Genomic DNA, 115343 nt, shown 5'->3' with positions numbered 1-115343 from the left:
TGGCCTCCGCCATGCGCCCCGCCCGGTCCGCCTCGATCTGCGCCTTCATCCAGCCGAGGTCGCCGCCGGCACAAAAGCTCACGCCATCGGCCGCAAGGACGACGGCGCGAACGGCTGTATCCGCCCCCAGCAATCGGGCAACCGTGGTCAATTCGCCGATCATCGTGCCGGACAGGGCATTGTGCTTGTCCGGCCGCGCCAAGGTCAGCGCCGCCACGCCCCTGCCGTCAACTGAAACGCGAATGGTCTCGTAGGTCATGCCGAACTCCTCAAGCCGCGCGCAAACGTCGAGGCCACCTCAAGCGCCTGCGCATTAAGGCCGGTCACAAAGCCGCGCCCCCTCACATAGGCGTCCACCTGCAGCGTATCCACGTTGCCCTTGGCACCCGGTGCAAACGGACAGCCGCCAAGACCGCCGGCCGAGGCATCGAACACCCGGATGCCGCGCTCCAGCGCCACGCCGATATTGTCGAGTGCCCGGCCGGATGTGTCGTGGAAATGCCCCGCAAGCCTTTCGGCGGGGATAGTGTCCAGCACCGCCGCCAGCATGCGGTCCACCGTCTCCGGCGTGCCCCGGCCAATCGTGTCGCCAAGGCTGATTTCGTGGCAGCCAAGCGCCAGCAACTGCCCTGCGACATCCGCAGCATTTGCGGGCGCAACAGCGCCGTCATAGGGGCATTCCACCACGCAACTGACATAGCCGCGCACCGCAATTCCGTGCGCGCGCGCAGCCTGTGCCACCGGGCGAAACCGCTCGATGCTTTCAGCGATCGAACAATTGATATTGTGCTGCGAAAATCCTTCCGAGGCCGAGGCAAAGATCGCCACCTCGTCGGCGCCGGCCGCAAGTGCGGCCTCAAACCCCTTCATGTTCGGCGTCAAGACCGCGTAGCGCACCCCCGGCCGCCTGATGATCCTGGCCATCACTTCGGCAGCATCGGCCAGTTGCGGCACCCATTTCGGGCTGACGAAACTGGTCACCTCGATCCGCTCGAAGCCGCAATCCGACAATCTGTCGACCAGCGCGATCTTGTCGCGCGTATCGATCAACGCCTTTTCGTTCTGCAGCCCGTCCCGCGGCGCCATCTCGACGATGGAGACCCGGTTGGTCCTGTTGCCGGTGGCAGACATCAGGCCTCCTCGGGTTTCAGCATCAAGAGCACCGCACCCTCGGCCGTCTGATCACCCTCGGCGACCAACAGGGTTTCGACAATCCCGTCGCGGCTTGCCGCAAGCGTCAGCTCCATCTTCATCGCTTCCATCACGATCAGCGCGTCGCCCTTCGCCACGGCATCACCCTGCCTGACGCGCACCAGCTTGATCAGCCCCGGCATCGGCGCCGTCAGGCGGTCGCTTCCGGCAGCAGTTTCGGCCTCGCTATCCAGCGGATCGGGAATCTGAAAGTCATAGGCGCGGCCGTCCACCAAAAGCGTAAAGCCCCTGGCGATCTCAAGCCGCTGCAACCGGCTCTGGCGGCCATCGGCCTCGACATGGCAACCGCCCTCGAACCGGCCGGAAATCCTCACCGGAATGACCCGGCTGCTGCTATTGACGGCAAAGAGGTCGAGACCGCGCGCCGCCACCCGCAGCACATGCCGCTCGCCGTGATGATCCAGCGTCACCGTGCGCGTCGCCTGTCCCCAGATCTGCCAATGCCCGAGCGTGCGGAAGGGATCGCCGGCCGGCGGAACCTGCAGCGTGCCGAGCGACAGAACGGCCGCCAGCGCCAGCACCGTTTCATCCGGCGCATCGGCCGCCGTCAGCGCCTCCACCTCCCGGTCGATAAGCCCGGTATCGGGATGCCCGGCCGCGAAATCGGCCTGGCGGCTGAGGCGCGCGAGAAAATCGAGATTGTTGGCGACGCCGCCGATATGGCTGTTTTCCAAGGCCGCCGTCAAACGCGCCAGCGCCGCCGCCCGCGTCGTGCCGTGCACGATCAGCTTGGCGATCATCGGGTCGTAGAAAGGGCTGATCCGGTCTCCGAGCCGCACCCCGGCATCGATCCGCACACCCTCCTGCGGAAAACGGATATCCGACAGCGTGCCGGTCGATGGCAGAAAACCCCGCGCCGGATCCTCGGCATAGACGCGCGCCTCGAACGCCCAACCGTCGATCGACAGTTCCGATTGCTTCAACGGCAGCGGCTCGCCATTGGCCACCCGCAACTGCCATTCCACGAGGTCGATACCGGTGATCGCTTCCGTCACCGGATGCTCGACCTGCAGCCGCGTGTTCATTTCCATGAAGAAGAACCGGTCGGGCCAGAGCCCGTCGGAAACATCGGCGATGAATTCCACCGTGCCTGCGCCGCAATAATCGATGGCGCGGGCCGCCCGCACCGCCGCCTCGCCCATCGCCCGGCGCATTTCCGCCGTCATGCCCGGCGCCGGCGCCTCCTCGATCACTTTTTGATGGCGCCGTTGCAGCGAGCAGTCCCGCTCGAACAGGTGCACGGCATTGCCATGCCGGTCGCCGAACACCTGGATTTCGATATGGCGCGGCTTCATCAGGTATTTTTCGATCAGCACCGCACCGTCGCCGAACGCCGCCTGCGCCTCCCGCCGCGCCGCATCCAGCGATGCAGAGAAATCCTCGGCACGATCGACCCGGCGCATCCCCTTGCCGCCGCCGCCCGCCCGCGCCTTGATCAACACCGGAAAACCGATGATCCCGGCCTCTCCGGCCAGAAAATCGCCGTCCTGGTTTTCGCCGTGATAGCCGGGAACCACCGGCACGCCGGATTGCTCCATCAGCGCCTTGGCCGCGTCCTTCAGGCCCATTGCCCGGATGGCAGCGGCCGAAGGCCCGATAAAGGCCATGCCGGCCGCCTCGACGGCCTCTGCGAAATCCGCATTCTCCGAGAGAAACCCGTAGCCGGGATGGATCGCCTGCGCGCCCGCGCGCTGCGCCGCCGCGATGATGCGCGCGGCGTTCAGATAGCTTTCGCTGGCCGCCGCAGCCCCGATGCGAAAGGCCTCGTCCGCCAGTTCCACATGCAGCGCGCCAGCATCCGCATCGGAAAACACCGCGACGGTGCGAATGCCGAGCCGCCGCGCCGTGCGAATAATCCGGCAGGCGATTTCACCGCGATTGGCAACCAGTATCTTCGAAAACATCACTCTATCCCGGTTATTGCGCGGCGATGACTTCAACCTCGAGCAGCCAGCTTTCATCAAATATCCCGGCAATGACCACCGTCATTGCCGGTGCCAAGGCGCCCAGATATTCGGCCCGGATTTCCCGGTTGGCCATCGTATGGTGCCGGTCGGACAGATACATCGTGACCTTGACGATATCCGCCTTGCTCATCCCGGCCGCCTTCAGCTGCGCATCGACGTTCAACCAGACCTGCCGCGCCTGCGCCTCAAAACCTGTTGGCAGCACATCGTCGCTATCGGCCGGGATCTGGCCGCTGACGAACAGCACCCGGCTAAAGTCCTCGATCCGCACGGCCTGCGCATAACCGCCGCGCGGCTGAGGGGCGTTTTTCGCGTTGAAAGCATCACGTTTCATGGTCTTTCTCCTCACATCCTGAACAGGCCGAACCTGGTGTCGCCGATCGGCGCATTGAGCGCGGCAGACAAGGACAGTGCCAGCACGTCGCGGCTCTTGCGCGGATCGATGATGCCGTCGTCCCATAGCCGCGCCGAGGCATAGAGCGGGTGGCTCTGCGTTTCGAACAGGTTCAGCACCGGCTGCTTGAACTGGGTCTCGTCCTCCTCGCTCCAGGGGGTCCCTGCCCGCTTCAGCGAATCGCCGCGCACCGTTGCCAGCACCCCTGCCGCCTGCTCGCCGCCCATCACAGAGATCCGGCTGTTGGGCCAGGTCCACAGGAAGCGCGGCGAAAACGCCCGGCCGCCCATGCCGTAATTGCCCGCCCCGAACGAGCCCCCGACCAGCATGGTGATCTTCGGCACCTTGGTCGTCGCCACCGCCGTCACCAGCTTGGCGCCGTGCTTGGCAATGCCTTCGGTCTCGTATTTTCGCCCGACCATGAAGCCGGTGATATTCTGCAGGAAAACCAGCGGGATCCTGCGCTGCGAGCAGAGCTCGACGAAGTGCGTGCCCTTCAGCGCCGATTCCGAAAACAGCACGCCATTATTGGCGATGATCCCAACGGGAATTCCGTGGACATGCGCAAAGCCGCAGACCAGCGTCGTGCCATAGCGCGCCTTGAATTCGTCCAGCCGCGAACCATCGACGATCCGGGCGATCACCTCGCGAATATCATAAGGTATGCGCAGATCCAGCGGCACGACACCGGCGATGTCATCGGGATCGTAAGCCGGCTCTTCCGGAGCCTGCCGCTCGATGGTGGGTATGGAAATCCGGTTGAGGTTGGCAACCGCGCGGCGCGCCAGCGCCAGCGCATGCGCATCGTCGCGCGCCAGGTGATCGGCAACGCCGGAAAGCCGCGTGTGCACATCGCCGCCGCCGAGATCCTCAGAGGACACGACTTCACCGGTCGCCGCCCGCACCAGCGGCGGCCCGGCCAGGAAGATCGTGCCCTGCCCCTCGACGATGATCGCCTCGTCCGACATGGCCGGGACATAGGCGCCGCCCGCCGTACACGAGCCCATGACCACGGCGATCTGCGGAATGCCGGCCGCCGACATATTGGCCTGATTGTAGAAGATGCGGCCGAAATGATCGCGGTCGGGAAAGACCTCGTCCTGGTTCGGCAGGTTGGCGCCGCCGGAATCGACCAGATAGATGCAGGGCAGGTTGTTCTCGGCCGCGATCTCCTGCGCCCGCAAATGCTTCTTCACCGTCATCGGGTAATAGGTGCCGCCTTTGACCGTCGCATCGTTGCAGACGATCATGCAATCGCGCCCGGACACCCGGCCGATACCCGTCACCAGCCCCGCCCCCGGCGCCTCGCCCTGGTAAAGCCCATGCGCCGCCGTCATGCCGACTTCGAGAAACGGCGTCGCCGGATCGATCAGCTGCGCCACCCGCTCGCGCGGCAGCATTTTGCCGCGGCTGACATGCCGCTCGCGCGCGACCTCGCCACCACCCCCCACGGCCACCGCCGCCGCGTCCTCGACAACACGCATCGCCTGCGCCATCGCCGCGCTATTGGCCCTGAAGGCTTCCGAAGAGGTCGAGATTTGCGAACGGATCACAGCCATGAATGTCCCTACCGGATAAGTTTCACGTCGCAGGCCAGATCGAGTTCCGACCAGACCCTATCGGTGGTAATGGCGGCGCTGCCATCGGCAGCAGCCAGCCCTATGCAGGCGCGGTCGGCAAAGGAAAGCCGCCTGGCGCGCGTATCCTTGCGCAGAACTGCGGCTTTTTCGGCTGAGGCGGTATCGAATGGCACGACCTCAAGCCGCAGCGCGCCCAGCCAAATGAAAGCTTCCTCTGGCCCGAGACCCTTGTCGATCAGCTTTGCGCCGGCTTCCGAATAGTTGACCGCCGAAATGCGCGCACCGGCCAGATGGATCATCGCCTGCTCGGCGCCCGGCTCATTGAAAGCCATGGCGAGGACCGCAGACGCGTCAAACACAGCGCCGCTCATTGCGCCTCCGCTTCCTGGCGCCGTTCGGCGATCAGTTCGTCGGACACAAGCGCACCGGCAGGCACCAGCCCCAGCGTTCGGCGCTGCAGCTGGCGCACCGCAACCATCGGCGATATCACCCGCAACTCGCCGTCCACGACACTCAACGTCACCCGTCCATCCTCGTCGAGCAGCATGGCCCGGCGCACGTCGTGCGGCAGCGCGATCGTTCCGTCCGGTGCCACCGACAGAAAGCGGAAGTCGATATTTCCGGGCGAAACCGATGCTGCCTCACGCGGCATCGCCTGTTCCTGCCGTGCAAGATACTCCTTTTTCCAATGGGAATATTGCGTAAACCCGGTGCCCTGGTTGCCGCCTTCGGCGATGTAGATATCCGCAACCTCTCGGCCGCTCGGCGGCGTGCCGTTCTTGGCAAGAAGCTCATCGCAAATCTGCCAGATGCGCGCTTTTTCCGAACCCGGCCGAACCGACAAATGTAACATATTCATCGAAATCTCCATTTAACAATATACAAATCGTACATTATGTTAAACGTAATGTAAAACGATAAATACAACCCTATGCTGTTTCATTGAAAAGCTCCCGTCCTATAAGCATGCGCCGGATTTCCGATGTGCCTGCGCCGATCTCGTAAAGCTTGGCGTCCCTCAGCAGCCGGCCGGCCGGATAGTCGTTGGTGTACCCGTTGCCGCCCAGCACCTGGATGGTTTCGAGCGCCAAGGCCGTTGCCCGTTCTGCCGCATAGAGAATGCAACCGGCCGCATCCTTGCGCGTGGTTTCGCCGCGATCGCAGGCTGCGGCTACCGCATAGACATAGGCGCGCGCCGCATTCAGCGTCACATACATGTCGGCGATCTTGCCCTGCATCAGCTGGAATTCGCCGATCGGCTGGCCGAACTGTTTTCGCTCATGCAGATAGGGAACCGCGACATCCAGGCAGGCTGCCATGATCCCGAGCGGCCCGGCCGACAGGACAACACGCTCGTAGTCGAGACCCGACATCAGGATGCGCACGCCGCCGCCAACGCTTCCCAGCACGTTCTCCCCCGGCACTTCGCAGTCGCTGAAGACGAGTTCACAAGTATTGGAGCCGCGCATGCCGAGCTTGTCGAGTTTCGGGCCGGTCGAAAATCCGGCAAACCCCTTTTCGACCAGAAACGCGGTAATGCCGCGCGGCCCGGCCTCGGGATCGGTCTTGGCGTAGACGACGAGGACATCGGCGTCCGGACCGTTGGTGATCCACATCTTGCTGCCGTTGAGCACATAGCGATCACCGCGCCGCTCAGCCCGCAGCTTCATCGACACGACATCCGACCCCGCTCCGGGCTCTGACATGGCGAGCGCACCGACATGAGCGCCGGAGATCAGTTTGGGAAGATACTTGGCCTTCTGGGCCTCCGAGCCATTGCGGTTGATCTGGTTGACGCAGAGATTGGAATGGGCGCCGTAGCTCAGCGCCACCGAGGCTGAGGCCCGGCTGATCTCCTCCATCACAACGCAATGGGCGAGATAACCAAGGCCGATGCCACCATAGTCCTCGCCGGCCGTAATCCCGAGCAGGCCGAGTTCGCCCAGCTCCCGCCAGAGTGGCATCGGAAAGCTGTTGCTGCGGTCGATATCAGCTGCCTGCGGCGCAATCCGTTCGCTCGCAAAGCGCCGCACGGTCTCGCGCAAAGCGTCGAGGTCGTCGCCCAAGGCAAAATTCAAGCCGCCGGAATACATCGGGCCTCCTCCCTGTCGGATCGCTGCCGCAACGAAAGAGGAAAACGAAATTCCACTCAGCCTCGAAACCCGGCCAGGGATATCTGCGCTCCTCCCGCTGCAGCCGCCGCTGCAAGACGGCGGGGCAGCGGACTCCTCTCCGCCGCACCCACCGGTTTTTCGAGACTAACACAGCCTCAAAACAATTTCCGAACCAAGACAGGCGCTTGCGCGCATGATTTGTAAAAAATCGCCCGGTCAAACCACTCGATCAAGGCGGACACGCCGAGGTCAGTAAGCGATAAACAGTGCCCCTCACCGCCCATGATCGCAATTGCCCTTGCGCAAAATGCCTGCAATCGCCAAGACGAACGGGAATAATCGGCAACGGACCAATCATGAAGGCAAAACAGATCGCAATCATCGGCGGCGGACCGGCGGGCCTGATGGCGGCGGAGATGCTGTCTGCGTCCGGCCATGCGGTGACCGTCTATGACGGCATGCCGACCTTCGGGCGCAAGTTCCTGCTCGCCGGCAAGTCCGGCCTCAACATCACCCATTCCGAAGATTACCCGCAATTCGCCGCCCGTTTTGGCGCCGCCTCCGATCGCCTGCGCGCGGCGCTGGATGCCTTCACCCCCGCAGACGTGCGCGCCTGGGCGGCCGGCCTTGGCACGGAAACCTTCACCGGCACATCCGGACGCGTGTTTCCAACCGCCATGAAAGCCTCGCCGCTTTTGCGCGCCTGGCTGAAGCGGCTGGAAGCGCAAGGCGTCACACTGATGCCACGCCACCGCTGGACGGGATTTTCCGGAACCGATCTCACCTTCGAAACCCAGAATGGCCCTAAAACCATCCAGAGCGACGCGACGCTTATCGCCCTCGGCGGCGCCAGCTGGCCGCGCCTGGGCGCCGACGGCAGCTGGATTCCATTGCTGCGAGACAAGGGCGTTGATATCACGGGCTTCCAGCCCGCCAATTGCGGCTTCGACGTCGATTGGAGCGATATCTTCCAGGAACGCTTTGCCGGCGCCCCGCTCAAATCCGTCACGACCACCTCGGATGCCGGCACGTTTCCGGGCGAATTCGTCATCTCCCGGCACGGCATCGAAGGCAGCCTCGTCTACGCCCATTCGGCAGCCCTGCGCGACAGCCTTGCCCGGCAGGGCCACGCCGCCCTCACCGTGGACCTCGCTCCCGGCCGCAGCCTCGAGCGCCTCGAAAAGGACCTGGCGCGGCAAAGCGAAAAAGCCAGCCTTGCCAACCGCCTGCGCAAAGGTGCGGGCCTGGAGGGCGTCAAGGCTGCATTGTTGCGGGAACTCGCCTCTCCATCTACGCTCAACGATCCCGCCCTTCTGGCCAGCCGGATCAAAGCAATCCCGATTCCCGTCATCCGGCCCCGCCCCATTGCCGAAGCAATATCCTCGGCCGGCGGAATAAGCTTCGATGCTCTCGATCAAAATTATATGCTGAAATCTCTTGCGGGTGTCTTTGCCGCCGGCGAAATGCTGGACTGGGAAGCCCCGACAGGCGGCTATCTTCTGACCGCGTGTTTCGCGACCGGACGCGCGGCGGCAGGAGGTATTAACGACTGGCTGCTGGGGCGGGCTTGATGAACCAACGTCGTCGCGCGACGATATAAGCAACCCCACATCATAAAAACATGTCGATGAAATCCGGTTTCATCGACATGTTATTTCCATATGTCGATGCCATCGACACAATATCAAATCAGTTCCGCTTCTCCTGCTTGCGCATCGGCATCTGATCGATCAGGTCAAACAACACCGCAGCTTGCACCACCTCGTCCGTACGGAATTTTACCGAGCCATCCTTGCCAACCAGCGCCAACGCGAAAAAACCGTTGGTGACATCGAGGTCGGAGCGGATGGCGTAGCAGTTGAGATCGTATTCCGGCCCAAACAAGGCCTTGACCTCGTTGCGTTCCACTTCCAGCACGATCATGTCGCGCTCGCGCAGACCGTCCGCCTCGGCCAGCAGCAGGCTGGCCTGCCGCGCCGCGTCGGTATGGCTGTCATCCGGAAAAATGATCACGACCCGGTAACGCCATTCGAAATCTGCGAGACTCATTCCACCTTGTTGCGGATCGATTTCGATACCCGACACAGCCGCCGACAATGACTTCAGCATCGCCGTTATCCTCTTCGTTGAACCATGAGGATATTAACCGGCAATACAGGGTTTGGTTCCGCAAAGCCTGTGATCGCACCCTCACTGCACCAGAATAGCCCGGAAATCGTTGACATTGGTACCCGTCGGCCCCGGCTTGAAAATGTCGCCGATCGTATCGAATGCCGACCAGGCATCGTTCCGGTCAAGGAGCGCCGCGCCATCGATCCCGGCGGCCACCAGGCGCGCGACACTCGTCGCATCGGCAAAGGCCCCGGCATTGTCCTCCGACCCGTCGATCCCGTCGGTATCGGCAGCCAGCGCCGAAATTCCCTCGGTGCCATCAATACCAAGCGCCAGGGACAGCAGGAATTCGCTGTTGCGGCCGCCCTTGCCCTTGCCCCTTATCGTCACCGTCGTTTCACCGCCGGACAGAATGACCCCCGGCTTTTGGAAAGGCCGGTTTTTAACTGCGACCTCGCGGGCAATTGCCGCATGCACGAGCCCGACCTCCCGGGCCTCGCCCTCGATCGCATCGGACAAAATGACCGCCTCGACACCCGCAGCCCGCGCCGTCTTAGCCGCAGCTTCCAGCGAAACCGCAGCAGACGCCACAAGGCGGACTTCGTTGCGGTGAAACGCCTGGTCTGTGGGTTTGGGTGCTGCAGACGCCTCGCTGCGGATGAACGCCATCACTTTTTCCGGCAATTCCAGCCGGTAGCGCTCGATCTGGCGCAGGGCATCCTCGCGGGTGCTGTCATCGGGGATGGTCGGCCCGGAGGCCACCAGCGCCGGATCGTCGCCGGGAATATCCGAGACCACCAGCGACACGACCCTTGCCGGCCAAGCCGCTTGCGCAAGACGCCCGCCCTTGATGCCGGAGACGTGTTTGCGGATTGCATTCATCGCGCTGATCGGCGCACCGGAAGCCAGCAGCGCGCGGTTGACGGCGATCTCGTCGTCGAGCGTCAGGCCGCCCGCAGGCATGGGCAAAAGTGCGGAGCCGCCACCGCAGATCAGCGCCACCACCAGATCGTCTTCGGTGAGCCCGCGCACCTCCTGCAGCAACCGCCGCGACGCCGTCATCCCGTTCTCGTCCGGCAGCGGATGCGATGCCTCCAGCACCTCGATCCGCTCGCAGCGTGCGCCATAGCCGTAGCGCGTCACGACCGCGCCGGTGAGCGGTCCGTCCCATAGCCGCTCGAAGACCTGAGCCATCTGCGCCGCCCCCTTGCCCGCGCCGATCACCACGGTGCGGCCCTTCGGCTTTTCCGGCAGGTTGGCGGCGAGCACCCTGGCCGGGTCGGCGGCTGAGACCGCCGCATGAAACAGGCTTTCCAGAAAGGCTTTCGGGTCGGCGATCACGGCCATGTCTTCATCCTCATTCCATAAAAAAACCGGGCGGCCCTCCTCCTGGCCGCCCGGTCCTTGCCGTCAGGCGACCGCGTGGTTGGCCATGCGTTCGAGAGCCGTGACGAGGCCCGAATGATCAAGCCCGGCATCGCCATGGGCAGCGCAGCTGTTGAACAGCTCCTGCGTCGCTGCCGTGTTTGGCAGGGAAACGCCGATGGCCTTTGCGCCCTGCAGGGCGAGATTGAGGTCCTTCTGGTGCAGCGAGATCCGGAAGCCCGGATCGAAGGTGCGCTTGACCATGCGGTCGCCATGCACTTCCAGAATACGCGAGGAGGCAAAGCCGCCCATCAGGGCTTCGCGCACCCTGGCCGGATCCGCACCGGCCTTCGATGCAAACACCAATGCCTCCGCGACAGCCTCGATGGTCAGCGCGACGATGATCTGGTTGGCGACCTTGGTCACCTGCCCGTCACCGCAATCGCCGACCAGCGTGATGTTCTTGCCCATCAGCTTGAACAGCGGCAAAGCCCGCTCGAAACTGCCCTCGGTGCCACCGGCCATGATCGACAGCGACGCGTTCTTCGCACCGACTTCCCCGCCCGAGACCGGCGCGTCCATGTATTCGGCGCCGGTTTCGCGCACCTTCTTGGCAAATTCCTTGGTGTCGATCGGCGAGATCGAGCTCATGTCGATCAGCAGCTTGCCCGCCGACAGGCCGGAGGCAACGCCGTTTTCTCCGAACAGGACATCCTTTACATCCGGCGTGTCCGGCAGCATCAGGATGGTGATATCGACCTTTTCGGCCAGCGCCTTCGGCGTTTCGGCAAATTGCAGGCCGTTATCGATGAGTTCCTGCTTCGGCGGAATGTGGAATTTCGAGGTGACAACGGTATGGCCGGCATCCTGCAGGTGGCGCGCCATCGGCGTGCCCATGATACCCAGTCCGATAAAGCCGATTGTGGCCATGATGCTTAGCTCCTGATCTTGATAATGTCTGCGCTGCGGGCTGTGGTCGCGGATTTAAGCCAGCCGAGCCCTTCGGATGTCGTGGTGCGCGGCTTGTATTCGCAGCCGATGAAGCCGTCGTAACCGGCCGTATCCAGCGCCGAAAAGACGAAGGGGTAGTTGATTTCGCCGGTGCCCGGCTCGTTGCGGCCGGGATTGTCGGCCAGCTGCACATGCGCGATCTGCGCCTGATATTTTTTGAACGTGCCGATCAGTTCGCCCTCGGTACGCTGCTGGTGGTAGAGATCGTACTGGATGAACAGGTTGTCGCTGCCAACCTCCTTGATGATCGAGGCCGCCTGCTCCACCGTGTTGAGGTAGAAGCCGGGAATATCGAACCGGTTGATCGGCTCGATCAACAGCCGGATGCCGTGTTTGCCGAGTTCGCTTGCGGCCAATCGCAGATTGGCAACGAAGGTCGCCCGCAGCACGTCGTCGGAGACGCCGACCGGCGCAATGCCGGAGAGGCAGTTGATCTGCGTGCAGCCGAGTGCGGTCGCATAGTCGATGGCCTGTGCCACGCCGCGGCGGAATTCGTCGATCCGGTCGGGCAGGACGGCAATGCCGCGCTCGCCGGCGGCCCAGTCGCCGCCCGGCAGGTTGTGCAGCACCTGCGTCAGGCCGTTGACCTCAAGTGCTGCCTTCAGAGCCTTCGCCTCGAAATCGTAGGGGAAGAGATATTCCACCGCCGTGAACCCGGCCTTGGCGGCCAGTGCGAAGCGGTCGAGTAACGGCACCTCGTTGAAAAGCATGGTCAGATTTGCCGCAAACTTAGGCATGAAAAGTCCTCCGTCTTTTTGATCAGTCGAGCAGTGCCAGGATAGCGGTCGGCGCATCCTCGCCGCGTTCGGCCAGTTCCTCGAACTCGACCACCGCATTGATGTCGGCGCCCATCGAAATATTGGTGACACGCTCGAGGATGAATTCGATGACGACGGGCACCTGGTGCTCGTTCATCAGGTCCTTCGCCCGCGAAAATGCCTCCTGGAATTCGTTGGGGCTCCGGACCCGGATCGCCTTGCACCCCAGCCCTTCCGCCACCGCGACGTGATCGACGCCGTAGCCCTTTTCCGCATCGCCGGAATGGTTGATATTGTCGAAGGCGAGGCTCACTTCGAAATCCATGTTCAGCCCGCGCTGCGCCTGGCGGATGAGGCCAAGATAGGAATTGTTCACGACCACATGCAGGTAGGGCAGCTTGTGCTGGGCGCCGACGGCCAGTTCCTCGATCATGAACTGGAAATCATAGTCGCCCGACAGCGCCACGATCGTCCGCTCCGGATCAGCCGCCCGTACGCCGAGCGCGGCCGGCAGCGTCCAGCCGAGCGGTCCCGCCTGGCCGCAATTGATCCAGTTGCGCGGCTTGTAAACGTGCAGGAACTGCGCGCCGGCGATCTGGCTGAGCCCGATGGTCGAGACGTAGCAGGTGTCGCGGCCGAAGGCCTTGTTCATCTCCTCGTAGACACGCTGCGGCTTCAGCGGCGTCTGGTCGAAATGCGTCTTGCGCAGCATCGTGCGCTTGCGCTCGCGGCATTCCTGCGCCCAGCCCGACCAGTCCTTCAGCTTGCCCGCCGTCTTCCATTCGGTGGCGACATCGAGGAACAGTTTCAGTGCAGCACCGGCATCCGAGACGATGCCGAAATCCGGCGCAAACACCCGGCCGATCTGGGTCGGCTCGATATCGACATGCACGAAGGTGCGGCCCTCGGTATAGGTCGGCACATTGCCGGTATGGCGGTTTGCCCAGCGGTTGCCGACACCCAGCACGAAATCCGAGGCTAAAAGATTGGCATTGCCGTAGCGGTGCGAAGTCTGCAGCCCGCACATGCCGGCCATCAGCGGATGATCGTCGGGGATCGTGCCCCAGCCCATCAGCGTCGGAATGACCGGGATGCCGGTGATTTCGGCAAATTCGGTGAGCAGATCGGACGCATCGGCATTGATGATACCACCACCGGCGACGATCAGCGGACGGTCCGCCGCGTTCAGCATGGCAATCGCCTTTTCGGCCTGCGCCCGCGTCGCGGCTGGCTTATAGGCCTCCAGCGGTGCGTAGGTATCGATATCGAATTCGATTTCGGCCAGCTGCACATCGACCGGCAGGTCGATCAGCACCGGACCGGGACGGCCCGACCGCATCAGGTGAAACGCCTTCTGGAACACGAACGGCACCAGCGCCGGCTCCATGACGGTGACGGCCCATTTGGTCAGCGGCCCGGCAATCCGGGCGATATCGACCGCCTGAAAATCCTCCTTGTCGAGCCGCGCACGCGGCGCCTGGCCGGTGATGCACAGGATCGGGATCGAATCCGCCTGGGCCGAATAAAGCCCGGTGATCATGTCGGTCCCGGCCGGACCCGAAGTGCCGATGCAGACGCCGATATTGCCATGTTTGGCGCGGGTATAGCCCTCCGCCATATGGGAAGCGCCCTCGACATGCCGCGCCAGGATATGGCGCACCGAACCGCGCGCCTTCAGCGCCGAGTAAAAAGGATTGATTGCAGCCCCCGGAACCCCGAAGGCGCAATCGACGCCCTCCTTCTCCAGAACCAGAACCGCCGCATCGACTGCGCGCATTTTCGCCATGACTATTCCTCCATCGTGTGAGGATCAGGGTAGTCCAAAATTCCGGCCGGGCAATCACTAAATGGAAATCATTCCCACCCTATGGAAATAAACATCTTCAACGAATCCGCTATGAATGGCGGCGCTCTGGACCATGATAAATGGCTATGCATTCATCCGCAGCCGCACACTCCCTTTCTCACACGCGGGCAGAGCCGCGCACTCCCTTTCTCACACGCGGGCAGAGCCGCGCACTCCCTCTTCTCCCCAGCGGGGAGAAGGTGGCGCAAAGCGCCGGATGAGGGGGCCAAACGCTCAGAACGTGCCGAACCGCCCCCTCATCACCACCAACTGCCCATCAAAACCGTTCCGCTTTCATCAACGATGCAATATGTCATGCACGATCACACAAACCGGAGCCGACATGCCCGAAAAGCCACCATCCCCGGATCATCTGCGCGCCAAGCCCGGCCGCAAGGCCAGCGAAAATGCCGTTCCCTCCTCCGTGCAGGTGCTCGACCGCAGCCTGAAGCTGCTCGATCTCGTCGCCAGCGGCGATGGTGCGGCGCTCACCGACCTGTCAGATCAGTCCGGCATGGCGCCCTCCACAGTGCACCGGCTGCTGACGGCGCTTGCGGGGCACGGCATGGTCACCCACGATACCGAGACCGGCGCCTGGACGATCGGGCTGAAAGCTTTCGAGATTGGCAATGCCTTCCTGCGCTTCCGCAAGCTCGGCACGATCAGCCGCCCCTTCCTGAAACAGCTGATGGAACACTCGGGCGAAACCGCCAATATCGGCATCGAGGATGGCGGCGATGTCGTCTTCGTTTCGCAGGTGGAAAGCCACGCCCCGATGCGCGCCTTCTTCCGCCCCGGCCGCCGCGGCCCCATCCACGCCTCGGGCATCGGCAAGGCGATCCTGTCCACCTGGGAGACCGCCGCCATCGAACGCCTGCTGTCGCGCCAGCCGCTGATGCGCTTCACGGAAAAAACCCGCGATACACTGCCCAGGCTCCTCAGCGATATCGAAACCATCCGCTCACGCGGCTGGTCGATCGACGACGAGGAGCATACGCTCGGCATGCGCTGCCTTGCCGCCCCGATCTTCAACGAATATGGCGAGGCAATCGCTGGGATTTCCATATCGGGGCCAGCTGTCAGGCTCCCCGACGGGACGCTCGCGGCGCTGGGTCCGGTGGTGAAAGCCGCAGCCGACGGCGTGACGCAGGCCATGGGCGGACGCCGGGAGGACGGCCAAAAGCACAGCGCTTGAAGGACCCTGTGCTTCAGAATATCGGATCAGGCTGTTTCGGCCCGGCTCCCCGTCAGCTACGCGCCGCCCAGTGATGCCAGTCCTCTTCGCTGCCATGGAAGACATTGAGATCGATCCGGCCTTCGACACCGTGCGAGAGCCCAGATCCCGAATATTGCCAGAACAGCCACTTGCGGCCCGGATAGACCTGCGACGGGTGCGCGGCCACCGAGCGCAGCCAGAAGGGATAGTTCTTGAACTCGCCCGTCAGGTTGTCGCGGTAGAAATCCGGTGCGGTGTAGATTACCGGACGCTTGCGGTAATGGCGCTCCAGCTTGTCCATGAACACCTGCATCTTCTCGATCGCCTGGGCCCGCGACAGGCGATATTTGCAGCTGGATTCGCCGTTATATTCGACGTCGATGACGGGCGGCAGCGCGTCGGGGTCGCGCGGCACGTTGCGGATGAACCAGTCTGCCTGTTCGCCGGCGGTGCGGCACCAATAGAAGAAGTGATAGGCGCCGCGCTTCAGCCCGGCATCCTTTGCCCGTTTCCAGTTCGTCCTGAACATCGGGTCGAGATGGTCGCCACCATCGGTCGCCTTGATATAGGCGAAGTTCGCCCCTTGGGTGCGCAGCTTCGCCCAGTCCATCTCGCCCTGCCAGCGCGACACGTCGACGCCGTGCACGGCGAGCTTGCGCGGCGAGGCCTTGCCGAAATTGATCGGATGGGCATCGCGGAACTGGCGGCTGTAGATTTGCGCGCGCCGGGTGCGCGCGGTGCCGAGCCCCGGATTGTCCGGCATGATCATCGCTACCGGACGCTCGGCCGGAACTGCCATGCCTTCGGTCGTGACGGATTCGAACGCCTGCGATTGCGGCACCTGCCCGGCCCAGGCCAGTTGCTCGGGATGACTTTCCGCCTGCGCGATCACCGCGCCGACATCGGCGGTGGGCACTGGCCCTGCGGAGACGGAACTGGTCGTCTCTTTCGACGGTAGCCCCGCCACCAGGCTTTCCGGCCCGGAACTCGATGTGCAACCCGCCACCAGAAGGCCGGCAAGAAGGATCGCTGGAACAGCCGAAAAACGCATGAGACCCCGTACGCAAAACTAAAAACAGGCGGCACCCGCCCCACTGCCTTCAATTCCTAACGGAAAATTACCAACAAAGATTGAATCCGATCTTTCTCACATACAAAGGCGCGGGGAATGGGCTGTTGGCGGGTGAGATTTCCCCTCCGGATCCGGCCGCCACCGGGGACCCAACACCGCAAATATATTTAAAGACATGAGGCGCCGGCTGCACTTAGCCCCCGCCCCCGAAAAAAATCATCCCCGCAAATCCCCGCTCCAAAGGCTCGTGCCATACTTCTTCCCGTCCCATCACGGATACACCGGTTTGCGTTGCCGGCGAGAAGGGGCCGGTGCCCGGATGATGTTGCGGAACGCGCGCAAAATCCCCGGGGCTGCGTGAAAGGTGGTTCTCCTCCGGTTCGCCAATGAACCGGGCGTGCCGGGTTCGTCACGCCGTCTTCGACGGTCCAGGGCGAAACCCCGCCTTATTGAAAAGCCTGGCGGATAAGCGGCCGGGCTGGGGCATTGGAGGCCCCTCCTTGAAAAAGAGAGGCGCAGAAGAACCTGAGAAGCGCGGCAAAAGACACTGAACGGGGCGCCGGAAGGCGTCATATAAACTTACTAACCTGCGGCACTTTCCAGCGCCCCGGCCAAGTCAGAATCAAGGATAACCACGGCGGATTTTTTTCCGGGCGTGGCTATTAGGCGTTGCGCCAAGAGCTCCCTCTTCTCCCCAGCGGGGAGAAGGTGGCCCGCAGGGCCGGATGAGGGGGGCGAAGCCACCTCCAAGTCTAAAACACGGGGAAACTGAAAATGGAAAATCTGAAAACACACCAGGATGAAAAGCCGCCCGCTCCACGCCGAACCGCCCCCTCTTCCGCCCTCCGGGCACCGTCTCCCCCTGGGGAGAAGAGGGAAGTCCACCTCCCCCTTGAGGGGGGAGGTCGCCGCAGCGCGGCGGGTGGGGGTGACCATCGCGAGCGCCATAGTCAATCGCATATGCCGCAGATCACCCCACCCCGGAGCTTCGCTCCGGCCCTCCCCCTCAAGGGGAGGGTTCAAACAGACTGTCCCTTGAAACACAGGGCGATTGGTCGCAGAGAAAGAGGAACGTTGCGGGTGCCGCAATGTCACCTCCCCCTTGAGGGGGGAGGTCGCCGCAGCGCGGCGGGTGGGGGTGACCACCGCGAGCGCCATTGTCAATCGAACACGCCGCAGCTCACCCCACCCCGGAGCTTTGCTCCGGCCCTCCCCCACAAGGGGAGGATAAGCTCCTCACGCTGTCTCCAGCGTCCGTGCCGGAATACCGGCCTTGCGCGTTTTCATCGCCTTGCCGGCCACATAGACCTCGGCCACACACCGGTCATCGCCCATGGTCTGCAGAATGAACAGCTCTTCCACCAGCGATTTTGCGGTGCGCATCCGCAGTTCCATCGCCGATTTGCCGCTGGAATCGAGGACGACGATATCGGCGTCGGCGCCCACATGCAGCGAGCCGATACGGTCCTGGAGCCCGAGCGACCGGGCGTTGCCGAGCGTCATCCGATAGAAGGAATTGAGCGGCGACAGCCGTTGGCCCTGCAGGTGCAGCACCTTGTAAGCCTCGTCCATCGTTTCCAGCATCGAGAAGCTGGTGCCCGCCCCGACATCGGTCGCCACCGACCAGCGGGCGCCGAGCCGGTCGAACCGGTCGCGGTCGAACAGGCCGGAGCCGAGGAAGAGGTTGGATGTCGGGCAGAACACGCCGACCGCGCCGGTCTCGGCCAGCACCGAGATTTCCCGGTCGCTGAGATAGATGCAATGCCCCAGCAGCGTCTTGTCCGTCAAAAGATCGTAGCGGGCATAGATGTCGGTATAGTCTTTCGCGTCCGGATAGAGCGAGGTGGCAAAGGCGATCTCGTCCTTGTTTTCCGACAGATGCGTCTGCACGTAGCAATCGCGATGTTCCGTCACCAGCGCCTTTGCCATCTCCATCTGCTCAGGCGTCGAGGTGATGGCAAAGCGCGGGCTGATCGCATAGTGCGCCCGGCCTCGTCCATGCCATTTTCCAATGAGCCGCTTGGTCTCGTCATAGCCCGTTTGCGGCGTGTCGCGCAGCGCGTCCGGCGCATTGCGGTCCATCATCACCTTGCCGCCGACCATCAGCATGCCGCGCTGTTCGGCGGCCGTGAAATAGGCGTCCACGCTTTGCGGATGCACCGAACAATAGGCAACAGCCGTCGTCGTGCCATTGGCCAAAAGCTCGTCCATGAACCGGCCGGCAATGAAGGCCGCATGGTCCGGCTCGGCGAATTTCTGTTCCTCCACGAAAATATAGGTGTTCAGCCATTCCATCAGCTGCGCGCCATAGGATGCAATCGCCTGGGTCTGCGGGAAATGCAGATGCGTATCGATCAATCCCGGCAGGATGAGATGGGGCCGGTGATCGGCCACCGCAACGCCGGGACCGGCAGACTTGCGGATATCGGCGTAATCGCCGACGGCGGCGATTTTGCCGTCGCGCACCAGAACCGCGCCATCGTCCACGGTCAGATAGGATGCGGTATCATCGATACTCTTGGGCTCATCGATAAAGGTCAGCACGCGTCCACGGATCAGGAGTTCGCTCATTGGGTTTTTCCTCCATTCACAACTGTCTCGTACCAGGCGACCAGAAGCTTGCGCTCGTCGTCGGTCACGGCCGTCACGTTTGCCGGCGGCATCGCGTGGCTGCGTCCGGCCTGCAGGTAGATCTCCCGCGCATGATTGGCGATCTCAGCATCGCTCTCCAGCACCACGCCCTTGGGCGGCTTGATCATGCCTTCCCATCCCGGCTCCTGCGCATGGCACATGGCACAGCGGCCAAGGATTGTGTCGCGAACCCTGGGAAAGGCCTCCGCCGTGACGAAAGGCTGCTGCGCCGCAGACACCTGTTCCGGCTCGCCGGTCAGGACCTTCGGCACGGTCGACAGCCACATGATGACGATGAACAGGAGCACGGTCGCAAGCCAGGTCCAGGTCGGATTGCCGGTATTGGCGTGGCGGGTGTTGAAATAGTGGCGGATGGTCACGCCCATCAGGAACACCAGCGAGGCGATAATCCAGTTGAACTGGGTGCCGAAGGCCAGCGGATAATGGTTCGACAGCATCAGGAACAGAACGGGCAGTGTCAGGTAATTGTTATGCGTCGAGCGCTGCTTGGCGATCCGGCCGTATTTCGCATCCGGCGTGCGCCCGGCGATCAGGTCGGCGACGACGATGCGCTGGTTCGGCATGATGATGAAGAAGACGTTGGCCGACATGATGGTCGCCGTGAAGGCGCCCAGATGCAGGAAGGCGGCGCGGCCGGTAAACAGCTGCGTATACCCCCACGCCACCGCGACCAGGATGAAATAGAGCGCCACCATCAGCCGCGTATTGTCGTTGCCGAAGGGCGACTTGCAGAGCAGGTCGTAGATGATCCAGCCGAAGGCGAGCGAGGCCAGCGAGATGCCGATGGCAACCGGCTTGGAAACATCCAGCACATTGGGGTCGATCAGGTAGAGATCGGCGCCGGCATAATAGACCAGACACAGCATGCCGAAGCCGGACAGCCAGGTGACGTAGCTTTCCCATTTGAACCAGATCAGGTGTTCCGGCATGTTGGCGGGCGCGACGAGATATTTCTGGATGTGATAGAAGCCGCCGCCATGCACCTGCCATTCCTCGCCATAGGCCCCGGCCGGAAGGTCAGGCCGCTTGCGCAGGCCAAGGTCGAGCGCGACGAAATAAAAGGACGAGCCGATCCAGGCGATGGCGGTGATGACGTGGAGCCAGCGGACGGCGAAGGTCAGCCAGTCCCAGGCAATGGCGTATTCATACATAAAGGCCTCCCTGTTTGGGAGACTTCTGCCACCGCGCGATATCAATCGAAATGCCGGTTAATCCCCAACACTTTCAAAAAAATCTATAAGATCAACCCGGCTGTGGTCGGTTCCTGCCTGTGGTAGAAGGGTGTCATGTCCTATCTTGATAATATCCGCGTCTTCGTCCGCGTCGTTGAACTCGGCACCCTCTCGTCGGCCGGCCGCGACCAGCGGGTGACGCCGGCTGTCGCCAGCAACCGCATCAAGGAGCTGGAGCGGCACCTTGGCGTGCGCCTGTTCAATCGCACGACGCGCAAGCTGTCGCCGACCGAACATGGCCGCGTGTTCTATCTCGGCGCCGTCAAGATCATCGAGGCGGTCAACGAGGCGGAAAGCGCGATTGCCGATCTCTCCCACAATCCGAAGGGATCGCTCAGGATAACCGCGCCGCTCGGCATCGGCCGCCGGCTGATCGCCTCGGGCATCCCCGAATTCCACGATAAATACCCGGATATTGAGGTGCGCCTGCGCCTCTCCGACCACAATGTCGATATCCTCAGCGAAGGCGTCGATGTCGCCTTCAAGCTCGGTGTGCTCGAGGATTCCAATCTGCGCATGCGCGGCATCCTCAACTGTCAGCGCGTCGTCTGCGCCGCCCCCGGCTATCTGGCAAAACGCGGCACGCCGGAGACGCCAGATGCGCTGATCGACGACAAGCACGACTGCCTGCTCCTGCGCTATCCCGGCTCCAAGGAATATTACTGGACGCTGCAGACCCCGGACGGCCCGCGCAAACTGGAAATCGGCGGCCCTTACGACAGCGACGATGGCGACGTCCTGACCCAATGGGCGCTCGAGGGCCGGGGCATCATCAACAAGCCGCTGTTCGAAGTGAAAAGCTATCTCAACGACGGCGCCCTGGTCGAAATCCTCAAGGACACGCCCCCCGCCAGCGTCCAGCTCGCCGCGATCTATCCGCACAAACGTTTCCAGGACCCGAAAGTCCGCCTGATGATCGATTTCATGGCCGAACGCTGTCAAAGAATGATCGGCAAGATGCTGGAGTGAGAAGTTTAAACTTAAATACGATGACAGCTTTATCTCTTGAAACCCGATCCCGAGGTCCGAGCATGAAATTCGCTTCAATGAGCAGTACCGCCGTCAGCAGAAACCCTAAGGCAGCGAAGAGAGCGGCTGACGAGCAGCCGCTTGTCATCACGGAACAGGGCGAACCCCGCTATGTCTTGCTCAACTACAAGGATTTCCAGCAGAATTTCAATAAGCAAATGAGCCTGCTCGAAGCGCTTGCAGATCCACTTTCCCGATTCGACAATGATTTCCAGCCGGAAAGAATTGATTTTTCCGGTCGCGACTTTTCTTTTTGAAGCGGCCAGGCTGACGTTGGAAGCCCGCAAAGCTCAGCGCAACGCGCTCGCTTTGGCCGGCGCGTTTCTGCTGCTCTGCAGCCGAAGATCGCTGCCATTGCCGCAATTCAACGCCGCCGTCATGATCTCCGCCGCTGCCAGAGCCGCAATCACCGCTGGCCGCTTGTCCTTCACGGCCGTGCCGCCGATCGGGCAGATCAGGCGGTCAAAAAGTTCGGGGCGGCCGACTTCGCGGGAAAGCCAGTTCTTGAAGGTCGCGCGCTTCGTCTTCGAGCCGATCATGCCGACATAAGCGGCGTCCTGGCGGCGAAGCGCCTCGGCGGTGATCAAAAAATCCAGCGCGTGATCATGGGTGAGGACAACGAAGGAACTGCCCGCCGGGGCGTCGCGGACCAAGGCTTCAGGCATCGCCGTCAGGCAGGTTTCAATACCTGGAATGTTCGATGCGGAAAGTTCCTCTTCGCGGGTATCGACGAGAATGATGCGCAAGGGAACCAGCGACAGCGCCATGGCCAGCGCATCGCCGACATGACCGGCGCCGAACACGTAGACATGCGGACGCGACGCCATTTCGCGGTCGCTGCGGGCGATGAGAAACATGGCGAGCTCCGTGGTCATCGCCGTAAAGGAAAGTCCGACCCGGCCGCCGCAGCATTGGCCGATTTCGGGTCCGAGTGGAACGCTCATGGCTTCGGCCGGACGACCATGGCGAAGGGCCCGCCGCGCGTGGTCGATCGCCATATATTCGAGCTGCCCGCCACCGATCGTGCCGAAGATGCAATCGGCCGCCACCAGCATCCAGGCATCGGTATCACGCGGTGTCGAGCCGGCAGCACCCGTTACCTCGACGAACACGCAGTCCGGTTCGCGGCGCAGGAATTCCCTGATGTCTTCGCGCTTGGCAGCCATGCCATTCACCCGTTCTTTGCCGCGCGGCGCAACCGCTCGATGGCAAGCAAGACCCGTTCCGGTGTCGCCGGCGCATCGATGCGCGGTGCGATACGATACTCCGCAACGCTCGCCGCCGCCATCGAGATTGCTTCCAGAACCGAAATCGGCAGCATGAAAGGCGGCTCGCCGACGGCCTTGGAGCGGCGGATGGTGTCCTCGCGGTTGACCGACCATTCGGCCAGCTTGACGTTGAAGATGCGGGGACGATCGGAAGCGAGCGGGATCTTGTAGGTCGACGGCGCATGGGTACGCAGCCGCCCTTTGGCATCCCACCACAATTCCTCCGTCGTCAGCCAGCCCATGCCCTGGACGAAAGCGCCCTCGACCTGGCCGATATCCAGCGCCGGATTGAGCGACTTGCCGACATCATGCAGGACATCGGTACGATCGACCTGATATTCGCCCGTCAGCGTATCAACGCTGACCTCGGAACATGACGCACCATACGCATAATAAAAGAATGGCCGGCCCCGGCCTTCCGAACGATTCCAGTGAATCTTCGGCGTCTTATAGAAACCGGCAGCCGACAGCTGGATGCGCGCTCCATAGGCGAGCTTGATGAAATCGGCAAAGGCGAAGCGCTCAGCGCCGATGCGGATCGTGTTGGGCTCGAAGGCGATATCCCGCTCGCCGACGCCCCAGCGCTCGGCCGCAAACGTCACCAGCCGTGCCTTGATCTGCTGGGCCGCATTGGCGGCGGCCATGCCGTTGAGGTCGGAGCCGGAAGAGGCCGCCGTGGCCGACGTGTTCGGCACCTTGCCGGTCGTCGTCGCCGTCACCTTGATCCGGTTGAGATCGACCTGGAATTCATCGGCCACCACCTGCGCGACCTTGGTGTAGAGCCCCTGCCCCATTTCCGTGCCGCCGTGGTTGAGATGGATCGAGCCATCCGCATAGACATGCACGAGCGCGCCGGCCTGGTTATATTCCGTCTTGGTGAAGGAGATGCCGAACTTCACCGGCGTCAGCGCGATACCACGCTTGATGATCTGGCTCTTGCGGTTGAAGGCGAGCACTTCTTCGCGCCGTGCCGCATAATCGCAGGACGTCTCCAGCTCCTCGATGATCCGGCCGATGATATTGTCTTCGACGGTCTGGTGATAGGGCGTGAGGTTGCGCCCCTCGCCGCCGTAGAAATTCAGCTTGCGGATGTCGAGCGGATCCTTGCCGAGTGCATAGGCCACGTCCTCGATCATCCGCTCGCCGCCGACCATGCCCTGCGGTCCGCCGAAGCCGCGGAAGGCGGTGTTCGAAACGGTATTGGTCTTCAGCGGCCGCGAGCGCAGCCGGACATGCGGATAGAAGTAGCAATTGTCGGCATGGAACAGTGCGCGATCGGTGACCGGGCCGGAAAGATCGGCCGAGAACCCGCAACGGGCGGAGAACGTCGCGTCAACGGCCTCGATCCGGCCGTCATCGTCGAAGCCAACCTTGTAGCCGACATGGAAATCGTGGCGCTTGCCGGTGGCCGTCATGTCGTCGTCGCGGTCCGGGCGGATTTTCACCGCGCAGCGATATTTCCTTGCGGCGAGTGCTGCGACGGCGGCAAACAGGTTCGCCTGCGTTTCCTTGCCGCCAAAGGCTCCGCCCATGCGGCGCACGTTGATGGTCACGGCATTGGAAGCGACGCCGAGCACCTGGCCGACCATGTGCTGGGTTTCGCTTGGATGCTGGGTCGAGGAATAGAGCGTGATTTCGTCGTCCTCACCAGGGATGGCAAAGGAAATGTGGCCCTCGAGATAGAAGTGATCCTGCCCGCCGATCCGCATCTCGCCTTCGAGCACATGCTTTGCCTTTGCAAAACCGGCGGCGATATCGCCGCGCTCCAGCTTCAGGGGATCGATGACCAGCGGATAATTGGCGGCGGCGGCCTCCAGCACATCGGTCACATGCGGCAGGTCCTGATATTCGATCGTGACCTTCGCGGCGGCGCGGCGGGCGGCATCGCGGGTTTCGGCGATGACGGCGAAAATAGGCTGACCGTGAAACTCGACCTTGTCGGTGGCAAAAACCGGATCGTCATGCTTGTGCGCCGGGCTGACGTCGTTTTCGCCGGTAATATCCTCGGCGGTGAGCACGCCGATAACGCCCGGCGCGGATGTCACCGCCGCAAAATCGATCGACAGGATCTGCGCATGGGCGCGCTGCGACAGGCCGAGATAGGCGTGCAGGGTGCCTGCGGGTTCGGGCATATCGTCGATATATTCGGCGGTTCCCGTCACATGCTTGTGGCCGGATTCGTGCCGTTCGTTTTCGTGGACGCCGCCGCGGATGCGGTCGATAGGCTGCATGACGTTCATGATCTTCTCCTCACACGGCCTGCTTGCGGTCAAGCCGCACCGGCGCGTCGCCCTGCGTTTCCAGATAGAAGCGGCGCAGAAGGTTTTTTGCGACCAGCAGGCGGTAATCGGCCGATGCGCGCCAGTCGGTCAGCGGCGTGTAGTCCTTGCCGAGCGCCTCCATCGCGGTCTCGACCGTGGCTTCGGTCAACTCTGCACCCGTCAACGCCGCTTCGGCATGTCCAGCCCGCTTGGGTGTCCCCGCCATGCCGCCAAAGGCGATCACGGCGCCGCTGACTTTACCGCCCCCGTCGAAGGCCAAGTGGAAGGCGCCGCAGACGGCGGAGATATCCTCGTCCAGCCGCTTGGTGATCTTGTAGACCGCATAGCGCGCATTCTGATTGAGGAACGGGATGCGCACGGCCTCGACGAACTCGCCGGGCTGGCGATCCTGCTTGCCATATTCGATGAAGAAGCGTTCGAGCGGCACGGTGCGGCGCACCCGGCCCTTGCGCAGAACGACGGACGCACCGAGCGCGATCAAGGCCGGAGGCGTATCGCCGATCGGCGAGCCGTTGGCGATGTTACCGCCGATCGTGCCCATGTTGCGCACCTGCTGGCCGCCGATGCGGTTCCAGAGTTCGGTAAGCTGCGGGAAGTGCTTTGCAATCAGCGGAAAGGATTCCGTGTAGCTGACGCCGGCGCCAAAGGTCACGCCGGTCGCATCGATCTCAATGCGGCGCAACTCGTCGAGATGGCTGAGATGCACCACGGGGGCGATATCGCGCATGAATTTCGTCACCCACAGACCAACATCGGTAGAACCGGCGACGATCCGGGCCTTCGGCTCGGCCTCGTAGATATCGGCGAGATCATCGACGGAGGCCGGCAGCAGAAAGCGCTCGGAGCCTTCGCCGATTTCGACGCGCTTGCCGTCCTTCAGCCCTTCCAGTTTCTGGATGATCGTGGCGCGTTCCGCGACCAGCGGATCGCGGTCGAGATCGCCGATCACCGACACGGCCTCGGCGGCGCGGATGATGGCGGCATATCCGGTGCAGCGACAGAGATTGCCCTGCAGCGCCTTTTCGATTTCGGTCACGGACGGTTTCGGATTTTCCATCCAAAGACCATAGAGCGACATCACGAAGCCGGGCGTGCAGAAGCCGCATTGCGAGGCATGCGTATCGACCATCGCCTGCTGTACCGGATGCAGCGGGCCACCGGGCGACGCAAGCGAATCCACCGTGACGACATGGCAGCCATCAAGCGAGCCGACGAAACGGATGCAGGCGTTGACGCTCTCATATTTCAGCCGGCCATCCAACAGGCGCCCGACCAGCACCGTGCAGGCGCCGCAATCGCCTTCGGCGCAGCCTTCCTTGGTGCCGCGCAGATTGCGGTCGATGCGCAGGAAATCGAGCAGGGTCTGAACTGCCGAGACGGCCGAGAGTTCGACCAGGCGGTGATTAAGCAGGAAACGGATGGAGCTGCGGATCTGAACGGTCATGGCTCAGCTCCCGCGATAGGTGGAATAGCTGTACGGCGACAGCAGCAGCGGCACATGATAATGCGCCGACACCTCTGCGATGCCGAAGCGGATGGGGATGATGTTCAAGAACGCGACCTGGCCATCTTTCCGGCCGAGATAATCACCGGCATAAAAACGCAGCTCGTAAATACCTGAGGTCATGGTCTCGCCGCTCAACAGCGGCGCATCGCAGCGGCCGTCATCGTTGGTACGGGTGGAGCCGATCGGCTCGGCGTGCTCGCCGTCGATGCGGAAAAGGTCGATGCGCAGGTTTTCGGCGGGCTTGCCGAGCGCTGTGTCGAGCACATGGGTCGTCAGCCGGCCGGCTGTTCCAGTTTGCATGCGTTTCACCTCCCGAAGACTGCATTCATTGCGCCACTATCCGCCACTCCACTTCCCTGCGGTAGCGGGCTGATCGTTCGAGACTTTCAAAATTTTGAAGGGGAATGGCGCGCGCGTTTTCTGTTTAGAAATCGGTGCATCACAGACTTTGGGAGGAGCGACTTCATGAGATATCCGCGCGATCTACAGGGCTATGGCGCGACCGCGCCAAACGCCGCCTGGCCGGACGGCGCCCGCATCGCCGTGCAATTCGTCGTCAATTACGAGGAGGGCGGCGAAAATTGCGTGCTGCATGGCGATATCGCCTCCGAAGCCTTCCTGTCGGAGATCGTTGGCGCCAGCGCCTGGGCGGGCCAGCGCCACTGGAACATGGAATCGATCTATGAATATGGTGCCCGCGCCGGTTTCTGGCGGCTGCACCGGCTTTTGACCGGGCGGGACGTTCCCGTCACCGTCTATGGGGTCGCAACCGCCTTGAAACGCTCTCCGCAGCAGGTGGCGGCGATGCTGAGTGCCGGCTGGGAGATCGCCTCGCACGGTCTGAAATGGGTCGAGCACAAGGACATGGATGCAGCCGAAGAGCGCAAGCAGATCGCAGAAGCGATCCGGCTGCACACGTTGGTGACCGGCGAGCGGCCGCGCGGATGGTATACCGGCCGGTGTTCGGAAAACACCGTCGACCTCGTGACAGACGAAGGCGGCTTTGCCTATGTGTCCGACAGCTATGCCGACGACCTGCCCTATTGGCACGAACATGACGGCAGGCACCAGTTGGTGATACCCTATACGCTCGATACCAACGACATGCGCTTTGCGACGCCGCAAGGGTTCAACAGTGGCGACCAGTTCTTCAGCTATCTGAAAGACACGTTCGACGTGCTGTATGCGGAAGGCACTGACGGCGCGCCGAAAATGATGAATATTGGCCTGCATTGCCGCCTGGCCGGACGGCCGGGACGCGCCGCCGCTCTCGCCCGGTTCATCGATTATGTGAAGAGCCACGACAAGGTCTGGCTCGCGCGCCGCATCGATATTGCCGAGCATTGGGCAAAGACATTTCCCTTCAAGCCGAACGAGGATCGCCCGTCGCGCCTTCCTGAAGAGGTTTTCGTTGCCAAATTCGGCGGCGTCTTTGAACATTCGGACTGGATCACCAGGCGCGCCTATGCCAGCGAGCTCGGCGCGGCCAACGATACTGCTCTCGGCCTGCATGCGGCCTTGGCAGCCGTTTTTCGCGGCGCGAGCGAAACGGAGCGGCTGGCGGTGCTCAACGCCCACCCGGATCTTGCCGGGAAGCTGGCGCAGGCCAAGCGCCTGACCGAAAGCTCGACCAGCGAACAGGCATCTGCCGGGCTCGATGCGCTGACAGATGCGGAACGCGAGCAGTTTAACATCCTGAACGGCCGCTACGTCAAAACCTTTGGCTTCCCCTTCATCATCGCCGTGCGCGGGCTTGGCAAGGCCGACATTCTGGCCGCCTTCCAGCGCCGCATCGGCAATGACTGGCAAACGGAATTCCAGACCGCCTGCCGCCAGGTCGAGCGGATCGCGCTGCTGCGCCTCACCGACATGCTGCCAAACTGAGGAGGGACACGATGAAGACGATCAATATTCAACCGCTGACCCGCGAGGCTTTCGCCCCCTTCGGCGAAGTGCTGGAAACCGAGGGTGCGCACCATTTCCCGATCAATGCCGGAAAATGCGTGCGCTATCATGATCTCGCCAGGATCGAGACGACGGGCGAAAAAGCCCGCCCGATGATCAGCCTCTTGCGCGGCGAGCCCTACCCGCTGCCACTGGAACTCACCATGGTCGAGCGCCACCCGTTCGGCAGCCAGGCGTTCATTCCGCTCAGCGAACACCCGTTCCTGGTCGTCGTCGCTGAGGAAACGCCGGACGGACCGGGCGAACCGATTGCCTTCAGGACGGCGCCCGGACAGGGCGTCAATATCGGCCGCAATATCTGGCACGGTATCCTGACGCCACTGGATGGCGTCTCCGACTTCGCCGTGGTCGATCGCGCCGGCGAAGGCGTCAATCTCGAAGAGCATTTCTACGACGCGCCGTTTCTGATCCGCTGAACCATCCACCGCGTTCAAGCCGTCCCATCGCCCGCCTTTCCGGCGGGCGAAAATTTTTCTGCTGACAATGTCGATTTCCGGAAAGCCCGTTCGTCGTTAGGATGTGAGGCCAGATGAGGCCTGCTCTAACCAGGAGATTGACGATGCGTGTGATGGTTCTCGTGAAAGCGACCGAAGACAGCGAAAAGGGTTTCGTGCCGACAGCCGAAACCCAGGCGATGATGGAGGCGATGGGCAAATTCAACGACGAGCTTCGTGAAGCCGGCATCCTGCGCGATGCGGACGGCCTGAAACCCTCTTCCGCAGCCAAGCGTGTCGCCTTCGACGGCACCCGCCGCACCGTCATCGACGGCCCCTTCGCCGAGGCCCGCGAACTGGTGGCCGGCTTCTGGCTCTGGGACGTCAAGGACATGGACGAGGCAGTGGCCTGGGTGAAACGCTGCCCCAATCCGATGCCGGGACCGAGCGAGATTGAGATACGGCCGTTGTATGAATTGGCGGACTGGCAATGAAGCTCTGACGCTCAAGGTACGCGGGAAGCTGAAGCTGCGCAGACAGTCGCTGGTTTCACCCTAAGCTCTTTTGACAAACGACTAAGTTTCCATGATCGGGCGCCGCGAAAAGAGATGATGGTTTCTTTGTCGCCAAACCCTTGTTTGCAATGTCTGTGAACGCAATCACCAGATAACGGGACGTTCCATAAAAAACGGGCCGCAACGCATGCGGCCCGTTCTGTGTTTATCTCCCCTGAAACGAGGCGCTGCCTCGCCTCACTCCGCGAAAAACGCGAAGCGGATGACGAAGAGGATGGCGACGATGAGGGTAGCCGGGTGGATGGCGCGCCATTTGCCGGTGAACAGTTTGAGGACGACATAGCTGATGAAGCCGAAGGCGAGGCCGTTGGCGATCGAGTAGGTGAAGGGCATGGCAAGAGCCGTCAGCGCTGCCGGTGCGGCTTCGGTGAGGTCTTCCCAATCGACTTCGGTGAGCTCGCGCATCATCAGGCCGGCGACGTAAAGCAGAGCCGGCGCCGTCGCATAGGTGGGCACGGAGGCCGCCAGCGGCGAGATGAACAGTGCGGCAAGAAAGAGCAGCGAGATGACGAGGGCTGTGAGCCCCGTGCGGCCGCCAGCCTGAACGCCGGACGCGCTTTCGACGTAAGCCGTGGTGCTGCTGGTGCCCATCAGCGAACCGGCGACGATGGCCGTGCTGTCGGCCAGAAGCGCGCGGCCAAGGCGGCTCGGCTGGCCTTCCTGGATCAGGTTGGCCCGCTTGGCGACGCCGATCAGCGTGCCCGTCGCGTCAAACACTTCGACGAGAACGAAGACGAGGATGACATGGATCAGGCCGCCATGCAGAGCGCCGACAATGTCGAGCTGCAGGAAGGTCGGCGCCATGCTCGGCGGCATCGAGACGACGCCCTGGAACTGGCTGACGCCGGTGACCCATGACAGCACCGTGACCGCCAGGATACCGATCAGGATCGCCCCCTTGACCCGCAATGCATCGAGCACCGCGATGACGAAGAAGCCGAAGATGGCGAGCAGCGGTCCGGTTTCCCTCAGGCTGCCGAGGCCGACAAGCGTTGCCGGATTGTCGACAACGATACCGGCATTCTTCAGGGCGATGATGCCGAGGAAGAGGCCGATACCGGTGGCGATCGCGCTGCGCAGCGAATGCGGTATGCCCTGGATCAGCCAGCTGCGAATACCGGTGACCGTCAGAAAGACGAAGATCAGGCCCGAGATGAAGACCGCACCGAGCGCCTGTTGCCAGGTGAAGCCGAGGGCGGCAACGACGGTAAAGGCGAAGAACGCGTTGAGGCCCATGCCGGGCGCCATGCCGATCGGCCAGTTGGCGACCAGCGCCATGACGATCGAGCCGAGTGCGGCGGCCAGACAGGTGGCGACGAAGATCGCGTCGCGATCCATGCCGGTGGTCGACAGGATGTCGGGATTGACGAAGATGATATACGACATCGTGAGAAATGTCGTGACGCCCGCCACCAGTTCGGTGCGGATCGTGGTATTGTGCTCACTCAGCTTGAAGAGCCGTTCAAACATATTTCCTCCCTTGGCCGGAAAAATCCATTCCCGGCGCATGCCAATGGCCAAGCCGCCTTCTCCTCTGGCGGCAAGGCCAAACTGTACCGATCTTCAAGCCATCATGGCTCGTCAGGGCCCCTGCCCGATCAGTCTCCGGCCGCCATGATGGCAGGCCGGATGTCTCATTCACGGTTTTATGATTGTGCGTTTTCGCGCGGCAGATCGCTAGCCGTCCATTTCGACGCCGCGAGCGAAAGACTTTCAAATTTTTCGGGGGACAGTTTGGGAAGACATCTCGCCCACTCGGCGGAAAACCCGTGCGAGTTTCGCGACATCGGCTGCAAAACCGGCGGAAATGCTGTAATTTTTCTGCTCATCATTGTGTGAGCCTTCGCAGCAAAGTCAAGCAAGGTCAGCTGCGTTCGATATCGCGGCGCAGAACGATCGATGTGGTGAGGTCATCGACATTGTCCATCGTCGCCACTTCGTTTCTCAACTCGTTCAGCGCATTGATGGAGCCGACCTCGACCTCGACGACGAGATCGAGCTGGCCGCTGACCGAGGACACTTTGCGCACGGAGGAGAAGCCGGCCAGCCGGTCGAGCACGCCAATGGAAGGTGTCTTTTTCAGCGTCAAAAGCAGGAAGGCATGCACCTGGCCCTCGTCCAGCTGGCCGATATCGGCCCTGTAGCCGCGGATGATCCCGGCCTTTTCCAGCCGGTTGACGCGCTCGGTCGTCGCACTCCTGGAAAGCCCGATGCGGCCCGCCAGAGACTTCATCGGGATGCGCGCCTCGCGCGACAGGATGCTCAAGATCGTGCGGTCGATCACGTCTGTGTCCTGCATGCTGTCGGGCCTTTCTGCGAACGGGCAAGATGACGGTTATTATAAACATAATGCCGGTGCAACCGGCATATTGCCGGATGCAAAGCTTTGCCTTCCCGTGCCACTCTGCACGCAGACGAGGACCAATCATGACCGATATGCTGAAGACCACACCGGATTTTTCACGCGATGACGCAAAGCGCCTGCTGGCCGAGCATTACGGCCTCGACGGCACGCTTTCGCCGCTCGACAGCGAACGCGACCAGAACTTCAAGGTGACGGCCAGCACCGGGGGTATCTATATCCTCAAGATCGTCAACGCCGCCGAACCGCCTGTCGAAAGCGACTTCCAGACGGCGCTTCTGAGCCATGTCGGCGAACACGCCCCGGACCTGCCGGTTCCGCATATCCGCCCAACAATCTCGGGGGCAAGCCTTGGCGAAACCACGAGCGCGCATGGGGTGCGTCATCTTTTGCGGCTGGTCGGCTGGGTGCCGGGCCTGCCGCTGGCGCAGTCGGCCCGCAGCCCGGAAGCACTGACATCGCTCGGCGGCCTGCTTGGCCGCTTCGACCGGGCCCTGCAGGGTTTCATGCATCCGGGCGCCCTGCGCGATCTCGACTGGAACATCCGCAATGCCCGCCGCTCAGCGGACAGGCTGCAACATGTTGCAAATGCTGACGACCGGGCGCTGCTTGAGCGGTTCCTTGACCGCTTCGACACCGTGGTCGAACCGAAGCTGGCGAAGCTGCGCTCGACGGTCATTCACAACGATGCCAATGACTGGAACGTCCTGGTGGCTGACGAGGATCATGACCGGATCGCCGGGCTGATCGATCTCGGCGACGCGCTCTATGCGCCCGTTATTGCCGAGGTTGCCATTGCTGCTGCTTATGCCGGGCTCGATCATGCCGATCCGATCGGTGCTGCCGCTGATATCCTGCGCGGTTTTCATGCCGAATATCCGCTACTCGAGGAGGAAGTCGATCTTCTCTTCGACCTGATCGCCATGCGGCTCGTGACTTCGGTGACGATCTCGGCATCGCGCCATGCCCATACCGGCGGCAATCCTTATCTCGCCATTAGCGAAAAGCCGGCCTGGACGCTGCTGCGCAAGATGGATGCGATGAACCGGCGTTTTGCAACCGCCATCCTGCGCCATGCCTGCGGCTTCGAGGCCACCCCCGGCACGCGCGCCGTCACCGCCTGGATCGCGGCAAACCGCACGTTACTTCATCCGGTGCTCGACCGCCCGGCCGCCACATATCCGGCAGCGCTGGTGCCCTATGCCGATCCGCAGCATCCGATGACGCTGACATCCGCCGGCGAACAGCCGGATGCGGCGCAGGCGATTTGGGAGCTTTACTGCGCCGAACAGGGCGTCGATCTCGGCATCGGCCCCTGGGGGGAGGCACGCACCGTCTATTCCGGCGAGATGTTCGTATCGCGGCTGATTGAGGACACGCGCCGCACCCGCCATCTCGGCCTTGACCTGTTCATGGCTGCGGGCACCCGGCTCTACACGCCGATCGCTGCCACGGTCGTCAGTGTCGAGATCGAGCCGGACCCGCTCGGCTACGGCTGCCTGATTGCGCTGCGCCATGAACCGGAGGGTTGCCCGGCCTTCGTCAGCCTCTGGGGCCATCTTGCCCACGAAGCGCTTAGCCGCTTGAAGGCGGGAGACCACCTGGAAGCGGGCGCGCTCGTCGGCGAAATGGGTGCGCCTGCCGAAAACGGCGGCTGGGCGCCGCATCTGCACCTGCAGCTCTCGGTCGATACGCGGCTTTCCGCCACCGAAATCCTCGGCGTCGGCGAGGAGCGCTATCTCGATGTTTGGGCCGAGCTTTTCCCCGATGCCAACGCCTTTGCCGGTATCGCACCGGAATTCTATGAGAAGAGCGGGCGGTCGCATGAGGAGATCGTCACGCTACGCCGCGAGCTGCTGGTTCCCAACCTGTCGATTTCCTATGACAAGCCCATCAAGTTCGTGCGCGGCGATGGCGTCTGGATGATCGATGACAGCGGCCGGGCCTATCTCGATTGCTTCAACAATGTCTGCCATATCGGCCATGCGCATCCGGCCGTGGTGGAGGCGATGGCGCGCCAGGCGTCGGTGCTCAACACCAACACGCGCTACCTGCACGACAATATCGTTGCCTATGCCGAGCGGCTGACCGCGACGCTGCCGAAGGAACTGACGGTGGCCGGTTTCGTCAACAGCGGCTCGGAAGCCAATGGCCTGGCGCTGCGGATGATGCGCGCCCATACCGGCCGCGAAAACGCCATCGTGCTCGACTGGGCCTATCACGGCACGACACAGGAGCTGATCGACATCAGCCCGTACAAGTTCCGACGCAAGGGCGGAAAAGAAAAGAAGCCGCATGTGCATGTTGCACCCGTTCCCGACAGCTATCGCGCACCGGCCGATTGGGCGGCCGGAGAGCATGGCAAGCGCTATGCCGAGAGCGTTGCCGAACTGATTGCGCAGATGCAGGTAAAGGGCGAAGGCCCCGGCTTCTTCATCGCCGAATCGATCCCGAGCGTTGCCGGTCAGGTGTTCCTGCCGGAAGGGTATTTGAAAGAAGTCTACCGGATGGTGCGCGACGCCGGCGGTGTCTGCATCGCCGATGAGGTCCAGGTCGGTTTCGGCCGGGTGGGCAGCCACTGGTGGGCGTTCGAAGACCAGGGCGTCGTTCCCGATATCGTCACCATGGGCAAACCGATCGGCAATGGCCATCCGTTGGCGGCCGTCGTCACCACCCGCGAGATTGCCGGCAGCTTCAACAACGGCATGGAATATTTCAACACGTTCGGCGGTAACCCGGTCTCCTGCGCCGTCGGCCTTGCCGTGCTCGATGTGATCGAAGGCCAGGACCTGCGTGGCAATGCGCTTGCGATCGGCACTTACCTGATGGACGGCTTCCGCAAGATGCAGGCGCGTTACGAGGTGATCGGCGACGTACGTGGCATGGGGCTTTTCCTCGGCATCGAACTCGTGACCGACCGCAAGACCAAGGCACCGGCGACGGATTTTGCCCGGGCGGTATCGAACGGCGCGCGCCACCGCGGCGTGCTGATGGGGACTGAGGGGCCGCATGACAACGTGCTGAAGATGCGCCCGCCGATGATCTTCTTGAAACGCGATGCGGACCATCTGTTGTCCGTGCTTGACGACACATTCGAGGCGGTCACGGCGCGGGGCTGACGGCCCGGCCAATAGCAAAGAACCAACAAGAAAGAGCTTGGCAGCGCTTGGCGCTGCCCGGACGGAGCAGGTGCGACTTAAAAACCGGAGGAGAACGACATCATGAAAACAGCAATTTTTGGACTATTGGCAGCGGCAACGCTGGCTGGAACTGCAGCACAGGCGGGCACGCTGGAGATCGCGCGGGAACGCGGCGCGCTACGCTGCGGCGTCAGCCAAGGCGTGCTCGGCTTTTCGAGCCCGAATGACAAGGGTGAATGGGCAGGCTTCGACGTGGATTTCTGCCGTGCGGTTGCGGCGGCCACGCTCGGCGATTCCAGCAAGGTGCAATATGTGCCACTCTCCACCAAGGAGCGGTTCGCCGCCCTGCAATCGGGCGAAGTCGATCTCCTGTCGCGCCAGACCACCTGGACGCTGTCGCGCGATACCGATCTCGGCATGAGCTTTGTCGGCGCCAACTATTATGACGGCCAGGCCTTCATGATCCGCAAGGATCTCGGCGTCAAGAGCGCCAAGGAATTATCGGGGGCTTCGGTCTGCACCGAAACCGGCACCACGACCGAACAGAACATGGCGGACTATTTCAGCGCCAACAACATTCAGTACAACGTGATCGCCTTCGAAAAGCCCGACCAGACCGTGCAGGCATTCGGAACCGGCCGCTGCGACGTCTATTCGACGGATGCATCGGCTCTCTACGCCCAGCGCCTGACGCTGACCGATCCCGACAACTACATGGTTCTGCCCGAGGTCATCTCCAAGGAGCCGCTCGGCCCAGCCGTTCGCCAGGGCGACGAGCAGTGGTTCAAGATTGTCCGCTGGACCCTGTTTGCGATGATCGAGGCGGAGGAACTCGGCATCACCAAGGACAGTGCGGCAAAGACGGCGGAAGACGGCACTGTGGCGCAGAAGCGCTTCCTCGGTGCTGACGGCGCGATTTCGAAGAATTTCGGCCTCGATCCGAAATGGGCTTTCCAGGCGATTTCGGCCGTCGGCAACTATGGTGAAGTCTTCGAGCGCCATCTGGGCAAGGATAGCCCGCTGAAGATCGAGCGCGGCCTGAACAACCTGTGGAACAATGGCGGCCTCGTCTACGCGCCGCCGCTTCGCTGATCGAAAAACAAAAACTGCCTGAGCCGTCGCGAGGTCGAATTTCGCGGCGGTTTTTCATGTCTGTCAGGGAAACAAAGAGAAAAAGGCTCAGAATCGAAAAAGCCTGCCGCGGGAGGAGGTGCGGCAGGCTTTCGAATAAAACCGAACGGCAACTGGGAGGAGGAGTGTTGCCATTCCGCAAGTGCCCTCTGGGAGGAGGAGTGAGGCCACTTACATATCGAAGCTTTGCGGGAGGAGGTGCATCACTTCGATGAGTTGAATATACATCGATTCAGCTTAAATCGTAGGCAGAATTTTGCAGAGCAGCCATGCGCTATGCGCGTAGCAGATGGCTGACCTTGGACTAAATCGGTTCAACGCCAGACCTTCCTTCGCTACTTGCATTGCTGCGCGACGGCAGCTTCCATAGAGTGCCGTCGCAGAGGCCGGTTCATTCTGCGGCGATCGCGGCCGGATAGGACACGGATGCCTTCGGCTCATCGCCGGCTTTCTCCGGCCCGGCAACCTTGTCCTTCGGTGCCTTGCCGAAGAACAACGCATATCCGGCCGGAAGGACGAGGATGGTCAGCACGGTGGCAACCAGAATGCCGCCCATCATCGCATAGGCGAGCGGCCCCCAGAAGACGCCGCGCGAAATCGGGATCAGCGCCAGGACCGCCGTCATCGCCGTCAGCACGATCGGCCGGAAACGCCGCACCGCCGAGCCGACGATTGCTTCCGTCCGCTCCATGCCTGCGGCAATATCCTGGTCGATCTGGTCGACGAGGATGATCGAGTTGCGCATGATGATGCCGAGCAGCGCGATGACGCCGAGGATGGCGACGAAACCGAAGGGGGCGCCACTGATCAACAGCGCGGCGGCAGCACCAATGATGCCGAGCGGACCGGTTGCCAGAACCAGCATCGCCTTGCCGAAATGCTGGAGCTGGATCATCAGGAGCACGACGATGACGGCAAGCATGACCGGCGCCTTGTCGGCGATCGACTGCTGGCTTTCGGCCGCATCTTCCGCTCCGCCCTGGATTTCGACCGAATACCCCGGCGCAAGGCTGTCGCGCAGCGGCTTCATGTCGGCATAGAGTTTCATCGCCACGTCGTTCGGCTGCACATTGTCGGGCAGCGTGCCGCGCACCGTGATTGTCGGCAGGCGGTTGCGGCGCCATTCGACGCCCTGCTCGAGAACGGGCACCACCTTGGCAACCTGCGACAAAGGCACATAGCTGCCAAAATCAGTCGGCACGTAGATCGAATGCACCGCCGACAGGAGGTGGCGGTTGGCATCCGGTTCGCGGGCAACGATGGAGACCGTTTCCTCGCCGTCCCGGAAATCGTCGAGCGGCGCACCGCTCATCGTCGCCTGCAGCATCTGGCGGATGCGTTGCGAGGAGACGCCGAGCGCGCGGGCGCGATCCTGGTCGATGATCAGCTTCATCGCCGGGACGGGCTCCAGCCAATCGTCGTGAATGGCGCCAAGCTCAGGGTTCTCCGCGAACTTCGCCTTTACCTGATCGGCGATACGGCGCACTTCCGCGCGGTCCTGCCCGGTCACGCGCATCTGGACCGGCCAGCCGGTCGGAGGACCGAGGAACAGGCGATCGACCTTGCCGCGAACGGACGGGAAGTCCTCGGCCAGAATGCTGCGAAGCTTGACGATCAGCCGTTCGCGGGCGGGTTCGTCATTGGCCATGACGAGAAGCTGGGCGAAATTGGGATTGCGCAGTTGCTGGTCGAGCGGCAGGAAGAAGCGCGGCGCGCCTTCACCGATATAGGTGGCGATGAACTTCTTGTCCTTGTCGTCAAGGATTTTCGCTTCCAGCGCCTTTGCCTGGCTTTCCACTTCCTTGATGCTTGTGCCTTCGGGGAGCCAGAGATCGACAAGGATTTCCGGGCGCGATGATTGCGGAAAGAAGTTCTTCGGAATGAACTGGAAGGCAAACAGACTGGCCGCGAAGGTGACGAGCGTCAGCGACAGCACGATCACGCGGTGGCGCACCGCCCAGCCGACGGTCAAGCGCAGGCGGCGATAGAAACGCGTATCGAAGACGTCGTGATGGCTGCCGGCATGGGCACGCTGCTTGAGGATCATGTAGCCGAGCCAGGGCGTGAAATAGACGGCCACGAACCAGGAGACGACCAGCGCGATGCCGACGACATAAAACAGCGAGCGCACATATTCACCGGCCGTCGAGGCTGCGAATCCGACCGGGATGAAGCCGGCCGTGGTGATCAGCGTGCCGGTCAGCATCGGGAATGCCGTCGATGTATAGGCAAAGCTGGCGGCGTCGAGCTTGTCGAGCCCCTCCTCCAGCTTGCGCTCCATCAGTTCGACGACGATCATGGCGTCATCGACGAGAAGCCCGAGCGCGATGATCAGCGCCCCCAGCGAGATGCGCTGCAGGTCGATGCCGAGTTCGTACATGATGGCAAAGGTGGCGGCCAGAACGAGCGGGATGGCAATGGCGATCACGAGGCCCGAGCGCCAGCCGATCGACAGGAAGGACACGACGAGCACGATGACAAGCGCTTCCCCGAGCGCCTTCATGAATTCACCGACGGCTTCGGTGACAACCTCCGGCTGGTCGGCGATCTGAGCAACGGTGACCCCATAGGGCAGCGCGGTTTCAAACCGCTTGTAGGTTTCCTCGACCGCAGCGCCGACATCGGTCACCTTGTAGCCCTTGGCCATGACCACGCCGATCTGCACACTATCCTGGCCGTTGAAACGATACTTGCGCTGATAGGGATCCTCCAGACCTGAGGAGACGGTGGCGATATCGCCGAGACGGGTGATCTCGTTGCCGGAGCGCAGCCGCAGCTCGCGGATATCGGCCGGTTTTGTCACCCCGCCCTCGACCGAAATCCGCACGGAACGCGTGCCGGTATCGACGGAACCGGCGGGATCGACATTGTTCTGTCCCTTGATGGCATTCTGTACGTCGGTGAGCGTCAGGCCGCGCGAGGCGAGCACGGCAGAGGAGATGTCGATATAGATCTTTTCCGGCTGGTCGCCGATGATGACGGCCTTCTCGACGCCCGGCGTCGTCAGCAGCATGTCGCGCGCCTGGATGGCGAATGTCTTCAGTTCGGGGTAGCTGTAGTCCTCGCCGCTCAACGAATGCAAAGTCACGAAGGTGTCGCCGAATTCATCGTTGAAATACGGACCGAGCAGGCCCTGCGGCAGCTCATTGGCGATATCGCCGACCTTCTTGCGCACCTGGTAGAAGGCATCGGCAACCTGGGTGGCATTGGTGTCGCCCTTGACCTGGAGGGTGATGATGGCGCTGCCGGGACGCGTGTAGGAGCGGACGAAATCGAGATGCGGGGTTTCCTGCAGCTTGCGCTCGATCTTGTTGACGACCTGATCTTCCATGTCCTGGATCGACGCGCCCGGCCAGATCGCCTGCACGACCATGACGCGGAAGGTGAAATCAGGATCCTCCTTCTGGCCCATGCGCATCAGGCCGAGCACGCCGGTGATCAGGATCAGCCCGAACAGGAACCGCGCGATGCTGGGATGTGCAATCGCCCAGCGCGATAGGTTGAAGGACTGTTTTTGGTCGGTGGAAGAGGTCATCGCATTGTTCCGCTTTCGATGGAGCTGGGGTCAGCGCACAAGCTGTGTATTGCCGGCGTCGGCGGATTGTTGCGTGGCATCGCTGCCGAGCTTCACCTTCAGGCCTTCGGTCATGAATTGCGTGCCGGCAGCGACCACCACATCGCCAGGCTCCAATCCTTGCGCGATCCGCACGCCGTCATTGGTGAAATCGGCGACCTCGACGGGACGGGAATGCACGGTGCCTGCGGTGCGATCGACAGTCCAGACGATCGATTGCTCGTCCTTTTTAGCGAGCGCGCTCAGGGGAATGGAGACCAGTTTCTGCGTATCGGCGGCAGCAGCGACGATGCCGGCCGTCATCCCGAGCAGAACATTCGGATCGCTTGGCAGGCTGATGCGAACAGCGAAGGTGCGCGACTGCGGTTCGGCGCTGCCGGCGACTTCCCGCACCTTGCCCTCAAGCATCAAAGCGGCATCCGACCAGAACCCGACGGTCACCACCTTGCCGGGCTTGAACTGGGCGATATCCGTTTCGGGTATGGCGACCAGCACTTCCTTCTCGCCATCGACGGCAACGCTGACAACGGGGGTTCCGGAGCCGACCACCTGGCCGATATCGGCGCTGATCGCCGTGACGATGCCGTTCTGATCGGACTTCAGATCGGTATAGCTGACCTGGTTCTTTGCCTGGTCGAGAGCCGAGCGGGCCGCATCACGGGTGGCGACGGCCTGATTGTAGCTGAGCGTCGCCTGCTCGAGTTGCGATTTCGGCGAGACGTTCTTGGCAAACAGCTGCTCGGCACGCAGGCGGGCAAGCTCCGTGGTTTCGACCTGCCGCTCGGTGGCGTCGAGGTTTGCCTGAGCGCTGGTCAGTGCAAGCGCGTAATCGGTCGGATCGATGCGGGCGAGCAGGTCGCCGGATTTCACCCGCTGGCCGATATCGACGCGGCGCTCGGTGATCTTGCCGTTGACCCGGAAGCCGAGGTTCATTTCGGTGCGGGCGCGAACCGTGCCGGAATAGCTGAGCGTGCGCGAGGTGTCGATAGCAGCGATCTCGACTACCTTGACCGGCCGTACGATCTCCCTGGTTTCGGCCTCTTCCTGTGAACATCCGGACAAAGCGAAAACGGCTGCGGAGATGGCGGCAATCACAGACAAACGGATATAGCTATGGCTTGGCGAAGGCATGTTCGCACTCCTGGTCAAAAATGAAGTCGGGGAAGCGGGCCCGCAGGCGCCGCGTTCATCTCAAGGCTTTAATCGCAAATTCGGTAATTTCGTCGGGCGTCGCCCGGTTCGGCTTGGACAGACATTGCGCCACCAGCTGCGGATGGCACATGATCACCGTCGCCGCTCCGAAAGAACGGGCGGCAACCGCAACGTCCTGTTCGGCAAATTCGCCGGCAGCGATGCCCTGGCGGATCATCTCTTCCAGCAACAGGTGCATGCGGTCGATATGCTTTTCGATGACGTGCCAGTCGCGCTCGATGGCGACGATGACCATCTCGTGGACCTTTTCATGGTCGAGCATCGCGGTCAGGATCAGCTGGTACTCCGCATGCAGATAGCGGCGCAGGCGATCTGCGGCGCTGATCGGCAGCTGCGAGATCTCGAAGGCCTGCTGATAGCTTCCGGCGAGCATGCGGCCGCAGATCGCCTGATGAATTTCGGTCTTGGAGGCAAAGAAGCGATAGATATTGGCGGGCGACATGCCAAGATCGCGAGCGATATCGGCGACATTCGTCTTGGCATAGCCATAATGCCGGAACAGCCGCTCCGCCGCCTCGAGAATCCGCGCAATATTGTCCTGCCGTGCGGTGTCGAGGATATCGCTGGTTTCGTCCATGAGCAGTTCCGATTTACGACTGACGAATTTAGAATTTCGTCAGTCGTAAATCGGAACTGTCGCCATGTCAACTGCGGCATTCTAACCTTTGGCCAGCGCAGTGGCCGATTGCAGGCTCTGGTTGGCGCGCAATTCGGCCACCAGAAAGTCCACGAAGGCCCTGGTCTTGGCGGAGATATGGCGGCCTTCCGCATGCATGACATGGATGGGAATCGGCGCTTCCTCATAGCCGGGAAGAACGATTTCGAGCCGTTCCTCCCGCACTGCCGATGCGACCTGATAGGAGAGTGCACTGGTCAGGCCCCAGCCGCTGAGCGCGGCGGAAATCGAGGCATCGACCGTGTTGCAGAACAGTCTTGGGCGTAAGGTGACGCTGCTTTTTTCCGCGCCGGAAAAGCGCCAGTCCTGCGGTGCGGACGAGCCGGTATTGGCGATGACCGTGTGCTCTGCCAGATCGGCGGGAATTTTGGGCATCGGATGGCGCACGAAATAGGAAGGCGCACCGCAGATCACCCGGCGAACGCTGCCGACCTTGATGGCATGATAGCCGGAATCCGGCAGTTCGCCGATACGCAGGGCAACGTCGATCCCCTCCTCCAGCAGATTGACGACGCGATCGAGCAGAAGGGCTCGGCCATTGACGGCCGGATGCTGCGTCAGGAAAGACGTCAGGACCGGCATGACATAGATCTGGCCGAAGAGGACGGGCGCGGTCACCGTCAGCAGCCCGGAGGGTGTTGCATGCGAGCCGCCGGCAGACGCCTCGGCCTCATCGATATCGGCAAGGATGCGGCGGCAATCCTCCACATAGCGGCTCCCGGGCGCCGTCAGTTTCACCGATCGCGTCGATCGCAGGAACAGCCGGGCACCCGTCAGATCCTCCAGATAGGCAATGGCGCGGGTCACGGCCGGCGGGCTCATATTGAGGGCGCGGGCTGCCTGCGCAAAGCTGCCGGTATCGGCGGCCTTGACCAGAACCCGCATGGATTGAAGCCTGTCCACGTCCCAATCCCCGTTCATTATTCCACAAGATGGAATGACATCTTGTCTTTTATCATACTTCTGTTTTCACGAAGAAAGAAACATCTTCTCCAGGGCAAACAAGCCTGAAGGAGACTGTCGATGAAACTTTACTATCACCCGCTGTCCGGCCACGCGCATCGCGCCCGGCTGTTCATCTCGCTGCTCGGGATCGATGCCGAGCTAGTCGAAGTCGATCTTGCCGCCCGCGCCCACAAGAGCCCGGACTTTCTCAAGCTCAATCCCTTCGGTCAGGTTCCGGTCCTCGACGATGCCGGTGACATCATTGCCGATTCCAACGCCATTCTCGTCTATCTCGCCAAGAAGCATGGCGCGAACAACTGGTTGCCGGAAGACGCAAAGGGCGCAGCGGCCGTGCAGCGCTGGCTATCTGTCGCCGCCGGCGAAATCGCCTATGGGCCGTGCGCTGCGAGACTGGTCACCGTTTTCGGTGCTGGCTTCGATGCCGGCGAGGTTATCGCGCGCGCCCATCTTATCCTCGGCCAAATCGAGGCTGCCCTTGACGGCCGCCAGTGGATCGCAGCGGGTCATCCGACCATCGCCGATGTCGCGCTCTACAGCTATATCGCCCGCGCGCCGGAGGGTAATGTCGATCGTAGCGCCTATGCCAATATCAGCGCCTGGCTGAAGCGCGTCGAAGAGCTTCCCGGTTTCGTCGCCTTCCAGAAGACCGCAATCGGCCTTCCGGAGGCTGCCTGAGCAGGTGGCGCTGCTGCCAGCCTGTTCATCAACCCACTTTCAAGGGAGCGTTTGATGCTTTTGACCACCGCAACCGAAGACGCTTCCCCCTGGCATGCCGGTGAGCAGGCGCTGCAGCGTCAGGCCGGTGTGGCCGGGCGTATGGAAGAGGTCGGCCGCCGGGTTCTGCGTAATCATCTGATCGAGCAGCACCGTGCCTTCTATCCGCAGCTGCCATTCATCGTGCTGGGAACGGTGGATGGCGACGGTGATGCCTGGGCAACCGTTCGGGCAGACACGCCGGGGTTCCTGCAGAGCCCGGATCCGTACACGCTGCACGTCACTCTTGGCCGCGAGAGCGCAGATCCGGCAGACGCCGGGATTGGGGACGGCAACGCTATCGGCATGCTCGGGATCGAGTTGCACACGCGGCGGCGCAACCGGCTGAACGGAACGATCAGGCGTACCCGGGCGGCAGGTTTCGAGGTCGATGTTGGTCAGGCCTATGGCAACTGTCCGAAATATATCCAGCTGCGCGATTTCAGCTCTGTCGATGACCCTTCAAACGAGCCGATCGCCGGGCCAATCGTCCTTCAGACGCTCGACGGAGACGCACGGCGGATGATCGATGGTGCCGATACGTTTTTTGTCGCAACCTATGCGGACCTTGCTCACGGAGAGCGCCAGGTGGATGTCTCGCACCGGGGCGGCAAGCCGGGCTTCGTGCGGGTGGATGGCGACGGCGTGCTGACCATTCCGGATTTCGCCGGCAATCTGTTCTTCAACACGCTCGGCAACATCCTTGCCAATGGTAAAGCCGGCCTGGTGTTTGCCGATTTCGAGACCGGCGGTCTCTTGCAGCTGACCGGAGACGCCGAAGTCATTCTGGAAGCGCCGGAACTTGCGGCGTTCGAGGGTGCCGAACGCCTTTGGCGTTTCACGCCGCGCCGCATCATCCGCAGACCCGGCGCCCTGCAACTGCGGTGGACCCCGCATGCGGAAGGACAGTCGCCGAGCCTGCGGATGACCGGAAGCTGGGACGAGGCCGCGCGCCGGTTGGCGGGTCCGATGGCCTGAGACCGGGCTTCAGGACGGCGAAGTTCCGATATTTACGTCGGCAAAAATCCCGGCAGGAACTTCCGCCCCTGCCGGGACTTTAACTCATGGCTCTGCCCGATGGAGGATTGCCATGTCCGAAAAACCCAGTCTCTTTTCCAGATTTTCCGGCGGGGTCGCGCAACTGACCGGCAAACCCGCGACATTCGTGATCGCGGTCGCCGGGATCCTGCTTTGGGCCGTCACCGGCCCCATTTTTGGTTTTTCCGAAACCTGGCAGCTTGTCGTCAACACAGGGACGACGATCATTACGTTTCTGATGGTTTTCGTGCTGCAAAACTCCCAGAACCGCGACGGCAAGGCAGTGCAGGCGAAGCTCGACGAGCTGATCCTGACCAGCGGAGCCGAGAACCGTTTTATGGGCATCGAACATCTCGACGAAAAGGAATTGCGGCGGCTGACCGAGCTTCTGCGCGCGGCAGCCGAAAGCGAGCCGGACCATGCACTTGCCGGAAAAGTCGATCACATCATCCGCGACCGGCGCACGAAACTGAAGAAGAAGGGTTGAACGGGAGGTCCATGCAGACCCGAACGGCACGTAAATTTGCTAGACATTGACTTGAAGGGAAAAAAGGATGAGCCGCGCATTCACCAAGGAAATCGACGACGCCCCGCCGCCGCCTGTTCCCGAGCGGCCCGTCAGTGCTGCGCGCAATCTTGTGACGCCGAACGGCGCCAGACAGATCGAGCAGATGGTGGCGGCGCTGATGCAGCAGACAGCGGCCACCAGCGACAACGAGGTGCTTGCCGCCCTCAAGCGCGACCTGCGCTATTGGGAGGCACGGCGCAGCACCATGGAAATCGTCGAGCCCAGCGCGGCGCCAGCTGCGGTAAAGTTTGGAACGCAGGTCTCGATCCGGCGCGGCGGCATGGTCCGGGATATCCGCATCGTCGGCGAGGACGAGGCCGATCCTGCGGCCGGGGCCATCGCCTGGACATCGCCACTTGCCCGCGCCCTTGAAGATGCGGCCCCCGGTGACACGATCGAGTTCGAGGTCGCTGGCCGCGAAGAGGATATCACCGTGCTCTCCGTGACCGCATTCGCGTAACGCAAGACGGGTACACCCTGAAAATCATCTTCCTCATTGATATCACCGGCAAATCACGGCAAGACCGTGATTGCGACGATGTGAGGACATGATGTGGAGACCACGCTTTACCTGCCGATCAAGGGCTTTCTCGAAGCCGCCGGCTATAGCGTCAAAGGCGAGATCGCCGGTTGCGATCTGGTGGGATTGAGCCCAGACGAACCGCCTATCGTGGTCCTCTGCGAACTCAAGCTCAGCTTCAACCTCGAACTCATCCTGCAGGCGGTCGACCGGGCGTGCGCCAGCGACGAAGTGTGGATCGCCGCGCGTGTCTCGGCCAAGGGGAAGGGCCGCGAAAGCGACCGCCGCTACCGCGACCTCTGCCGCCGGCTCGGCTTCGGCATGCTGAGTGTATCCGACAACGGCACGGTCGATGTGGTCGTGAGCCCGATGGCGCTGATGCCGCGCAAGAACCCGCGCAAGCGGTCCCGCCTGGTCACCGAACACAAAAAGCGCAAGGGCGACCCCGCCCTTGGCGGCAGCACGCGCGCGCCGATCATGACCGCTTACCGGCAGCAGGCGCTGGCCTGCGCTGCAGCGCTGCGGGACGGCCCGTTGCGGCCAAGGGATCTGAAGCCGGTCACGCCTTCGGCAGCAACCATTCTGCGCGGCAATGTCTATGGCTGGTTCGAGCGCATCGATCGCGGCATCTACGCGCTGACGGCCGCCGGCATGGAGGCGTTGATACGCTGGCCGCAGGAGCGGAAGGAACCGGAAAGCATCGAACCGGCAGAGATCACAGGCTGACGGGCCGGGTTCAGACTGCCCTGGAAACCTGGCGCAGCATGCCGACGATGGCCTGATCGCGTTCGGCGTCCACCGGCAGGGTCTGTGACGACAGCTTGACGATCACGGTCTGGCTGGCCGGATCGACCCAGATCCACTGTCCGTGAATGCCGATCGCGGCCAATTCGCCCGCACCCGTTTCGTACCAGTAGTTGCGGTAGCTGCCATCTGGAAACAGCGTCGCCTGGTCGCCGTTCTTCCAGGCCTCGCGGCTGCCACCCGTCCACAGGTCATCGATGAAGGATTGCGGGATCAGACCGGCTCCCTGTTTGCGGACAAGCTCGCCCACCAGCGCAAGATCGCGCGCCGTCGCCGACATGCCGCCGGCAGCGCGTGCCGTGCCGATCCGATCGACGGTGATCATGGCGTTCGAGCCGGCGCCCATCGGCTGCCAGAGATGGTCGCTCAGCAATTTTGCCAAGCGCCCACTTGCCGCGCGCTCCACGACGATGCCGGCGAGATCGGTGTTGGGCGAGCGGTAGGCATGCTTTTCGCCGTGGTTCCAGCCGCCTTTCCCGATGCTGCAGATGAAGCTCTTCAAGTCCGGCGCCGGAATGTCCGGCCGATCCGGGTTCCAGCCGGTTGCCCGGCGGTAGCGATCGAAGCCCCCTGATGTATCGAGATAGTCTTCGACGAAATCGACGCTGATCTCCATGTCGAACAATTGCTGTACCGTCGCATCCGCATAGGCCGACCCCGCAGCCTCCGGCACATAATCCACGACGCGCTTGCCGAAGGACAGCAGGCCCTTGCCCACGAGAATTCCGGCCAGGAGTGCGGTCAGGGATTTCGACACGGAAAAGATGATATGCGGCAAGGCGGGATCGGAATGTCCGGCAGACCACTCGGCGATGATGCGGCCTTGCCGCATGACCACCAGCTCGTCGGTCTCGCTCTCAGCCAGAAATGCCGTCAGGGGCTGGGAGGTGCCATCGATGCCGGTGACATTCAGGTCCCCGAGCCCACTGAGATCAAGCGGCGGTTCTGCGGCTTTGACCTTGGCCGCAATGACCGCCGATGGCACGATTTCGCTGACATTCTCAAAAGCCCATTTCGAGAAGGGCGCGGTGCGCCAGTTTGAAAGCGTAATGTCCGAGCGCTTGAATTCCGTCACGTCCTGTCTCCTCCGTCTGCCGTCGCCAGCGCGCCGTAAAGATCCGGGCGGCGATCGCGGAACATGCCCCAGGCGGCGCGGTTGCCGGCAAGGTCTTGCCGGTCGAATGTCGCGATGAGAACGGCCTCTCCGTCACGCGGTGCGTCGGCCGCAAGCTGGCCGTCCGGTCCGGCAATGAAGGACGAGCCGTAATAGGATTGCGTCTTTCCGCCGATGGTTTCCGCGCCGATGCGGTTGGCAGCGGCCACCGGCATCATGTTGGCGGCGGCATGGCCGCGCATCACCATGCGCCAATGGTCCATCGTATCCAGGTCCGGACGTGCCGGCTCCGAGCCGATGGCGGTCGGATAGAGGATCAGTTCGGCACCCATCAGCGCCATGGCGCGGGCAGCCTCCGGAAACCACTGGTCCCAGCAGATGCCGACACCGATCGTGCCGAAGCGGGTCGGCCAGACCTTGAAGCCGGTATCACCCGGCCGGAAATAGAATTTTTCGCTGTAACCCGGACCGTCGGGAATATGGGATTTGCGGTAGACGCCCAGGATAGCGCCCGTGTCATCGATCATCGCGATGCTGTTGTAAAATGCCTGGTTCTTCTTCTCGAAGAACGAAACCGGCAGGACAATGCCAAGTTCGCGCGCGAGCGCCTGCATCGGAGCAATGACAGGATGATCCGCCAGCGCATGTGCCCTTCCAAAATGGATGGGATCCTGGGTCTGGCAGAAATACAGCCCCTCGAACAGTTCCTGCACCAGCACGATATTCGCGCCCTTGCCCGCGGCCTGATGGATCAGGCGGGACGCGGTCTCAAGATTATCCGCGAGATCGTCCGTGCAGGCGAATTGGACGACGCCCAATGTCGTCGTAGAACCGGACGCCACGGTCAATTGCCCTCAAAGCCGGTCAGGACGCTGACGGCATTAACGCCGATTTCGGCGACGGCATAGCCGCCTTCCATGACGAACAGGGTGGGGAGATTGAGACGGGCGATGCGCTCGCCGATCTTTGGGAAATCCTCGGTCTTCAGCTTGAATTTGCTGATCGGGTCCTTCTCGAACGTATCGACCCCGAGCGAAATCACCACCACGTCCGGATTGTAGGCTACCAGCTTGCCGCAGGCATCCTCCAGCGACTGGCTCCAGCGGTCCCAGTCGGTGCCGAAGCGCATGGGGTAGTTGAGATTGTAGCCTTCGCCCTCGCCCGCTCCACGCTCATCGGCATGGCCAAGGAAGTAAGGATATTCCTGCATCGGATCGGCGTGCAGGTTGATCACCTGTACGTCAGAGCGGGAATAGAAGATTTCCTGCGTGCCGTTGCCGTGGTGATAATCGACATCGAGGATCGAGACGCGCTTGGCGCCATTGTCGCGAAACCATTGCGCGGCTACGGCAGCATTGTTGATATAGCAATAGCCGCCCATAAAGCCGGCGCCGGCGTGATGACCCGGCGGGCGGCAGAGCGCAAAGGCCGCGCGCTCGCCGTCCTGAATAAGGCTGGCTGCCGTCAGCGCCACGTCATGCGAGGATTTGATCGCATCCCAGGAGCCTTCGACAATGCCGCAGCCGGCGTCGAAGGAATAATATCCAAGCAGCCCATCGATGAATTCCGGCGGCACGTCGCCACGCAGGCCGCGTGTCGGCCAGGTGAAGGGCAGCGCCGTGCCGGTGCGTCGCTCTGCGGTCCAGCGATCCCAGATTGTCGGCAAAAAGTCGAGATAGTCCTTGCGATGGATGCGCGCGGCCGTGGTCAGGTCATGCTCCTGCGGCGCAAGGATGGGGCCTAGTCCCACGGTCTTGATGCGTCCGGAGACATATTCGGCGCGTGATGTCAGCTCATAACCGGGAACGATGGCACCGGCGACCAATTCGAGCTGGTTGGCATGACCGAGATGACGCGGGGAGAAGACGGTTTTCATGAGACGATCCTGCGGACGGAAACAAAACGCACCCCGCCGCGACCGGCGGGGTGCGAGGAAAAAGAATTACTTCTGAAGCTCGGTCCAGATCTTGGTGTAGAGCTCCTGAACCTCCGGCGGGCAGGTCTGCGAGGGCACGCCGACCGAAGCGAATTCGGCGGGGATATCGATTTCCGGTGCGCCCTTCATATCGGCGGGCATGAAGTCGCCGGACCCGGCGATGCCGTTGGCATAGCGATGGAACCCGGAATTCATCCCGGCATTCTGCGGATCCATCATGAAGTTCTGGAAGAGTTTTGCATTTTCGACGTTCTTTGCGTCTTTCAGAACGGCAAGATTGTCGCTCCAGTTGACGAAGCCTTCCTTCGGATAGCCGAATTTGATGGCAGGATTGGCCAGGCGCTGGCGGAAGGCCGAGCCGTTCCAGTCGCTGGACGCGGCAAAGTCGCCCGATCCCATTTTCTGGATAGTGCCGTATTCCATCGCCACCCAGTTGGGCTTGGCCTTTACCAGCGTATCGCGCACCTTCTTGAGGATCGCGAGGTCGCCGGTGCACTTCTTGCCGCCATTGTAGAGCACGGCTGCGTCGATGACATCCGTCATTTCCGGAACGACGTTGACCTTGCCTTTCAGCTCGTCCGGCGTGTCGAAGACGATGCCCCAGGTGTTGATGTCACCCTTGTAGACATCCGTATTGACGACGACGCCAACGATGCCCATGGCCCACGGAACGGTGTATTTGCGGCCTGGATCGAATTCAGGATTCTGCCATTCCTTGGCGACGTGGCTAAAATTTTCCATCTTGCCCGGATCGGTTTCCAGAAACAGACCTTCCGAAATCCAGATCGGGATATAGTTCTGCGACGGCACGACCATGTCGAAGCCGGAGCCGCCCTGGCGAACCTTGGCGAGTGCCGTGTCGTTGGAATCGTAGTCGGTGATCGTCACCTTGACCTTGTACTGGTCCTCGAATTTCTTGATCATTTCGGGGCTGGTATAATTGCCCCAGTTGTAGATGTTGAGTTCGCCTTCGGCCCGGGCAAGGCCGGTGGAGGCGAGAAGTGCGGCCGTGACCGCCATGATCATCCGTTTCATGATGTTGTTCCCTTTTCTTTCGTTAGACACGTTTTCTGTTGACGATGAAGAACACGGTGACGACACAGACCGACAGGAACAGGAACAGCGTCGAGATCGCGTTCATTTCCGGCGTGATGGAGCGGCGGATCTGGCCGAGCATGTAGGTCGGCAAAGTGTCCTGCCCGGCCGACTTGACGAATTCGGTGATGACGACGTCGTCGAGCGAAATCACGAAGGCCAGCATGAACCCGGCGAGAATGCCGGGCCAGAGCAAGGGCAGGGTAACATAGCGGAAGGCTTTCCAGGGCGTTGCATAGAGATCGGCAGCCGCCTTTTCAAGCGTCAGGTCCATATTCTCCAGCCGCGCCCGGATCGGCAGATAGGCGAACGGGATGCAGAAGGCCGTATGGGCGGCGATCAGATAGCCCAGGCCGGAATAACCGGTCCAGATCTTGATGCGCGCAAAGAAGATCAAGAGAGCCACCGCCGTGACGATCTCCGGGATCATCAGGGGCTGGTTGATGAAGGCATATTTCAGCGTCAGCCCGCGATAGGCCTCCGTACGCGTCGTTGCCAGCGCCGCCATGGTCGCGGCAATGGTGGCGACCACAGCGGCAAACGAGGCGATCTGCAGCGAGCGGATGGAGGCGTCGATGACCTGCTGGTTTTGAAAGGCCTTGGTGAACCAGCGCAGCGAAATTCCGTCAAAGGATGCCAGCGATTCGCCCGCATTGAATGAATAGAACACCAGGACGGCGATCGGCAGATAAAGCGCAAAGAAGCAGGCCATCGCAATGGTGGTGAAACCGCGCTGACGCCGGATGGAAAATGTCTTAGCCATGCCGGCTTCCTTGCGATCCCGCATTGCGGACATAGACGAGCAGCGCCGCCATGACGATCAGCATCAGCGTGATCGACAGCGCCGAGCCGAGCGGCCAGTTCCGGCCCTGGCCGAACTGCAGCTCGATTAGATTGCCAAGCATCATGTTCTTGCCGCCGCCCAGAATGCTCGGCGTCACATAGGCGCCGAGCGCCGGGATGAAAACGAGGATCGAACCGGCGATGACGCCGGGCTTGACCAGCGGAAAGATGATTTTCCGCAGCACCCGGAAGGGTGTCGCATAGAGATCATATGCCGCTTCCACCAACCGGAAATCCAGCTTTTCCATGCTGGCATACAGCGGCAGAACCATCAGCGGCAGATAGACATACACCATGCCCGTCAGGATCGCGCCATCGGTGAAGAGCATCTGGATGGGCCGCGCAATGAGGCTGGCCTTCAGCATCAGTCCGTTGACCAGCCCTTCATTGCGGATGATTTCGAGGATCGCGAATGTGCGGATCAGCAGGTTGGTCCAGAAGGGAATGGTGATCAGAAACAGCCAGAGCTCACGGGTCTTTTCCGGCCGGGTGGCAATGAAATAGGCGGTGGGGAAACCAACCAGCAGGGTCAAGACCGTCGTTGCCAGGGAGAGCATGACGGAGCGCATGAAGATCGAGACATGCGCATCGGCAAGCGTGACGGTGCCGTCGAAAATGTCCTTGTTGAGGACGACGCCGAGCCAGCCATCCAGCGAGGGCAGCCATTGCACGTCACCATAGGGGCCGGGCGTCAGGAAGGAATAGACAAGAACGATCAGCAACGGGCCTGTCGATGCGAGGAGGATGATCAGCAGGGCGGGAAGCGAGAGCAGCCACCGTTTCCGGATATCCCTGCTTTTTTCCGCTTCGATCGTCCCTGGCAGGTCAGTCATCTCAGTTCCTCAACACCCGGGCGGCATTGGCTTCGAGCGCAATGCCGACCATGTCGCCCTGGCTGAAGCGCGCGCTCTGCAACGGCTTGTTCTGCTCGCGCAGGGTAAACACCGTTTCGCCGTCGGAAAGACGGACGTGGTAATGCGTATCGGTTCCGAAATAGACGACGTTTTCGAGCGTCCCAGTCATCTGGCTGGCACCGGCGCGGTCCGGCGCACAAAGCGTCGCATGTTCTGGGCGCAGCACCACCGTCACCTCGCCTTCGGCGTGGAAATCCCGCGGAACCGTTGCCGATATGCGGCCGGCAACTGGCGTATCGACCTCGGCGATACCATCCGTCACCGCGCTGATCCGGCCTTTCAGGAAATTGGTCTCGCCGATGAAATCGGCGACGAAACGGTCTGCCGGAGCGTCATAGATCTCTCTGGGATTGCCGACCTGCAGGATTTTTCCCGACGACATCACCGCGATGCGGTCCGACATGGTCAGCGCCTCTTCCTGGTCATGGGTGACGAAGATGAAGGTGATCCCGGTTTCCGCCTGCAGACGTTTCAGTTCGATCTGCATGTCCTTGCGCAGCTTGTAGTCGAGCGCGGACAGCGGCTCGTCCAGCAAAAGAACCTTCGGCTGCGGCGCCAAGGCCCGGGCAAGCGCAACACGCTGCTGCTGTCCGCCGGAAATCTGGCTCGTGCGGCGGCCGGCCAGCGCTTCCATGCGCACCAGCTTGAGCATGGCATCGACCCGGTCCTTGATCTCCTGCTTCGGCTTGCCGAGCATGGTGAGACCAAAGCCGATATTTTCCGCCACCGTCATATGCGGAAACAGTGCGTAGCTCTGGAAAACCGTGTTGATGGGCCGCTTGAACGGCGGCATGGCGGCGATATTTTCGCCATTCAGCATGATCTCGCCGGATGTCGGATATTCAAATCCGGCAATCAGCCGCAACAGCGTGGTCTTGCCGCATCCGGACGGTCCCAGAAGCGTAAAAAACTCGTTTTGCCGGATTGATACCGATGTCTGATCGACGGCGGCGAACGCAAACTCGCCAAAGCCGAATATCTTAGAAACATGGCGTATTTCGACCGCGTTCAATTCCGCCATATGCGGCACACTACCCGTTGCATGAAGCTGCTGTTCCCGCCTTTTTGGCTTTGTGCTAGGTGACCACAGCGGCCTCGCGTTGACAACAGCATTCTTGATATTTTGATCTAAAAATCATCGGGATGAGAAACTGATACGCCCGCCGCAAATTGTGGTGGTGGGCCGGATCGTCTGCAACTCAGCTACGGCTACGGCCTCGATATCACCATTCAGCACGACAATATCGGCGAGATAGCCAGCGCGGACCATGCCCTTGCGATCCTCCTTGAACTCGGCATATGCGCCTTCGACGCAATAGGCGGAAAGCGCTTCCTCAAGCGAAAACGACTGGTCCGGGTCGCTTTCAGCCCAGCGCTTGCGGGTCACGGCAGCCTCTATGCCGATGATCGGGTCGATCGGCGATACCGGCCAATCGGAGGCAAAGCAGATATGTGCGCCGGCATCCTTGAGCGTGCGCCAGGCATAGCTGACAGGCCAGCGGTCCCGGCCGATGCGCGATACGGTCGGCTCCAGCGGCACGCCGGCGCAGCCCGGCGGATGCGGAGGCTGCATCGAGGCGATGACGCCGAGTTGCGCAAACCGGGCGATGTCATCGGGGTGCACGACTTCGATATGCTCGATGCGATGCCGGCTGTCGCGGGTGCCATTTTGGACACGCGCGGCCTCGTAGCCGTCAAGCACCGCCCGCACGGCGCCATCGCCGATCGCGTGAACCGCGATCTGCAGACCGCGCCGGTCGGCCTCCACAGCGACATCGCGAAACGTTTCGGGCGTGAAAAGGCCTTCGCCGCAATCTCCGGGCTTGTCGGCATAGGGCTCGACCATCACGGCGGTCCAGCTGTCGAGCACGCCATCGTAGAAGACCTTGACGATGCCGGATGACAGCCAGTCACTGTTAAAGCGGCGGGCGAGTTCGGAGGCTTTCTCAAGCATGTCGATCGACATGAAATTCTTGAAATGGAACGGAATGATCACCCGGCACGGCAGGCTGCCATCCTCTTTCTCGATCGCGGCAAGAAGCTCTAGTTGATAGAGATTTCCGTCCATGTTCTGGATGGTGGTAATGCCGTGGCGGGAGCAATAATCGAGACCACGCCGCATCACGGCGATATCCTGTGCCCATTCGGCGTCGTTGGGATAGGGGTCTGGCTCGCCGCCGGTGGACAGGCCAAGGCGGTAGCGATCGAAACCGCCGGCGGCCTGCAGCGGGCTGAAGGCCTCCATTTCCCGCAGCTCCCCTGTCGCCAGGCCATCGGACCCGACCACGACCTCATTGCCAGGGCCAAGCTCTGCGCCGTGCACCATGTCGACCAGTTCCAGCGCCTTGGTATTGGCCCAGGCCGTATGATGATCGGGTGCGAAGAGAACCAATGGCTGGTCAGCCAGGATCGCATCGAGATGATGGCGCGTCAGCCGCTCGTCACCGAGGATCGTATAATCCGCGCCCTGTGCAAAGAGGACCTTCTCGGCGGTCCGCGTCTGCGCGTAGGCTTGGACGGCGTGCGTCAGCGCGGCCAGTCCGCTGATACCGGCGAGTTGCAGATGGTCGAGTTCGGCGGCGCCTGAAAACAGGTGCATGTGATTTTCGGAGAAACCGGGAAGCACCGTCCCGCCGGCAGCATCGATCACCTCGGTGCCCGCGCCGCGAAATGCTTCCATCTGTGCAGCCGTGCCGACGGCCAGGATATGACCGGCAGCGATCGCCACCGCCTCGGCCCGGGGCCGCTCCTCATCCAGCGTCAGAACACGGGCATTGAGGATGATGATATCGGCGGTCTGCGTCATGATGCTACTCGCTGCTTGCTTTTTAAGACGTTGCGCGAGCTAAGCCGATCCGGCTGCGCAATTCAACCGGGGTAAAACTCTTTCCTCACCATCCGTCCGACAGCACGCGCTCGAGCATATCGGCAAAGAAATCAGCGCTCTGCTTCGACAGGCACAGCGGCGGCTTGATCTTCAACACGTTCAGATAATCGCCGGTCGGCTGCATGATGACGCCGAGTTGCAGCAGCCGGTCGCAGATTGCCGCCGTTTCGGCGGTGGCCGGCGCAAGCGTTTCGCGGTCCCGCACGAATTCCAGCCCGAGATAAAGGCCCATGCCATGCACGGCGCCGACAAGCGGAAAGCGTTGTCCCAGCGCCTCCAGACGGCGCTTCAGATGATCGCCGACGCTACGGGCATTCTCCTGCAGGCCTTCGTCGCGCATGATATCGAGCACCGTCATGCCGACGACCGAACTTACCGGACTGCCGCCGGCGGAGGAGAAGAAATAGCCTTCCTTCTCCAGCGCATCGGCGATCGCCCTGGTGGTGATGACGGCGCCAAGGGGATGGCCGTTGCCCATCCCCTTGGCGACCGTGATGATATCGGGGACCACGCCCTGCTCTTCAAAGCCCCAAAAATGGTGCCCGAGGCGGCCATAGCCGACCTGGACCTCATCGGCGATGCAGACGCCACCGCGCGCGCGGACCCTCGCGTAGATGTCCTTCAGATAGCCCGGTGGTAGCGGGATGCCGCCGGCATTGCCGTAGACACATTCGCAGATGAAACCGGCCAGCCCCTTGCCGTCGCGATCAAGCGTGTCCAGCACCGGCTGGACAGCTTCGACATAGGCTGCGGTCGAACCCTCCCCGCGAAAAGGGCCGCGATAGGTGTTGGGCGCCATGACCGGATGGACCCAGTCCGGCCGGGTGGTCAACGCCTGCGGATTGTCGGCAATCGAGGTGGAGACCGCATCGCTGGCAACCGACCAGCCGTGATAGCCCTCCAGCAGGCACAGCATGTTGCGTGCGCCTGAGGCTGCCCAGGCAAGCCGCAGCGCCAGATCATTGGCTTCCGAGCCGCTGTTGACCAGAAACACCGTATCGAGCCCATCCGGCGCAAGCTCTGCCAACCGCGCGGAAAAATCGGCGACGGAGGCATAGTGAAACCGGGAATTGGTGTTCAGCCGAAGCCATTGCCGGTGCACGGCACCGGCAAGACGGGGATGGCCATGGCCAAGGATCGTGACATTGTTGACCATGTCGAGATAGGCGCGGCCTTCGACATCGACCATGTGTTCGCGCAAGCCGCGCTCGATCTGCGGCGGCGTCTCGTAATAATTCTTCTGCGGCCTGGCAAAATGGCTCTGGCGGCGCGACAGAAGCGCTGCGCTCTCAGGCACCGGTGCGTCGCAATCAAAGCCCAGCAGCCTTGCCGGTGACGGGCAAAGCTCCAGCCATGCGGCAGCATGATCCGGCGGCACGAAAGGCGGCGGCACCAGTTCCTTGTCGCGGCAGAGCTGGACGCGCAGCACGCTGTTGTCTCCAGGCGGACCTGCAACCAGGCCCAGCGGCTGGCCGGGATGGATGAAGTCGTCCGGACCCGGCAGGGCATCGATCCCAGCCAGATGCAGGGCGGCATCCCGCCCAAGCAGGATCAGGCCGCCATCAGTCAGTTTCAAAATGCCGCTGAACGGCGCCAATACGTTTGTGCCCGCCGGGAGCAGCAGATCGACATGAAGGGCACATGTCGGCGCGGGTGCCGGCGAAATGAGCGCGGTCCGCGTCAGCCGGTATTCGCCATACCGGGTCGAGACACCATCATTTTCGGCGGATGCCGCCAAAAACAGCTGGTCTTCGAGACCCGGCTGCGGCCACGCAACGCCATCGAACAGCGCGCTTTGGCTGTTCAGCTCAAGCACGGCAATCCCGGATATGTCGATTTCCGGCAAGAGCTGTTCACCGGTGATGACAGGCTGCAAATCGCGGGGCTGGCCAAGAGCCTGCAGGATCGCGATTTCCATAACGGATGAAGGCACAGAGACCGCGACATCGAAAATTTGCCGTTCGTGGCTGATATTGCCGGCAACATAAGCATTGTCCGGATCAAGCGCCAGTTGCTGCTCGCTGCTGGCCACCAGCACTGCGGCCCGCGCCACGATCAACGGCCAGAGCGCGCGCAGTTCCGCGCCGTTCAGCGGATAGACCTCGTGGAACGCCTTGACCGCCGGCAGGATGATGCCGGGATCGCCATCGGCATGATGCAAAAGCGAGGCGCAGGTAACGGCGAGATCGGCAACAAGCCAGCCGTCGATGACATCGCCGAAATCGATCACGCCGTCCGGTATCAGCTGGCCGGCGTCATTGGGCAGGCTGACGACATTGTCGTCGGTGACGTCGTGATGGATTGCTTGCTGCCTCAGCTCCGGCTTCAGGCCATCCAGACGGCGCATGGCCGCGTCCATCTCCCGGCCGATGCGCGCTTTGCGGTCCGCGTCCTTTACTGCCGACAGGAGATGGCTGACCACCGGTGCGGCGTTACGCAGATCCCATTGCAGGTCGCGCGACAGGCCGGGATGCGTGAAATCCGCAAGTGCCAGCGCCAGTTTGCCGCCGAGCGCGCCGAGTGCGGCGACCGTCGCCACCGGCAAATGCTTGCGCTGCGTCAGCGGTTGTCCGTCGATATAATCGAGCAGACGGATTTGATAGGCTTCACCGCGCACGGTGGCGAACAGGATCTCGGCACCATCTGAGGCCGCCACAAGCCTTGGAACGCGTGGTGCTCCGGCCTTGCCTGCGATATGGCGCATCGCAGCGTTCTGGGCTTCCAGCTCCAGGGTGGCATAATCGGCGCGGCAGATCTTGAGGACGAAGCGGCCGTTTTCCGTATCGATACGGTAGTTCCGGTCCTGCTGGCTGCCGAGTTCCACGATCGGCCCCGACAGGCCGTAATGGGCCGCAAACAGGACGCTTGCATCCCTGGCATTCACATCAGGCCGCGACAATTCCGTCCGCCGCAAAAACGCATGTTCCAATCTCTTGCCCCCCGGAATCAGATTGCCGGCAGATTGGCACACCCTTGTACGAACGCGAATGACAAATCAGTGCGTTCTGACGGGAAGTTTGCCGCAGACACGAAAATGCCCGCAGCAAGGGCCACGGGCATTTTGGGAAACGTCGCTGGAGGTAGCGTTGCGCGGTATTAGCGAGCGACCGAGGCGCGAGCGATGCTGTGGATATCGGCGCGGTCGATGCCGAGGTCGCGCAATTCGCGGCTGGTCATGCGGCCGAGTTCGGTGACCGTCTGGCGGTACTTGCGCCAATTGTTGAAAGAGCGTGCTACGTTCATGATAATCCCCTTTCCAAGGGCTTTGCGGGCCCGGCCATTCAGCGGCGCCGTTGTCGTTCTGATGCGCTGTGTATAAGCCTCCCGATTATGGAGTAACAGCGCCAATACTTCAGGACACCCATGCATCCGCTGCATGGTCAACTATCAGCGCGCAGAGCGCGCTGGCAGACTGATCGCTGAAACCGATTCTGACTGGGCAGCGGCGCATCCCCGGACAAGTGACACGATCCCTTCAAGCCGATGGAACTTTCCCATCTGCGCCACGTTTGCGCAGATGAGGTAAACAGGAGTAAATGACATGCTCGCAAAGTTTTCTTATCTCGCATTCGGATTTACGCTCGGCGCCGCTCTCCTATTGTCGCTGGCGACGTTCGACAATACCGTCGCACTCTCGAAAACGAGCCGCCTGAACAGCACGGTCACACATGGATCAGCGCATGGCTTTGGCTCGGCACCAGCCGATTTTGCCATGGAACGGTTTGGGTAAAATCTTGCTGTAGAAAACACGCAGCTAGTCGCGCCCAGAGGTGGACGCGACGTAGACGTCATCATGTTCTTTCAGACCGCTCTTCCCAGCCGAAAGAACTAGGACAATACGACCCGCTGCATCGAGAGAAAGAGCCCCTTTAATTCCGGCTCGCGCACACGCCGCGCTGCCTCGACGCAGGATACCCATTCTGTCTGCCGCTGGCCTTTCTCCCGAAACACATCGCAGCTTTCTTTCACATTCAGCAGATGGACCTGAACGCAGCATGGCGCCCGCTGGCCGTTGTCGAGTGTTTTCAGATAGGTGAAATATCCGAGCGGCTTCTTCTTAGCCTTGCCGCGCACGCCCGCTTCCTCGAAAGCCTCGATCGCCGCGACCTCATGCGGCTTTTTGCCCGCCATCGGCCAGCCCTTGGGAATGATCCAGCGGCCACTGTCACGGCTCGTTACCAACAGCACTTCGAACCTGCCGCTATCGGCGCGCACGCGATAACAGAGTGCCGCAAATTGCTCCCGGATGCGCTCGCGGAAGAGCGCATTGGTAAAGGGCACCAGTTCCGACAGAAACGTGCCGGACTTTTTCGGCAATTTTTTCAGCGCACTTCCCATGGTGCTTAACCGCCCCTGATCGAGGTGCGCCAGACCAGATCGGCATGCAGACGCACCGTATGGTGCTCGGGCTCGGGCGTCTCCGATACCAGCCAGGACACGGCCTCGCGGGCAATCATGTCCACGGGCTGCGCGAATGTCGTCAATCCATAGGATGACCAGGAAGCCTGTTCGATATCGTCGAAACCGGCGACGCAGATCTGATCGGGAACGGACATGGAAAATTGATGCCGGGCAGCATCCATGAAGCCGCAGGCAAGCAGGTCGGTCGCGCAGAACACCGCGTCTGGACGTTCCTTGCGGGTCAAAAGCTGCTGGGCAACGACCCGGCCGCTTTCATAACCGGTATGGCCGAACCGCTCGACGATCACATCCATGCCAAGAGCCTTTGCCGCGGCGACGAAACCGTGCTCGCGCGCCATCAGGCTCGGCGTTCCCGCCTGCGAATTGGCAAAAGCGAGCCTGCGGCAACCGGCGCGCACAAAGGCGGTGGCAATGCGGGCTGCTGCATCGGCGTCATCCAGGTTGATCTTCAGCGGCCCTTCCCGGTCATCATCGCGATTGATCAGCACCAAGCGCTGGCCGTTCTTCAGACAGAGGTCGGTGATCGACTTGTCCGGCAGGCCGGACAGGATGATCGAGGCATCGGCGCGGTAGCGGATCGCCTGCCTCAACGCCAGATCGACGCTGCCGTCCGACCGGTCCGTGTTGATCAGCATCGCCACCTTGCCGGAATTTTGCAGCTGCTGGGTCAGCGCCCGCAGCAGCGCCGAGCGATAGGGCGTACCGATTTCCGAGACGATCAGGCAGACGATACCGCTTTCATTGCGCATGAGCCCGCGTGCGAGATGATTGACGTGATAGCCAAGCGCTTCCGCAGCATCGAGCACCTTTTGCCGTGTCTTCGGCGATACGCTGGCGCCAGACGTAAAGGTGCGGGAAACCGCAGAACGCGAAACGCCCGCTTTTTCAGCCACTTCCTGGGCACTGACGAATAGTTTCTGCGACACCGGACACTCCACCCTGAAGCAACAATCTGCACAATTTTGCAATTGCGTGCAAGCGTTCGATCCGCCGAATTATGACAGTTTTGTGAAGAATTTGTTTGACAGCGGTTTTCATCTCATGCAGCATTTGCACACGCTTGCAAAAAGCGAGCAGCGTGGAGGCGCTGCTTCAACAGGAGGAAATTTCATGGGTTCACGATATCTTGCCGTCGCGGCACTGGCCGCCGGAACGACACTCTCAGCTTTTTCGGCCCATGCGGCCGGCGGCCTCAACCTGATCTGCTCGGCCGATGTGGTCATTTGCGAGCAGATGAAGGGTGACTTCGAGAAGGCGCATGGCGACATCAAGGTCAACATGGTCCGCCTCTCGTCCGGCGAGACCTATGCCAAGATCCGTGCCGAGGCGCGCAACCCGAAGACCGATATCTGGTGGGCTGGCACCGGCGATCCGCACCTGCAGGCGGCATCGGAAAACCTGACCCTGGAATACAAATCGCCCATGCTCGACCAGTTGCAGGATTGGGCCAAAAAACAGGCGGAAAGCTCCGGCTACAAGACGGTCGGCGTCTATGCCGGCGCACTCGGCTGGGGTTACAATACCGAGATTTTCAAGGCCAAGGGCTTCAAGGAGCCGAAATGCTGGGCTGATCTTCTCGACCCGGCATTCAAGGGCGAAATCCAGATCGCCAACCCGAACTCGTCGGGTACCGCGTATACGGCACTGGCATCCCTGGTGCAGATCATGGGCGAAGATCAGGCCTATGATTATCTGAAGAAGCTGAACGCCAATATCTCGCAATATACCAAGTCTGGCTCCGCCCCGGTCAAGGCGGCCGCACGCGGCGAAACGGCGATCGGCATCGTCTTCATGCATGATGCGGTCGCCCAGACGGCCGAAGGCTTCCCGGTCAAGTCGGTCGCACCTTGCGAAGGCACCGGTTACGAGATCGGCTCGATGTCGATCGTCAAGGGCGCCAAGAACCTCGACAATGCCAAGACCTGGTACGACTGGGCCCTGCAGCCGGACGTGCAGTCGCGCATGAAGGATGCGAAATCCTTCCAGCTTCCGTCCAACAAGACGGCTGAGATCCCCAAGGAAGCGCCGCGCTTCGAGGACATCAAGCTGATCGACTACGACTTCAAGACCTATGGCGATCCGGCCAAGCGCAAGGAACTGCTCGAGCGCTGGGACCGCGAGATCAGCGCCAACGCCAACTAAAGGGGAACTGGCCGTTCCGGGCATTTCGTGTCCCGGGCGGCTTAAAGTTTCTGCCGGCCGGGGATCGCGCAACCCTCCACAGATTGCGGCGCGGTCTTCGGCCAACCATCATTCCATCTTTGACATCATGAAAAGGCGCGAGGATCGTCATGGACCATCGCAACCGCAGACTGGATATTGTCCTCGCACTGGGGATCGCGGCGTTTATTCTCGTTCCGTGGTACCGGATCGAGGGCGGCTTCCTCGGCTTTGGCTGGCTTTCGGGTTTTCCGTCTGAGGCTTCCGTCGCGCCCGGCATCCTGCAGATCCTCGGCTTTGGCCGCTGGTGGCTCGGCGTCGCCGCCGCCGTCATGGCGGCCGCCGTCGCAGCACGCTTCATTGCTGATCCGATGCGGCGCGGAACCGTGCTTGCCATAGCTGGGGCGCTTGGCGTCCTTTTCCTGACGTTTCAGGGTCTGGCAATCGGCTTTTCCGGCTGGTCCTGGACGGTCAGCGAAACCCTGTTTGGCGCCCTGGCCGACGGTCAGCCGTCGATGGGGGCCGGCGCAGTTCTGTCGGCTTTTGCTTTCGTGCTGATCTTTTCCTTTGGCCTTGCCGAACGCGGCGTCATGAAGGGCGATGCTTTCGTGGTCGCCTCCATCGCCATCCTGGTCTTTCTTGTTGCGATCTTCGTGTTCTATCCGGTCGGCAGCATGCTGGTCGGCGCGTTCCAGGATTTCGACGGCTCGTTCAATCCGGATGGCTTTACCCGCAACATCCAGGACAATTCGATCTGGAGCCTCGGTTGCGTGGTTGGCGGCGAGCGCTGCGGCGTCGCCTGGCGCACGCTCTGGCTGGCGCTGATGACGGCCGGCGGCTCGACCATCATGGGGCTTGCGTTTGCGCTGGTTGCCACCCGCACGCGCTTTCCCTTCAAGAAGGGCCTGCGGCTTTTGACCGTGCTGCCGATCATTACCCCGCCCTTCGTCATCGGCCTTGCGCTCACCCTGCTGTTCGGCCGCGCCGGCGTCATCACCGAAAGCCTGTCCAACCTGTTCGGCATCGAGCCCGGCCGCTGGCTTTATGGCCTGACTGGCATCTGGATCGCCCAGGTCCTGTCATTCACGCCGATTTCGTTCCTGGTGCTCATAGGCGTCGTTGAGGGCGTCAGCCCTTCCATGGAGGAAGCGTCCCAGACGCTGCGGGCCGACCGCTGGCGTACCTTCTGGCACGTATCGCTGCCATTGATGAAGCCGGGCATCGCCAACGCCTTTCTGATCGGCTTTATCGAAAGCATGGCTGATTTCGGCAATCCGCTGGTGCTCGGCGGCAGTCATGGCGTGCTTTCGACAGAAATATTCTTTGCCGTGGTCGGCTCGCAGAACGATCCGTCGCGCGCCGCCGTGCTCGCCATCATCCTGCTGTGCTTCACGCTGACGGCTTTCCTTGCGCAGCGCTACTGGCTGTCCGGCAAGAATTTCGCCACCGTGACCGGCAAGGGTGACAGCGGTTCGCATATCGCACTGCCCCGCTCGATCTCCATTGCCGTGCACGCCATGGTCATCCCGTGGATGATCTTCACCGTCGTGATCTACGGCATGATCCTGTTCGGCGGCTTCGTGAAGACATGGGGTCTGGACAATTCGCTGACGCTCGAACATTACGCCCGCGCCTTCTCCGTCGAAATGCGCGATGGAGCGCTCGCCTGGACCGGCGTTGCCTGGAATTCCTTCTGGACGACGATCGAGATTGCGTTGATCTCGGCGCCGCTGACGGCGGCGGTCGGGTTGCTGACCGCCTATCTGATCGTCCGCCAGAAATTTGCCGGCCGCAACGTGTTCGAATTCGCCCTGATGATGAGCTTTGCCATTCCGGGTACGGTCATCGGCATCAGCTACATCATGGCCTTCAACTTGCCGCCATTGGAAATGACCGGCACGGCGCTGATCCTGATTGCCTGCTTCGTGTTCCGCAACATGCCGGTCGGCGTGCGCGGTGGCGTGGCGGCGATGAGCCAGCTTGACAAGAGCCTTGACGAAGCATCGCTCACCCTGCGCGCCACCAGCTTCCGCACGATCCGCAAGGTCATCCTGCCGTTGCTCAGGCCCGCGATCACCGCCGCACTGGTCTATTCCTTCGTGCGGGCGATTACCTCCATCAGCGCCGTCATCTTTCTTGTCAGCGCCCAGTACAATATGGCGACCTCCTATATTGTCGGCCTTGTCGAAAACGGCGAATACGGCGTGGCAATCGCCTATTCCTCCATGCTGATCGTGGTGATGATCGTCGTTATCGCCGGCTTCCAGCTTCTCGTCGGGGAACGCCGGCTGCGGCGCGAAAATCGCGTGGCCGGCATCACCACAGCCCCTTCCCTTTCCCTCGGTCAGGAGAAAACCGTATGATCACCCCCCGCTCCGGCTCGGTCGTCTTTCAAAATATCAAGAAGCAGTTCGGCGCCTTTACCGCCATTCACGACCTGTCGCTGACCATCGAGCCCGGCCAGCTTGTCACGCTGCTCGGTCCCTCCGGCTGCGGCAAGACCACGACGTTGCGCATGCTGGCCGGCCTTGAACATCCAAGCGCAGGCCGGATCCTGATCGGCGGCAAGGATGTCACCATGCTGCCGGCCAACGAGCGCGACGTTTCGATGGTGTTTCAGTCCTATGCGCTGTTTCCGCATATGAGCTCGCTCGACAACGTGGCCTACGGCCTGGAATCGTCCGGCCTGAAGAAAAAGGAGGCGCGGGAAAAGGCGGAAGAAGGCCTGAAGCTCGTCGGCCTTGCGGGCATGGGCGCGCGGCTGCCCGCTGAGCTTTCGGGCGGCCAGCAGCAGCGCGTTGCCGTTGCCCGTGCGCTGGTGCTCGAGCCCCAGGTTCTTTTGCTCGACGAGCCGTTGTCCAACCTCGACGCCCGGCTGCGCCGCCAGGTGCGCACCGAAATCCGCGACCTGCAGCAGCGTCTTGGCTTTACCGCCGTCTACGTCACCCATGACCAGGACGAGGCGCTTGCCGTGTCCGACCGGATCGTCATCATGAAGGACGGGGTGATTGCCCAGGAAGGCTCGCCGCGCGATCTCTACGAGGCGCCGGCTTCGGCCTTCATTGCCGATTTCATGGGCGAAGCCAATGTGGTTGCCTGTGACGTCATCAGTGTCGATGGCGCCGACGCCACCATCCGCATCGGTGCGCTCGAACATCGCGTTCCCAGCCGCAATGCCCGGCCCGGACCGGCAAAGCTTGCCGTGCGCCCGAATTCGATCACGCTCGAGCCGGCATCGGGGGCCGCCTTCCCGGGCCAGATCACCCATTCCGCCTATCTTGGCGACCATGTGGAATACGAGGTAGAGACAAGCACGGGCAGGCTTTTCGTCGTCGATCCGGCCGTCGAGCGTGCGCTTGCACCATCGACGGAAGTCGCCATCGGTTTCAAGGGACGCGGCATCGCCATCATCAACGGCTGAGCCACACGATATTACAAAAGGACCATTCCATGACATCGCAGATATCCGGGCTCGACGTGCGCTTTGCCCTGGCACAGGCCATCGCCAAGGAAGCCGGCAGCGTCGCACTCGATTATTACAACAGGCGCGAGACGCTGGTGATCGAAACCAAACGCGACCTGCAGGACGTCGTCTCCATTGCCGACCGCGAGGTGGAAAACCTCATTCGCGCCCGCGTTGCCGAAGCCCATCCCGGCGACGGGTTCCTGGGGGAGGAATATGGGCTTGCCCGTGGCGATAGCGGTTATACCTGGGTGGTCGATCCGATCGACGGCACCAGCCCCTTCGTCAACGGCATGCCGAACTGGTGCGTCTCCATCGCCGTTTTGCACAATGACGAGCCGGTGATCGGCGTCATCTGCGCGCCCTGCCATGACGAGCTTTATGCGAGCGCAAGCGGCAGGGGCGCGACGCTCAACGGCCGCGTTCTCACCCTCGATCCCTCCCGCACCATCCGCAATGCCGTCACCGGCATCGGCGCCAACAATTATGTGACGCCGGCCTTCGTCGGCAAGATGGTCGAGGATCTCCTGGAAGCGGGCGGCAACTTTATCCGCAACGGTTCCGGCGCGTTGATGCTTGCCTACGTCGCCGCCGGCCGCCTCGTCGGCTATTACGAGCCCTATATGCATGCCTGGGATTGCCTTGCCGGCTATTGCCTCGTCAAGGAAGCGGGCGGCTGGTACCACCCGTTCCCTGTGGAGGGCGAACAGCTAACCAAGGGTTCGCCCGTTCTGGCCACGGCACCCGGCGCACGGGAAGACCTGATGAAGATCGCCGGTCTCTGAACGTATCACATGGGGCTTATGCCCTCCGGCGGCGCCATCACTCTCATCTTACGGCGTGGCGCTGCCGGTTGGCAAAGCGCGGGCGGCCGCGCTCAAAAGATCGGTCTGGGATATCAGCCCCAGAATACGATGCTCGCTATCGATCACGATGACGGCATGGGCGTGTCCGTCCGTCAGAACCGGCAGCAAGGAGAATGCCGGATCGGTGTCCGGCGCGGTTGCCGCTTTCGACAGGATTTCGCCGACACGCGTTGCCGGACGGAAAAGTTCGCGCAAACCGACCGTGCCCGCCAGCCTGCCGTCCGCGTCCTTCACCGGCAGCGTGCGGATATTGTGCTTCAACAGCAGCGCACGCGCCTCAGTGGGATCGGCATCGGCATTGATCGCGATGACGTCACGCGACATGATGTCGGCGCAGCGGATATCACCATGGGCGCGGATGACTGCCTGAAGCTCGACCTGCTGCAGCAGGCGGCTGAGATCCCCCCGGTCGATGTCGAAGGTCTCGTCGAACGCTGCAAGGGCCGCGTCCAGATCTTCCTCGCGGAAACCGGCGCGCAAGGATGCCGGCGGGTCCGCGGTCCTGTGGGTATTGACCGGTGCGATGGTCGCGAGATGCGGGTAGTTGCGCCTTGCAAGCTTGTGAAACAGCAGGCCGAGCGCCACCAGGATGCAGGAATTCAGGCCGACCGGCACGAAGGGAAACAGCAGCCCCCAACCGGCAACCACCGGTCCACCGAGCACGGCGGTGAGCGCCGCAGCGCCGCCCGGCGGATGCAGGCAGCGCGCCAGGGACATCGCGGCAATCGCCAGCGCGACGCCGACACCGGAGGCGATGACCGGATCGCGGATCAGCGAGGCGGTGATGATGCCCACTAGCGCCGAAATCGTGTTGCCGCCGATGATCGACCAGGGCTGCGCGAGCGGGCTGGCCGGGACCGCAAACAGAAGCACGGCGGACGCCCCCATCGGCGCCACGATCAAGGGCAGATGCGGGCCTTGCCCGAGCAGATAGCTGCTGATGAGGCCGGTCAGGCCGATGCCGATCAAAGCGCCGACGCAGGCAATCAGCCGCTCACGCAAGGTGGCGCCGGCGAGAATGGGCACGAACATCCGAAAACGGCCGTCCGGCTTTGGCTTTGGGGGATTGGACATCGGAAACCGGGCACGCCGAAAGACGGAAACGGGTGGCGGCGCGCGCGTCATCCCGTGTCCCGGCTATAGGAAAATCGGCCGCAAAGCGCAACGCCAAACGAAGGCCGCCCTTTTCTGACAGAGGAGACGGCCAGCTTCCCGGCCGTCTCAATGTGCCTAGTTCTGTTTGGCGGCCTCGGCGAAGAACCCTTCGGGACTATCGACCTCGACCAGCTTCTTCCTGTCGATCAACCAGAACCGGTTGGCGACAGCGCGGACGAAGCTTCGATCATGCGACACGAACAGGCAGCTCGTCTGCTGCGCCATCAGTTCCGCCTCCAGCGCCTCCTGCCCATCGATATCGAGATGGTTGGTCGGTTCGTCCAGGAGGTAGAAGTTGGGATTGGTGAGCCGCAGGATCAGCATGCCGAGCCGCGCCTTCTGGCCGCCGGAGAGCTGACCGACCGGGCGGGCCTGAAGCTCGATCGACATTCCGGCTCCGGCCAGAAGCGCCCGCGCCCGCTGGTCGCCGATGTCGAACCGGCGGATGATCGTCGCCATCGGCGTTTCAGCCGGGCGAAGATCGGCCAAGGCCTGGTCGCCATAGCCGAGAACCAGCGATGGTGTCGCCTTGATGCCCTCCTGCGCCGTCTCCGGCAGTTCGACCGCCTTGCGCAGCATCATGACCAGTCGGGTCTTGCCCGCCCCATTGGCGCCCAGAAGCACGATCCGGTCGCCCTGGCAGACGAATTGCTTGCCTGTTTTAAACAGCTGCGTGCCATCCGGGGTCTGCACTGCGGCATCCTCCAGGGTGATGAGCACCTTGGCATGGGTGCCGCGATTGGCGAGCCTGATCGCACCGGCCGACCGCTGCAGATAGGCGGGTTTGGCGGCGTCCTCGAGCTTGTCGGCCCGCTGCTTCAACTGCTTGGTCTTGACGACGAGCAGATCGCTGCCGGAATTGATGCCGATATTGTTGAGCTTGGCCGCCTGCTTGCGCAATTGCCCGGCGGCCTTGATATCGCGCTGATAGCGGCGCTCATCGGCAGCATCCGCCTCGTCGAGCGCGACCCGCGCCCGCGTATATGGCAACGGAAAAATCTGCGACTGCTCGGCGCGCAAAAAGAGCGTGCGATTGGTCACGGCGTCGAGAAAGGCCCGGTCGTGGCTGGCGATGATGACGGGAACGTCACGCGGCAGGGCATTCAGCCATGCCTCAAGCATCGCGATCTTGCCGAGATCGAGATGGTTGGTCGGCTCGTCCAGCATCAGCACATCCGGCTCGGTCACCCAGACGCGGGCGAGCATGGCGATGCGCTGCCAGCCGCCGCTCAGCTGTGCCAGCGGCCGTTGCCGCAGCGCCTCGGGCACATCGAGTTCCTCCAGCACCACATCGACACGCCAGCTCTCGCTCTCCTGCTGATCCGCAGAGAGTGCGTCGAGGACGGCGTTGTAAAACGTCAGGTCGAAAAGGCGTGGCGGGACATTCTGCTCGACATAGCCGACCGTGAGGCTGCGAGCCTTGGTGATCTCGCCTTCGGTTGCCTCCAGCGCACCCGAAATACAGCGAAAGAGCGTCGATTTTCCACGGCCGTTGGCTGCGACAAGGCCGATACGGTCGCCGGCATTGACGACGAGATTGAGTTTCGAAAAGAGCGGACTACCCAGCACGATGCCGAGATTGCGGATGTTGATGAGGGTCATGGATCGGTCTCTGGTCTTGCCGCACGGTCATCCATCGAGGGCTCTCAGGCCATCATCGATGCGATGCGTCGCGCGCGGCGAATTGGAAAATGCAGACGGCGAAACCAACGGGATCGGCGCTGCAGTGCCACGAAGGGCAGACCAGAAGACGGTTTTTTAAGAGAAACGGACTTTGGTCAGCCCTGCAAACGCATTTGCAGGGCGTTGACGGGGCCACGCTGGCGATGGTGCCGGAAAAATGTGTTCATTGCGCAGCCCTCCTTTCTCGATAATGGCTTTCATACCATTGGATTTCGAGATGCGCAATCACGCCGCCTCGCGTGAATTGTAGACATATTTTCCATTGTGTACTTTATTGTCTATATTCTCCATGATACACAGCCGCATAACGTTCACGGAGATAACGCCCATGCAGATCGAGGAATTCACGCTCGAACGGATCCAGTCGCTCTACGAAAACCTGGTGGAGTATAATCTCTCCGATAGCGGCGTTCATCCCTATTCGCTGAAGGAATTGCTGACGCCCGATCAGCTGCTTGGCCTGCATGAGGTGGAGCTGGGTTATGGCTGGACCAACGGCGGCGTCGAGCTGCGTGATACCATTTCCCGCCTGTACACCGGCCGCGACGGTGACAACGTCATGGTCACCAATGGTTCGGCGGAAGCGAACTTCATTCTGGTGATGACCCTTCTGGAGCCCGGCGACGAACTGGTGCTGTTCGTGCCGAACTACCTGCAGATCCGGGGATGGGCAAAGGCGCTCGGCGTCACCGTCAAGGAGATCGTGCTGCGCGAAGAACTTGGATGGCTGCCGGATCTCGACGAGGTGCGCGCCGCCGTGACGCCGAAGACCAAGATGATCAGCCTGTGCAATCCCAACAACCCGACCGGCAGCCTCCTGCCGCGTGGAACGATGGACGCACTTGTCGCGATCGCCCGCGAACACGGCGTCTACCTGCATGCCGACGAAATCTACAAGGGGTCCGAGCTGGATGTGGAGGAATCCGTCAGCTTTGCCGATCTCTACGAAAAAGCGGTGGTGACGGCGGGGCTTTCGAAAGCCATGGCGCTGCCGGGCCTGCGGCTTGGCTGGCTGGTTGGGCCTGCCAAGGAAATCTACGGCACCTGGCAGCGCAAGGATTATACCTCGATCACCACCGGTGCGCTCAGTGAACATATCGCCAATATCGTGCTGCAGCCGGCCAAACGCGCTGAAATCCTGTCGCGCAGCCGCCATCTGCTGCGGGAAAACCGGGCGCTGCTAACCGCATGGATCGAGGCGCATAACAATCTGTTTTCATACCTGCCGCCGCAGGCCGGCGGCATGGCTTTTGTCCGCTATAACAGGGAGATCAACTCCTCCGTTCTGGTCGATCGGGTCCGCGAGCAAAAGAGCGTCATGCTGGTTCCGGGCGATGTCTACGGTCTCGATGGCTATGTGCGCATCGGCATCGGGGCGCAGAAGCATCATCTGGAGGCAGGGCTTTCGCGCCTTGCAGACTTTATGAGGGCGTGACGGGATGAAGCCCGAGCTCGCCTCCTACGCCGCCGTCTGCGACGGCGTTGCCCAGCTGTTCCAGCCGTTTGTCGAGGTCGTGCTGCACGATCTTGAGACGGAGACGGCGGCGCATATTGCCGGAAATTTTTCAAAGCGCGAGGTCGGCGAGCCGTCGCTGCTGCACGAGATCGATTTCCGCCCGAGCGAACGGCTTCTCGGCCCCTATGAAAAGGTCAATTGGGACGGCCGCCGGATCAAATCGATCAGCATCATCCTGCGCGACAGCGGCGAGCGGCCAATCGCGGTGATGTGCATCAATGCCGACGTCTCGCATTTCCACGCGGTGATGCAGACATTGAGCGCCTTCGCCTCGATCCCCGTCGACCATGCCAAGCCGGCGAGCCTGTTCAAGGAGGACTGGCACGAGCGGATCAACGAATATATCCAGAACTGGACGGGATCGCGCGGGCTGATCATTGCCGGATTGAGCCGCGAGCAGAAGCAGCAGCTGGTCAAGGATCTCTCCGCCGACGGCGCCTTTGGGGGCAGAAACTCCGCTGCCTACATTTCCCGTATCCTCGGCATGGGCCGGGCGACCGTCTATAAATATCTGAACCAGAACCGGCCGGAGGACGAATGATCATCCTGTCCCGGTCACAGATCGAATCGCTGATCGATCCCGGCCGCGCGCTCACAGCCATTCAAGCCGCCTATATCGCCGCATCCGACGGCCGGGCGGTCATGCCGCCGGTCGGCTATCTCGCCTTTCCGGAAAAGGACGGCGATTGCCATATCAAATACGGTCATATCGCCGGCGATCCGAGTTTCCTCGTCAAGATCGCCGCCGGATTCTATGGCAACCCATCGATCGGGCTGCCGACATCCCACGGTGTGATGCTGGTTTTTTCGGCGCAAACTGGCGTCCTTGAAGCGATCCTGCTCGATGAGGGTTTCTTGACCGACCTGCGCACTGGTCTTGGCGGCGCCATTGCCACGCGGGCGCTTTGCCGCCCGGATGCACGGCGGGTGGCCATTATCGGAACCGGCATTCAGGCCCGCTGGCAGATCCGCTGCCTGCGCCTCGCGATGCCGGAAACGGATTTTTCGTTCACCATCTGGGGCCGGTCGCACGACAAGGCGATGGAGACGGAAACCCAACTTGCGGCGGAAGGTATCGGCGCAAGCGCGTCGCCCGATCTGGAGCGTCTTTGCGGTGACACCGATATCATCATCACCACCACACCCTCGCGGCAACCGCTGATCCGCGATGCCTGGATAAAGCCCGGCACGCATATTACCGCAATCGGCGCCGATGCACCCGACAAGCAGGAGCTGGACACGGCGCTGGTTGCCCGCGCCAACCGTCGCGTCTCAGATAGTCTCGAACAGTCTCTCGATCACGGCGAATTCTCAGCGGCGTTCCGCGCCGGGGAGATGTCTGCCGCAAGCTGCGTCGAGCTTGGAGCGGTGCTCGCTGGGACTAAGCAAGGCCGGCTCGATCGCGGCGATATCACCATCGCTGATCTTACCGGCATCGCGGTTCAGGATATCGCCATCGCCACGTCTGTTCTTGCAGCGCACCGGGATGCCAGTGTGGTTTGATCTCCGCGATTGCTCTATCGACCCCTACTGGCGGCTCTGCCCCATCCGCGAGAGCAGGATCACCGGCAATATTCCGATCACGACGATGGCGAGCGCGGCGATGGAGGCCTCCTCATAGGTGCCCCTTGCGGCCTCGCCGTAAAGATGTGTGGCGAATGTCTCGACGTTGAGCGGCCGCAGCAGAAGGGTCGCCGGCAGTTCCTTGACGCAATCGACGAAGACCAGGAGGCCGGCCGCCGTGATCGCCGCTTTCGACAGTGGCAGATGGACATGGCGGAATGTGCCGCCTGCCGATTGGCCAAGCACGCGGGAAGCATGGTCGAATGACATCGGGATCCGCTGTAGTCCGGCATCGATCCCGCCTGCCGAGATGGCGAGGAACCGCACGGTATAGGCATAGAGCAAGGCCGCACCCGAACCGATAAACAGCAGGCCCGTCGATACGCCGAACCAGGCACTTGCCGTGCGATCGATGAAGCCGTCGAAAGTGGCAAGAACGATGAGCACGCCGATCGCAACCACCGTGCCCGGTGCCGCATAACCAAGCGTTGAAAGCCGCTGCAGCCAGGCCGTCGCAGCGCCCGGCCGCAGGCGGCTGGCATAGGCAATGAGCAGCCCACAAAGGACAGTTGCGATCGTCGCGGCGGAGGCGAGCACGATAGTGTTGAACGCTTCGGTCAAGAAGCGTGGCGACAGCCCGGCAAATTCGATCCGTTTCCACGCTTCTGTCACCAGATAGAGTGCGGGCGCGCCAAAGCCGATGAGGATCGGCAAAAGGCCTGCGAACAGGAGGACAAAGCCTTTTCCCTTAGATACCCGGCGCGGCTCGAAGGCGCGGTTGCGCTGGGCGCCGCTCGAATAGCGCTGCCTGCCCCTCGCCCATTTCTCCAAGGCCACCAGCGCCATCACGACGATGAGCAGCGAGAGGGCGATCTGCGATGCGCCCGGCAGATCGGAGCGGGTAACCCAGGTCGTGTAGATCGAGACGGTCAGCGTCCGCACACCGAGGAATTCCGAGGCACCGATATCGTTGAGGGTTTCCATCAGCGCCAAGCTGACCCCGACGGCGACCGCCGGCCGGGCAAGCGGCAGGGCGACATGCCAGAAGGCGGCGCGGCGCGAGATACCGAGCGTGCGCGACGCATCGATCAGATTGGCCGACTGCGTCAGGAACATCGCCCGTGTCGGAATATAGACATAGGGATAGAGCACGAAACCGAGAAGCAGGATGCAGCCCGTCATCGAACGCACATCCGGCAGGCGGAATTCGCGCGGGCTGGAATAGCCGAGCATCCAGCGGATGGCCCCCTGCACCGAGCCGATCGGGTGGAGGATATCGAGATAGGCATAGGCGATGATATAGGTGGGGACTGCCAGCGGCAGCAGCAGCGCCCATTCGAGCATCCGGCGGCCGGGAAAGGCATAGGCCGTGACCAGCCAGGCCGTGGATGTTCCCAGAATGGCGGTGATCAGACCGACGCCGGCCAAAAGGATAGCCGTATCAGCGAGCGCCACCAGCAAGATGGTCGAGACGAGATGGGACCAGAGCCCGGCAGACCCTTGCAGCGCCTGCAGCAAAAGCGCGATGATGGGCAGCATGACCAGACAGGCGACAAAGCCGGCGCCAAACAGCCAGCGGGCTCCGGCGCGGCCTCTGTGCCAGCTTCGCGCAGCGCTGATCATCGGCTGAAATCCATCGTTCGGGCGGAAGAAATGGCGCCCGCGATCAAGCGGGCGCCAAAAGTCCTTTAGTTGTCGAAGCCGACCTTGTCGACCAGTTCGCTCGCCTGCTTGCGGTGGCTGACGATTTCCGTGAGCGGCTTTAGATCGATCTTCAGCTCGCCGAACGAGGCCACGATCGGATCGACTGCAGCACCAGCCTTAACCGGATATTCGAAATTGGCTTCAGCAAAAATCTTCTGGGCGTCGCCGGAGACCAGATATTCCAGAAGCTTCACGGCCTCGGCCTTGTTGGGCGCGTTCTTGGCCACGGCAGCGCCGCTGATGTTCACCTGCGTTCCGCCGTCCTTGAATGTCGGCAGCACGACCTTGATGGCATCGCCCCACGCCACCTGCTCTTCGCCACCCTTGCCCGAGCGCATCAGGCCGACATAATAGGAGTTTGCCACGGCAATATCGCAAATGCCGCCGAGAATATCCTTGGCGCCATCGCGGTCGCCACCGGCAGCCTTGCGGGCGAGGTTATCCTTCAGACCCGTCAGCCATGTTTCTGTGGCATCAGCGCCATAATGGGCGATATGATCGGCAAACAGCGCGGTGTTATAGGGATGCTGGCCGGAGCGAATGCAGATCTTGCCCTTCCATTTCGGATCCGCCAGGTCTTCATAGTTGAAGGCCGTCAGGTCCAGATCCTTGGCGGCGTAGATGACGCGGGCGCGCATCGACAAGGCAAACCAATGGCCCTTTTCATCGCGCAGCTGCGCAGGGATCGATTCCGTCAGAACGGTGGATTCGATCGGCTGGGTAATGCCCTTTTCAACGAGATCGATGAGGTTTCCGGCATCGACGGTCATCAGGATGTCGGCCGGCGAGCTTGCGCCTTCTGTGGCGACGCGCTCGGCCAGACCGTCCTTCATGAACACCGTGTTGACCTTGGTGCCGGTCGCGACAGTGAAGGAATCGAGCAGCGGCTGGATGAGGCCCGGTTCGCGGGTTGTGTAGATGTTGAGTTCGGCCGCCGAGGCAGTGCCCGCAGCAAGCAGCAATGACGCCGTGAAAACTGTGGATTTTGCGATGCGTGACGTATTCATAAGTGCCTCCAGATGAACAATGCACCGCTGTCGAGCATTATTTGATCAAAACAGTCAAGTTTACCTGGAGGACTTTACCGTAAACCGTCTTTGCCGCAGTGCGTGCACTCAAGCGTTCGAAAACACCAGCCAGCTATTGGGCAAAACCGACAGGTTGACCGTTTGCGTCTTCGGCGGCAAGCGGTGCATGGTGCGGACCTGCAATACCTGGTCAAGACCATCGACGGCGATTGCGAGTTGCTCGACTTCGCCGAGGAATGTGCGGCTTTCCACCTGCCCCGAAAGCGTGCCCGGACCGGGTGCGACCGAAATGCCCTGCGGACGGATATACACTGTGGCTGGCATTCCATCGCGGCCATCGAGCATCTGGCCAAAGCGGCCGATCGCCGTTTCGATCTGGCCGTTGGTATAGACACCGGAAATCCTGTTGAAGGCGCAGAAGAACTCGGCGGCATAGGGAGATACAGGCCGATCGTGCAGATCGTAACCGGATCCCGCCTGGACGATCCGGCCGTCCTTCATCAACACCACCCGGTCGCCGGCCGAAAGCGCTTCTTCCGGATCGTGGGTGACCATGATCACGGTGGTGCCAAGGCTTTTCAGGAGAGACAGGGTTTCATCGCGAACCTTTTCGCGCAATCCCCGGTCAAGATTGGAAAACGGCTCGTCCATCAGCAGAATGTCCGGCTGGGGAGCGAGCGCGCGGGCAAGCGCCACACGCTGCTGCTCGCCACCCGACAGCATGTGCGGATAGCGCCCCTTGAGATGGGCAATGCCGATATGCGCGATCACGTCTTCGGTTCTGGCGGCAGCCTCCGGTTTCGGACGGCGTTTCAGGCCGAACAGGATATTCTGCTCGACGGTCAGATGCGGAAAAAGGGCATAGTCCTGGAACACGAAACCGATTTTGCGGTCTTCCGGCTCGACGAAGCGGGAGGGGCCTGAAACCTCCTCGCCGTTCAACACGATACGGCCGCCATCGACACGGTCCACCCCGGCAATCATGCGCAGCAAGGTCGATTTTCCGCAGCCGGACTGGCCGACAAGGCAGATGATCTCGCCGGACGCGATCGTCAGCGACACTGAATCAAGCGCGACGGTTGCGCCAAAACTGCGGCTGACATTGTGGAGTTCAAGTGTCCGATTCTGGGCGTGTGGTGTCAAAATCCGCTCCTCTCGATGCGGCAGATGGCATCCTGCCGGGGCAGGTGCGACTCAAGCATTGGAGCCCGTTTATCCGGATGTTTTATGAAAAAGACAATCAACCCGCTGCAGGTCACGGCGATCTCCAGGAGCAGGGGCTTTGGCTGGAACGTCCGGCTTGCCTCTGGCTGGCGGGAGAATGATCAAATTCTGCAGGAAATCATCGGCGCGGGCGGTCGCGGAAGGGCAACACGCCCGGATCGGGGTTACGCGTCTGGCCGCAGCCCCGCCGTCAAAACGGCGGGTAGCGGCAATTGCCTTAGACTTCGGTGCCCAGCAGCGCGGCCACGGAGACCTGCAGGGCTGCGGCAATTCTTCTCAACTTGGCCGGATCGGCATCGCTGCCATCTTCGATGGCTGCAATCTCGGTATTCGCCAGTCCGCAGGTTACGGCAAGATCTTCAATGCTGTAACCGGCCGATTCACGATGGGCTTTCACCTGAGAGCCAACGGTGCCGCCGGCAATGGCCTCAAGGCCAAGATTGTCGAAATTATTGAGTACAATAGACATGAAAGTCTCCTGTTGTGCGTGAATAGAACGTCTGCGTTTTTCGTTCCCCGTTTTTATGCCTGACTGCAAAAATACGAATTCCTTTTATTGCTGCGGTGCGGCATCGACAAGCGATTAATGCTGCACCCGCTTTATGAGGCACATCAATGATTTCAGCCGCAACCTGCCAAATTTCCAAGAATTCAAATAAAATCAACAAAATGCGACCATCTTCTCATGAAAATGGTCCGGTTATTTCAAAATACGAAATCCGTCAGCGATGGTCTCAAGCGGTGCTGATCGCACATCCACATCGGTCACCGAAGCACCGGGAGGTCCAATCCGGCAACGCTCCAGCATGGCTTTGACCGCAAACCCAGGTCCGCATATCAATGCCGCGACCGAGCCATCCGCTTCGTTTCGGACCCAGCCCGACAGGCCAAGCCTCTGTGCCTGGCCCCGCGTCCAAAACCGGAAACCGACACCCTGGACACGTCCGGCTATGCGAACCAGCACCGCTTCGGCCTCATCCATCATGCCTCTCCCTCACCGCCGGTCACATCAATCTGGTGCGGGCATCAAAGATTGCAAGCCTGTTTTCCATTGCAGCGATCCCCTGCTATGGGAGAGCGGCGCCTGCGTGGGACACTCAGCATTTAACCCGACTGCAACAATGGAAATCGATATGGACACCGTGGAAATCAATGGCCGCAGCGACTTTGCTCTCTGGGCGATCCAGCGGGCGCAGGAAATCGTCATGGCTGAGGGCGCGGCTCTGGCTCTGGCTGCCCGTGACATGAACGAGGACGCCCTTCAGGAACATGGCGCGGCTCTCGGCAAGGCAATTGCGGATGCGATGCTCGAGGTCTTTGACGGCTTGATGGCCGAGTAAAAATACGGGCGCTTGAACAGTCACGGATGGTTGTGGATAATCACGATCGATTTGGGGAATGGCGATAGAGGGGTGACGTTTTTGGAAACTGGTCATGACACGAGCCGGCTCGAGATGGTCGTGCTGATGACGCCCGACATGGCCAATTTCAGTGGCAAGGTGCATGGCGGCGCGCTGCTCAATCTTCTTGATCGGGTCGCCTTTTCCTGCGCCTCGCGCTTCTCGCAGGAATATGCCGTGACCCTGTCGGTCGATCAGGTCGTCTTCCGCCAGCCGATCCATGTCGGCGAACTCGTCACCTTTCGCGCCTCGATCAACTATGCCGGCCGCACATCGATGGAGGTCGGCATCCGGGTCGAGGCGGAAACCATCCGCACCGGCGAGCGGCGGCACACCAATTCCTGTTATTTCACGATGGTGGCGGTGGACGCCGACGGCCGTCCGACCAATGTTCCCGCCTATAGCCCGACGACCGGCGTCGCCAAGCGCCGCGAACGTGCCGCGCAGGTGCGGCGCAGTTTGAGACGCGAATTCGAAGAGCGGTTCAAGGCTGCGGGCGCCGAAGCCGAAGAATGATTTCGGCGAGCCTCTGTCATTGACGCGCTTGCCGGGCTGGTATCAGGCGAGATCGTCCAGCGTGTAGGCGCGGATATAGTCGATCTTCATGTCCGAACCATTGGGCAGACCGTCTGACGGCGCGCCCGCCATGCCGCCGACGGCAAGATTGACGATCATGTACATCGGCTTATGCATATCCGACGGCGTATCAGTGCGCGCGACCGCGACATCATCGATATACCAGACGATCTCATCTTCCTGCCACAGGACACCGTAGGTGTGGAAACCTTCCGTTTCGGAGACGCTGACTGCAGTAGCAACGGATGTCTGCTTTCCGGTTTCGTTGGAGTGAACCGTGACATGCACGGTATTGGGGTCCTGGCCGCGCATCTCCACGACATCCAGTTCCGGCGGCCAGGAGCCATCTTCCGGAAGCAGCCAGAACGCCGGCCACACGCCCTTTTCATCCGGCATGTCGGCACGGATTTCGAAATAGCCATAGGTCTGGGAAAAGGATGCATGCGTGGTCAGCATGCCCGACGTGTAGGCATGGCCCCCGACCTCTGCCTTGAGCGCATCAGGCGTTTTCTCTGCCGTTATCGTCAACACGCCATTGCTGACGGAAAACGGATTGCTGGCCGATGTCGGCGCGTAGCGGGGATTGACATACCATTGCAATTCGCCATTGCCGGACAAGGTCGCGCCTTTCTCCGGCGCCCACCAGTATTTGGCCTCCCAGACACCCTGCGTGCCGTTGATCAGTTGCAGCGCGTTGAAATTGTCGCTGAAGGTCTGCGTCAGTGCGGAACGGTCGAGGCTCAACTCGAACTGGCTGGCGCTGAGGTCCGTCTTGGTCGTATCGGCAAAGACAAGGCTTTCGCCATCACCGAGATCGAGTCTCAGATGCGCGCCTTCCTGTTTTGCATGGGCGAGAACCTGATCGAAGGAGGTCAGCGAATAGCCGTCCAGGCGGACAATATCGGCGGCTTCAAAATCGGTGATCAGATCGCTGCCATTCCCCTTGGCGAAAATGAACGTGTCTGCGCCTGCACCCCCGGTCAGCACATCATTGCCGCCGCCGCCGTCCAGCGTCTGCCGGCCCGAGCCGCCCTTGATGATATTGTCGGCGGCGTTTCCGAAGGCATAGCGCAGATTGCCGGTGACCGTCAGGTTTTCGAAATTGTCCGGCAGGGTATAGCTCATCCAGGTGCTGATCGTATCGATCCCCTGGCCCGCCGCCTCGTAGGCGCGGTTGATCGCCGAATAGAGGTAGTAGATATCGTCGCCGGTGCCGCCGCTCATCGTGACGTTGACGGCGCTGTCGCCCCACATCGAATCATGGCCGGCCGTGCCCTTCAGCGCCGGGCCAGATCCGGTTGCGGAGAAAAACCCGGTCGAACTATCGCTATAGTAGAGGGTTTGCCCAAGGGCATTCAAAACGGTCTTGCGCATGATCATCTCCTGTCCGGCTGGCCAGGGCATCGTGAAACGAGATCGATGCCGCAGTGCACACAGGGTACAACGGGCCAGCAGATCCACCCATGATGGATCGGGATGAGGCGCATGAAACCGTCAAGCTGCGTTAATACGCAGACAAGCGGTCCCGTTCTGGGTCAGCTATGGCCAGATTTGGAACAGCAGGGTCAGCTTCTGCCCTTTTCAGGAATACGCGAGAAGGCGGCAAGCACGGTGCGTTCCGACTGGAGAAGGTAGCTTTCCAGCGCGGCTGCCGCGTCTTGCGTCGCGCCGGCATTCAGCTTTTCAAGGATGCTGGCGTTGAGCTCGATATAGGGCTCGTGCAGAAGTTCGGGGCTGTCGAGAAGCCCGAAACTCAGACGCAGCTCTGCCGCGATCTGCAGATAGAAAGCGTTCAGCCGTTCGCTGTCGGCGAGATCGACGATCGCTGCATGAAAGACCATGTTGGCGCTGCCGACCGTGCCCCAATCGCTGCGGAGGCTGGCTGCACGCGCCTCTTCGACGGCGGCACGCATGCGGGCGACCGCCGGATGTTTCGGATAGGCCTGCGCCAGCGCCCGGCACTCGATAAGGCGGCGCACGCGGTAGATATCGATGATCGAGGCCATGCTGGGGATTTCAACGAAGACGCCGCGATTGGGCTCATGCCGCAACAGGCCTTCCTTGGTCAAAAGCCGGAACGCTTCGCGCAGCGAATTGCGGGACACCTGCAGATCGCTGCTCAATTTGACTTCCGACAGGCGTTGACCGGGCTTGAGTTCGCCGGCGATCAACTTGTTGCGGATCGCCTCCGCCAACCGGGGCGCAAGTGCGGATATGGTGTCCTGCTCAGTCATGCACGTCCTTCATTCGAAGCGATAAGCACCGTGTGTGACGGATATCTTGGATTCCCCCGCTTGGAAATGGGGTCTGGGCCGAACACGTCGGCAGGCATATGTTTTGCGGCAGGAAGAGCAGCCTCCGGAATGATTATTCCAATAGGCGGGCCGTACCGGGGGACATTGAACCGGGACACAAGAACCTTTGAAGGCACGGAAATCTCCATCAAGGCGGCACTTCAGGTCTTGAGGCAAATATGAAAAGCTCAACATTTCAACAGTGTGATAGAACGATAAAATAATAATCGTTGAACAATATTGACAGAATTGTGAAATGCGGCGACGGTATGGCAGTCAAGATCATTGACGAGGCCTGCCGGGGAATGCGCAGGCGGATAATCAGAGAGAGGGTTCATGGAACAGTCACCGATTTCACCCGCCAATGGCGCGCCGCCAAAGGCGCCCATGTCCGCCAAATCGCGGCGTGCCGCGCTCGTCGCTGCCATCTTCCTGATGGCGACATCGGCCATCGGTCCAGGCTTCATCACCCAGACGGCCACGTTCACAAGTCAGCTCGGCGCTGCCTTCGCCTTTGCGATTCTTGCCTCCATCCTCATCGATTTCGTCGTGCAGCTGAACATCTGGCGGATCGTGACGCTGACGAAGATGCGCGCATCCGACATTGCCAATGCGGCCATTCCGGGCACCGGTTACCTGCTCGCCGTCCTCGTCATCGTCGGCGGGCTGTTCTTCAACATCGGCAATATCGGCGGCTCCGGTCTTGGCCTCAACGCCATGATCGGCCTTGATGCAAAATGGGGCGGGGCAATCAGTGCACTGATCGCCATCGGCATTTTCAGCTCCAAACGGGCCGGCCTTGCCATCGACCGCCTGATCGTCGTCGCCGGCGTCCTGATGATCCTCCTGACGCTCTATGTCGCGATCGTCTCGGGCCCGCCGGTCGGCGATGCGCTGTTCCAGACCTTCCTCCCCTCCACCATCGATTTTGCCACGATCACCACCATCGTCGGCGGCACGGTCGGCGGCTACATCACCTATTCCGGCGCACATCGCCTGCTCGACAAGGGCACCGTCGGCATCGAGAATCTCGGCGCCGTCAACCGTGCGGCACTGACGGGCATCGCCGTCACCGGCCTGATGCGCTACGTGCTGTTCCTTGCCATTCTCGGCGTGGTCGCCAGCGGCGTCGTCATCGACGTGTCGGGCAAGGGTGCCAATCCTGCGGCACAAGCCTTCCAGGCAGCGGCAGGCGAGACCGGCTACCGCATCTTCGGTGCCGTTCTGTGGTTTGCCGCCATCACCTCGGTGATCGGCGCCGCCTATACGTCGGTATCGTTCATCACCGTCTTCAAGAAGGACATCAGCGAGCGCGCCCGCAATATCGCGACCGTGATCTTCATCGCCGTCTCGCTGTTCTTCTACGTGATCATCACCACGCCACCGGCGCAGATGCTGATCTTCGTTGGCGGCCTGAACGGCCTGATCCTGCCGATCGGCCTGTCGATCTTCATCTATGCCGCCTGGGCACGGTCCGACCTCATGGGCGGTTACCGCTATCCGCGCTGGCTGCTGGTACTCGGTGTGCTGGCTTGCGCACTCACCTGGTACATGGGCTACAAGTCGATCGGCCCGATTTTCGCCCTGCTGACGCCGGCCGCCTGAGGAGGATAGACAATGACTGCCATCGATCTGAACAGCGATCTCGGCGAAAGCTACGGCGCCTGGCGCATGGGCGAAGACGAAACGATGCTGGGCATCGTCTCGAGCGCCAATGTGGCCTGCGGCTTCCATGCCGGCGATCCCGCCGGCATCTGGAAGACCGTCAAGGCGGCGGCCGGCAAAGGTGTTTCGATCGGGGCGCATGTCTCCTATCCCGATCGCGTCGGCTTTGGCCGGCGCGACCTCGATGTGACGAGCGGCGAACTGATTGCCGACGTCATCTACCAGATCGGCGCGCTGAAGGGCATGGCGGCTTCAGCCGGCGTTGCAGTCGGCTATGTCAAGCCGCATGGCGCGCTTTACAACCGGATCGCCCATGACCCGATACAGGGACAGGCGGTCATCGACGCCATCAAGGCGATCGATCCGTCGCTGGTGCTGATGGGCCTTGCCAATGCGCCGATCCTGAAACTTGCCCAGGCATCCGGCCTGAAAACCGTTGCCGAGGCCTTTGCCGATCGCGCCTATACGCCGGACGGACAATTGGTCTCGCGCCGCGAACAGGGCGCCGTCCTACACGATACGCAACTGATCGCCCGCCGCATGCTGCAGCTTGCCCGCCAGGGCACGCTGGAGGCAATCGACGGCTCGACCATCACGATCGCAGCGCAATCGATCTGCGTCCATGGCGACAGCCCGGGCGCCGTTACCATCGCGCAGGAAATCCGCCGGGCCTTCGAGGCAGACGGCATTTCCGTCCGGTCGTTTCTAACAGCCTGACGGACATTCTGGGAGGAATAGAATGATTGCCATAGACCACCTGCGCCATGTGAATACCGGACAGGCGCGCATCGCCCGCGAGCGCTACCGCGCTGGCAGCATCGAGCCGACATCGGGCGTCGCGCCCGGCTTTACGCAAGCCAACATGATCGTTTTGCCGCGCGATTGGGCCTTTGATTTCCTGCTCTATGCGCAGCGCAATCCGAAGGCCTGCCCGGTGCTTGACGTCTCCGATCCCGGCTCGCACACGACCCTGCTGGCGCCAGGTGCCGACCTGCGCACCGATATCCCGCTCTACCGCATCTGGCGCGACGGCAAGCTTGCCGAGGAAACGGCGGACGCACGCGCAGCCTGGGCAGAGCATCCCGATCTTGTCAGCTTCCTGATCGGCTGCAGCTTTACCTTCGAGACACCGATGGTGGAGGCAGGCATCGAAATCCGCCATATCACTGACCGATCCAATGTGCCGATGTACCTGACCAACCGGCCATGCCGCCCGGCCGGGCGCCTGCACGGCAATATGGTCGTATCGATGCGGCCGATCCCGGCGTCGCGCGTTGCCGATGCGGCGACGATTTCCGGCCGCTTCCCGTCCGTGCATGGCGCGCCCGTGCATATCGGCGCGCCGGAAGAACTCGGCATCAAGGACTTAGCCAGGCCTGAATTTGGCGATCCCGTGCGCATCGAGCCCGGTGAAATCCCGGTCTTCTGGGCCTGCGGCGTCACCCCGCAGGCAGCCGTCATGGCATCCGGTGTACCGTTTGCCATCACCCATGCACCGGGACATATGTTCATCACCGATATCCCCGATTCCGCCTATCACGCCTGAGGTTCCGATGCGTTTTCTACCCGTCAGCCTGACAGTCCTGCTTGTCGAACTCGCCGATCTCGATGAGACGCTGGCGCTGTTTGCCTCGCTTCAAGCCGATCCGGTCGATGGCATCGAAGACATGGTGCCCGCCGCCCGCACCCTGATGATCCGTTTCCGCCCGGAGCGGCTGACGGCCGAGAAGCTTTGCGGCGCCATCGCGACCCGCGATCTCTCCGCCCGTATTGCGCCGTCGGACACATGCGTTGAAATCCCCGTCCATTATGACGGCGAGGATCTGGCGGATGTCGCCGAACTCACCGGCCTTTCGGTCGACGAGGTCATCCGCCGCCACACCGCAAGCGAATTCACCGTCGCCTTCTGCGGCTTTGCTCCGGGCTTTGGCTATCTTGTCGGCGGCGATCCCAAACTTCAGGTGCCGCGCCGGCAGAGCCCGCGCACGAAAATCCCCGCCGGCTCCGTCGCGCTGGCCGGTGCCTTTTCCGGCGTTTACCCGCAGGCAAGCCCCGGCGGCTGGCAGATCATCGGCACGACGCCGGAAAAGATGTGGGACCTGTCCCGCGATCCGCCAGCTTTGTTCCAGCCGGGTTACCGGGTGCGCTTTACCGATCTTTCGAAAAGCAAGTCCGTTGTCTCGGTGGGCACGGCCAAGAGCGCTGCAGCGCCCGCAACGGTCCAGACAGCCGGTGCGCTGACGCTAAAGGTGCTCGCAGCCCCGATGCCCGCGCTATTTCAGGATACCGGCCGCTTCGGCCAGACGGGCCAGGGGGTTTCGGCCTCCGGCGCGCTGGACATCGGTGCGCTCAAGGCCGCCAACCGGGTTGTTGGGAATCCTGTTGATTTCGCCTGTCTCGAAATTACGCTCGGCGGCTTTTCCTTCGAAATCAACGGCCGCGCCGTGCTAGGGATAACCGGCGCGCCCTGCCCCATTCAGGTGCGCGACGCTTCCGGGCGTGTCCAGACGGCCGGAACCTACCGGCCGATTTCGCTTGAGCCGGGTGATGTCGTCACGCTCGGCCATGCGCCGAAGGGCATGCGCAGCTATCTCGCAATGCGCGGTGGTTTTGCGGTTACGCCGGTGCTTGGCAGCGCCTCCACCGATACGCTCGCCATCGTCGGGCCGGACCCGGTCACGGCCGGCACGGTGCTGACGATCCAGAGCGGAACAAAAGACTTGGTGCCCGTCTCGTTGACAGAAGCACCGGCCTTCGATCACCCGGCGTCCGGTGAAACGGTGGTGCTCGATGTGGTGATGGGACCGCGCAGCGACTGGTTTACGCAGGCTGGCATCGACACGCTGTCCGGGCAGCTCTGGACGATGACGCCGCAGTCAAACCGCGTCGGCATCCGCCTCGCCGGTGACGTGCCACTAGAGCGCAAAGACAAGGCGGAGCTGCCGAGCGAAGGCACGGCGACCGGGGCCATCCAGGTGCCGCATAGCGGCCAGCCGGTGCTGTTCCTTGCCGACCATCCGCTGACCGGCGGCTATCCCGTGATCGGCAATGTCGCCGAATATCATTTCGATCTCGCCGGCCAGATTCCGGTCAATGCAAAGATACGCTTCCGGCCCGTGGGGGCTTTCGCCGACATCAAGCCCGTCAAGGCCTGAGATCGCGATACCCGCCGGACAAAGACAATGAGGATAGACCCGATGAAAAAAGTGCTGATTGCCAATCGTGGCGAAATCGCCGTCCGCATCATCCGCGCCTGCCGCGACTACGGCATCGCCTCGGTTGCGGTTTATGCCGATCCGGACATGGATGCGCTGTTCGTGCGCCTGGCCGACGAGGCCTATGGTCTCTCCGGCAGCCGCCCGGCGGAAACTTATCTCGACATCGAAAAGCTGATCGGCATCGCCAAACGCTCCGGCGCCGATGCCGTGCATCCGGGGTACGGCTTCCTGTCCGAGCGGGCGGAGTTTGCCCGCGCCGTCATCGATGCCGGCCTGATCTGGATCGGCCCCGATCCGCATGTCATCGAAGCGCTCGGCGACAAGGTGCAGGCGCGGCGGATCGCTACCAGCGTCGGCGCCCCCCTGGTTGCCGGCAGCGATGGTCCGGTCGAGACGGCAGCGGAAGTGATCGCATTTGCCGAGCAACATGGCCTGCCGGTGGCAATCAAGGCGGCCCATGGCGGCGGCGGACGCGGCCTGAAGGTCGCCTGGAAGATGGAGGATGTGGCCGATCTCTACGCATCGGCCGTGCGCGAGGCGGAAGCTGCATTTGGCCGTGGCGAATGTTTTCTCGAACGCTTCCTTGACCGGCCGCGCCATATAGAGGCGCAGGTTCTGGCCGATAAACATGGCAATGTGCTGGTGCTCGGCACCCGCGACTGCTCGCTGCAGCGCCGCAACCAGAAGCTTGTCGAAGAGGCGCCGGCGCCGTTTCTCTCAGACACCCAGCGGCATGAAATCCATGATGCAGCCAGGCGCATCTGCGCCGCCGCCGGCTATTCCGGCGCCGGTACGGTGGAATTCCTGCTCGGCGTCGACGGCACGATCTCCTTCCTAGAGGTCAATACCCGCCTTCAGGTGGAGCACCCCGTCACCGAAGAAACGACCGGTATCGACCTGGTGATCGAACAGTTCCGCATCGCCGACGGCCTGCCGCTACTGGTGACCGAGACGCCCGCACCCCGCGGCCATTCGATCGAATTCCGCATCAATGCCGAAGATCCCGGCCGCGGCTTCCTGCCGACGCCGGGCACGATCACCACATTCGAGGCACCGTCCGGACCGGGCGTTCGGCTCGACAGCGGCGTCGTCACCGGCTCGACCATTCCCGGCACATTCGATTCGCTGATGGCCAAGCTGATCGTGACCGGGGCAACCCGCGAACAGGCGCTCACCCGCGCCCGCCGGGCGCTCAAGGAGTTCAGGATCGAGGGCGTAGCGACCGTGCTGCCGTTCCACCGCGCCGCCATGGAGGCCGCCGATTTTATTGGTGACGACGGCTTCAAGGTGCATACGCGTTGGATCGAAACCGATTTCGCCGACCGCCTTGCCGCTGACGCACGGCCCGATCCGGGCGCCGATACATCTCTCATCCGCACCCATGTCGAGATCGACGGCAAGCGCCATGCGCTGGGTATTCCCGCCGCACTTCTGGCCGGTCTCGGCGGCCTGAACGCACCGACAGGCGATGCCGGAAGCACGGAGACGCAAGAAGACTCTTCCACCGTAACAGCGCCCATTTCCGGGACGCTGCAAGCCTGGAAATGCGCCGATGGCGATACCGTGAAAGAGGGCGACCTGCTCGCGGTGATGGAAGCGATGAAGATGGAAACGCAGATCCTATCGGCCCGCTCCGGGACATTGGCGATCAAGGCAGCGGAAGGCGCTTATGTGAATGCCGGAGCGGCGCTTGGCCGTATCGAATAGGTCCCAGTCCAGAAGCCGGCTAGAAAAGTGCTCGCGCCGTGTCACCTCGCGAGCACTTTGCGTTTGGACGTCCGGCCATCAGCGCTTCCGGCCAAAGTCGGCACGGTTGATGCCGTGGCGCTGCAGCTTGTCGTAGAAAGTCTTTCTGGGAATACCCAGCGCCTCGATCGTCAAGCGGACATCGCCATCGCTGGCCGAAAGCGCCTGGCGGATGATATCCGCCTCGTACAGCTCCAGCTTTTCCGGCAGGCTGTTTTGGGTGGAAGTGGAGGGGGTAGCCTGCCATCCGGCAGCTTCGACGCCGAGAACCACACGCTCGGCAAAATGCGACAGCTCGCGCACATTGCCTGGCCAGGCATGGGTGGACAGATATTGCTGCACGCTGCGGGAGATGACCGGAATATTGCGCTTGAAGCGTTCGGCGGCGCGGGCGGCGAAATGGGAAAACAGCAACGGAATATCCTCCCGGCGCTCGCGCAGCGGCGGAATGGAGAGGGTCACGACATTCAGCCGGTAGTATAGATCCTCCCGGAAATCCCCCCTCATGGCCGGATCGCCGAGATCGATTTTGGCGGCGGCAACCACCCGCAAATCGACCGGCCTGACCTCGTTGGTCCCCAGCGGATTGACCTGGCGCGTCTCAAGCACCCTCAGCATCTTGACCTGCGTCGCCGGCAGCATGCTCTCGATCTCGTCGAGAAACAAAGTCCCGCCGCCCGCATGCTCGATGCGCCCGATCCGCCGTTTCTGGGCACCCGTAAAGGCGCCCGCCTCATGGCCGAACAGTTCGCTCTCGATCACCGTTTCGGGCAGCGCGCCGCAGTTCAGGGCGACGAAATTTCCCGACCGCCGCCGGCTCCAATTGTGCAGGAGTTGCGCGACGACCTCCTTGCCGCTCCCGGTTTCGCCGGCCACAAGCACATCGACATCGGTGTCGGCGATATAGCGCAGCGTCTGCCTCAGACTCTCCATCGCCGGTGTCTGGCCAATCAGCGGCAGGCTGTCGCTGGCTGTCTGCGCTGATTGCCGCAATGCCCGATTTTCCATGACAAGCCGGCGCTTTTCCACGGCGCGGCGGGCGCTTTGCACCAGCCTGTCGGCAGCAAACGGCTTGGCGATAAAATCATAGGCGCCAGCCTGGATGGCCTGCACGGCCATCGGGATATCCCCATGACCGGTCACCAGGATCACCGGGAGATCGGCGTCCATCCGTGACAACCGTGCGAATAATTCCAGCCCGTCTATATCCGGCATGCGGATATCGGTGATGACGGCGCCGTTGAAATCCACGGATATATCGGCAAGCGCGGTGCGCGCGCTGCTGAAGGCCGAGACGGAAAATCCGGCGAGTTCGAGCGTCTGGATCATTGCCAGCCGCAAATCCTTGTCGTCGTCGATCAGGATGATATTGCCGCCATCCGCCATGCCGCTATGCCTTCTTCAGATGCACTGTGAAACTGGTTCCGGCATCACTGCTGGACACCTCGATCCGGCCGGCGTAATCGGCCACGATGTCTTTTGAAATGACCAGGCCAAGGCCAAGCCCGCTCTCCTTGCTGGTATTGAACGGCGTGAACAGGCTTTGCAGGATTTCCGGCGCGATACCCGGGCCATTGTCGGACACCGTGACGGCGACCGCCTCGCCGGTGACCTCGAACCGCACCTCTACCCGGCCGTCCGTCTTTTTATCGCCAATCGCCTCGAACGCGTTTTGCAGAAGGTTGATCAGCACCTGTTCCAGTCGGATGCGCATGCCCATTACCAGAAGATCGGGCGGCGGCAGCGCGATATCCAGCGTCTCCATGCGTCCGGCAAAACGGCTGCGAAGCAATTGCACGGCGCCTTCGATCACCAGCCTGAGCGAAGTGGGTTCGGCGTCGCGGCGGCCCTTGCGCGAGAGTGCCCGCAATTCGTCGGTGATCACGCCGATGCGCTCCGTCAGCGCGGCGATATTTCCAAGATTGTCTGCAGCAAACGCACCCTGCCCGCGCTCCAGGAATACCCGCGCATTGTCGGCATAGGCGCGGATGGTGGCGACCGGCTGGTTGATTTCATGGGCGACGCCTGCCGCTACCTGGCCAAGGATGGCCAGCCTGTTTGCCTGGACGAGGTCCTGCTGCACCGCCTGCAGGGTCTGTTCCGTATTGCGATGGTCGGTGATCTCCGTTTGCAGGCGGTCGCGCGCCTGGCTCAGGTCTGCGGTTCTCTCCAGGACACGCCGCTCCAGTTCCTCACGCGCCCGAAGTGCCTCGGAGATGCGCAAGGATGCGGCGTGCCGCCGACGGAGCAACAGCGCGCCAGCAGCCAGAACAGGAAGCAGCCCAAGCAAAGCCAGCAGGCGCCCTTCGCGCGTCGCCGCATCAAAAGACGGGGCGGTCTCGACCAGATGCTGCAGGGTCCAGGGCGTTGTGGGTACCGGTGTCTTCAGATCGAGGAACTCGGTGGCTCCGGTGCTTCCCGGCATCACCACCTCGACAAGGTTGCCGCCATCCAGGTCCCCGGCCTGCCGGAACGGCAGCGGGCGCAGCGGCGCCTCGCCGAACTGCAGGCTTTCGCGGATGGCCACAAGTGCATTTGCCGGGATTTCTCCAATGGTCATGAACCGCCAGGACGGGATGCTGGTGATCAAAACGATCCCACGGCGATCCGTCACATAGGTTGGTTTCTGCGACGCCGCCCAAGCCGCCTCCACCGGATCGAATTCCAGCTTGACGACGACGACACCCAGCGGCCCGCTTGCGCCATCGACCCGTTGCGAGATGTAAAGACCGGGCTTCTTGCTGACGCTGCCAAGGGCGAAATGCTCCGCCTTGCCGCTGCTGATCGCCTTTTGGTAGTATTCGCGGAACCGGTAGTCGTTGCCGACAAAACTGTCCGGCTCGCGCCAATTGCTGGCGGCAACCGCCACACCATGCCTGCCGACCACATAGATGACGGCGGCCTGGGTGCCGGCGGCCAGCCCTTCGAGCTTGTGGTTCAATTGATCCAGCGCCGCTCGGTCTTGTGTCACCAGGGCGTCGCCAAGGGCGGTGTCCTGTGCAAGCACCAGCGGAAGCGCCCGCTGTTTCTCAAGAACTGCCCGTAGCAGCGCGGCCTTGAGATCGGCATCCGTGCGCGCCTGCGCTTCCAGCGATACCGTCGCCAGCCTGCGCGCCACCTCACCGCTGACCCACAGGACGAGGATCGCCAGCACAGCCGAAAACACGCCGTAAAGCACCCAGGCGCGCTGCATGCGGCGGGCGGATTCCTGAGCTCGAACGCGGCCTGACACCGGGAAAAAATTCATGGCCAATTTGTGCATAAATTCGCACAAAACACAACGGGAGACGTGCTGATAACCGCACAAAAGATTGTGTTTAGGATGGCGCCTTAGAAAATTTGTCCATATGAATCAATAATTTAAATGGCACCACCGAAACTGGCACGGCACTTGCGAAGATATCCGGATAACGGCACGCCCGTTCAACCATCAGTCACAGGCCCGGGAGGCCGGAATTCGTTCCGGGCGGGTCAAAGGAGGATATCATGATCTCTGTTCCAGCAGACGCAGCCCCGACACCTGCAGTCAAAACTCCCTTTTACCGGCATCTGTACATTCAGGTTCTGGCTGCCATCGCAGCCGGCATTCTTCTCGGCCATTTTTATCCCGAGATCGGCGCACAGCTGAAGCCGCTTGGCGACGCCTTCATCAAGCTCGTCAAGATGATCATCGCACCCGTCATCTTCCTGACCGTGGCAACCGGCATTGCCGGCATGAGCGATCTGCAGAAGGTCGGCCGCGTCGCCGGAAAGGCGATGCTGTACTTCCTGACATTTTCAACGCTCGCCCTCGTTATCGGCCTGATCGTCGCGAATGTCGTTCAGCCGGGTGCCGGCATGCATATCGATCCCGCGTCGCTGGATCCGGCCGCCGTCGCCAACTATGCCGCAAAGGCGCATGAGCAGACGATCACCGGCTTCCTCAGCAACATCATCCCGACCACGATCGTCGGCGCCTTTGCCGATGGCGATATCCTGCAGGTGCTGTTCTTCTCGGTGCTGTTCGGCCTCGCTCTTGCCATGGTCGGCGAAAAGGGTCAGCCGGTCGTCAATTTTCTCAATGCGCTGACCGCTCCGGTCTTCAAGCTCGTCGCCATCCTGATGAAGGCAGCTCCGATCGGTGCCTTCGGCGCCATGGCCTTCACCATCGGCAAATACGGCGTCGGCTCGATCGCCAATCTCGCCATGCTGATCGGGACATTCTATATCACGTCACTGCTGTTCGTTTTCATCGTCCTGGGTGCGGTTGCCCGCTACAACGGCTTTTCGATCATCGCCCTGCTGCGCTATATCAAGGAGGAACTGCTGCTGGTTCTCGGCACCTCCTCTTCGGAAGCCGCACTGCCGGGCCTGATGGACAAGATGGAAAAGGCCGGCTGCAAGCGCTCGGTCGTCGGCCTGGTCATTCCGACGGGATATTCCTTCAATCTTGACGGAACCAATATCTACATGACGCTGGCGGCGCTGTTCATTGCGCAGGCGACCGATATCCAGCTGTCCTTTGCCGATCAGATCCTGCTGCTGCTCGTCGCGATGTTGAGCTCCAAGGGTGCTGCGGGGATCACCGGCGCCGGCTTCATCACGCTGGCGGCCACGCTCTCGGTCGTGCCTGCCGTTCCCGTCGCCGGCATGGCGCTCATCCTCGGCATCGACCGCTTCATGTCAGAATGCCGGGCACTGACCAATCTCGTCGGCAATGCCGTCGCAACCATCGTGGTTGCCCGCTGGGAAAACGAGCTGGACAAAGATCAACTGGCACAGGCGCTGCAGGGAAACCAGGGACAAGCACCGGCCATCGGCAACCTGCAGCCTGCCGAATAAAGCCTATCATAGTGTGAAAATCGAAATGCGGTCCGTGTCTCACGGGCCGCATTTGCTTGTGCGCAGGGCTGCGCCGTCTCGACCAGCCTTCGTCAACGGCGCTGATGCGCAACAGAGACACCGGCTGCATTTTCTCTTCGGCCTCGCTGCCTTAACCCTGCATTTACCATGATGAGCGTCACTGGTGGACAGGAGTTCCTGCGCCGCACAATCGCCCCATCCCGGCGATCAAAGCGTTGAAGTTGCTCGCGAAGGGATTGAGACCATGAAAACGGACAAAGGAATAACGCTCGCCGTCATCGTCGTCACGATCGTTGCGATGTTCACATTGAATTTCGCGATGACCCGTTATGGCACGCCAGCCATGGCCGACGGCGTCTCTGGCGAAATCACGTCGTCTATACCGAAATAATCCGGCCCCGAGGACTGCGGCCGCCCGCTGAGCGCCTTTATGCAGACAGCGTCCGGGAACTTTCTATCCTTCAGCAGTGTTTCTCCCGTGAGGAGAAATACGATGGACGAAAATAGTCTGCCCCTTGACACGATAATCTTACAAACCCACGCTTTGATGCCGGATGCGTGGCATTCAAGCTTTGTTTCCGCTCACGACGGCAGCGCTCCGTCGCGCATCTCTGGAATCAGTCCTTCCGGTAATCAGTCATGACGGCGCGCAACGTTTTGCTCATACTGCTCACGGCATTCTTCTTGACCGCGCTCCTCCTGATCCACAACGCCTTTTACCGGCCCGTCCCGACCAGTTCCATCGAGCCGCCTGCCAAGACCAATGGCGAAATACGCTCCTACAGTTAAGCCGCGTTGCTCAGTTGGAACTTTGAGGGTTGCGACAGCGTTTTGTGGCTTGAGGAGACACATAATGATCAGCGTAACGTGGATCTTAGCACTGGTGGCTGCGCTTGCAGTCTTTGGTATTGCCATTGGCTACGGCATTTTCAGTCAAAGGCGGTTTAACTCGAAAATGAACCCGACACAGCAGGACCGTATCGACGAAATGTCCTGGCGTGAAAACCTGCTTGATCAGTAGAACCGCCAAGAGTTCATTTGATCAAATTGTGTTACCGCCAACGCTCATTTTGCGGCGTAAAGCGACCGCGACCGTTCCAGATGCTTTAGCACCGCCTGTTCCGCCGCATCCGGATCGCCAGCTTTTAGACAGATGATAATTTCCTCGTGCTCGGCCAGGGTGAACTTTTCCTTGCCGGTCCAGATCAGCATTTCCGTGTGATATTCCTTCAGCCAGGCCAGCATCGCGTCGCTGACGGCGACATAGATCGGGTTGCGCGAAATCCGGGCAATGCGTGTGTGAAATTCCATATCAGCGGCAATGAAGGCTTCCGCGTCGCCAAGCGATGCCCGCTGCTTGTCGAGAATGTCGCTGAGATCGGCAATATCTTTGGAATCGCCTTTGATCGCCGCCTCACGCGCCATGCCGCGCTCGAAGAAGATGCGGGCGCTTTTCAGATGCTCCAGCGTATCCGACGACTTGGCGAGCATCATCTTTGCGGTCATGTCCATCTGGCGGAAAATGGATTGCGCGGTCAGTTCCAGCACCTTGGCGCGCTCGCCATGCGAAATCGCCACCAGCCCCATGCCGGCCAGCGCCTGCATCGCCTCGCGGATTGCCGGCCGGCCGACGCCAAAGCGCTCCATCAGCTCGCGCTCGGACGGCATCTCGTCGCCGGGCTGTAACTCGCCTGACGTGATCATCGTCTTCAAACGCGCGAAAACTTCGTCAGACAGTTTGCGACGGACGATCTGTTCGGTCTGCTGGCCCATAATGTCTCGCTGGTTACCCTTTGCCATCCTTATGCACCGCTCCCACGGCGAAAGAAATGCGCCCATCCGATTGTAAGGGCACAGTCCACATTGATGATGGGGGATGCAAGCTCCCTCTTGCTTAATTGATATACTCATTATACCAGTTGCGGAAAACACGCCAGCCGGAACCGGCTGGGTTTGCCGTAGCGGGAGGCTTTTGCACGATCATGATCGTCGTCACCTACAGAATTGAGACATCCGGCAGCATCGAGGCGATGGCGGAAAAGATCGCCAGCGATCAATCGACCGGCACCTTCGTGCCCGTTCCTGGCGAAACGCCCGAGCTGAAGGCGCGCGTTGCCGCCCGCGTACTCGCCATCCGCCCGCTTGCCGATGCCGAATATCCGAGCTGGCCGGAGGCTGCGGCCGGTCATGGCCCGATCCGCCGCGCCGATGCCGATATCGCCTTTCCGCTCGATGCTGTCAGCACCGATCTCTCCGCGCTGATGACCATTGCGGTCGGCGGTATCTTTTCAATCCGGGGCATGACCGGCCTGCGTGTCGTCGATCTGAAACTGCCGCAGGAGTATCAGTCGGCCTATCCCGGCCCGCAATTTGGCCTGCCCGGCAGCCGCAGGCTCACCGGCGTCTATGACCGGCCGATCATCGGCACCATCGTCAAGCCGGCGCTTGGCCTGCGTCCGCATGAAACCGCCGAACTTGTCGGCGAACTGATCGGCTCCGGCGTCGATTTCATCAAGGACGACGAAAAGCTGATGAGCCCGGCCTATTCGCCGCTCAGCGAGCGCGTGGCCGCGATCATGCCGAAAATTCTCGACCACGAGCAAAAGACCGGCAAGAAGGTCATGTATGCCTTCGGCATCTCGGCGACCGATCCCGACGAGATGATGCGCAACCACGACCTCGTTTTGGAAGCGGGCGGCAATTGCGCCGTTATCAATATCAACTCGATCGGCATGGGCGGCATGGCGTTCCTGCGCAAGCGCTCCGGCCTGGTGCTGCACGCCCACCGCAACGGCTGGGACGTGCTTACCCGGCATCCCGGCATTGGCTTCGATTTCAAGGTCTGGCAGCAGTTCTGGCGACTTCTGGGCGTCGATCAATTCCAGATCAACGGCATCGGCGTCAAATACTGGGAGCCGGACGATAGTTTCGTCGAGAGCTTCAAGGCAGTGACGACGCCGTTGTTTGACGCATCCGATTGCGCGCTGCCGGTTGCCGGTTCCGGCCAATGGGGCGGACAGGCGCCGGAAACCTATCGCCGCACCGGCCGCACCACCGACCTGCTCTATCTCTGCGGCGGCGGCATCGTCAGCCATCCCGGCGGTCCGGCGGCCGGCGTGCGCGCCGTACAGCAGGCCTGGCAAGCGGCCGTCGCCGATATTCCGCTTGAGACCTATGCCAAGGACCACCCGGAACTTGCCGCCTCCATCCAGAAATTCGGTAGCGCAAGCGAGTGACATCATGACCGCGAAGACAAATCCGCTGATCTCCTATTATGGCGACGACCTGACAGGCTCGACCGATGTCATGGAAGCGCTGGCCTCCAATGGTGTCGATACGGTTCTGTTCATGGATGTGCCGGATAACGCCCTCAAGCAGCGGTTTGACCATTGCCGGGCGATCGGCCTTGCCGGCACCAGCCGCAGCGAAACGCCGGACTGGATGGACTGGCACCTGACACCCGCGTTCCAGTGGTTGAAGAGCCTTGAAGCCGATATCTGCCATTACAAAGTCTGCTCGACCTTCGATTCCAGCCCGCAGGTCGGCAATATCGGCAAGGCGATCGAAATCGGCAAGGCGATGTTCGGCCAGCCCTATGTGCCCGTTCTCGTCGGCGCGCCGCAACTGAAGCGCTACACCGCCTTCGGCCATCTCTTTGCAGCCTATCAGGGCGAGGTCTACCGGATCGACCGCCACCCCGTCATGAGCCGCCATCCTGTAACGCCCATGGCAGAGGCGGATCTGCGCCTGCACCTGAGCGCGCAGACGGCTCTGAAGACCGGACTGGCCGATCTGTCCATGCTGGCCGCTGCGAATGCGGATGAGAGAGTCGATACGCTCTGCCGGGATTTCGACGGCATGGTCCTGTTTGATGTTGATAGCCACGAAAGCCAGTCCCATGCCGGACGCCAGCTCTGGCGCCTGCGGCGGGAGGGCGGCTGGTTCGTTACCGGTTCATCCGGCGTCGAATATGCGCTGCTGACCGCCTGGGATAGAGATGGTTTGACACAGGGCAGGAAGACCTTTCCCTTGCCCGGCAAGGCAGACCGTATCGCCGTCGTTTCCGGCAGCGTCTCCCCCACCACCGAACGGCAGATCCGCCACGCCACGCAAAACGGGTTTACCGGCATCAATCTCGATCCTCTAGAACTGCTAGGCGAAAACGGCAATGCCGCGCTCGAACAGGCGATTGCCAGCGGCCTCGACAGCCTCACGCGCGGCGAAAGTGTCATTCTCAACACGGCGCTTGGTCCATCCGCCGATCGCGGCGGCGATATCGACCGCATTCCCGGCAGCCGCCATCGCCTCGGCCGCATGCTCGGGACGATCCTGCGCCGCCTTGTCGAAGAACAGCATTTGACCCGCGCTGTCATTGCCGGCGGCGATACATCAAGCCATGCATTGAGGGAGTTGCATGTCCAGGCGCTGACCACGCTCTTGCCTTTGCCGCAGACGCCGGGATCGCCGCTCTGCACGGCGCACGGCACCTATGCCGCCACCAACGGACTTCAGATTGCACTGAAGGGTGGTCAGGTCGGATCGGACGGTTATTTCGCACAGATCAGGGATGGCCTTCAAGGCTAGGCTTAGACGCTATTGAAGCGTGCGGACGCTGCTGCGGCGCTCGCCGGGCGGCGCCGGTGAAAAGGATGCACGCAGACTGGCATTGAATTGCGCTAGGAGGTGCCGGTCGAAATGGCCATCCGATTTCAGCATCATGCGGAGCGTCTCGGCAGGCGTCCATGCCCGCTTGTAGGACCGCGCCGATGTCATCGCGTCATAGACGTCGCAGATGGCCGCAATGCGCGCCGGCATACTGATCTGCTTGTCCGCGAGCCCGAACGGATAGCCCTTGCCATCGATCCGCTCGTGGTGATGAAGGCAGACGTCAAGGACAATCTCCGGCATGTCGCCCTGGCGTGACAGCAATTCGTAACCACGTGCCGGATGCGTGCGGATCTCCGCCATCTCTTCATCGGTGAGCGCGCCCTTCTTCGACAGAAGCGCGTCGGGCATGACCATCTTGCCGATATCGTGCAACAGGCCGCTGACGCCGAGAATGCGGACGGTCTGCTCGTCAAATTTGAGAAACCGGGCGAAATGCACCATCAATGCGCTGACGGCGACCGAATGCAAAAACGTATACTCGTCCTTGGTTTTCAGCCGCGTTATGCCGATCAGCGCCGCCGGATTGCTTTCCATGGATTTGGCGATCTGCTCGACAACGCGGTCGGCAGGCTCGAATGCCGCCGCGCCGTTTTGCCGGACACCGGAAAACAATGTGTCGAGCAGCGGCCTTGTCTGTTCGATCGTCTGCAGTGCCTGCTTGATTTCGGTCTCGGTAAAGGCGCGCGAAAGATTGGGCTGCGCGCTGTCCTTGGCTACCGTCTGCACCGTGCCTGCTCCGACATCGATGCCCCGGCGGGTATCGATGACAAGGCTGATAATATTGCTTGCCCGCACTTTTGCGGCGGCGGCTTCGTCTTTCAAAAGAAAGCTGCGGACCGGTGTTGCTTCATCGCGCAAGGGATCTTCGATGTCGGTGATATACATTCCCGCACGAACTTGATGCCTTTTGATGCGCTTGAGCATTCCTACCGTTCTTTTCCAATCATCGAGGATAATGCAACGGGATCTTCACCGTATATCGCGCGCTTCACAGTAGAACTCTCCTCAGAAAGGCCTGTGGCACGTGAAAAAATCAAGTGTTCGGTGAAAACGTTCTCCTCCCAACGAATATCTCATCTTCGATCTTCGCCTGCAACCATTTAATCGCGGTTAATATAGCCGGATAAAAGAGTAATAAGGCAATCCAATCAAAAGACTATCTTCGATTGCTAAAGCAATGAGACGCCTTCTTCCGATTGCCGATATGCGCCGGCGGCGGAACACAAAGCAATTACCCGATCAGAAAAATCACCTCACTAGGTGACATACTCATTGACTCATAATACCAGTTACCTTAAACCATCGCAAAACAAACGCGCAGGTGAGGAAACATGACTTCGATCGCACTCTTCGGTGCTGGCGGCAAAATGGGCTACCGGCTCGCCAAGAACCTCAAGGGCTCACGCTTCGACGTGCGCCATGTCGAGCTGAGCGACGCCGGCAAGGCGCGCCTGCAGGACGACCTCGGCCTTTCCTGCGTCGATGCCGACACCGCCCTTTCCGGCGCTGAAGTCGTTGTGCTGGCCGTACCGGACACAGCGATCGGCAAGGTTGCCGCCGGTATTGTCGACAAGCTCGCCTCAGGCACGATCGTCATCGTGCTCGATGCCGCCGCACCTGCCGCCGGCCATCTGCCGAAGCGCGACGATCTCACCTATTTCGTCACCCATCCCTGCCATCCTCCGATCTTTAACGACGAGACCGATCCAGCCGCCAAGCGCGACTTCTTCGGCGGCGTCGCGGCCAAGCAGCATATCGTTTCGGCCCTGATGCAGGGCCCGGAAGAGCATTTTGCGCTGGGCGAAGAAGTGGCCAAGGTCATCTGGGCGCCCGTTATGCGCTCGCACCGCGTCACCGTCGAGCAGATTGCGCTTCTGGAGCCAGGCCTCTCGGAGACCGTATGCGCCTCGCTCCTGGTCGTCATGCGCCAGGCCATGGACGAATGCGTTGCCCGCGGCGTGCCGAAGGAAGCTGCCCGCGACTTCCTGCTCGGGCACATGAACGTGCTCGGCGCCGTCATTTTTGAAGAGACGCCGGGCGTCTTTTCCGATGCCTGCAACAAGGCCATCGAATTCGGCATTCCCGTCCTGATGAAGGACGACTGGAAAAAAGTCTTCGAACCCGAGGAGATCGCCGAAAGCATCCGGCGCATCACCTGATCGACAAGGAGCAAACGCTCCGCACATCGACGGCTCCGCCGGGAACGGAGCCGTAACCTATATCAACCGGGAGGAACCACATGAAACTGACACGCAGACTGACGCTTGCCGCCTTTGCCGGCGCCCTTTCTCTGGGCGTTGCCATGCCGGCATTTGCCGCCGATCTCATCGCCATCATCACGCCCTCGCACGACAACCCGTTCTTCAAGGCGGAAGCCGTCGGCGCGGAAGCGAAGGCCAAGGAACTTGGCTACGAGACGCTCATTCTCGTTCACGATGACGACGCCAACAAGCAGAGCCAGCTGATCGACACCGCCATCGGCCGTGGCGCCAAGGCAATCATCCTCGACAATGCAGGCTCGGAAGCCTCGATCGCCGCTGTCCAGAAAGCCAAGGACGCAGGCGTCCCCTCCTTCCTGATCGACCGCGAAATCAACGCCACCGGCGTTGCCGTCTCGCAGATCGTTTCCAACAACTACCAGGGCGCACAGCTCGGTGCGGAAGAGTTCGTCAAGCTGATGGGCGAAAAGGGCAATTATGTCGAACTGCTCGGCCGCGAAGCCGATCTGAACGCCGGCATCCGCTCCAAGGGCTATCACGACATCATCGACGAATATCCGGACCTGAAGATGGTTGCGCAGCAGTCGGCGAACTGGAGCCAGACGGAAGGCTATTCCAAGATGGAAACCATCCTGCAGGCCAACCCGGATATCAAGGGAGTCATTTCCGGTAACGACACGATGGCCATGGGCGCAATCGCCGCTCTTCAGGCTGCCGGCCGCAAGGACGTCATCGTCGTCGGCTTCGACGGCTCCAACGACGTGCGCGATTCGATCACCTCGGGCGGTATCAAGGCGACTGTCCTGCAGCCGGCCTATGCGCAGGCACAGATGGCCGTCGAGCAGGCTGACGCTTACATCAAGACCGGCAAGGGTCCGGCGGAAGAAAAGCAGCTGATGGATTGCGTGCTGATCAACGCCGACAATGCCAGCAAGCTCGAAACCTTCGCGCTCAAGGACTAATCCTCCAAAAGGATGCGCACAGGGCGGATGTACTCTGCCCTGTGCGTTTTTTGCCATCTGACGGAGTGACATTCATGCCGCATTTCCGGCCCGCCGCCTCAATCCCGCTTTGCCTTGCGCTGGCTGCCCTTGTGGCGCTGAGTGGCTGCAAGATCATCAAGACACCGACGGCGGAAGAGGCTGCGGAGGCTGCAAGCGGCGGCTTCAATTCTGCCCGTCAGGTTGCTGGAATCTGGGACAGCAAGGTCATCCCATTCCTGGAGACGCGCGCCGGCCCGTACCAGGACGTCTCTGCGCTCGCCAAATCCGATCTTGATGCCGCAGCAGCAAAATATGGCCATAAGGAAAAAGAGGGCAGCGCGCCCTGGACCTTTGCAGCCAAGGTGTCCGGAACGATCGTCAAGGCCGAGACCACGTCGCGCGCCGCTTATCTCGACACCGATGTCGATGGCGACGGCAAGGCCGATGTCCGCATCCAGATCGGCCCGGTCATCCGGGGTACGGCGATCCGCGACAGCCTCGATTTCGTCAATTTCAACGAATTCAAGAACCAGATCCAATGGGCCGAATTCGGCAAGGCTTTCAACACCCATGTCAATGGCTTGACGCTTGAGAAGCTACCGCGCGACGATCTCAAAGGAAAGAAGGTCGAGGCGCTCGGCGCCTATCCGCTGCCCTCCTCCGGCCAGCCGGCGCTGCTGACCCCCGCCACCATCACGATCGGCGGCTGACATGGCGGCCGAACCCCACGATACGATCCTGAAGCTTGACGATGTGACCAAGGTCTATTCCGGCATCGTCGCCGTCAAGCATGCGAGCCTTGAGCTCAAGCGCGGCGCGGTCAATGTGCTCGTCGGCGAAAACGGCGCCGGAAAATCGACGCTGATGCGCATGATCGCCGGCGTCGAGAAACCGTCGCTCGGACGCATCCTGCTCGAAGGCCAGGAGGTCGAGTTCAACTCGCCCGCCGACGCCCAGAAACACGGCATCGGCATGGTGTTCCAGGAACTCAACCTGTTCGGCAATCTCTCGGTTGCCGAGAACATTTTCGCCACCCGCGAAATCACCCGCGGCATTCGCGGCATCGACCACAAGGCGCAGGTTCAAAAGGCCAACCAGTTTCTCGACAAGCTCGATGCCGGGATCAGCGCCGAAACGATGGTCGAGGACCTGCCGATCGGCCAGCAGCAGCTGGTCGAAATCGCCAAGGCGATCTCGCTAGACACCCGCATCCTCATTCTCGATGAGCCGACATCGGCGCTGTCTGCCGCCGAGGTCGATATCCTCTTCAAGGTCATCGGAGAGCTAAAGGCGCAGGGCGTCGCCATCGTCTATATCTCGCACCGGCTGGAAGAGCTGATGCGCATTGGTGATTACATCACCGTTCTGCGCGACGGCCAGATTACCGGCCAGGCCATGGTCCGCGACATCGACACGAAGTGGATCGTGCGTTCGATGATCGGCTCGGATGCCAAGGACTTTGCCAAGTCCCTCGATCACACACTGGGGGCTGAGGCCTTTCGCGCCGAAGATATCTGCCTGCCGCGCAAGACCGGCGGCTTTGCCGTCGATCACCTGTCGATCTCGGTTCGCGCCGGCGAGGTCTTGGGCATCTATGGACTTATGGGTGCCGGGCGCAGCGAATTCTTCGAATGCGTCATCGGCCAGCATGCGCATTCGACCGGCAAGATTTTCGTGGCCGGCAAAGAGATTGTGGCAAAGGACACCTCCACCCGCATCCGCAAGGGTCTGGCTCTCATTCCGGAAGACCGTCAGCGCGAAGGGCTTGTGCAGGTCCTGTCGATCGCCGCGAACCTGACCTTGGCGAGCCTTGAAAAATTCGTGAAATTCGGCTTTCACATTTCCGGCGAGCGCGAGAATGCGGCCGTCAAGGAGCAGGTCCGCAATCTCTCGATCAAGGCGCCGAACCCGGATTTCGACGTCACCTCGATGTCCGGCGGCAACCAGCAGAAGGTCGTCATCGGCAAGGCGCTGATGACGAGTCCGAAGGTTCTGCTGATGGACGAGCCGAGCCGCGGCATCGATGTCGGCGCCAAGGCGGATGTCTTCCGCACCATGCGCAAGCTCGCCGGCGAAGGTCTCGCCATCCTGTTCTCCACCTCCGATCTCGAAGAGGTCATGGCGCTCTCCGACCGGATTGCCGTCATGAGCAACGGCAAGGTGACGACGATCCTTGACCGGGCCGATGCCACCGAAGAACTCATCGTCAAGGCTGCGTCCGAGGGACACAAATCGGCCGGCCACACATCGACAAGGGAAATTGCGTGATGACGACTGCAACCTCGACCGAAAAAGTCCCTGCGGCCGATACCGGCTCCATCCTCCTGACGCTGATGAAGGCGAGAACCTTCATCGCGCTGTTTGCCGTCATCGCCTTCTTTTCGATTTTCGCGCCGAACTTCCTGTCGACGGCCAATATCATCCTGATGTCGAAGCATGTGGCACTCAATGCCTTTCTCGCCATGGGCATGACCTTCGTCATCATCACCGGCGGCATCGACCTTTCGGTCGGCTCGATCGTCGGTCTCTGCGGCATGGTGGCCGGCGGCCTGATCCTCAACGGCATCGATCTGCAGATCGGCTACACGATGTATTTCAACGTCGTCGAAGTCTGCCTGATCACGCTGGTCGTCGGCATTCTCATCGGCGCGGTCAATGGTCTGCTGATCACGAAGCTCAACGTCGCGCCCTTCATCGCCACGCTCGGCACGCTGTATGTCGCCCGCGGTTTCGCGCTGCTGTCGTCCGACGGCCAGACCTTTCCGAATCTAATCGGCAAGCCTGAACTGGCGACGACCGGCTTTGGCTTTCTCGGCTCCGGCCGCATCATCGGGCTGCCGGTATCGATCTGGATCCTGATCGTCGTGGCGCTTGCCGCTGCCTATGTCGCCAAATATGTGCCGATCGGCCGCCAGATCTTCGCGGTCGGGGGTAACGAGCGCGCCGCCCGCATGTCCGGCATCCGCGTCGATCGCGTCAAGATGTTCGTGTACATGTTCTCCGGCTTCTGCGCCGCGATCGTCGGCATCGTCATCTCGTCCGAGCTGATGGCCTCGCATCCGGCAACTGGAAACTCCTTCGAGCTCAACGCCATCGCCGCAGCCGTTCTCGGCGGCACCTCGATGTCCGGCGGCCGCGGCACGATCGGCGGCACGATCATCGGCGCCTTCGTCATCGGCATCCTGTCCGACGGCCTGGTGATGATGGGCGTGTCCTCCTTCTGGCAGATGGTCATCAAGGGTATCGTCATCATCGTCGCGGTGGTGGTAGACCAGGCACAGAGACGGCTGCAGCAGCAGGTGACGCTGATGCAGCTGGCGAAGAAGGGTTGAGGTGTTTCCACTCTGGCGGCTTCCCTCTTCTCCCCTGCGGGGAGAAGGTGGCCCGCAGGGCCGGATGAGGGGGCGGCTGGCTCGGAATGCGCTGACACACCCCCTCATCGCCTCGCATCCGCTCGGCACTTCTCCCCGATGGGGAGAAGGGGAAACCACCGCCAGCGGCCATACATACATGTAATCGCCCAATCCGCACACGAATGAGGGTTTTGAGTCTTGAAGGATCACGATATGCCAGACCTCAAGGGCGCCCTGATCGGCTGCGGCTTTTTCGCCGTCAACCAGATGCATGGCTGGAACGACGTCGATGGTGGAGACATCGTTGCCATCTGCGACCGTGATCCGCAACGCTTGAAGATCGTCGGCGACCAGTTCGGCATCGCGCGCCGCTATACAGATGCCGGCCAGATGTTTGCCGAAGGCGGATTCGATTTCGTCGATATCGCCACGACCGTGAACAGCCACCGTGCGCTGGTCGAGTTGGCGGCAGCCCACAAGGTGCCGGCAATCTGCCAGAAACCGTTTGCGCCGACACTTGGCGACGCCAAGGCCATGGTTGAAGCCTGCACGGCGGCCGGCATTCCGCTGATGATCCATGAGAACTTTCGCTGGCAGACGCCGATCCAGGCTGTGCGCAAGGTCTTGGATGCGGGCGCGATCGGAACGCCCTTCTGGGGCCGTTTTTCCTTCCGCTCCGGCTATGATGTCTTTTCCGGCCAGCCTTACCTTGCAGAGGGCAAGCGCTTCATCATCGAGGATCTCGGCATCCACACGCTGGATATCGCCCGCTACATTCTGGGCGACGTAACGTCTCTGACGGCCCGCACCAAGCGGGTTAACCCGAAGATCAATGGCGAGGATGTCGCCACCATCCTGCTCGATCACGAAAACGGCGCGACCTCCATCGTCGATGTCAGCTATGCGACGAAGCAGCCGGTCGAACCCTTCCCGGAAACGCTGATCGAGATCGACGGAACCGAGGGCTCGATCCGCCTGTCGCAAGGCTACGAATTGCAGGTGACCAATGCGCAAGGCACGGTCAATACCGACGTCGCGCCCACGCTTCTCTCCTGGGCTTCGCGCCCCTGGCACAACATCCAGGAAAGCGTGTTCGCCATCCAGCAGCATTGGGCCGACAGCCTGAAGGCGGGAGCGGAAACCTCCACGTCCGGCACGGACAATCTGAAAACCTTTGCGCTTGTCGAAGCCGCCTATAAAAGTGCCGCCTCCAAAGCCACGATCGACATCGGAAGCTGTTGAAATGAACGATGCAGAAACCGCGTTCAAGCTTTACGGAACCAGGCAGGCCGAGCCTGCGCCCCGTTTGCTAAGAGCCGGAAAACTGACGGCGCAACTGGCGGGCGGCAATCTGCGCGCAATCCGCTATGATGGCGTCGAGGTGCTGCGCGCCATCTCCTACCTGGTGCGCGACCGCGACTGGGGCACCTATGATCCCACAGTATCAAACCTTGCCGTCACCGAGACGGAGGCGGGGTTCAGCGTCGCCTATAGCGCCCGTTGCCATGGTCCGTATGGCAGCCTTCTCGATATATCCGCCGCGATCGAAGGCACAGCGGACGGAAGGCTGATTTTCAAGGGCTTGGCGCAATCGGAGACCGGCTTTGAGACCAATCGCTGCGGTTTTTGCATTCTCCATCCCATCGTCGGCATCGCGGGCACGCCGGTGACCGTCGAGCATGTCGATGGCGCCATCGAAGACACGAAGCTTCCTGACCTGATCGAGCCGTGGCAGCCGTTCAAGGACATGCGCTCCATCACGCACACCGCCCTTGCCGGCGTCAGCGCCGAATGCCGCATGGAAGGCGACACGTTCGAGATGGAGGACCAGCGCAACTGGTCGGATGCGTCCTACAAGACCTATGTCCGCCCGCTCGCCCTGCCCTGGCCCTATATGATCCCGGCAAACGGACCGGTCTCCCAGCAGATCACCCTGACGATCACCGACAGCCGAACCGCGTCCGACGTTGCCGCCGCCGCCGCCGAAAATCATGGCATCGTCCATCTTACGCCCGGCACAGGCACCGGCACCATGCCTGCGATCGGCCTGTTGATCACGCCTGAGGAAGCGAAAGACAGCCTTGCGGCTCTTGAGCAACCGGATGCGCTGAACGTTCAGGAGCTGCTTTTCCATTTCGACCCGGCAGCCGGTCACGGCCCGTCAGCCTTTACAGATTTCGCCGCAGTTTCAGCTGTTCACACCGGCACCACGACGCTCGAAATTGCCGTCCCCTGCCAAAGGGCACTGGGCGAGGAATTGCAGGAAATCTCTGCCTGGATGCGGGACGCGGGTTTCGGCCCTGACGCCATCATGGTCTGCCCCTCGGTTGACCGGCAATCGACACCGCCCGGCAGCGCGTGGCCGGACTGCCCGCCGCTTGCAGACGTTTACGCGGCGGCCCTGCAGGCGTTTCCCGGCATCCGCCTCGGCGGTGGGATGCTGTCCTATTTTACCGAACTCAACCGCAAGCGCGCGCCGGGCGAAAACCTCGCCTTCATCAGCCATTGCACCAACCCGATCGTCCATGCCGCCGACGATATCAGCGTCATGCAGACGCTCGAGGCCCTGCCCTTCATCACGAAATCCGTCCGCGCCATCTATGGCGGCAAGCCCTACCGGATCGGCCCCTCCACCATCCCCATGCGCCAGAACCCCTATGGCAGCCGCACGATGGACAATCCGGATGGTGGCCGCATCCCGATGGCCAACCGGGATCCGCGCCATAACGGCCAATTCGCCGCAGCCTTTGCCGCAGGCTATGTCACCTCAGTCCTGGATGCCGGTCTTGAAACCCTGACCTTGTGCGCACTCACCGGCCCGTTCGGACTTTATGCCGGTAAGCATGAGCCGGTCGAAGACGGCGGCAAACGCCCGCTCCATGCCATCGTCAGGGGGCTTTCGGACATTGCCGGAAACCCCTGGCAGGCGGTCACGTCCTCCGCGCCGGACAAGGTCTTGGCATTTACGGTGGATACAGCGGACGGCCGTCTTGCCTGGATCGCCAATCTCACGGCGCAGGAACAGTCGATCGACACCACGAAACTCGGCATGAGTTCCCAACCGGTGCAGCTTGCTCCGTTTGAAGCGTCCTGCCTCTCAGTTTGAACAACAAAAAAGCAAAAGGACGGCGGCACGCAGCAGTGAGGTGCGGCAAGGCGGCTACTGCTTACGCCAGCGACTGCAGGAATGCTTCCAGCTCCGCAGGCTCGATGCCGACCAGATGCGATTTGGCGGGATAGGCGCCGGATTTGACATCGGCCACAAATTCGCCGAATGCGGCAATGCGCTCCTGTTGCAGCCGGTTATATTCGACGGCGAAGTTCCGATAGATCCTGGCGTGGCGCGGAACATGGCCTTTGGTGGCGCCGAGCACATCGTCTGCAAACAGATATTGCGCGTCACAGCCGGTGCCCGCTCCCATGGACAGCATCAACATGGAGGTGCGTTCGCTGATCGCGGCTGCGACTTCGCCCGGAACGACCTCGATCTCGGCGGCAAATGCACCGGCGTCTTCAAGTGCCTTTGTCTGCCGCCAGATTTCAAGTGCGCTGACCGACGTCTTGCCGACCGCGCGGAAACCGCCGGTCCAGGTGGCTTTTGAGGGAATGAGCCCGACATGGCCGCAAACCGGGATACCTTCTTCGCGCATACGGCGGACGGTCGAAAGACCTGCGGCGCAATAGACCGCGTCACCACCTGCTTTCAGGGCCTGGAAAGCAGCACGGATATACTCGTCCGCCGTGACAAGATCGCCATATTCCAGACCGGGAAAGGCAAAGACGGAGGGTGCTGCCTCGCGGAAGGCCGGGCTCAGAAGCGATGGCGGCACGGAGACGAGATCGACCCCTGCCCGTTCGGCGGCCTCCGCCTCCTCCAGTGTCTCGACGCGCAGCATGCTCAGCTGACGTTTTCCCTTCATCGACAGAAGGTCGGCGACGGTTGGCCGGTGATGTCTCATGGCATCATTCTCCGTTGCCGCGAGCGGCGAAGGAGCCGCTGCGGTTGGTTCTCTGTTTGGTCCTGCGGCCTTCAGGCCGCCAGCAGCGTCTTCAGCTTGGTGTCCGGCGCTGCAAGGGCTGCCGGATCGGGGTGGATGCCGGCCGCAATCATCATTTCGGCAAGGCGGATATCGCGGGCAACTGTGTTGCCGGGACCGATACCGCTGGCGGCGATCAACCGGCCCCCGGCATCGAGATGGAAGAGAATGAAGGCGCCTTGAGCCATCTCGCGGCGGACGGTCTGGGCCGCACCGTCGGCGAGACCGGCAATCTGCAGCGTCAAGTCGTATTGATCCGACCAGAACCAGGGAATGGCGGTGATCGTCTCTTCTGCCCCCAAGAGATTGGCGGCGGCAAGCTGGCCCTGGTCCTGGGCATTGCGCCAGGCTTCCAGGCGCAGGCGGCGATTGCCGTAATGCGACAGGGGAAATGAGCAGCAGTCGCCTGCGGCAAAGATGTCCGGCACGGATGTTCGCAAACTTGCGTCAACGGCGATGCCGTTGTCGATTGCAAGTCCGGCATCGCGGGCAAGTTCGATATTCGGGATGGCACCGATGCCGACGACGATCAGGTCTGCAGCAATCGTGCTGTCATCATCCAAAAGGATTTTTGCACCCTCCCGGTTTTCTTCAAGGCCCCGGATCTTGACGCCGCAGAGGATTTCGACGCCCTCGGCCTTGTGCCGCTCGGCGACCACGGCGGCCAGTTCTTCCGGTACGCCACGGCTGAGGATGCGGGGCAGGCCCTCGACCAGCGTGACGCGCGCGCCGAGCTTGCGCGCGGTTGCCGCCAGTTCAAGACCGATGAACCCGCCGCCGATGATGGCAAGATGCGTACCCGGCTGCAGGGCAGCACGGATGGCAACGGCGTCACCATGGGTTCGCAATGTCCGAATGCGTGTGCCGGACGCTGCGGCGACTGGATTTTGGCCCGGAAACGGGCGTGGGCGGGCACCTGTCGTCAAAAGCAGCTGGTCATAGGCGAGATTGCGGCCATCGGACAAGCGTACAGTTTTCCCGAGCGGCTCGATATTTTCCGCGCTGATGCCGGTGAGCACCGTGATGCCTGCCTCCAGATAGCGGGCGGCATCGGAGACCAGCCTGGGCGCATGTCCCAGCAGCAGCGCATCCTTAGAGAGCGGCGGGCGCTCATAGGGCAGATGTTCCTCGGCGCCGACAAGGGTGATCTCTCCAGGAAAACCCTTTTCGCGCAGGCAAAAAGCTGCGCGCGCGCCGCATTCCCCTGCCCCGATGATGAGGATATGCGTCATGATCGCCCCCTCAACCCAGTGAAATGAAGACGCTGCCATCCTCGACCTTGACCGGGTAGGTCTTGAGATCGACGCAGACGGGAGCTCCCTTGGCCTCTCCCGTCATATAGCTGAAGCGGCCATTGTGCTTTGGACATTCGATGATGTCGTCCATGACAAGCCCGTCGGCAAGATGGATTTTTTCATGGGTGCAGAGCCCATCGGTCGCAAAGAACCGGTCGTCGGGGCTGCGGTACACCGCAAAGGTTTTTCCCTCGTGATCGAAGCGGATGACATCCTCTTCATCGATATCGTCCGTTGCGCAGACTTCCACCCAGTTGCTCATCGTTTCCTCCATTCGCTTCTGTTCTTTGATACCGCTCTATTCGGCGGCGATTGGCTCGGCGTGAAATTCCTCGCGGTACGGCTTGGCCGTCGGCGGCAGCGCGCGCTTGAGAAAATAGTCCTCGTTTCTCAGCTGGCGCAGGAAGGCCGGGATCATCTCGCGATAGCCTTCGAGCATCGACCTGTTCGGGGCGGGCAGGTCATGCTTGATCATCGCATGCAGCTGCGGCAGTGCATGATAGGGCACCATCGGAAACATGTGATGTTCGACATGATAGTTCATGTTCCAGTACACGAACCGGCTGAATCGGTTCATGTAGACGCTGCGGCTATTCAGGCGGTGATCGATGACGTTGTCGGCAAGGCCGCCATGCTGCAAAAGCCCGGTCAGGACATGATGCCAGGCCCCATAGAGCCGCGGCAGTCCGACCAGCATCAGCGGCAGGATGGAGCCGAGATAGATCGCCAGTGCAAGCGTTGCGGCATAGATCAGCATCCAGATGCGGGCGACACGGATCACGCGCGGCTGTTCCTGCTCGGGGATAAAGGTTTTTTCGGCCGGACTGATGATCCCCGCGGCATTGCGGACCATGTCGATCATCGCATAGCCCGCGTCCAGCAGGCCGAAGACATTGAGGATCAGCCTGAACAGGTCCGGCGGGCGCATCACGGCGATTTCCGGATCGCGGCCGACGATGACCGTATCGGTGTGGTGCCGCGTGTGGCTCCAGCGCCAGGTCACCGGATTGCGCATGATCATGAAACAGGCGATCTGATAGACCGCATCATTCATCCAGCGCGTCTTGAAGGCCGTGCCGTGACCGCATTCATGCCAGCGCGAATCCGATGCCGAGCCATACATGACGCCGTAGATCAGGAAGAACGGCACGCACCACAAGGTGCCCCAGAAATAGATCCCAAGTGCGCCGGTAACCACCATGCTGCCGAGCCAGATCACCGTATCGCGGATAGCGGGGCCATCCTCGCGCTTCATCAGCTCTTTCATCTGCCTGCGCGGAATGTCGGTGTGATACCATTCGGCAGCGGCAAGTCCGCTGTCGACGGCAGCCTGGGCATCGCGGCCGAGCAGGCTATAGTCGCGTTTCGTGGCAACCTTGTCCATTTACATCCTCCCGCCGTCCGGTCTTGGCTTGTGCAATCAGGATAGGTTGACTTTGATTGCAGCTCAATGCAGCCTTGATGTAATCTATCAAAACACATCATATCTCTCATGAGAAAATGATGGTTTACCTCAGGAGAACCGATGAGCGGACGCCCGACCATTACCGATCTCGCCAATGCTGCAGGCGTCAGCGTCGCCACTGTCGATCGCGTTCTGAACGGCCGCCACAAGGTTCGGGAGGAAACCGCGCGGCGGGTTTACGATGCGGCCAAGGCGATCGGCTACCATGCCGTCAGCCTGTTGCGTCAGCGGGTCTTCGAGGATCTGCCGCAATATCGACTAGGCTTCATCCTGCAAAAGCCGAACCAGTATTTCTACCAGTCGATGACAAGGGAGATCGAAGCTGCGGCCCTGTCGGCGCCCGGCGTCCGCATCATTCCCCAGATCGACTATAATACGAGTGCGACACCGACGGCATTGACGGAAAAACTCAAGGCGGTGGCCGCCCGCAACCAGGCGGTGGCGCTTGTTTGCCCGGATTATCCGGCCGTGACGGCGGCGGTGGAAGACTTGCGGGAAAAGGGAATTCCCGTTTTCTCGCTTCTCTCCGATTTCGCCGCCGGCGTGCGTGAAGGCTATGTGGGGCTGAACAACCGCACGGTCGGGCGCACCGCCGCCTGGATGATCGCCAAGGCGGCGCGAAAGCCGGGCAAGGTCGCGACATTCATCGGCAGCCACCGTTTTCACGGCCATGAACTGCGCGAGATCGGTTTCCGGTCTTATTTCCGCGAGAACGCGCCAGACTTCGAGGTATTGGATACGCTGGTCAATCTGGACACTGCCGAGATTACCCATGAGGCAACCGTCCATCTCCTGCAGCGTCACCCCGATCTCATCGGCTTCTATGTCTGCGGCGGCGGCATGGAGGGTGCGATCACGGCGCTGGCGGAAGAGAAGCGTGCCGGAAAGCTGCTTGTGGTCGTCAACGAACTGACGCCGGAATCACGCGCAGCGCTGGCCGATGATCTGGTGACCATGGCGATATCAACACCCGCCGCCCCGATCGCCCGCGAACTGATCGGCCAGATGGTTGCCGCGATAGATCGCGGCATCGGCGGCGTTCCCGGTCAGACATTCTTGCCGTTCGATATTTTCACGCCGGAGAATATTTGACCGGCACAGCGCGGGAAATGATGGAATTCCCTCAAGACGTTTTCGCATTCTGTCACGAATGACAGGGAAATGGCGTCTTCCTCTTTGACTGTTCCGCAATAAGCTGCTGATCCTCCAGCCTCAGGGAGAGAGATTTTCATCCGGACCGCACGCGTGAAAAGCGTGCCGCCCGGCCCTCCCTGGCCCGTTCATTTCGCAGGAGGAACAGCAACCATGACCACTCTTTCATTCGCACTCAATCACATGACGGCTCCGGCATTATCGCCGGACGCGTTTTTCGGTCTAGCGGCATCGCTCGGCATTGAAGCCGTTGAAATTCGCAATGATCTCGATGGCAACGCCATCATCGACGGGACGCCGCCCAGTGAGATCAAGGCCTTGGCCGAAAAGCACGGGCTGACGATCATCTCGATCAATGCCTTGCAACGCTTCAATGAGTGGAACGAGGCCCGCGCCCGCGAAGCGCAGGAACTCATAACCTATGCGCGCGACTGTGGCGCCAAGGCGCTGGTTCTCGTGCCGGTGAACGACGGCAGCGGCCAGGCCGATGGCGAGCGCCAGGAAAACCTGCGCCAGGCGCTGACCGCGCTGAAGCCGATGCTGGAAGATGCAGGCATTACAGGTCTCGTCGAGCCGCTCGGGTTCGAAATCTGCTCGCTGCGGTCCAAAACCGAGGCCGTTGAGGCCATTCGCGCCGTTTCGGGGGAGAATCGGTTCAAAATCGTGCATGACACGTTCCATCATTATCTGGCAGGAGAAGAAAAATTCCATCCTGAAATGACCGGGCTGGTGCATATCTCCGGTGTCGCCGATCCGGATGTCACCGTGAACGCGATGCGCGATCCGCACCGCATCCTCGTTGATTCAACCGATCGGCTGGATAATGCCGGCCAGATCCGGAAACTGCGGGAAAACGGCTATCCCGGACCATTCTCGTTCGAGCCTTTCTCACCGGACGTCCATCAATCCACCGACATCCAGACAGCCATCCGGGAGAGTATGAACTTCCTTGCCGCCAAGGCGTAGGAGAACGGACGTTCACGCCGACGTTTTTGCAGGAATGCCGGATGGAACGCCCTTGACGATCCAATCATAAAATGGAATATGTATTCCGTATTAACAAACTATCGGTTTGTTTATTCTGTTTTGATGCAGAGCCGCCCGGGAGAGGCGGCATACGGGAATTGGGCGCCGCCGGGAATGGGGCGCCTCCGGCTTGTGGAGGGTGGTCGCCGGTCACCGTTTTGTGGAGGAACTACATCATGAAGAAAATGATTATGAGCGCAGCCCTGGCTGTGATGATGTCGACGGCGGCCCATGCCGAAACGGTCGGCGTATCGATGGCGCTGTTCGACGACAACTTCCTGACCGTCTTGCGCAACGGCATGCAGGATTATGCCAAGACGCTTGATGGCGTCACGCTGCAGGTCGAAGACGCGCAGAACGACGTTGCCAAGCAGCAGAGCCAGATCCAGAACTTCATTGCCGCCGGCGTCGATGCCATCGTCGTAAACCCGGTCGATACCGATGCGACTGCCGCTATGTCGAAGATTGCGGCCGATGCTGGCATTCCGCTGGTTTACGTCAATCGCGAGCCGATCAACATCGACACGCTCCCGGAAAAGCAGGCTTTCGTCGCATCCAACGAAGCCGAATCCGGCACGCTGCAGACCCAGGAAGTCTGCAAACTGCTCGGTGGCAAGGGCAAGGCCGTGGTCATGATGGGCGAGCTTTCCAACCAGGCCGCCCGCATGCGCACCAAGGACGTGCACGACGTTCTGGCAACCGACGCCTGCAAGGGCATCACCATCGTTGAAGAGCAGACGGCCAACTGGTCGCGGACCCAGGGTGCCGACCTGATGACCAACTGGCTTTCGGCCGGTCTGGAATTCGACGCCGTCATCGCCAACAATGACGAAATGGCGATTGGCGCCATTCAGGCACTGAAGGCCTCCGGCCGTCCGATGGACAAGGTCGTGATCGGCGGCGTTGATGCCACGCAGGATGCTCTTGCCGCCATGGGAGCAGGTGACCTCGACGTGACGGTGTTCCAGAACGCTGCCGGTCAGGGCAAGGGTGCGCTGGACGCAGCCTTGAAATTTGCCCGCGGCGAAACGGTCGAAAAGAAGGTTTATATTCCTTTCGAACTGGTGACCCCTGCCAACCTCAAGGACTATCAGGCCAAGAACTGAGCCTGATCACCGGGGCGCCCACAGGCGCCCCGGACTGCCCGGTCTCGTTGATGACGGGCGCATTGCGCAGCACAGCGAAACCTATGAAGAGACCGCGCCGCTTAAAGGCGCAGGTCCCGGCCAGACAAGGCGACAGGGAGGCATCACTACATGGTCAGTCCGACAACGATGGCAGCCGTACGTGCCAGTGGCGCCGTGCCCAATGCCGAATATCTTCTCGCTGTCGAAGGCGTACGCAAGGAATTTCCGGGCGTCGTGGCGCTGGATGACGTTTCGTTCCGGTTGAAGCGCGGCACGGTGCATGCGCTGATGGGGGAAAACGGCGCTGGCAAATCCACCTTGATGAAGATCCTCGCCGGCATCTACACGCCTGACAAGGGCGAGGTAAAATTCAAGGGTGTCGATATCCGGTTGAAATCACCGCTGGATGCGCTCGAAAACGGGATCGCCATGATCCATCAGGAACTCAACCTGATGCCCTTCATGACGGTCGCCGAAAATATCTGGATCCGCCGCGAGCCCCTCACCCGGCTGGGTTTTGTCGATCATGGCGAAATGAACCGCAAGACGGCTGACCTTTTCATGCGGCTGAACATCGCGCTCGATCCGCAGGCGGAAGTGCGCGACCTTTCGATCGCCAATCGCCAGATGGTCGAGATCGCCAAGGCCGTGTCCTACGAATCCGATGTTCTGATCATGGACGAGCCGACATCGGCGCTGACCGAGCGCGAAGTCGCCCATCTCTTCACCATCATCCGCGACCTGCGCAGCCAGGGCATCGGCATCGTCTACATCACCCACAAGATGAACGAGCTGTTCGAGATCGCCGACGAATTCTCGGTGTTTCGTGACGGCAAATATATCGGCACGCACGCCTCCACCGACGTGACCCGCGACGACATCATCAAGATGATGGTCGGCCGCGAAATCACCCAGATGTTCCCCAAGGAAGAGGTGCCGATCGGCGATGTCGTGCTGTCGGTGAAAGACCTCTGCCTGAAAGACGTCTTCCACGACGTATCCTTCGACGTGCGCGCCGGCGAAATCCTGGGCGTTGCCGGTCTTGTGGGTTCCGGCCGCTCGAATGTGGCGGAAACATTGTTCGGCGTGACGCCGGCAAGCTGGGGATCGATCGAGATCAACGGCAAGCCGGTAAAGATCGGTTCGCCGACGGAAGCGATCCGCAACCGCATGGCCTTCCTCACTGAAGACCGCAAGGATACCGGCTGTCTGCTGATCCTCGATGTGCTGGAAAACATGCAGATCGCCGTGTTGCAGGACAAGTTCGTCAAGATGGGCTTTGTCGATCAGAAGGCCGTGTCGGCACAATGCGAGGAGATGGCGCGCAAGCTGCGGGTCAAGACCCCGAACCTGCAGGAGCGCATCGAGAACCTCTCGGGCGGCAACCAGCAGAAGGCATTGATCGGCCGTTGGCTTTTGACCAATCCGCGCATCCTCATTCTGGACGAGCCGACGCGCGGCATCGATGTCGGCGCCAAGGCGGAAATTCACCGGCTGGTGACGGAACTCGCCCGCGACGGCGTTGCCGTCATCATGATCTCCTCGGAAATGCCGGAGGTTCTCGGCATGAGCGACCGCGTCATGGTGATGCATGAGGGCCGGGTCACAGGCTTCCTTGACCGGGCGGAAGCGACCCAGGTCAAGGTCATGGAACTTGCAGCGCAGTGATGGCGCGCTTTTAGAAATACCATCAGGGAGGACAGACATGAGCACCAAGATTGAAGCCTCGGCCGCAACGGCATCGTCGCCGGCCAGCAAGCGGCGCATCCCGCCGGAATTCAACATCTTCCTGGTGCTGATCGGCATCGCGCTGGTTTACGAGGTGCTTGGCTGGATCTTCATCGGCCAGAGCTTCCTGATGAACACCCAGCGGCTGACGATCATGATCCTGCAGGTGGCCGTCATCGGCATCATCGCCGTTGGCGTCACGCAGGTGATCATCACCGGTGGCATCGATCTTTCCTCCGGCTCCGTTGTCGGCGTCACGGCAATGATTGCCGCAAGCGTCGCCCAGGCTTCGACCTGGCCGCGTGCGCTTTATCCGGCCCTGACCGACCTGCCGGCCATCGTGCCGATCGGCCTGGGGCTCTGTGTCGGCCTGCTTGCCGGGTTGATCAACGGCTGGCTGATCGCCAAGACGAAGATACCCCCCTTCATCGCGACGCTGGGCATGATGGTTTCTGCGCGCGGCCTCTCGAAATGGTACACCAAGGGCCAGCCGGTTTCCGGTCTGACGGACCAGTTCAACTTCATCGGCACGGGCATCTGGCCGGTCATCGTCTTCCTCGTCGTCGCCCTCATCTTCCATATTGCCTTGCGCTACACCCGCTACGGCAAATTCACCTATGCAATCGGCGCCAATGTCCAGG

At 61.6% G+C, this 115343-nt stretch carries 102 protein-coding genes (2 of these 102 only partly in view); 47 read left to right on the top strand and 55 right to left on the bottom strand.

What is annotated here, in order from left to right; translation table 11 throughout:
• The 8 genes from PYR65_RS22855 to PYR65_RS22820 form a co-directional block, all read right to left on the bottom strand.
• Positions 1-259, bottom strand: the 5' portion of a protein-coding gene (locus PYR65_RS22855; RefSeq protein WP_276121713.1) for a crotonase/enoyl-CoA hydratase family protein. 533 nt of this gene lie to the left of the window's left edge; the window shows 259 of its 792 coding nt (coding positions 1-259); the start codon lies at positions 257-259; its stop codon lies beyond the left edge, outside the window.
• The gene (locus tag PYR65_RS22850; RefSeq protein WP_276121712.1) at positions 256-1131 is read right to left on the bottom strand and encodes a hydroxymethylglutaryl-CoA lyase; all 876 of its coding nucleotides are present in this window, start codon (positions 1129-1131) and stop codon (positions 256-258) included. Before PYR65_RS22850 ends, PYR65_RS22855 begins: the two co-directional genes overlap by 4 nt.
• A complete protein-coding gene (locus PYR65_RS22845) occupies positions 1131-3116 on the bottom strand; it encodes an acetyl/propionyl/methylcrotonyl-CoA carboxylase subunit alpha (protein ID WP_276121711.1) in 1986 nt (661 codons plus the stop codon). The genes PYR65_RS22850 and PYR65_RS22845 overlap by 1 nt, the downstream gene beginning before the upstream one ends.
• A gap of 13 nt (positions 3117-3129) precedes the next feature.
• The gene (locus PYR65_RS22840; RefSeq protein ID WP_276121710.1) at positions 3130-3513 is read right to left on the bottom strand and encodes a RidA family protein; all 384 of its coding nucleotides are present in this window, start codon (positions 3511-3513) and stop codon (positions 3130-3132) included.
• 11 nt (positions 3514-3524) lie between these two features.
• Positions 3525-5132: a carboxyl transferase domain-containing protein gene (locus PYR65_RS22835; RefSeq protein ID WP_276121709.1), complete on the bottom strand. Its 1608-nt coding sequence runs from the start codon at positions 5130-5132 to the stop codon at positions 3525-3527.
• Between the two features lie 8 nt (positions 5133-5140).
• Positions 5141-5524 carry a type II toxin-antitoxin system VapC family toxin gene (locus tag PYR65_RS22830; protein ID WP_060636667.1) on the bottom strand — a complete coding sequence of 128 codons (384 nt, stop codon included), beginning with the start codon at positions 5522-5524 and terminating at the stop codon, positions 5141-5143.
• Positions 5521-6012, bottom strand: a complete 492-nt coding sequence (locus tag PYR65_RS22825; RefSeq protein WP_060636668.1) for a hypothetical protein — start codon at positions 6010-6012, stop codon at positions 5521-5523. The genes PYR65_RS22830 and PYR65_RS22825 overlap by 4 nt, the downstream gene beginning before the upstream one ends.
• 70 nt (positions 6013-6082) lie before the next feature.
• Positions 6083-7246, bottom strand: a complete 1164-nt coding sequence (locus tag PYR65_RS22820; protein ID WP_276121708.1) for an isovaleryl-CoA dehydrogenase — start codon at positions 7244-7246, stop codon at positions 6083-6085.
• A 377-nt stretch (positions 7247-7623) separates the two neighbouring features.
• Between PYR65_RS22820 and PYR65_RS22815 the strand changes: the two genes are divergently transcribed.
• Positions 7624-8838 carry a TIGR03862 family flavoprotein gene (locus PYR65_RS22815; RefSeq protein WP_276121707.1) on the top strand — a complete coding sequence of 405 codons (1215 nt, stop codon included), beginning with the start codon at positions 7624-7626 and terminating at the stop codon, positions 8836-8838.
• A 118-nt stretch (positions 8839-8956) separates the two neighbouring features.
• Here PYR65_RS22815 and PYR65_RS22810 read toward each other — a convergent pair whose 3' ends face one another.
• The 5 genes from PYR65_RS22810 to gcl all read right to left on the bottom strand — a co-directional run bounded on the left by PYR65_RS22810 (position 8957) and on the right by gcl (position 14299).
• Positions 8957-9376 (bottom strand): DUF4174 domain-containing protein, encoded by a 420-nt coding sequence (locus PYR65_RS22810; protein WP_276121706.1) that lies wholly within the window; start codon positions 9374-9376, stop codon positions 8957-8959.
• Between the two features lie 81 nt (positions 9377-9457).
• A complete protein-coding gene (locus PYR65_RS22805; RefSeq protein ID WP_276121705.1) occupies positions 9458-10726 on the bottom strand; it encodes a glycerate kinase type-2 family protein in 1269 nt (422 codons plus the stop codon).
• A gap of 63 nt (positions 10727-10789) precedes the next feature.
• Entirely contained in the window at positions 10790-11674 is an 885-nt protein-coding gene (locus PYR65_RS22800; RefSeq protein WP_060636673.1) for a 2-hydroxy-3-oxopropionate reductase, read from the bottom strand.
• Positions 11675-11679: 5 nt separating this feature from the next.
• Entirely contained in the window at positions 11680-12492 is an 813-nt protein-coding gene (gene hyi / locus PYR65_RS22795) for a hydroxypyruvate isomerase (RefSeq protein WP_276121704.1), read from the bottom strand.
• A gap of 22 nt (positions 12493-12514) precedes the next feature.
• Positions 12515-14299 carry a glyoxylate carboligase gene (gene gcl, locus PYR65_RS22790; protein WP_276121703.1) on the bottom strand — a complete coding sequence of 595 codons (1785 nt, stop codon included), beginning with the start codon at positions 14297-14299 and terminating at the stop codon, positions 12515-12517.
• A gap of 403 nt (positions 14300-14702) precedes the next feature.
• Between gcl and PYR65_RS22785 the strand changes: the two genes are divergently transcribed.
• Complete coding sequence (locus PYR65_RS22785) at positions 14703-15554, top strand: IclR family transcriptional regulator (RefSeq protein ID WP_276121702.1); 852 nt, start codon at positions 14703-14705, stop codon at positions 15552-15554.
• Between the two features lie 52 nt (positions 15555-15606).
• Here PYR65_RS22785 and PYR65_RS22780 read toward each other — a convergent pair whose 3' ends face one another.
• From PYR65_RS22780 to PYR65_RS22770, 3 genes are all read right to left on the bottom strand, one after another.
• The gene (locus PYR65_RS22780; protein WP_060636676.1) at positions 15607-16626 is read right to left on the bottom strand and encodes a glycoside hydrolase family 25 protein; all 1020 of its coding nucleotides are present in this window, start codon (positions 16624-16626) and stop codon (positions 15607-15609) included.
• 1257 nt (positions 16627-17883) lie between these two features.
• On the bottom strand, positions 17884-19218 hold the full coding sequence (gene guaD / locus PYR65_RS22775) for a guanine deaminase (RefSeq protein ID WP_276121701.1): 1335 nt from the start codon (positions 19216-19218) through the stop codon (positions 17884-17886).
• Positions 19215-20450, bottom strand: coding sequence for a urate hydroxylase PuuD (locus PYR65_RS22770; protein WP_276121700.1), 1236 nt, complete (start codon positions 20448-20450; stop codon positions 19215-19217). Before PYR65_RS22770 ends, guaD begins: the two co-directional genes overlap by 4 nt.
• 135 nt (positions 20451-20585) lie before the next feature.
• Between PYR65_RS22770 and PYR65_RS22765 the strand changes: the two genes are divergently transcribed.
• Together PYR65_RS22765 and PYR65_RS22760 are read left to right on the top strand one after the other, a co-directional pair.
• Positions 20586-21500 carry a LysR family transcriptional regulator gene (locus PYR65_RS22765; RefSeq protein ID WP_060636679.1) on the top strand — a complete coding sequence of 305 codons (915 nt, stop codon included), beginning with the start codon at positions 20586-20588 and terminating at the stop codon, positions 21498-21500.
• 77 nt (positions 21501-21577) lie between these two features.
• Complete coding sequence (locus tag PYR65_RS22760) at positions 21578-21817, top strand: type II toxin-antitoxin system Phd/YefM family antitoxin (RefSeq protein WP_276121699.1); 240 nt, start codon at positions 21578-21580, stop codon at positions 21815-21817.
• 33 nt (positions 21818-21850) lie between these two features.
• Here PYR65_RS22760 and xdhC read toward each other — a convergent pair whose 3' ends face one another.
• The 4 genes from xdhC to uraH are packed head-to-tail and all read right to left on the bottom strand — an operon-like array spanning position 21851 to position 26917.
• A complete protein-coding gene (xdhC, locus tag PYR65_RS22755) occupies positions 21851-22726 on the bottom strand; it encodes a xanthine dehydrogenase accessory protein XdhC (protein WP_276121698.1) in 876 nt (291 codons plus the stop codon).
• Positions 22727-22731: 5 nt separating this feature from the next.
• Positions 22732-25068 (bottom strand): xanthine dehydrogenase molybdopterin binding subunit, encoded by a 2337-nt coding sequence (xdhB, locus tag PYR65_RS22750; protein WP_276121697.1) that lies wholly within the window; start codon positions 25066-25068, stop codon positions 22732-22734.
• 10 nt (positions 25069-25078) lie between these two features.
• Positions 25079-26554, bottom strand: coding sequence for a xanthine dehydrogenase small subunit (gene xdhA / locus PYR65_RS22745; protein ID WP_276121696.1), 1476 nt, complete (start codon positions 26552-26554; stop codon positions 25079-25081).
• Positions 26555-26557: 3 nt separating this feature from the next.
• Positions 26558-26917, bottom strand: a complete 360-nt coding sequence (gene uraH / locus PYR65_RS22740; protein ID WP_276121695.1) for a hydroxyisourate hydrolase — start codon at positions 26915-26917, stop codon at positions 26558-26560.
• A gap of 165 nt (positions 26918-27082) precedes the next feature.
• Between uraH and puuE the strand changes: the two genes are divergently transcribed.
• The 3 genes from puuE to PYR65_RS22725 all read left to right on the top strand — a co-directional run bounded on the left by puuE (position 27083) and on the right by PYR65_RS22725 (position 29510).
• Complete coding sequence (puuE, locus tag PYR65_RS22735; protein WP_276121694.1) at positions 27083-28501, top strand: allantoinase PuuE; 1419 nt, start codon at positions 27083-27085, stop codon at positions 28499-28501.
• Between the two features lie 11 nt (positions 28502-28512).
• Positions 28513-28998: an ureidoglycolate lyase gene (locus PYR65_RS22730; RefSeq protein ID WP_276121693.1), complete on the top strand. Its 486-nt coding sequence runs from the start codon at positions 28513-28515 to the stop codon at positions 28996-28998.
• Positions 28999-29141: 143 nt separating this feature from the next.
• Positions 29142-29510 carry a YciI family protein gene (locus PYR65_RS22725; protein WP_276121692.1) on the top strand — a complete coding sequence of 123 codons (369 nt, stop codon included), beginning with the start codon at positions 29142-29144 and terminating at the stop codon, positions 29508-29510.
• A 258-nt stretch (positions 29511-29768) separates the two neighbouring features.
• Here the strand turns inward: PYR65_RS22725 and PYR65_RS22720 are convergent, their stop codons facing one another.
• Entirely contained in the window at positions 29769-31061 is a 1293-nt protein-coding gene (locus PYR65_RS22720) for an NCS2 family permease (protein ID WP_060636917.1), read from the bottom strand.
• Here PYR65_RS22720 and PYR65_RS22715 point away from each other — a divergent pair.
• Complete coding sequence (locus PYR65_RS22715; RefSeq protein ID WP_276121691.1) at positions 31029-31430, top strand: hypothetical protein; 402 nt, start codon at positions 31029-31031, stop codon at positions 31428-31430. The genes PYR65_RS22720 and PYR65_RS22715 overlap by 33 nt on opposite strands.
• 25 nt (positions 31431-31455) lie before the next feature.
• On the opposite strand, the gene PYR65_RS22710 is transcribed toward PYR65_RS22715, so the two are convergent.
• A complete protein-coding gene (locus tag PYR65_RS22710; protein WP_276121690.1) occupies positions 31456-31890 on the bottom strand; it encodes an Lrp/AsnC family transcriptional regulator in 435 nt (144 codons plus the stop codon).
• 128 nt (positions 31891-32018) lie between these two features.
• On the opposite strand from PYR65_RS22710, the gene PYR65_RS22705 reads away from it, so the two are divergent.
• Entirely contained in the window at positions 32019-35072 is a 3054-nt protein-coding gene (locus tag PYR65_RS22705) for an aminotransferase class III-fold pyridoxal phosphate-dependent enzyme (RefSeq protein ID WP_276121689.1), read from the top strand.
• Between the two features lie 102 nt (positions 35073-35174).
• Positions 35175-36185 (top strand): amino acid ABC transporter substrate-binding protein, encoded by a 1011-nt coding sequence (locus tag PYR65_RS22700; RefSeq protein WP_276121688.1) that lies wholly within the window; start codon positions 35175-35177, stop codon positions 36183-36185.
• Positions 36186-36615: 430 nt separating this feature from the next.
• Here PYR65_RS22700 and PYR65_RS22695 read toward each other — a convergent pair whose 3' ends face one another.
• The 4 genes from PYR65_RS22695 to PYR65_RS22680 form a co-directional block, all read right to left on the bottom strand.
• Complete coding sequence (locus PYR65_RS22695; protein ID WP_276121687.1) at positions 36616-39759, bottom strand: efflux RND transporter permease subunit; 3144 nt, start codon at positions 39757-39759, stop codon at positions 36616-36618.
• Positions 39760-39789: 30 nt separating this feature from the next.
• Positions 39790-40929 carry an efflux RND transporter periplasmic adaptor subunit gene (locus PYR65_RS22690; protein WP_276121686.1) on the bottom strand — a complete coding sequence of 380 codons (1140 nt, stop codon included), beginning with the start codon at positions 40927-40929 and terminating at the stop codon, positions 39790-39792.
• A gap of 55 nt (positions 40930-40984) precedes the next feature.
• Positions 40985-41587 (bottom strand): TetR family transcriptional regulator, encoded by a 603-nt coding sequence (locus PYR65_RS22685; protein WP_276121685.1) that lies wholly within the window; start codon positions 41585-41587, stop codon positions 40985-40987.
• A gap of 81 nt (positions 41588-41668) precedes the next feature.
• Positions 41669-42589 (bottom strand): LysR family transcriptional regulator, encoded by a 921-nt coding sequence (locus tag PYR65_RS22680; protein WP_276121684.1) that lies wholly within the window; start codon positions 42587-42589, stop codon positions 41669-41671.
• A 120-nt stretch (positions 42590-42709) separates the two neighbouring features.
• Between PYR65_RS22680 and PYR65_RS22675 the strand changes: the two genes are divergently transcribed.
• From PYR65_RS22675 to PYR65_RS22655, 5 genes are all read left to right on the top strand, one after another.
• Positions 42710-43327 (top strand): glutathione S-transferase family protein, encoded by a 618-nt coding sequence (locus PYR65_RS22675; protein ID WP_276121683.1) that lies wholly within the window; start codon positions 42710-42712, stop codon positions 43325-43327.
• A gap of 54 nt (positions 43328-43381) precedes the next feature.
• Complete coding sequence (locus tag PYR65_RS22670) at positions 43382-44383, top strand: pyridoxamine 5'-phosphate oxidase family protein (protein WP_328518515.1); 1002 nt, start codon at positions 43382-43384, stop codon at positions 44381-44383.
• Positions 44384-44495: 112 nt separating this feature from the next.
• Entirely contained in the window at positions 44496-44930 is a 435-nt protein-coding gene (locus tag PYR65_RS22665; protein WP_276121682.1) for a low affinity iron permease family protein, read from the top strand.
• A 67-nt stretch (positions 44931-44997) separates the two neighbouring features.
• Positions 44998-45471: a GreA/GreB family elongation factor gene (locus PYR65_RS22660; protein ID WP_276121681.1), complete on the top strand. Its 474-nt coding sequence runs from the start codon at positions 44998-45000 to the stop codon at positions 45469-45471.
• A 93-nt stretch (positions 45472-45564) separates the two neighbouring features.
• Entirely contained in the window at positions 45565-46257 is a 693-nt protein-coding gene (locus PYR65_RS22655; RefSeq protein ID WP_276121680.1) for a DUF2161 domain-containing phosphodiesterase, read from the top strand.
• Positions 46258-46267: 10 nt separating this feature from the next.
• On the opposite strand, the gene PYR65_RS22650 is transcribed toward PYR65_RS22655, so the two are convergent.
• The 10 genes from PYR65_RS22650 to PYR65_RS22605 form a co-directional block, all read right to left on the bottom strand.
• Positions 46268-47410, bottom strand: a complete 1143-nt coding sequence (locus PYR65_RS22650) for a serine hydrolase domain-containing protein (RefSeq protein ID WP_276121679.1) — start codon at positions 47408-47410, stop codon at positions 46268-46270.
• Positions 47407-48291: an N-carbamoylputrescine amidase gene (gene aguB / locus PYR65_RS22645; protein WP_276121678.1), complete on the bottom strand. Its 885-nt coding sequence runs from the start codon at positions 48289-48291 to the stop codon at positions 47407-47409. Before aguB ends, PYR65_RS22650 begins: the two co-directional genes overlap by 4 nt.
• 2 nt (positions 48292-48293) lie before the next feature.
• On the bottom strand, positions 48294-49325 hold the full coding sequence (locus PYR65_RS22640; RefSeq protein WP_276121677.1) for a histone deacetylase family protein: 1032 nt from the start codon (positions 49323-49325) through the stop codon (positions 48294-48296).
• A gap of 66 nt (positions 49326-49391) precedes the next feature.
• Positions 49392-50411 (bottom strand): extracellular solute-binding protein, encoded by a 1020-nt coding sequence (locus PYR65_RS22635; protein ID WP_200953567.1) that lies wholly within the window; start codon positions 50409-50411, stop codon positions 49392-49394.
• A 31-nt stretch (positions 50412-50442) separates the two neighbouring features.
• Positions 50443-51243, bottom strand: a complete 801-nt coding sequence (locus PYR65_RS22630) for an ABC transporter permease (RefSeq protein WP_060636702.1) — start codon at positions 51241-51243, stop codon at positions 50443-50445.
• Positions 51236-52156, bottom strand: a complete 921-nt coding sequence (locus PYR65_RS22625; RefSeq protein WP_276121676.1) for an ABC transporter permease — start codon at positions 52154-52156, stop codon at positions 51236-51238. The genes PYR65_RS22630 and PYR65_RS22625 overlap by 8 nt, the downstream gene beginning before the upstream one ends.
• 1 nt (position 52157) lies before the next feature.
• Positions 52158-53258 carry an ABC transporter ATP-binding protein gene (locus tag PYR65_RS22620; protein ID WP_276121675.1) on the bottom strand — a complete coding sequence of 367 codons (1101 nt, stop codon included), beginning with the start codon at positions 53256-53258 and terminating at the stop codon, positions 52158-52160.
• A 114-nt stretch (positions 53259-53372) separates the two neighbouring features.
• Positions 53373-55043 carry an amidohydrolase gene (locus tag PYR65_RS22615; protein WP_276121674.1) on the bottom strand — a complete coding sequence of 557 codons (1671 nt, stop codon included), beginning with the start codon at positions 55041-55043 and terminating at the stop codon, positions 53373-53375.
• 85 nt (positions 55044-55128) lie between these two features.
• Positions 55129-58053 carry an aminotransferase gene (locus PYR65_RS22610; protein WP_276121673.1) on the bottom strand — a complete coding sequence of 975 codons (2925 nt, stop codon included), beginning with the start codon at positions 58051-58053 and terminating at the stop codon, positions 55129-55131.
• 167 nt (positions 58054-58220) lie between these two features.
• On the bottom strand, positions 58221-58367 hold the full coding sequence (locus PYR65_RS22605; protein ID WP_082546640.1) for a DUF1127 domain-containing protein: 147 nt from the start codon (positions 58365-58367) through the stop codon (positions 58221-58223).
• A gap of 298 nt (positions 58368-58665) precedes the next feature.
• Here PYR65_RS22605 and PYR65_RS22600 point away from each other — a divergent pair, with 298 nt between their 5' ends.
• Positions 58666-58854 (top strand): hypothetical protein, encoded by a 189-nt coding sequence (locus PYR65_RS22600; protein ID WP_276121672.1) that lies wholly within the window; start codon positions 58666-58668, stop codon positions 58852-58854.
• Between the two features lie 98 nt (positions 58855-58952).
• On the opposite strand, the gene PYR65_RS22595 is transcribed toward PYR65_RS22600, so the two are convergent.
• Together PYR65_RS22595 and PYR65_RS22590 are read right to left on the bottom strand one after the other, a co-directional pair.
• Entirely contained in the window at positions 58953-59462 is a 510-nt protein-coding gene (locus PYR65_RS22595) for an NUDIX hydrolase (RefSeq protein ID WP_276121671.1), read from the bottom strand.
• Between the two features lie 5 nt (positions 59463-59467).
• On the bottom strand, positions 59468-60472 hold the full coding sequence (locus PYR65_RS22590) for a LacI family DNA-binding transcriptional regulator (RefSeq protein WP_276121670.1): 1005 nt from the start codon (positions 60470-60472) through the stop codon (positions 59468-59470).
• A gap of 184 nt (positions 60473-60656) precedes the next feature.
• Here PYR65_RS22590 and PYR65_RS22585 point away from each other — a divergent pair, with 184 nt between their 5' ends.
• The 4 genes from PYR65_RS22585 (at position 60657) to PYR65_RS22570 (ending at position 65954) form a co-directional block, all read left to right on the top strand.
• Positions 60657-61688 (top strand): ABC transporter substrate-binding protein, encoded by a 1032-nt coding sequence (locus tag PYR65_RS22585; RefSeq protein ID WP_060636922.1) that lies wholly within the window; start codon positions 60657-60659, stop codon positions 61686-61688.
• A gap of 149 nt (positions 61689-61837) precedes the next feature.
• Positions 61838-64069: an ABC transporter permease gene (locus PYR65_RS22580; protein ID WP_276121669.1), complete on the top strand. Its 2232-nt coding sequence runs from the start codon at positions 61838-61840 to the stop codon at positions 64067-64069.
• Entirely contained in the window at positions 64066-65127 is a 1062-nt protein-coding gene (locus PYR65_RS22575) for an ABC transporter ATP-binding protein (protein ID WP_276121668.1), read from the top strand. The genes PYR65_RS22580 and PYR65_RS22575 overlap by 4 nt, the downstream gene beginning before the upstream one ends.
• Positions 65128-65156: 29 nt before the next feature.
• Positions 65157-65954: an inositol monophosphatase family protein gene (locus PYR65_RS22570; RefSeq protein ID WP_276121667.1), complete on the top strand. Its 798-nt coding sequence runs from the start codon at positions 65157-65159 to the stop codon at positions 65952-65954.
• A gap of 48 nt (positions 65955-66002) precedes the next feature.
• On the opposite strand, the gene PYR65_RS22565 is transcribed toward PYR65_RS22570, so the two are convergent.
• Together PYR65_RS22565 and PYR65_RS22560 are read right to left on the bottom strand one after the other, a co-directional pair.
• Positions 66003-67109 (bottom strand): HPP family protein, encoded by a 1107-nt coding sequence (locus PYR65_RS22565; protein ID WP_276121838.1) that lies wholly within the window; start codon positions 67107-67109, stop codon positions 66003-66005.
• 156 nt (positions 67110-67265) lie between these two features.
• Positions 67266-68792, bottom strand: coding sequence for an ABC-F family ATP-binding cassette domain-containing protein (locus PYR65_RS22560; RefSeq protein ID WP_276121666.1), 1527 nt, complete (start codon positions 68790-68792; stop codon positions 67266-67268).
• A gap of 409 nt (positions 68793-69201) precedes the next feature.
• On the opposite strand from PYR65_RS22560, the gene PYR65_RS22555 reads away from it, so the two are divergent.
• Genes PYR65_RS22555 through PYR65_RS22545 form a run of 3 tightly spaced genes read left to right on the top strand, consistent with a single transcriptional unit; the run spans position 69202 to position 71892 of the window.
• Positions 69202-70308 carry an aminotransferase class I/II-fold pyridoxal phosphate-dependent enzyme gene (locus PYR65_RS22555; protein ID WP_276121665.1) on the top strand — a complete coding sequence of 369 codons (1107 nt, stop codon included), beginning with the start codon at positions 69202-69204 and terminating at the stop codon, positions 70306-70308.
• A 4-nt stretch (positions 70309-70312) separates the two neighbouring features.
• Complete coding sequence (locus PYR65_RS22550; protein WP_276121664.1) at positions 70313-70930, top strand: helix-turn-helix transcriptional regulator; 618 nt, start codon at positions 70313-70315, stop codon at positions 70928-70930.
• The gene (locus PYR65_RS22545) at positions 70927-71892 is read left to right on the top strand and encodes an ornithine cyclodeaminase family protein (protein WP_276121663.1); all 966 of its coding nucleotides are present in this window, start codon (positions 70927-70929) and stop codon (positions 71890-71892) included. The genes PYR65_RS22550 and PYR65_RS22545 overlap by 4 nt, the downstream gene beginning before the upstream one ends.
• A gap of 24 nt (positions 71893-71916) precedes the next feature.
• Here PYR65_RS22545 and PYR65_RS22540 read toward each other — a convergent pair whose 3' ends face one another.
• The 5 genes from PYR65_RS22540 to PYR65_RS22520 form a co-directional block, all read right to left on the bottom strand.
• On the bottom strand, positions 71917-73575 hold the full coding sequence (locus PYR65_RS22540) for an ABC transporter permease (protein ID WP_407951350.1): 1659 nt from the start codon (positions 73573-73575) through the stop codon (positions 71917-71919).
• Positions 73576-73640: 65 nt separating this feature from the next.
• The gene (locus tag PYR65_RS22535; protein WP_276121662.1) at positions 73641-74663 is read right to left on the bottom strand and encodes a Fe(3+) ABC transporter substrate-binding protein; all 1023 of its coding nucleotides are present in this window, start codon (positions 74661-74663) and stop codon (positions 73641-73643) included.
• A gap of 108 nt (positions 74664-74771) precedes the next feature.
• Positions 74772-75827 (bottom strand): ABC transporter ATP-binding protein, encoded by a 1056-nt coding sequence (locus tag PYR65_RS22530; protein WP_276121661.1) that lies wholly within the window; start codon positions 75825-75827, stop codon positions 74772-74774.
• A 298-nt stretch (positions 75828-76125) separates the two neighbouring features.
• Positions 76126-76377, bottom strand: a complete 252-nt coding sequence (locus tag PYR65_RS22525) for a helix-turn-helix domain-containing protein (protein ID WP_060636726.1) — start codon at positions 76375-76377, stop codon at positions 76126-76128.
• Between the two features lie 231 nt (positions 76378-76608).
• Entirely contained in the window at positions 76609-76893 is a 285-nt protein-coding gene (locus tag PYR65_RS22520; RefSeq protein ID WP_276121660.1) for an acylphosphatase, read from the bottom strand.
• 148 nt (positions 76894-77041) lie between these two features.
• Here PYR65_RS22520 and PYR65_RS22515 point away from each other — a divergent pair, with 148 nt between their 5' ends.
• Both PYR65_RS22515 and PYR65_RS22510 read left to right on the top strand, forming a co-directional pair.
• On the top strand, positions 77042-77248 hold the full coding sequence (locus tag PYR65_RS22515; RefSeq protein WP_060636925.1) for a hypothetical protein: 207 nt from the start codon (positions 77042-77044) through the stop codon (positions 77246-77248).
• A gap of 114 nt (positions 77249-77362) precedes the next feature.
• Positions 77363-77824 carry an acyl-CoA thioesterase gene (locus PYR65_RS22510; RefSeq protein WP_276121836.1) on the top strand — a complete coding sequence of 154 codons (462 nt, stop codon included), beginning with the start codon at positions 77363-77365 and terminating at the stop codon, positions 77822-77824.
• Between the two features lie 42 nt (positions 77825-77866).
• Here PYR65_RS22510 and eglC read toward each other — a convergent pair whose 3' ends face one another.
• Positions 77867-79258, bottom strand: coding sequence for an endo-1,3-1,4-beta-glycanase EglC (gene eglC, locus PYR65_RS22505; protein ID WP_276121659.1), 1392 nt, complete (start codon positions 79256-79258; stop codon positions 77867-77869).
• Positions 79259-79449: 191 nt separating this feature from the next.
• Entirely contained in the window at positions 79450-80118 is a 669-nt protein-coding gene (locus PYR65_RS22500; protein WP_276121658.1) for a GntR family transcriptional regulator, read from the bottom strand.
• A 447-nt stretch (positions 80119-80565) separates the two neighbouring features.
• Here PYR65_RS22500 and PYR65_RS22495 point away from each other — a divergent pair, with 447 nt between their 5' ends.
• From PYR65_RS22495 to PYR65_RS22475, 5 genes are read left to right on the top strand one after another with little or no spacing between them, the layout of a single operon-like run.
• Positions 80566-81783 carry an NRAMP family divalent metal transporter gene (locus PYR65_RS22495; RefSeq protein ID WP_276121835.1) on the top strand — a complete coding sequence of 406 codons (1218 nt, stop codon included), beginning with the start codon at positions 80566-80568 and terminating at the stop codon, positions 81781-81783.
• 12 nt (positions 81784-81795) lie between these two features.
• Positions 81796-82560: a LamB/YcsF family protein gene (locus tag PYR65_RS22490; RefSeq protein ID WP_276121657.1), complete on the top strand. Its 765-nt coding sequence runs from the start codon at positions 81796-81798 to the stop codon at positions 82558-82560.
• A 22-nt stretch (positions 82561-82582) separates the two neighbouring features.
• Positions 82583-83389, top strand: coding sequence for a putative hydro-lyase (locus PYR65_RS22485; protein WP_276121656.1), 807 nt, complete (start codon positions 82583-82585; stop codon positions 83387-83389).
• Between the two features lie 7 nt (positions 83390-83396).
• Positions 83397-84998, top strand: a complete 1602-nt coding sequence (locus PYR65_RS22480) for a 5-oxoprolinase subunit B/C family protein (RefSeq protein ID WP_276121655.1) — start codon at positions 83397-83399, stop codon at positions 84996-84998.
• A gap of 42 nt (positions 84999-85040) precedes the next feature.
• Complete coding sequence (locus PYR65_RS22475) at positions 85041-86768, top strand: acetyl/propionyl/methylcrotonyl-CoA carboxylase subunit alpha (protein ID WP_276121654.1); 1728 nt, start codon at positions 85041-85043, stop codon at positions 86766-86768.
• A 78-nt stretch (positions 86769-86846) separates the two neighbouring features.
• Here PYR65_RS22475 and PYR65_RS22470 read toward each other — a convergent pair whose 3' ends face one another.
• Positions 86847-88193, bottom strand: coding sequence for a sigma-54-dependent transcriptional regulator (locus PYR65_RS22470; RefSeq protein ID WP_276121653.1), 1347 nt, complete (start codon positions 88191-88193; stop codon positions 86847-86849).
• 4 nt (positions 88194-88197) lie between these two features.
• A complete protein-coding gene (locus PYR65_RS22465; RefSeq protein ID WP_407951349.1) occupies positions 88198-90069 on the bottom strand; it encodes a sensor histidine kinase in 1872 nt (623 codons plus the stop codon).
• Between the two features lie 224 nt (positions 90070-90293).
• Between PYR65_RS22465 and PYR65_RS22460 the strand changes: the two genes are divergently transcribed.
• The 3 genes from PYR65_RS22460 (at position 90294) to PYR65_RS22450 (ending at position 92670) form a co-directional block, all read left to right on the top strand.
• Positions 90294-91628 carry a dicarboxylate/amino acid:cation symporter gene (locus PYR65_RS22460; RefSeq protein ID WP_276121651.1) on the top strand — a complete coding sequence of 445 codons (1335 nt, stop codon included), beginning with the start codon at positions 90294-90296 and terminating at the stop codon, positions 91626-91628.
• A 265-nt stretch (positions 91629-91893) separates the two neighbouring features.
• Positions 91894-92040, top strand: a complete 147-nt coding sequence (locus PYR65_RS22455) for a hypothetical protein (RefSeq protein WP_156383057.1) — start codon at positions 91894-91896, stop codon at positions 92038-92040.
• Positions 92041-92502: 462 nt separating this feature from the next.
• Entirely contained in the window at positions 92503-92670 is a 168-nt protein-coding gene (locus tag PYR65_RS22450) for a hypothetical protein (RefSeq protein WP_276121650.1), read from the top strand.
• 44 nt (positions 92671-92714) lie between these two features.
• On the opposite strand, the gene PYR65_RS22445 is transcribed toward PYR65_RS22450, so the two are convergent.
• Positions 92715-93422 (bottom strand): transcriptional regulator NanR, encoded by a 708-nt coding sequence (locus PYR65_RS22445; protein WP_276121834.1) that lies wholly within the window; start codon positions 93420-93422, stop codon positions 92715-92717.
• A gap of 206 nt (positions 93423-93628) precedes the next feature.
• Here PYR65_RS22445 and oiaX point away from each other — a divergent pair, with 206 nt between their 5' ends.
• Together oiaX and PYR65_RS22435 are read left to right on the top strand one after the other, a co-directional pair.
• Positions 93629-94885 carry a 3-oxo-isoapionate-4-phosphate decarboxylase OiaX gene (oiaX, locus tag PYR65_RS22440; RefSeq protein ID WP_276121833.1) on the top strand — a complete coding sequence of 419 codons (1257 nt, stop codon included), beginning with the start codon at positions 93629-93631 and terminating at the stop codon, positions 94883-94885.
• A gap of 4 nt (positions 94886-94889) precedes the next feature.
• On the top strand, positions 94890-96233 hold the full coding sequence (locus tag PYR65_RS22435; RefSeq protein ID WP_276121649.1) for a four-carbon acid sugar kinase family protein: 1344 nt from the start codon (positions 94890-94892) through the stop codon (positions 96231-96233).
• A gap of 9 nt (positions 96234-96242) precedes the next feature.
• Here PYR65_RS22435 and PYR65_RS22430 read toward each other — a convergent pair whose 3' ends face one another.
• Positions 96243-97202, bottom strand: coding sequence for an HD-GYP domain-containing protein (locus PYR65_RS22430; protein WP_276121648.1), 960 nt, complete (start codon positions 97200-97202; stop codon positions 96243-96245).
• Positions 97203-97648: 446 nt separating this feature from the next.
• Between PYR65_RS22430 and PYR65_RS22425 the strand changes: the two genes are divergently transcribed.
• The 7 genes from PYR65_RS22425 to apnL all read left to right on the top strand — a co-directional run bounded on the left by PYR65_RS22425 (position 97649) and on the right by apnL (position 105978).
• On the top strand, positions 97649-98476 hold the full coding sequence (locus PYR65_RS22425; protein WP_060636755.1) for a phosphogluconate dehydrogenase C-terminal domain-containing protein: 828 nt from the start codon (positions 97649-97651) through the stop codon (positions 98474-98476).
• A gap of 80 nt (positions 98477-98556) precedes the next feature.
• A complete protein-coding gene (locus PYR65_RS22420) occupies positions 98557-99498 on the top strand; it encodes a D-ribose ABC transporter substrate-binding protein (RefSeq protein ID WP_060636757.1) in 942 nt (313 codons plus the stop codon).
• 74 nt (positions 99499-99572) lie between these two features.
• A complete protein-coding gene (locus tag PYR65_RS22415; RefSeq protein WP_276121647.1) occupies positions 99573-100229 on the top strand; it encodes a DUF2291 family protein in 657 nt (218 codons plus the stop codon).
• 1 nt (position 100230) lies between these two features.
• Entirely contained in the window at positions 100231-101787 is a 1557-nt protein-coding gene (locus PYR65_RS22410) for a sugar ABC transporter ATP-binding protein (RefSeq protein WP_276121646.1), read from the top strand.
• Positions 101787-102851 (top strand): ABC transporter permease, encoded by a 1065-nt coding sequence (locus PYR65_RS22405; RefSeq protein ID WP_060636763.1) that lies wholly within the window; start codon positions 101787-101789, stop codon positions 102849-102851. The genes PYR65_RS22410 and PYR65_RS22405 overlap by 1 nt, the downstream gene beginning before the upstream one ends.
• Positions 102852-103085: 234 nt before the next feature.
• Positions 103086-104114, top strand: a complete 1029-nt coding sequence (locus PYR65_RS22400; protein ID WP_276121645.1) for a Gfo/Idh/MocA family protein — start codon at positions 103086-103088, stop codon at positions 104112-104114.
• Between the two features lies 1 nt (position 104115).
• Complete coding sequence (gene apnL, locus PYR65_RS22395) at positions 104116-105978, top strand: D-apionate lactonase (protein WP_276121644.1); 1863 nt, start codon at positions 104116-104118, stop codon at positions 105976-105978.
• A gap of 61 nt (positions 105979-106039) precedes the next feature.
• Here the strand turns inward: apnL and PYR65_RS22390 are convergent, their stop codons facing one another.
• The 4 genes from PYR65_RS22390 to PYR65_RS22375 all read right to left on the bottom strand — a co-directional run bounded on the left by PYR65_RS22390 (position 106040) and on the right by PYR65_RS22375 (position 109588).
• Positions 106040-106831, bottom strand: coding sequence for a 3-methyl-2-oxobutanoate hydroxymethyltransferase (locus PYR65_RS22390; RefSeq protein WP_276121643.1), 792 nt, complete (start codon positions 106829-106831; stop codon positions 106040-106042).
• 71 nt (positions 106832-106902) lie between these two features.
• A complete protein-coding gene (locus PYR65_RS22385; RefSeq protein ID WP_276121642.1) occupies positions 106903-108141 on the bottom strand; it encodes an NAD(P)/FAD-dependent oxidoreductase in 1239 nt (412 codons plus the stop codon).
• A gap of 10 nt (positions 108142-108151) precedes the next feature.
• Positions 108152-108466: a MocE family 2Fe-2S type ferredoxin gene (locus PYR65_RS22380; protein WP_060636929.1), complete on the bottom strand. Its 315-nt coding sequence runs from the start codon at positions 108464-108466 to the stop codon at positions 108152-108154.
• 36 nt (positions 108467-108502) lie between these two features.
• Positions 108503-109588, bottom strand: a complete 1086-nt coding sequence (locus PYR65_RS22375; RefSeq protein ID WP_276121641.1) for a fatty acid desaturase family protein — start codon at positions 109586-109588, stop codon at positions 108503-108505.
• A 141-nt stretch (positions 109589-109729) separates the two neighbouring features.
• On the opposite strand from PYR65_RS22375, the gene PYR65_RS22370 reads away from it, so the two are divergent.
• From PYR65_RS22370 to PYR65_RS22350, 5 genes are all read left to right on the top strand, one after another.
• Positions 109730-110761 (top strand): LacI family DNA-binding transcriptional regulator, encoded by a 1032-nt coding sequence (locus PYR65_RS22370; protein WP_276121640.1) that lies wholly within the window; start codon positions 109730-109732, stop codon positions 110759-110761.
• Positions 110762-110974: 213 nt separating this feature from the next.
• The gene (locus tag PYR65_RS22365) at positions 110975-111787 is read left to right on the top strand and encodes a TIM barrel protein (protein ID WP_276121639.1); all 813 of its coding nucleotides are present in this window, start codon (positions 110975-110977) and stop codon (positions 111785-111787) included.
• A 236-nt stretch (positions 111788-112023) separates the two neighbouring features.
• Positions 112024-112953: a sugar ABC transporter substrate-binding protein gene (locus PYR65_RS22360; protein WP_060636779.1), complete on the top strand. Its 930-nt coding sequence runs from the start codon at positions 112024-112026 to the stop codon at positions 112951-112953.
• A 150-nt stretch (positions 112954-113103) separates the two neighbouring features.
• The gene (locus PYR65_RS22355) at positions 113104-114642 is read left to right on the top strand and encodes a sugar ABC transporter ATP-binding protein (protein ID WP_276121638.1); all 1539 of its coding nucleotides are present in this window, start codon (positions 113104-113106) and stop codon (positions 114640-114642) included.
• A 37-nt stretch (positions 114643-114679) separates the two neighbouring features.
• Positions 114680-115343, top strand: partial view of an ABC transporter permease gene (locus PYR65_RS22350; protein ID WP_060636782.1) — the 5' portion only. The gene runs 362 nt beyond the window's last position; 664 of the gene's 1026 nt are visible here — the first part of the coding sequence; the start codon lies at positions 114680-114682; its stop codon lies off the right edge, out of view.

The sequence above is a fragment of the Pararhizobium qamdonense genome, assembly GCF_029277445.1.
Classification (GTDB): domain Bacteria; phylum Pseudomonadota; class Alphaproteobacteria; order Rhizobiales; family Rhizobiaceae; genus Pararhizobium; species Pararhizobium qamdonense.
Note: the sequence above shows the minus strand (reverse complement) of the source record. Positions and strands in the feature narration are given on the sequence as shown.

Bases quoted from the DNA above. Each gene is read 5' to 3' on its own strand.
- PYR65_RS22490 (WP_276121657.1), top strand. From the start codon at position 81,796: ATGACTGCCATCGATCTGAACAGCGATCTCGGCGAAAGCTACGGCGCC.
- PYR65_RS22420 (WP_060636757.1), top strand. From the start codon at position 98,557: ATGAAACTGACACGCAGACTGACGCTTGCCGCCTTTGCCGGCGCCCTT.
- PYR65_RS22800 (WP_060636673.1), bottom strand. From the start codon at position 11,674: ATGGCCACAATCGGCTTTATCGGACTGGGTATCATGGGCACGCCGATG.
- PYR65_RS22600 (WP_276121672.1), top strand. From the start codon at position 58,666: ATGCTCGCAAAGTTTTCTTATCTCGCATTCGGATTTACGCTCGGCGCC.
- PYR65_RS22520 (WP_276121660.1), bottom strand. From the start codon at position 76,893: ATGATGGATGAGGCCGAAGCGGTGCTGGTTCGCATAGCCGGACGTGTC.
- PYR65_RS22445 (WP_276121834.1), bottom strand. From the start codon at position 93,422: ATGGGCCAGCAGACCGAACAGATCGTCCGTCGCAAACTGTCTGACGAA.
- PYR65_RS22820 (WP_276121708.1), bottom strand. From the start codon at position 7,246: ATGTATTCCGGCGGCTTGAATTTTGCCTTGGGCGACGACCTCGACGCT.
- PYR65_RS22700 (WP_276121688.1), top strand. From the start codon at position 35,175: ATGAAAACAGCAATTTTTGGACTATTGGCAGCGGCAACGCTGGCTGGA.
- PYR65_RS22785 (WP_276121702.1), top strand. From the start codon at position 14,703: ATGCCCGAAAAGCCACCATCCCCGGATCATCTGCGCGCCAAGCCCGGC.
- PYR65_RS22515 (WP_060636925.1), top strand. From the start codon at position 77,042: ATGGACACCGTGGAAATCAATGGCCGCAGCGACTTTGCTCTCTGGGCG.
- PYR65_RS22500 (WP_276121658.1), bottom strand. From the start codon at position 80,118: ATGACTGAGCAGGACACCATATCCGCACTTGCGCCCCGGTTGGCGGAG.
- PYR65_RS22620 (WP_276121675.1), bottom strand. From the start codon at position 53,258: ATGGCGGAATTGAACGCGGTCGAAATACGCCATGTTTCTAAGATATTC.
- PYR65_RS22695 (WP_276121687.1), bottom strand. From the start codon at position 39,759: ATGACCTCTTCCACCGACCAAAAACAGTCCTTCAACCTATCGCGCTGG.
- puuE (WP_276121694.1), top strand. From the start codon at position 27,083: ATGAGATATCCGCGCGATCTACAGGGCTATGGCGCGACCGCGCCAAAC.
- PYR65_RS22630 (WP_060636702.1), bottom strand. From the start codon at position 51,243: ATGGCTAAGACATTTTCCATCCGGCGTCAGCGCGGTTTCACCACCATT.
- PYR65_RS22540 (WP_407951350.1), bottom strand. From the start codon at position 73,575: ATGATCAGCGCTGCGCGAAGCTGGCACAGAGGCCGCGCCGGAGCCCGC.
- PYR65_RS22425 (WP_060636755.1), top strand. From the start codon at position 97,649: ATGACTTCGATCGCACTCTTCGGTGCTGGCGGCAAAATGGGCTACCGG.
- uraH (WP_276121695.1), bottom strand. From the start codon at position 26,917: ATGCAAACTGGAACAGCCGGCCGGCTGACGACCCATGTGCTCGACACA.
- PYR65_RS22840 (WP_276121710.1), bottom strand. From the start codon at position 3,513: ATGAAACGTGATGCTTTCAACGCGAAAAACGCCCCTCAGCCGCGCGGC.
- PYR65_RS22470 (WP_276121653.1), bottom strand. From the start codon at position 88,193: ATGGCGGATGGCGGCAATATCATCCTGATCGACGACGACAAGGATTTG.
- PYR65_RS22465 (WP_407951349.1), bottom strand. From the start codon at position 90,069: ATGCACAAATTGGCCATGAATTTTTTCCCGGTGTCAGGCCGCGTTCGA.
- PYR65_RS22480 (WP_276121655.1), top strand. From the start codon at position 83,397: ATGCGTTTTCTACCCGTCAGCCTGACAGTCCTGCTTGTCGAACTCGCC.
- PYR65_RS22455 (WP_156383057.1), top strand. From the start codon at position 91,894: ATGAAAACGGACAAAGGAATAACGCTCGCCGTCATCGTCGTCACGATC.
- PYR65_RS22815 (WP_276121707.1), top strand. From the start codon at position 7,624: ATGAAGGCAAAACAGATCGCAATCATCGGCGGCGGACCGGCGGGCCTG.
- PYR65_RS22585 (WP_060636922.1), top strand. From the start codon at position 60,657: ATGGGTTCACGATATCTTGCCGTCGCGGCACTGGCCGCCGGAACGACA.
- PYR65_RS22660 (WP_276121681.1), top strand. From the start codon at position 44,998: ATGAGCCGCGCATTCACCAAGGAAATCGACGACGCCCCGCCGCCGCCT.
- PYR65_RS22730 (WP_276121693.1), top strand. From the start codon at position 28,513: ATGAAGACGATCAATATTCAACCGCTGACCCGCGAGGCTTTCGCCCCC.
- PYR65_RS22415 (WP_276121647.1), top strand. From the start codon at position 99,573: ATGCCGCATTTCCGGCCCGCCGCCTCAATCCCGCTTTGCCTTGCGCTG.
- PYR65_RS22475 (WP_276121654.1), top strand. From the start codon at position 85,041: ATGAAAAAAGTGCTGATTGCCAATCGTGGCGAAATCGCCGTCCGCATC.
- PYR65_RS22550 (WP_276121664.1), top strand. From the start codon at position 70,313: ATGAAGCCCGAGCTCGCCTCCTACGCCGCCGTCTGCGACGGCGTTGCC.
- PYR65_RS22375 (WP_276121641.1), bottom strand. From the start codon at position 109,588: ATGGACAAGGTTGCCACGAAACGCGACTATAGCCTGCTCGGCCGCGAT.
- PYR65_RS22780 (WP_060636676.1), bottom strand. From the start codon at position 16,626: ATGCGTTTTTCGGCTGTTCCAGCGATCCTTCTTGCCGGCCTTCTGGTG.
- gcl (WP_276121703.1), bottom strand. From the start codon at position 14,299: ATGGCGAAAATGCGCGCAGTCGATGCGGCGGTTCTGGTTCTGGAGAAG.
- PYR65_RS22370 (WP_276121640.1), top strand. From the start codon at position 109,730: ATGAGCGGACGCCCGACCATTACCGATCTCGCCAATGCTGCAGGCGTC.
- PYR65_RS22595 (WP_276121671.1), bottom strand. From the start codon at position 59,462: ATGGGAAGTGCGCTGAAAAAATTGCCGAAAAAGTCCGGCACGTTTCTG.
- hyi (WP_276121704.1), bottom strand. From the start codon at position 12,492: ATGCCTAAGTTTGCGGCAAATCTGACCATGCTTTTCAACGAGGTGCCG.
- PYR65_RS22675 (WP_276121683.1), top strand. From the start codon at position 42,710: ATGAAACTTTACTATCACCCGCTGTCCGGCCACGCGCATCGCGCCCGG.
- PYR65_RS22665 (WP_276121682.1), top strand. From the start codon at position 44,496: ATGTCCGAAAAACCCAGTCTCTTTTCCAGATTTTCCGGCGGGGTCGCG.
- PYR65_RS22635 (WP_200953567.1), bottom strand. From the start codon at position 50,411: ATGATCATGGCGGTCACGGCCGCACTTCTCGCCTCCACCGGCCTTGCC.
- PYR65_RS22760 (WP_276121699.1), top strand. From the start codon at position 21,578: ATGAGCAGTACCGCCGTCAGCAGAAACCCTAAGGCAGCGAAGAGAGCG.
- PYR65_RS22365 (WP_276121639.1), top strand. From the start codon at position 110,975: ATGACCACTCTTTCATTCGCACTCAATCACATGACGGCTCCGGCATTA.
- xdhB (WP_276121697.1), bottom strand. From the start codon at position 25,068: ATGAACGTCATGCAGCCTATCGACCGCATCCGCGGCGGCGTCCACGAA.
- PYR65_RS22410 (WP_276121646.1), top strand. From the start codon at position 100,231: ATGGCGGCCGAACCCCACGATACGATCCTGAAGCTTGACGATGTGACC.
- PYR65_RS22830 (WP_060636667.1), bottom strand. From the start codon at position 5,524: ATGAGCGGCGCTGTGTTTGACGCGTCTGCGGTCCTCGCCATGGCTTTC.
- PYR65_RS22765 (WP_060636679.1), top strand. From the start codon at position 20,586: ATGTCCTATCTTGATAATATCCGCGTCTTCGTCCGCGTCGTTGAACTC.
- PYR65_RS22460 (WP_276121651.1), top strand. From the start codon at position 90,294: ATGATCTCTGTTCCAGCAGACGCAGCCCCGACACCTGCAGTCAAAACT.
- PYR65_RS22495 (WP_276121835.1), top strand. From the start codon at position 80,566: ATGTCCGCCAAATCGCGGCGTGCCGCGCTCGTCGCTGCCATCTTCCTG.
- xdhA (WP_276121696.1), bottom strand. From the start codon at position 26,554: ATGACCGTTCAGATCCGCAGCTCCATCCGTTTCCTGCTTAATCACCGC.
- PYR65_RS22580 (WP_276121669.1), top strand. From the start codon at position 61,838: ATGGACCATCGCAACCGCAGACTGGATATTGTCCTCGCACTGGGGATC.
- PYR65_RS22555 (WP_276121665.1), top strand. From the start codon at position 69,202: ATGCAGATCGAGGAATTCACGCTCGAACGGATCCAGTCGCTCTACGAA.
- PYR65_RS22835 (WP_276121709.1), bottom strand. From the start codon at position 5,132: ATGGCTGTGATCCGTTCGCAAATCTCGACCTCTTCGGAAGCCTTCAGG.
- PYR65_RS22565 (WP_276121838.1), bottom strand. From the start codon at position 67,109: ATGTCCAATCCCCCAAAGCCAAAGCCGGACGGCCGTTTTCGGATGTTC.
- PYR65_RS22845 (WP_276121711.1), bottom strand. From the start codon at position 3,116: ATGTTTTCGAAGATACTGGTTGCCAATCGCGGTGAAATCGCCTGCCGG.
- PYR65_RS22850 (WP_276121712.1), bottom strand. From the start codon at position 1,131: ATGTCTGCCACCGGCAACAGGACCAACCGGGTCTCCATCGTCGAGATG.
- PYR65_RS22810 (WP_276121706.1), bottom strand. From the start codon at position 9,376: ATGCTGAAGTCATTGTCGGCGGCTGTGTCGGGTATCGAAATCGATCCG.
- eglC (WP_276121659.1), bottom strand. From the start codon at position 79,258: ATGCGCAAGACCGTTTTGAATGCCCTTGGGCAAACCCTCTACTATAGC.
- PYR65_RS22625 (WP_276121676.1), bottom strand. From the start codon at position 52,156: ATGACTGACCTGCCAGGGACGATCGAAGCGGAAAAAAGCAGGGATATC.
- xdhC (WP_276121698.1), bottom strand. From the start codon at position 22,726: ATGGCTGCCAAGCGCGAAGACATCAGGGAATTCCTGCGCCGCGAACCG.
- PYR65_RS22640 (WP_276121677.1), bottom strand. From the start codon at position 49,325: ATGAAAACCGTCTTCTCCCCGCGTCATCTCGGTCATGCCAACCAGCTC.
- PYR65_RS22770 (WP_276121700.1), bottom strand. From the start codon at position 20,450: ATGTATGAATACGCCATTGCCTGGGACTGGCTGACCTTCGCCGTCCGC.
- PYR65_RS22720 (WP_060636917.1), bottom strand. From the start codon at position 31,061: ATGTTTGAACGGCTCTTCAAGCTGAGTGAGCACAATACCACGATCCGC.
- PYR65_RS22525 (WP_060636726.1), bottom strand. From the start codon at position 76,377: ATGTCTATTGTACTCAATAATTTCGACAATCTTGGCCTTGAGGCCATT.
- PYR65_RS22825 (WP_060636668.1), bottom strand. From the start codon at position 6,012: ATGAATATGTTACATTTGTCGGTTCGGCCGGGTTCGGAAAAAGCGCGC.
- PYR65_RS22485 (WP_276121656.1), top strand. From the start codon at position 82,583: ATGATTGCCATAGACCACCTGCGCCATGTGAATACCGGACAGGCGCGC.
- PYR65_RS22385 (WP_276121642.1), bottom strand. From the start codon at position 108,141: ATGACGCATATCCTCATCATCGGGGCAGGGGAATGCGGCGCGCGCGCA.
- PYR65_RS22705 (WP_276121689.1), top strand. From the start codon at position 32,019: ATGACCGATATGCTGAAGACCACACCGGATTTTTCACGCGATGACGCA.
- PYR65_RS22405 (WP_060636763.1), top strand. From the start codon at position 101,787: ATGACGACTGCAACCTCGACCGAAAAAGTCCCTGCGGCCGATACCGGC.
- PYR65_RS22670 (WP_328518515.1), top strand. From the start codon at position 43,382: ATGCTTTTGACCACCGCAACCGAAGACGCTTCCCCCTGGCATGCCGGT.
- PYR65_RS22430 (WP_276121648.1), bottom strand. From the start codon at position 97,202: ATGTATATCACCGACATCGAAGATCCCTTGCGCGATGAAGCAACACCG.
- PYR65_RS22545 (WP_276121663.1), top strand. From the start codon at position 70,927: ATGATCATCCTGTCCCGGTCACAGATCGAATCGCTGATCGATCCCGGC.
- PYR65_RS22355 (WP_276121638.1), top strand. From the start codon at position 113,104: ATGGTCAGTCCGACAACGATGGCAGCCGTACGTGCCAGTGGCGCCGTG.
- PYR65_RS22435 (WP_276121649.1), top strand. From the start codon at position 94,890: ATGACCGCGAAGACAAATCCGCTGATCTCCTATTATGGCGACGACCTG.
- PYR65_RS22605 (WP_082546640.1), bottom strand. From the start codon at position 58,367: ATGAACGTAGCACGCTCTTTCAACAATTGGCGCAAGTACCGCCAGACG.
- PYR65_RS22360 (WP_060636779.1), top strand. From the start codon at position 112,024: ATGAAGAAAATGATTATGAGCGCAGCCCTGGCTGTGATGATGTCGACG.
- PYR65_RS22570 (WP_276121667.1), top strand. From the start codon at position 65,157: ATGACATCGCAGATATCCGGGCTCGACGTGCGCTTTGCCCTGGCACAG.
- PYR65_RS22510 (WP_276121836.1), top strand. From the start codon at position 77,363: ATGGTCGTGCTGATGACGCCCGACATGGCCAATTTCAGTGGCAAGGTG.
- PYR65_RS22710 (WP_276121690.1), bottom strand. From the start codon at position 31,890: ATGCAGGACACAGACGTGATCGACCGCACGATCTTGAGCATCCTGTCG.
- guaD (WP_276121701.1), bottom strand. From the start codon at position 19,218: ATGAGCGAACTCCTGATCCGTGGACGCGTGCTGACCTTTATCGATGAG.
- PYR65_RS22685 (WP_276121685.1), bottom strand. From the start codon at position 41,587: ATGGACGAAACCAGCGATATCCTCGACACCGCACGGCAGGACAATATT.
- PYR65_RS22805 (WP_276121705.1), bottom strand. From the start codon at position 10,726: ATGGCCGTGATCGCCGACCCGAAAGCCTTTCTGGAAAGCCTGTTTCAT.
- PYR65_RS22575 (WP_276121668.1), top strand. From the start codon at position 64,066: ATGATCACCCCCCGCTCCGGCTCGGTCGTCTTTCAAAATATCAAGAAG.
- PYR65_RS22535 (WP_276121662.1), bottom strand. From the start codon at position 74,663: ATGAATACGTCACGCATCGCAAAATCCACAGTTTTCACGGCGTCATTG.
- PYR65_RS22380 (WP_060636929.1), bottom strand. From the start codon at position 108,466: ATGAGCAACTGGGTGGAAGTCTGCGCAACGGACGATATCGATGAAGAG.
- PYR65_RS22615 (WP_276121674.1), bottom strand. From the start codon at position 55,043: ATGACGCAGACCGCCGATATCATCATCCTCAATGCCCGTGTTCTGACG.
- PYR65_RS22725 (WP_276121692.1), top strand. From the start codon at position 29,142: ATGCGTGTGATGGTTCTCGTGAAAGCGACCGAAGACAGCGAAAAGGGT.
- PYR65_RS22390 (WP_276121643.1), bottom strand. From the start codon at position 106,831: ATGAGACATCACCGGCCAACCGTCGCCGACCTTCTGTCGATGAAGGGA.
- PYR65_RS22450 (WP_276121650.1), top strand. From the start codon at position 92,503: ATGATCAGCGTAACGTGGATCTTAGCACTGGTGGCTGCGCTTGCAGTC.
- PYR65_RS22560 (WP_276121666.1), bottom strand. From the start codon at position 68,792: ATGACCCTCATCAACATCCGCAATCTCGGCATCGTGCTGGGTAGTCCG.
- apnL (WP_276121644.1), top strand. From the start codon at position 104,116: ATGAACGATGCAGAAACCGCGTTCAAGCTTTACGGAACCAGGCAGGCC.
- PYR65_RS22690 (WP_276121686.1), bottom strand. From the start codon at position 40,929: ATGCCTTCGCCAAGCCATAGCTATATCCGTTTGTCTGTGATTGCCGCC.
- PYR65_RS22400 (WP_276121645.1), top strand. From the start codon at position 103,086: ATGCCAGACCTCAAGGGCGCCCTGATCGGCTGCGGCTTTTTCGCCGTC.